This is a genomic window from Paenibacillus pasadenensis (assembly GCF_002864175.1).
Taxonomy (GTDB): Bacteria; Bacillota; Bacilli; order Paenibacillales; family Paenibacillaceae; genus Paenibacillus_O; species Paenibacillus_O pasadenensis.
The window spans coordinates 391030-505528 of the sequence record NZ_NFEZ01000001.1 but is presented as its reverse complement, the minus strand read 5'-3'; the positions used below and the strand labels follow the sequence as shown (position 1 = coordinate 505528).

94 protein-coding genes and 4 pseudogenes (2 of these 98 running past the window's edge) are annotated in these 114499 nt (G+C 65.9%); 43 read left to right on the top strand and 55 right to left on the bottom strand.

The features are described 5' to 3' along the window. Positions 1-321: the final stretch of a deoxyguanosinetriphosphate triphosphohydrolase family protein gene (locus tag B8V81_RS02215; protein ID WP_028598908.1), read on the top strand. The gene continues 990 nt to the left of window position 1, outside the view; 321 of the gene's 1311 nt are visible here — the last part of the coding sequence; its start codon lies beyond the left edge, outside the window; it ends in the stop codon at positions 319-321. A gap of 167 nt (positions 322-488) precedes the next feature. Here B8V81_RS02215 and B8V81_RS24665 read toward each other — a convergent pair whose 3' ends face one another. Continuing rightward, positions 489-962, bottom strand: a complete 474-nt coding sequence (locus B8V81_RS24665) for a hypothetical protein (RefSeq protein WP_146000444.1) — start codon at positions 960-962, stop codon at positions 489-491. Positions 963-1414: 452 nt separating this feature from the next. Then, a complete protein-coding gene (locus B8V81_RS02210; RefSeq protein ID WP_101807589.1) occupies positions 1415-3673 on the bottom strand; it encodes an MMPL family transporter in 2259 nt (752 codons plus the stop codon). Positions 3674-3853: 180 nt separating this feature from the next. Between B8V81_RS02210 and B8V81_RS02205 the strand changes: the two genes are divergently transcribed. The 3 genes from B8V81_RS02205 to B8V81_RS02195 all read left to right on the top strand — a co-directional run bounded on the left by B8V81_RS02205 (position 3854) and on the right by B8V81_RS02195 (position 7456). Continuing rightward, on the top strand, positions 3854-4519 hold the full coding sequence (locus B8V81_RS02205; RefSeq protein WP_101807588.1) for a TetR/AcrR family transcriptional regulator: 666 nt from the start codon (positions 3854-3856) through the stop codon (positions 4517-4519). Positions 4520-4584: 65 nt separating this feature from the next. Then, positions 4585-6882 carry an ATP-binding protein gene (locus B8V81_RS02200; RefSeq protein WP_180968358.1) on the top strand — a complete coding sequence of 766 codons (2298 nt, stop codon included), beginning with the start codon at positions 4585-4587 and terminating at the stop codon, positions 6880-6882. A gap of 226 nt (positions 6883-7108) precedes the next feature. Next, complete coding sequence (locus B8V81_RS02195; RefSeq protein WP_101807586.1) at positions 7109-7456, top strand: ABC transporter transmembrane domain-containing protein; 348 nt, start codon at positions 7109-7111, stop codon at positions 7454-7456. A 103-nt stretch (positions 7457-7559) separates the two neighbouring features. Here the strand turns inward: B8V81_RS02195 and B8V81_RS02190 are convergent, their stop codons facing one another. Next, complete coding sequence (locus B8V81_RS02190) at positions 7560-8990, bottom strand: VWA domain-containing protein (protein WP_101807585.1); 1431 nt, start codon at positions 8988-8990, stop codon at positions 7560-7562. A gap of 387 nt (positions 8991-9377) precedes the next feature. After that, positions 9378-9632 (bottom strand): annotated as a pseudogene (locus B8V81_RS02185) (IS3 family transposase); the annotation flags it as partial. A gap of 61 nt (positions 9633-9693) precedes the next feature. Between B8V81_RS02185 and B8V81_RS24660 the strand changes: the two are divergent. Further along, positions 9694-10008, top strand: coding sequence for a hypothetical protein (locus tag B8V81_RS24660; protein ID WP_180968356.1), 315 nt, complete (start codon positions 9694-9696; stop codon positions 10006-10008). Positions 10009-10105: 97 nt separating this feature from the next. Continuing rightward, entirely contained in the window at positions 10106-11425 is a 1320-nt protein-coding gene (locus B8V81_RS02180; RefSeq protein ID WP_244912695.1) for an MFS transporter, read from the top strand. A gap of 288 nt (positions 11426-11713) precedes the next feature. Here the strand turns inward: B8V81_RS02180 and B8V81_RS02175 are convergent, their stop codons facing one another. From B8V81_RS02175 to B8V81_RS02160, 4 genes are all read right to left on the bottom strand, one after another. Next, positions 11714-12775, bottom strand: a complete 1062-nt coding sequence (locus tag B8V81_RS02175; RefSeq protein ID WP_101807583.1) for an oxidoreductase — start codon at positions 12773-12775, stop codon at positions 11714-11716. A 256-nt stretch (positions 12776-13031) separates the two neighbouring features. Next, entirely contained in the window at positions 13032-13940 is a 909-nt protein-coding gene (locus B8V81_RS02170) for a winged helix-turn-helix domain-containing protein (RefSeq protein ID WP_180968355.1), read from the bottom strand. 191 nt (positions 13941-14131) lie between these two features. After that, a complete protein-coding gene (locus B8V81_RS02165) occupies positions 14132-16051 on the bottom strand; it encodes an ABC transporter ATP-binding protein (RefSeq protein ID WP_280522964.1) in 1920 nt (639 codons plus the stop codon). A gap of 524 nt (positions 16052-16575) precedes the next feature. Further along, positions 16576-18075 (bottom strand): stalk domain-containing protein, encoded by a 1500-nt coding sequence (locus B8V81_RS02160; protein WP_101807581.1) that lies wholly within the window; start codon positions 18073-18075, stop codon positions 16576-16578. Positions 18076-18293: 218 nt separating this feature from the next. Here B8V81_RS02160 and B8V81_RS02155 point away from each other — a divergent pair, with 218 nt between their 5' ends. Next, positions 18294-23759: a DEAD/DEAH box helicase gene (locus tag B8V81_RS02155; protein WP_101807580.1), complete on the top strand. Its 5466-nt coding sequence runs from the start codon at positions 18294-18296 to the stop codon at positions 23757-23759. Positions 23760-23940: 181 nt separating this feature from the next. Then, positions 23941-24666, top strand: coding sequence for a helix-turn-helix transcriptional regulator (locus B8V81_RS02150; RefSeq protein WP_228551922.1), 726 nt, complete (start codon positions 23941-23943; stop codon positions 24664-24666). Positions 24667-25563: 897 nt separating this feature from the next. Here the strand turns inward: B8V81_RS02150 and B8V81_RS02145 are convergent. Next, positions 25564-28815, bottom strand: coding sequence for a choice-of-anchor I family protein (locus B8V81_RS02145; RefSeq protein ID WP_052333225.1), 3252 nt, complete (start codon positions 28813-28815; stop codon positions 25564-25566). Positions 28816-28976: 161 nt separating this feature from the next. On the opposite strand from B8V81_RS02145, the gene B8V81_RS02140 reads away from it, so the two are divergent. Beyond that, positions 28977-29747 (top strand): ABC transporter ATP-binding protein, encoded by a 771-nt coding sequence (locus B8V81_RS02140; protein WP_043111311.1) that lies wholly within the window; start codon positions 28977-28979, stop codon positions 29745-29747. Between the two features lie 474 nt (positions 29748-30221). Further along, positions 30222-30677, top strand: coding sequence for a hypothetical protein (locus B8V81_RS02135; protein ID WP_028598900.1), 456 nt, complete (start codon positions 30222-30224; stop codon positions 30675-30677). Between the two features lie 124 nt (positions 30678-30801). Here the strand turns inward: B8V81_RS02135 and yidC are convergent, their stop codons facing one another. Continuing rightward, a complete protein-coding gene (gene yidC, locus B8V81_RS02130; RefSeq protein WP_052333224.1) occupies positions 30802-31653 on the bottom strand; it encodes a membrane protein insertase YidC in 852 nt (283 codons plus the stop codon). A gap of 21 nt (positions 31654-31674) precedes the next feature. Further along, positions 31675-31938 (bottom strand): hypothetical protein, encoded by a 264-nt coding sequence (locus B8V81_RS02125; RefSeq protein WP_028598899.1) that lies wholly within the window; start codon positions 31936-31938, stop codon positions 31675-31677. Between the two features lie 160 nt (positions 31939-32098). Between B8V81_RS02125 and B8V81_RS02120 the strand changes: the two genes are divergently transcribed. Further along, positions 32099-32950, top strand: a complete 852-nt coding sequence (locus B8V81_RS02120; protein WP_028598898.1) for a phosphotransferase enzyme family protein — start codon at positions 32099-32101, stop codon at positions 32948-32950. 79 nt (positions 32951-33029) lie between these two features. After that, positions 33030-33218 carry a hypothetical protein gene (locus tag B8V81_RS02115; protein ID WP_028598897.1) on the top strand — a complete coding sequence of 63 codons (189 nt, stop codon included), beginning with the start codon at positions 33030-33032 and terminating at the stop codon, positions 33216-33218. Between the two features lie 71 nt (positions 33219-33289). Here B8V81_RS02115 and B8V81_RS02110 read toward each other — a convergent pair whose 3' ends face one another. The 7 genes from B8V81_RS02110 to B8V81_RS02080 all read right to left on the bottom strand — a co-directional run bounded on the left by B8V81_RS02110 (position 33290) and on the right by B8V81_RS02080 (position 40619). Then, positions 33290-33712 (bottom strand): OsmC family protein, encoded by a 423-nt coding sequence (locus B8V81_RS02110; protein ID WP_028598896.1) that lies wholly within the window; start codon positions 33710-33712, stop codon positions 33290-33292. A gap of 44 nt (positions 33713-33756) precedes the next feature. Continuing rightward, complete coding sequence (locus B8V81_RS02105; RefSeq protein ID WP_028598895.1) at positions 33757-34506, bottom strand: amino acid ABC transporter ATP-binding protein; 750 nt, start codon at positions 34504-34506, stop codon at positions 33757-33759. A gap of 25 nt (positions 34507-34531) precedes the next feature. Continuing rightward, the gene (locus B8V81_RS02100; protein WP_028598894.1) at positions 34532-35176 is read right to left on the bottom strand and encodes an amino acid ABC transporter permease; all 645 of its coding nucleotides are present in this window, start codon (positions 35174-35176) and stop codon (positions 34532-34534) included. A gap of 41 nt (positions 35177-35217) precedes the next feature. After that, positions 35218-36090 (bottom strand): transporter substrate-binding domain-containing protein, encoded by an 873-nt coding sequence (locus B8V81_RS02095; protein WP_028598893.1) that lies wholly within the window; start codon positions 36088-36090, stop codon positions 35218-35220. Between the two features lie 141 nt (positions 36091-36231). Continuing rightward, the gene (locus B8V81_RS02090) at positions 36232-36855 is read right to left on the bottom strand and encodes a TetR/AcrR family transcriptional regulator (protein ID WP_043111310.1); all 624 of its coding nucleotides are present in this window, start codon (positions 36853-36855) and stop codon (positions 36232-36234) included. Positions 36856-37035: 180 nt separating this feature from the next. Then, positions 37036-38898 carry an ABC transporter ATP-binding protein gene (locus tag B8V81_RS02085; RefSeq protein WP_101807579.1) on the bottom strand — a complete coding sequence of 621 codons (1863 nt, stop codon included), beginning with the start codon at positions 38896-38898 and terminating at the stop codon, positions 37036-37038. Continuing rightward, the gene (locus tag B8V81_RS02080) at positions 38895-40619 is read right to left on the bottom strand and encodes an ABC transporter ATP-binding protein (protein ID WP_174817698.1); all 1725 of its coding nucleotides are present in this window, start codon (positions 40617-40619) and stop codon (positions 38895-38897) included. Before B8V81_RS02080 ends, B8V81_RS02085 begins: the two co-directional genes overlap by 4 nt. Positions 40620-40877: 258 nt before the next feature. Between B8V81_RS02080 and B8V81_RS02075 the strand changes: the two genes are divergently transcribed. The 3 genes from B8V81_RS02075 to B8V81_RS02065 all read left to right on the top strand — a co-directional run bounded on the left by B8V81_RS02075 (position 40878) and on the right by B8V81_RS02065 (position 42943). Beyond that, complete coding sequence (locus B8V81_RS02075) at positions 40878-41375, top strand: CcdC protein domain-containing protein (RefSeq protein WP_028598889.1); 498 nt, start codon at positions 40878-40880, stop codon at positions 41373-41375. A 187-nt stretch (positions 41376-41562) separates the two neighbouring features. Further along, the gene (locus B8V81_RS02070; protein WP_028598888.1) at positions 41563-42045 is read left to right on the top strand and encodes a GAF domain-containing protein; all 483 of its coding nucleotides are present in this window, start codon (positions 41563-41565) and stop codon (positions 42043-42045) included. Positions 42046-42121: 76 nt separating this feature from the next. After that, the gene (locus tag B8V81_RS02065; RefSeq protein ID WP_084137230.1) at positions 42122-42943 is read left to right on the top strand and encodes a DUF817 domain-containing protein; all 822 of its coding nucleotides are present in this window, start codon (positions 42122-42124) and stop codon (positions 42941-42943) included. Positions 42944-43046: 103 nt separating this feature from the next. Here the strand turns inward: B8V81_RS02065 and B8V81_RS02060 are convergent, their stop codons facing one another. From B8V81_RS02060 to B8V81_RS24655, 4 genes are all read right to left on the bottom strand, one after another. Then, positions 43047-43565, bottom strand: a complete 519-nt coding sequence (locus B8V81_RS02060; protein ID WP_043111308.1) for a DinB family protein — start codon at positions 43563-43565, stop codon at positions 43047-43049. A gap of 85 nt (positions 43566-43650) precedes the next feature. Further along, complete coding sequence (locus B8V81_RS02055; protein ID WP_028598886.1) at positions 43651-44337, bottom strand: queuosine precursor transporter; 687 nt, start codon at positions 44335-44337, stop codon at positions 43651-43653. Between the two features lie 197 nt (positions 44338-44534). Then, positions 44535-46262 carry an exosporium glycoprotein BclB-related protein gene (locus B8V81_RS02050; RefSeq protein ID WP_146000440.1) on the bottom strand — a complete coding sequence of 576 codons (1728 nt, stop codon included), beginning with the start codon at positions 46260-46262 and terminating at the stop codon, positions 44535-44537. A 170-nt stretch (positions 46263-46432) separates the two neighbouring features. Then, positions 46433-47011, bottom strand: coding sequence for a class I SAM-dependent methyltransferase (locus B8V81_RS24655; protein WP_028598885.1), 579 nt, complete (start codon positions 47009-47011; stop codon positions 46433-46435). A 183-nt stretch (positions 47012-47194) separates the two neighbouring features. Here B8V81_RS24655 and B8V81_RS02045 point away from each other — a divergent pair, with 183 nt between their 5' ends. From B8V81_RS02045 to B8V81_RS02035, 3 genes are all read left to right on the top strand, one after another. Beyond that, positions 47195-48394, top strand: a complete 1200-nt coding sequence (locus B8V81_RS02045; protein ID WP_180968354.1) for a glycosyltransferase family 2 protein — start codon at positions 47195-47197, stop codon at positions 48392-48394. A gap of 108 nt (positions 48395-48502) precedes the next feature. After that, positions 48503-48976 carry an Lrp/AsnC family transcriptional regulator gene (locus tag B8V81_RS02040; RefSeq protein ID WP_043111307.1) on the top strand — a complete coding sequence of 158 codons (474 nt, stop codon included), beginning with the start codon at positions 48503-48505 and terminating at the stop codon, positions 48974-48976. A 126-nt stretch (positions 48977-49102) separates the two neighbouring features. Continuing rightward, entirely contained in the window at positions 49103-49819 is a 717-nt protein-coding gene (locus B8V81_RS02035) for a gamma-glutamyl-gamma-aminobutyrate hydrolase family protein (RefSeq protein ID WP_028598883.1), read from the top strand. 58 nt (positions 49820-49877) lie between these two features. Here B8V81_RS02035 and B8V81_RS02030 read toward each other — a convergent pair whose 3' ends face one another. The 3 genes from B8V81_RS02030 to B8V81_RS02020 are packed head-to-tail and all read right to left on the bottom strand — an operon-like array spanning position 49878 to position 54989. Then, positions 49878-52652 carry a transglutaminase-like domain-containing protein gene (locus B8V81_RS02030; RefSeq protein ID WP_101807577.1) on the bottom strand — a complete coding sequence of 925 codons (2775 nt, stop codon included), beginning with the start codon at positions 52650-52652 and terminating at the stop codon, positions 49878-49880. Next, on the bottom strand, positions 52649-53680 hold the full coding sequence (locus B8V81_RS02025; RefSeq protein ID WP_028598882.1) for a carbohydrate-binding family 9-like protein: 1032 nt from the start codon (positions 53678-53680) through the stop codon (positions 52649-52651). The genes B8V81_RS02030 and B8V81_RS02025 overlap by 4 nt, the downstream gene beginning before the upstream one ends. Before the next feature lie 22 nt (positions 53681-53702). After that, the gene (locus tag B8V81_RS02020; RefSeq protein ID WP_101807576.1) at positions 53703-54989 is read right to left on the bottom strand and encodes an alpha-L-fucosidase; all 1287 of its coding nucleotides are present in this window, start codon (positions 54987-54989) and stop codon (positions 53703-53705) included. Positions 54990-55464: 475 nt separating this feature from the next. On the opposite strand from B8V81_RS02020, the gene B8V81_RS02015 reads away from it, so the two are divergent. From B8V81_RS02015 to B8V81_RS02005, 3 genes are read left to right on the top strand one after another with little or no spacing between them, the layout of a single operon-like run. Beyond that, positions 55465-56421 (top strand): ABC transporter permease, encoded by a 957-nt coding sequence (locus tag B8V81_RS02015; RefSeq protein ID WP_028598880.1) that lies wholly within the window; start codon positions 55465-55467, stop codon positions 56419-56421. Between the two features lie 37 nt (positions 56422-56458). Beyond that, on the top strand, positions 56459-57373 hold the full coding sequence (locus B8V81_RS02010; protein WP_028598879.1) for a carbohydrate ABC transporter permease: 915 nt from the start codon (positions 56459-56461) through the stop codon (positions 57371-57373). A gap of 43 nt (positions 57374-57416) precedes the next feature. Further along, complete coding sequence (locus tag B8V81_RS02005; RefSeq protein WP_228551754.1) at positions 57417-59066, top strand: extracellular solute-binding protein; 1650 nt, start codon at positions 57417-57419, stop codon at positions 59064-59066. Positions 59067-59461: 395 nt separating this feature from the next. Here the strand turns inward: B8V81_RS02005 and B8V81_RS02000 are convergent, their stop codons facing one another. Next, on the bottom strand, positions 59462-61696 hold the full coding sequence (locus tag B8V81_RS02000) for an AraC family transcriptional regulator (RefSeq protein ID WP_052333220.1): 2235 nt from the start codon (positions 61694-61696) through the stop codon (positions 59462-59464). Positions 61697-61880: 184 nt separating this feature from the next. On the opposite strand from B8V81_RS02000, the gene B8V81_RS01995 reads away from it, so the two are divergent. The 3 genes and pseudogenes from B8V81_RS01995 to B8V81_RS01985 all read left to right on the top strand — a co-directional run bounded on the left by B8V81_RS01995 (position 61881) and on the right by B8V81_RS01985 (position 65415). Next, entirely contained in the window at positions 61881-63503 is a 1623-nt protein-coding gene (locus B8V81_RS01995; RefSeq protein WP_084137225.1) for an alpha-L-fucosidase, read from the top strand. Position 63504: 1 nt separating this feature from the next. Beyond that, positions 63505-64383, top strand: a complete 879-nt coding sequence (locus B8V81_RS01990; RefSeq protein ID WP_028598876.1) for a sugar phosphate isomerase/epimerase family protein — start codon at positions 63505-63507, stop codon at positions 64381-64383. Next, a pseudogene (locus B8V81_RS01985) lies at positions 64380-65415 on the top strand (glycoside hydrolase family 18 protein). The gene B8V81_RS01990 and the pseudogene B8V81_RS01985 overlap by 4 nt, the downstream one beginning before the upstream one ends. Before the next feature lie 135 nt (positions 65416-65550). Here the strand turns inward: B8V81_RS01985 and B8V81_RS01980 are convergent. Continuing rightward, a complete protein-coding gene (locus B8V81_RS01980; RefSeq protein WP_028598874.1) occupies positions 65551-66621 on the bottom strand; it encodes a Glu/Leu/Phe/Val dehydrogenase dimerization domain-containing protein in 1071 nt (356 codons plus the stop codon). A 315-nt stretch (positions 66622-66936) separates the two neighbouring features. On the opposite strand from B8V81_RS01980, the gene B8V81_RS01975 reads away from it, so the two are divergent. From B8V81_RS01975 to B8V81_RS01970, 5 genes and pseudogenes are all read left to right on the top strand, one after another. Further along, positions 66937-67068 carry a sporulation protein YjcZ gene (locus tag B8V81_RS01975; protein ID WP_084137223.1) on the top strand — a complete coding sequence of 44 codons (132 nt, stop codon included), beginning with the start codon at positions 66937-66939 and terminating at the stop codon, positions 67066-67068. A 330-nt stretch (positions 67069-67398) separates the two neighbouring features. Beyond that, positions 67399-67518, top strand: coding sequence for a sporulation protein YjcZ (locus tag B8V81_RS25495; protein ID WP_194843469.1), 120 nt, complete (start codon positions 67399-67401; stop codon positions 67516-67518). Positions 67519-67803: 285 nt separating this feature from the next. After that, positions 67804-67899 (top strand): annotated as a pseudogene (locus tag B8V81_RS26110) (YjcZ family sporulation protein); the annotation flags it as partial. A gap of 130 nt (positions 67900-68029) precedes the next feature. Further along, the gene (locus B8V81_RS25085) at positions 68030-68176 is read left to right on the top strand and encodes a hypothetical protein (RefSeq protein WP_164820184.1); all 147 of its coding nucleotides are present in this window, start codon (positions 68030-68032) and stop codon (positions 68174-68176) included. 385 nt (positions 68177-68561) lie between these two features. Further along, positions 68562-69125, top strand: a complete 564-nt coding sequence (locus tag B8V81_RS01970; RefSeq protein WP_028598873.1) for a hypothetical protein — start codon at positions 68562-68564, stop codon at positions 69123-69125. A gap of 221 nt (positions 69126-69346) precedes the next feature. On the opposite strand, the gene B8V81_RS01965 is transcribed toward B8V81_RS01970, so the two are convergent. The 3 genes from B8V81_RS01965 to B8V81_RS01955 form a co-directional block, all read right to left on the bottom strand. Further along, positions 69347-69520 carry a CsbD family protein gene (locus B8V81_RS01965; protein WP_084137222.1) on the bottom strand — a complete coding sequence of 58 codons (174 nt, stop codon included), beginning with the start codon at positions 69518-69520 and terminating at the stop codon, positions 69347-69349. Between the two features lie 186 nt (positions 69521-69706). Next, complete coding sequence (locus B8V81_RS01960; protein WP_028598872.1) at positions 69707-70885, bottom strand: NAD(P)/FAD-dependent oxidoreductase; 1179 nt, start codon at positions 70883-70885, stop codon at positions 69707-69709. 54 nt (positions 70886-70939) lie between these two features. Beyond that, positions 70940-71377: a DUF1641 domain-containing protein gene (locus B8V81_RS01955; protein WP_028598871.1), complete on the bottom strand. Its 438-nt coding sequence runs from the start codon at positions 71375-71377 to the stop codon at positions 70940-70942. A gap of 524 nt (positions 71378-71901) precedes the next feature. Between B8V81_RS01955 and B8V81_RS01950 the strand changes: the two genes are divergently transcribed. Then, entirely contained in the window at positions 71902-72816 is a 915-nt protein-coding gene (locus B8V81_RS01950; RefSeq protein ID WP_028598870.1) for a phosphotransferase, read from the top strand. A 116-nt stretch (positions 72817-72932) separates the two neighbouring features. Here the strand turns inward: B8V81_RS01950 and B8V81_RS25575 are convergent, their stop codons facing one another. The 5 genes and pseudogenes from B8V81_RS25575 to B8V81_RS01925 all read right to left on the bottom strand — a co-directional run. Further along, on the bottom strand, positions 72933-73430 hold the full coding sequence (locus B8V81_RS25575) for a hypothetical protein (RefSeq protein ID WP_228551756.1): 498 nt from the start codon (positions 73428-73430) through the stop codon (positions 72933-72935). Between the two features lie 49 nt (positions 73431-73479). Then, positions 73480-74682: a ParM/StbA family protein gene (locus B8V81_RS01940; RefSeq protein ID WP_028598869.1), complete on the bottom strand. Its 1203-nt coding sequence runs from the start codon at positions 74680-74682 to the stop codon at positions 73480-73482. 196 nt (positions 74683-74878) lie between these two features. Continuing rightward, positions 74879-75133: a hypothetical protein gene (locus B8V81_RS01935; protein ID WP_028598868.1), complete on the bottom strand. Its 255-nt coding sequence runs from the start codon at positions 75131-75133 to the stop codon at positions 74879-74881. Between the two features lie 177 nt (positions 75134-75310). Then, positions 75311-75616 carry a hypothetical protein gene (locus tag B8V81_RS01930; RefSeq protein ID WP_028598867.1) on the bottom strand — a complete coding sequence of 102 codons (306 nt, stop codon included), beginning with the start codon at positions 75614-75616 and terminating at the stop codon, positions 75311-75313. 169 nt (positions 75617-75785) lie between these two features. Beyond that, positions 75786-75932: pseudogene (locus tag B8V81_RS01925) on the bottom strand (tunicamycin resistance protein); the annotation flags it as partial. A gap of 170 nt (positions 75933-76102) precedes the next feature. On the opposite strand from B8V81_RS01925, the gene B8V81_RS01920 reads away from it, so the two are divergent. From B8V81_RS01920 to dat, 3 genes are read left to right on the top strand one after another with little or no spacing between them, the layout of a single operon-like run. Then, a complete protein-coding gene (locus tag B8V81_RS01920) occupies positions 76103-76585 on the top strand; it encodes a hypothetical protein (protein ID WP_101807575.1) in 483 nt (160 codons plus the stop codon). Beyond that, complete coding sequence (locus B8V81_RS01915; RefSeq protein ID WP_101807574.1) at positions 76582-77220, top strand: hypothetical protein; 639 nt, start codon at positions 76582-76584, stop codon at positions 77218-77220. Before B8V81_RS01920 ends, B8V81_RS01915 begins: the two co-directional genes overlap by 4 nt. A gap of 33 nt (positions 77221-77253) precedes the next feature. Further along, the gene (gene dat, locus B8V81_RS01910) at positions 77254-78810 is read left to right on the top strand and encodes a D-amino-acid transaminase (RefSeq protein ID WP_101807573.1); all 1557 of its coding nucleotides are present in this window, start codon (positions 77254-77256) and stop codon (positions 78808-78810) included. 100 nt (positions 78811-78910) lie between these two features. On the opposite strand, the gene B8V81_RS01905 is transcribed toward dat, so the two are convergent. The 9 genes from B8V81_RS01905 to B8V81_RS01865 all read right to left on the bottom strand — a co-directional run bounded on the left by B8V81_RS01905 (position 78911) and on the right by B8V81_RS01865 (position 91412). Beyond that, on the bottom strand, positions 78911-79678 hold the full coding sequence (locus tag B8V81_RS01905) for a sporulation protein (protein ID WP_028598865.1): 768 nt from the start codon (positions 79676-79678) through the stop codon (positions 78911-78913). Positions 79679-79817: 139 nt separating this feature from the next. Next, a complete protein-coding gene (locus B8V81_RS01900; RefSeq protein ID WP_101807572.1) occupies positions 79818-81410 on the bottom strand; it encodes a phytoene desaturase family protein in 1593 nt (530 codons plus the stop codon). Next, positions 81407-82669: a glycosyltransferase family 2 protein gene (locus tag B8V81_RS01895; RefSeq protein ID WP_180968353.1), complete on the bottom strand. Its 1263-nt coding sequence runs from the start codon at positions 82667-82669 to the stop codon at positions 81407-81409. Before B8V81_RS01895 ends, B8V81_RS01900 begins: the two co-directional genes overlap by 4 nt. After that, positions 82645-83424, bottom strand: a complete 780-nt coding sequence (locus tag B8V81_RS01890) for a lysophospholipid acyltransferase family protein (RefSeq protein ID WP_180968352.1) — start codon at positions 83422-83424, stop codon at positions 82645-82647. Before B8V81_RS01890 ends, B8V81_RS01895 begins: the two co-directional genes overlap by 25 nt. Then, complete coding sequence (locus B8V81_RS01885) at positions 83393-84277, bottom strand: carotenoid biosynthesis protein (RefSeq protein WP_228551757.1); 885 nt, start codon at positions 84275-84277, stop codon at positions 83393-83395. The genes B8V81_RS01890 and B8V81_RS01885 overlap by 32 nt, the downstream gene beginning before the upstream one ends. Then, positions 84274-85233 carry a phytoene/squalene synthase family protein gene (locus B8V81_RS01880; RefSeq protein WP_084137216.1) on the bottom strand — a complete coding sequence of 320 codons (960 nt, stop codon included), beginning with the start codon at positions 85231-85233 and terminating at the stop codon, positions 84274-84276. The genes B8V81_RS01885 and B8V81_RS01880 overlap by 4 nt, the downstream gene beginning before the upstream one ends. After that, entirely contained in the window at positions 85230-86684 is a 1455-nt protein-coding gene (locus tag B8V81_RS01875) for a phytoene desaturase family protein (RefSeq protein WP_028598861.1), read from the bottom strand. Before B8V81_RS01875 ends, B8V81_RS01880 begins: the two co-directional genes overlap by 4 nt. Further along, positions 86681-88339, bottom strand: coding sequence for a phytoene desaturase family protein (locus tag B8V81_RS01870; RefSeq protein WP_101807570.1), 1659 nt, complete (start codon positions 88337-88339; stop codon positions 86681-86683). The genes B8V81_RS01875 and B8V81_RS01870 overlap by 4 nt, the downstream gene beginning before the upstream one ends. Positions 88340-88631: 292 nt before the next feature. Then, a complete protein-coding gene (locus tag B8V81_RS01865) occupies positions 88632-91412 on the bottom strand; it encodes a helicase C-terminal domain-containing protein (RefSeq protein ID WP_146000438.1) in 2781 nt (926 codons plus the stop codon). A gap of 101 nt (positions 91413-91513) precedes the next feature. On the opposite strand from B8V81_RS01865, the gene B8V81_RS01860 reads away from it, so the two are divergent. The 3 genes from B8V81_RS01860 (at position 91514) to B8V81_RS01850 (ending at position 94771) form a co-directional block, all read left to right on the top strand. Continuing rightward, entirely contained in the window at positions 91514-92341 is an 828-nt protein-coding gene (locus B8V81_RS01860; RefSeq protein ID WP_101807568.1) for an alpha/beta fold hydrolase, read from the top strand. A 309-nt stretch (positions 92342-92650) separates the two neighbouring features. Beyond that, on the top strand, positions 92651-94219 hold the full coding sequence (locus tag B8V81_RS01855) for a histidine kinase N-terminal 7TM domain-containing diguanylate cyclase (RefSeq protein WP_101807567.1): 1569 nt from the start codon (positions 92651-92653) through the stop codon (positions 94217-94219). Positions 94220-94411: 192 nt separating this feature from the next. Then, the gene (locus B8V81_RS01850) at positions 94412-94771 is read left to right on the top strand and encodes a hypothetical protein (RefSeq protein WP_052333216.1); all 360 of its coding nucleotides are present in this window, start codon (positions 94412-94414) and stop codon (positions 94769-94771) included. Between the two features lie 123 nt (positions 94772-94894). Here B8V81_RS01850 and B8V81_RS25080 read toward each other — a convergent pair whose 3' ends face one another. Further along, positions 94895-95047: a hypothetical protein gene (locus B8V81_RS25080; protein ID WP_153784515.1), complete on the bottom strand. Its 153-nt coding sequence runs from the start codon at positions 95045-95047 to the stop codon at positions 94895-94897. 89 nt (positions 95048-95136) lie between these two features. Beyond that, positions 95137-96429, bottom strand: coding sequence for a GTPase (locus B8V81_RS01845; RefSeq protein ID WP_084137212.1), 1293 nt, complete (start codon positions 96427-96429; stop codon positions 95137-95139). Between the two features lie 199 nt (positions 96430-96628). Here B8V81_RS01845 and B8V81_RS01840 point away from each other — a divergent pair, with 199 nt between their 5' ends. The 5 genes from B8V81_RS01840 to B8V81_RS01820 all read left to right on the top strand — a co-directional run bounded on the left by B8V81_RS01840 (position 96629) and on the right by B8V81_RS01820 (position 102265). Beyond that, complete coding sequence (locus B8V81_RS01840) at positions 96629-97168, top strand: cupin domain-containing protein (protein ID WP_043111304.1); 540 nt, start codon at positions 96629-96631, stop codon at positions 97166-97168. A 58-nt stretch (positions 97169-97226) separates the two neighbouring features. After that, a complete protein-coding gene (locus B8V81_RS01835; protein WP_028598856.1) occupies positions 97227-98720 on the top strand; it encodes an alpha-amylase in 1494 nt (497 codons plus the stop codon). 26 nt (positions 98721-98746) lie between these two features. After that, on the top strand, positions 98747-99256 hold the full coding sequence (locus B8V81_RS01830) for a DinB family protein (RefSeq protein WP_052333215.1): 510 nt from the start codon (positions 98747-98749) through the stop codon (positions 99254-99256). Between the two features lie 280 nt (positions 99257-99536). Then, positions 99537-100898: a lytic polysaccharide monooxygenase gene (locus B8V81_RS01825; protein WP_084137211.1), complete on the top strand. Its 1362-nt coding sequence runs from the start codon at positions 99537-99539 to the stop codon at positions 100896-100898. Positions 100899-101296: 398 nt separating this feature from the next. Further along, positions 101297-102265, top strand: a complete 969-nt coding sequence (locus B8V81_RS01820) for a methylenetetrahydrofolate reductase (protein ID WP_101807566.1) — start codon at positions 101297-101299, stop codon at positions 102263-102265. A 115-nt stretch (positions 102266-102380) separates the two neighbouring features. On the opposite strand, the gene B8V81_RS01815 is transcribed toward B8V81_RS01820, so the two are convergent. The 6 genes from B8V81_RS01815 to B8V81_RS01790 form a co-directional block, all read right to left on the bottom strand. Beyond that, positions 102381-103493, bottom strand: a complete 1113-nt coding sequence (locus tag B8V81_RS01815; RefSeq protein ID WP_101807565.1) for a DNA alkylation repair protein — start codon at positions 103491-103493, stop codon at positions 102381-102383. A gap of 21 nt (positions 103494-103514) precedes the next feature. After that, positions 103515-104363: a hypothetical protein gene (locus B8V81_RS01810; RefSeq protein WP_101807564.1), complete on the bottom strand. Its 849-nt coding sequence runs from the start codon at positions 104361-104363 to the stop codon at positions 103515-103517. Positions 104364-104751: 388 nt separating this feature from the next. Then, positions 104752-106335 carry an HD-GYP domain-containing protein gene (locus tag B8V81_RS01805; protein WP_084137209.1) on the bottom strand — a complete coding sequence of 528 codons (1584 nt, stop codon included), beginning with the start codon at positions 106333-106335 and terminating at the stop codon, positions 104752-104754. 119 nt (positions 106336-106454) lie between these two features. Further along, positions 106455-106811 (bottom strand): hypothetical protein, encoded by a 357-nt coding sequence (locus B8V81_RS01800; RefSeq protein WP_028598853.1) that lies wholly within the window; start codon positions 106809-106811, stop codon positions 106455-106457. A 76-nt stretch (positions 106812-106887) separates the two neighbouring features. Beyond that, positions 106888-107805 carry a polysaccharide deacetylase family protein gene (locus tag B8V81_RS01795; RefSeq protein WP_028598852.1) on the bottom strand — a complete coding sequence of 306 codons (918 nt, stop codon included), beginning with the start codon at positions 107803-107805 and terminating at the stop codon, positions 106888-106890. Then, a complete protein-coding gene (locus tag B8V81_RS01790) occupies positions 107771-109054 on the bottom strand; it encodes an MFS transporter (RefSeq protein WP_244912707.1) in 1284 nt (427 codons plus the stop codon). The genes B8V81_RS01795 and B8V81_RS01790 overlap by 35 nt, the downstream gene beginning before the upstream one ends. A gap of 343 nt (positions 109055-109397) precedes the next feature. Here B8V81_RS01790 and B8V81_RS01785 point away from each other — a divergent pair, with 343 nt between their 5' ends. Further along, entirely contained in the window at positions 109398-110858 is a 1461-nt protein-coding gene (locus B8V81_RS01785; RefSeq protein WP_101807562.1) for a catalase, read from the top strand. 190 nt (positions 110859-111048) lie between these two features. Here B8V81_RS01785 and B8V81_RS01780 read toward each other — a convergent pair whose 3' ends face one another. From B8V81_RS01780 to B8V81_RS01770, 3 genes are all read right to left on the bottom strand, one after another. Then, positions 111049-111588: a hypothetical protein gene (locus tag B8V81_RS01780; RefSeq protein ID WP_028598849.1), complete on the bottom strand. Its 540-nt coding sequence runs from the start codon at positions 111586-111588 to the stop codon at positions 111049-111051. A 69-nt stretch (positions 111589-111657) separates the two neighbouring features. After that, positions 111658-112569: a M23 family metallopeptidase gene (locus B8V81_RS01775; RefSeq protein WP_084137206.1), complete on the bottom strand. Its 912-nt coding sequence runs from the start codon at positions 112567-112569 to the stop codon at positions 111658-111660. Positions 112570-112610: 41 nt separating this feature from the next. Continuing rightward, positions 112611-113942, bottom strand: a complete 1332-nt coding sequence (locus tag B8V81_RS01770; RefSeq protein ID WP_127464548.1) for a TolB-like translocation protein — start codon at positions 113940-113942, stop codon at positions 112611-112613. Between the two features lie 455 nt (positions 113943-114397). On the opposite strand from B8V81_RS01770, the gene B8V81_RS01765 reads away from it, so the two are divergent. Next, positions 114398-114499, top strand: partial view of a DedA family protein gene (locus tag B8V81_RS01765; RefSeq protein ID WP_028598847.1) — the beginning only. The gene runs 513 nt beyond the window's last position; the window shows 102 of its 615 coding nt (coding positions 1-102); the start codon lies at positions 114398-114400; the stop codon falls past the right edge of the window.

Here is a 114499-nt window from a genome sequence, read left to right as displayed (position 1 = left end):
TGCGACTACGAGCTGCTGCGGACGATGGAGATTCTGAAAAAGCTCGCCTGGGTGACGCTCATCAAGGACTTCCGCGTCCAACGGCTGCAGATGCGCAGCGAGATCATGATCCAGCGGCTGTGGGACAGCTTCATCCGGCCGGAGACCGGCCGGCTCATCATCCCTACCGACTGGCTGCAGAATTACGAGCGCCACAGCGCCAAGTGGAGCTGGCCGCGCTTCGTCGCCGACTACATCGCCGGCATGACCGACGCCTACGCCGAGAAGGTGTACGCCGAGCTGTTCGCCAGCAAGTCGGGGTCGATTTATGAGATGGACTGAAGGCTTGACGATATTAAAAAAGGCAGACAGGCGGCGATCGCTCAGCTCGAGGGACGCTCATGCTCTCTTCCATGAAAAAAGGTCGGTAGAAATTCTACCGACCTTTTTTATTCTTTATTCGTTTTACTCCCATAAGGCTGTAGCGCCTTATTACTTCACATCCGATATTAGGTTAGAGGTACATCAGATGCTCGTACGCTAAGTTTTCCACCTGCTGTGCCACTACTCGTAGCGTAATCAAGGTAAAATACATGTCCACTTGCATGAGAGACATTAATAGTCAAGCTGCTATTTGCAGAGACAGTATGCGTACCGATGTTTGTTTTGTCCGAATCGTACGATACGTAAACGGTCAGAGATGAAGATGTTGTATTGGTAACGTATACTCTTGCATAGTCGTATCCACTTGGCTGGAACCAAGAATTTCCGCCATTATTAAGATTGGCATTGTCGATAGTCAGGAAGCTCGTTCTTGGTTGCTTTACAGGATTAGATGAATCTACAATGGTTGAGGATGGCGGTGCAGTTTCAGCAATGGCCGAAGCAGACGACAACGACATTGCGGCAACAACAACGGCAGCAACAAAAAAGCTCTTGAACTTTTTCACTAGTGTTTCCTCCGTTTTAACGTTGGCTTTCAACGATATATTTCTCCAATTCCACAAATGTAGATATCTGGTAATATATCCACTTTACCTCATCGCCCTTTGATTGTCATCACTCCTACTGGATAATCTTTGTAAGTTTTTTCTTGTTGTATTAAAGACCGTTTCGCAGCCTTCTTTAACGCATGGTCTTCTTTTGTCGTTTCTTCACTCTTAACATCGTGTTCTGCAACTGGGGCTTCCGCAGGTTGTGGTCATCGCAGGAAAATAAGCAACTTTAGATGAAAACGCAAACAGGACGAAGCCGGAATACCCACGGAGCTTCGTCCCGTTTCATTTTTTCGCCTTAAATTTCGGCCGGGAATGATGTCGTTTAGGAGCGTTTGGTCATCCCCTACCACGCTTCAATCTTCTGCTCTGCCATCAGCAGAAGGCTGGCCTGACTAATTCGGACGCAGTCCAATTCTCCGGCGCATTCGCCTGACAGCCTACTTGTTCAAGCTTCTTTCAGCGCTGGCTTTCACCAACTCGCCGCCCGCTGGAACTTCGTCCTCCGGCACGCGCGACAGCTCGCCGGGCCAGAAGGCGCGGCGGCCGAGCAGCGCGGTGAGCGCCGGCACGAGGTACGGCCGCACGACGAACGTGTCGAGCAGCACGCCGAGCGCGGTGATGAGGCCGAACTGCAGCAGCACCTGGATCGGCAGCGTCGCCAGCACGGCGAACGTGCCCGCCAGGATGAGGCCGGCCGAGGTGATGACCGGGCCGGTCTCGCTCACGCCTTCGGCGATCGCCTGCTTCAGCGGCATCTTCCGGCGCTTCTTCCAGATGCTCGATACCATGAAGATGTTGTAGTCCTCGCCGAGCGCGACGAGGAACACGAAGGCGTACAGCGGGATCGCTCCCTGGATCGCATCGACGCCCATGGGCTCGTGCAGCACGAGCCAGCCGAGCCCGAGCGCGGCGAAGTAGGACAGGATGACCGTCCCGATCAGGTAGACCATCGCCGTCACCGAGCGCAGGTAGACGAGCAGCAGCGCGGCGATGAGGACGATGACGAGCGGGATGATGACCTGCTGGTCGACCGCCTCCGCCTCGCGCGTATCGTACTGGACGGCGGTCTGGCCGGCCAGCCAGACGCGGTCCGCCGCGTCTGCGCCGCCGATCGCCTGCTCCGCCGCCTCGCGGATCGCCGGCAGCGCGTCCATCGCCTCCTGCGAGTACGGATTCATCGCCAGCTCGACCTTCCAGGCGCGCAGGCCCGGCTGCGAGGCGGCCTCCGCCGGCTCGCCGACCTTGGCGACCGAGCCGAGCGCCTGCAGCTTCTCGGCGACCGGCGGAATCGCTCCCGCTTCCCCCTGCGCCATCACGGTCACGGGAGCAAGCGTGCCTTCCGAGAAGTTGTCGCCGATCAGGGCGAAGCCCTGGCGCGACTCCATCTCCTCGGGGAACGAGGACAGGATGTCGAACGTGAACTTCACCTGCGTGCTGAACAGGGCGAGCACCCCGAGCAGCGCGACCGAGACGAGCGTGACCGTCCACGGCCGGCGGACGACGAGGCGGCCGGTGAAGCCCGGACCCCGGCGCCCGGTCCGCTTCGGAGCGGGCTTGCCCTTGCGGCGCGCCCGCTCTTTCGCCATCTCCGGCGTACGCGGCACGAACGGCCAGAACGAGCCGCGTCCGAAAATCGACAGCAGCGCCGGCAGCAGCGTCAAGCTGGACAGCGCCATCACGAGGATCGACAGGCCGAACGGCACGGCGAAGCGCTTGATGACGCCGTACTGCGCGAACAGCAGCGTCAGCAACGCGATGACGACCGTCAGGCCGCTCATGGCGATCGCGCCGCCTGAGCTGCCGAGCGCCGCGCGCAGCGCGGCGGCCGGGCTGCGCTCCTCGGCCAGCAGCTCGCGGTAGCGGCTGACGAGGAACAGGCAGTAGTCCGTCCCTGCGCCGAACAGCAGCACCGTCATGATCGCGACAGCCTGCGAGTCGACGTCGATCCAATCTTTGGACGCCATGTAGCCGAGCAGCGGGTCGGTGACCGCGTAGGCGAAGCCGACCGCGACGAGCGGGATGAGCGCCAGCACCGGCGAGCGGTAGATCGCCAGCAGGAAGACGAGCACGAGCAGCACGGTCGCGATCATGAGCGACACGTCCGCGCTGCTGAACAGCTCGGTCGCGTCGACCGAGATGCCGGCCGGGCCGGTCAGGCGGGCGCTCAGCTCCGCCCCGTCCGCCGTGTCCGCCTCGAATGCCGGCGTGCCGGCGATTTTCTCCGTCCGCTCCCGCAGCTGCTCGACGCCTTGCTTGATTTCTTCCGTCGGCGCGTCCGGCTGGAATACGACCGGCCAGACGAGCGTGCTGCCGTCCTCCGACAGCTGCGCCGCCAGCGCCGGCGGCGGCAGCTCATGCAGCGGCAGCGACGAGCGCTGCCCCGGCAGCGGCGATGCGGCGACGTCCGCCGATACGGCCGAGATCGCCTTCAGATCGTCCTGCGACAGCCCTCCCTCCCGATGCCAGACGACGAGCGCCGGCGTGCCTTCCTCGCTGCGGAACTGCTCCGCAAGCAGCTTCTCCGCCTGCACCGAGGGCTTGCTCTCGTCGAAATTCGGCGCGTTGCTGTCCGCCTGCGACCGCACGCCCGGCAGCAGCAGCATCAGCAGCGCGGCCGCCGCCACCCACGCGCCCAGCGTAATCCAGCGTCCGCGGCGGGTCGTCGCCCACGCGATCCACGATCCTCGTTTTGCCATGTTCCATCTCTCCCTCGCCCGGCTTGCCATTCATCCATTCCGGCCTTATTCATGGTAAACTGTAATCTCCAAGACAGCTCTTCCTCTTCCCCCCAATTTCCGGGAGAAGCGGGGCGCCGGTCTGACTGAGATCATTATATATACCCAACGGTTAATATTCAACAAAAGGAGGACGAGCCCATGTCCAATCCCCATGATTCCGCCTCGAATGGAGCCGTCCGTCCCGACGGCGAAGCACGCGAGCCGCAGCGCCGCTCGCCCGGCCGCCCCCGGCGGGAGGACCGCATGCCGGTGCGGGACGAGATCTTGAAAACCGCCTCCGTCCTGTTCATGGAGGAGGGCTACGAGGCCGTCTCGCTGAGCGGCATCGCCGAACGCTGCGGCGTGACCAAGGCTTCCGTCTACTATCACTTCGAAGGCAAGCCGGCGCTGTTCACGGCCGCCGTCATCCGCATGCTCCAGCTCGCCCTCGCCGGGACGCGGCGCGTGCTGGATCAGGAGGGCAAGAGCCTGCGCCTGCGCCTGCAGGAGGTGGCCGAGAGGAGGCTGTCGCGGATCCAGCATATCGAATTCGAGGCGCTCATGCGCGAGGCGTCGCATTATCTCGATGACCGCCAGCGGACCGCGATCCGCGAAGCCGAGCAGGAGCTGCACGATCTTCTCTCTCTGCATTTTGCGCGGGCGATAGCCGATGGAGAAATCAGGAAGGGCGATTCGATGCTCATGGCCCACTCCTATACCGCCCTGCTCATGATCGGCAACCGCCAGGCCGCCAAGAACATGTACGCTTCTCCGTCCGAGCTGGCCGGACCGATCATGGACATGTTCTGGACCGGCGTCGGCTAGCGGCGAGGGACGGCGCCATGTACGGACCGACCCCCCAGGCTCCAGTCGAAGAGAGGGATACCGGCATGTCCATCAAGCTCAAGCTGTCCGCATTGATTTTTGCCGTCGTGACGATCATGCTGGCTCTCAATCTCCTCGTCTTCTACCTGTATACCGGCAACCAGAGCCGCCATGCGGCCGAGCGCCAGCTGCTCTCCGCCGGAGACCAGATCCGAGGCTCGCTGACGCCCGTCCTCAAGGAAAACTACCACCTGGAGCTCGGGCAGTCGGAGCGGCTGCGCGTCGCCTCGATCGCCGTCCGCGCCTTGATCGGAGACAAAGCCGGCGCCGCCGAGTCCGCCCGGCTGGAGGAGTCGCGCAGCAAGCTCGGCCTCGACAATATCGCGCTCATCCTTCCCGTGGACGGGGAAATGCAGATCGTGAAAAGCACCCGCCCCGGCGAGGCGGGAACGACGCTGTCCGCCGTCGCGCCGCCTTACGACGCGCTGCGGCAGCTTTACCGCAGCCGCTACGTCACGCTGCCCGGAGGCACCAGCCTGCAGGACTTCTGGGCGAGCGGCGCGACCGTGCTCGACGAAGGCAGGACCGTCATGACCAGCTATTATTACGACGGCACGATGGATTACCTGATCCGCCTCACCCTGGAAAGCTCGGCGGCCATCCGCAGCGGCAAGCAGCCCGGAGAGCTTCAGCTCGGCAGCTCCTTTGTCCGCATCCCCGGGCTGGTGGAGCTGAGCGGCTTCAACTACAGCCTCATTCCCCCGCCCGGCTCCGGCGGCGCGGGCGACGACGACGGCCGGCTGGATTTTTCAAGCGCGCTGGAGTTCGGCAGCTACCGGCTGGCCGCTCCGGAGGACTACGGCCACATCCGTCAGGCCGTGCGCTCCGGCGAGCCGATCACCGTCGACACGACGATCGGGGACATGCCGGCGCTGCGCGGATATATTCCGTACTCGGTCGACAACATCCGGGACTACGCGCTCATCGTCACGATCGACAAATCGGTATTCAGCCGCGACCTGCGCCAGCAGCTGCTGCTGCTTTTCGCCATCTCCCTCATGCTCGTCGTCATGACCGTCATCGTCAGCTATGCGCTCGCCGGCGTCGCCGTGCGCAGCCTCAAGCTTGTCGTGCGCCGCGTCAATCAGCTCGCCGCCGGAAATTTCAGCCAGCCCGTCACGGTCCGCTCAAACGACGAGATCGGCGAGCTCGCCTCCAGCGTCAACGTCATGGCGACGAGCCTCGACTCCTATACGAACCGGCTCAAGGATTCCGCGGAGGAGCTGCGCCGGACGAAGGAATATCTCGAATCGCTCGTCACTCATACGAGGGACGCCATCCACAGCTACGATCTGAGGGGCGGACTCATCAGCGCCAACCGGGCCTATGAAGCGATGTTCGGCTGGACGGAGGCGGAGCTCAAGGCTCCCGGCGGCATGGCCGTGCTGCCGGAGGAGCAGCGCTGCAATCTCGAGCGCATGATCGAAAGCGTGCTGCTCGGCGTGCCCTGGGTCGACGCGGAGACGTGGATGCAGACGCGCGACGGCCGCCGCATCGATGTCAGCACGACGGCCTCGCCGGTGCGCGACCAGCACGGCGAAATCATCGCCGTATCGTGCATCACCCGCGACATGACGAGCCGCAAGCAGACCGAGGAGCTGCTGAGGCGCGCCGAGAAGCTGTCGATCGTCGGACAGCTCGCCGCCGGCGTGGCGCATGAGATCCGCAATCCGCTGACGACGCTGCGCGGCTTCGTGCAGATGCAGCTCGAGGGCAAGACGCTCGCGCCGTATTACCATACGATCATGCTGGCGGAGCTCGACCGCATCAATTTCATCGTGAGCGAGTTCCTCGTGCTGGCCAAGCCTCAGGCTGACCGCTACCAGGACTGCAGGCTGCGGGAGATTCTCGAGGACATGGCTGCCCTGATCGAGCCGGAGGCGCTGCTGAACGACGTGCGCGTGCGGATGGAGCTCGGAGGCGGCGATCCGATCGTCGCCGGCGAGCCGAACCAGCTCAAGCAGGTGTTCCTCAATCTGATGAAAAACGGCATCGAGGCGATGCCGGAGCGAGGCAGCCGCCTGAGCGTCGCGCTCGCTTGCCCTGAGCCGGGCCAGGCCGTCGTGACGATCCGCGACGAGGGCGTCGGCATTCCCGAGGAGCAGCTGGCGCGGCTTGGAGAGCCGTTTTATACGAGCAAGGAGAAAGGAAACGGACTCGGCCTCATGGTGAGCCAACGGATCGTGACCAACCACGGAGGCACGCTGCTCGTACGGAGCAAGGTCGGAGAAGGCACCGAGGTCGTCGTGACGCTGCCCTTGCTGAAGGCCGCGGCGGGACGGCAGCGTTCCAGCTCCGCCTAGCGTTTATGCGGAGCAGCGGCGGCAGAGCCGCTCCGGGCCGTTTCTGCGGAGCGGCGGCGGCCGGGCAGGCTCCAGGACGTTTCAGCGGGGCGGCGGCAGCCGTGCCGCTACAGGACGTTTCAGCGGGGCGGCGGCAGCCGAGCAGGCTCCAGGACGTTTCAGCGGGGCGAGCGCGGCCAAGCTGCGCCTAGCCCGGCATGCTGCATCGTCCAGGCCGCGAACCGGCATGCTGCCTTTATCCCGAGCGGGACTACGCCATGCTGCTGCCGCTCGCCGGCGGCGGCATGGCGACGGCGGCGCTGCTCGGCGCTGCTCGGCGCTGCTCGGTTCGTTCGGCTACGCCAGCAGCCAGGCGTTTGCCAAGGCCGGCCAGCACGCCGTGCTCGACATCCGCACCTCGCTGTACCGCCATCTGCAGAGCCTCGACATGGCCTTTTTCGACCGCCGCCGGACCGGAGAGCTCATGTCCCGCTGGAGGAAGGCAAAACACCGCCAATGTATGGAACCAGACACATGGATGGGCAAACAGTTCGATCGGCTCAAGCAAGCCAGGATTTATAAAAAATACGAATGATAAAAAAACCAGCTGCCTGCAACAGGCGCTGGTTTCTTTGAGTAGCTTACTGCATATCGGGGGTTTTCCCTAAAATATCGGACGGATATGACCTACTATGTTGTCAATTCTTAGTTTTATCTGTCAAATCATCGACATTCTTCTTTCCTTCATCCTGGATCTCGTCATAAACCTGCTTGCCATTTTGAGAAACTTCGTTATATAAACGCCTGCCAGTTTCGTCTGCGTATCTCCATGCGAAACTTTTGCGATTTTCAATTTTTTTATAGATATCGCTCCAAGGGAGACTGCTTTCTTTTTTCGTTTTCATATAATTAAGGGCTGCTTGCAAATTCAAGTTTTCCTGGTTCATCAGACGCTGCATCGTTTCCCGTGTCCTATTGAGCTCACCCTGTTTCTTTTCTTTTTGAATGTTGGCCTGCCCTGTCCCTTTTTCTATCCAAAGCGTCCACTCACCGCGCAATTTTTCATACGCCTTATTTAAATATTTTTCCAACGCTTCGCCCGTATCGGTGGAAATAAACTCTCCACCTCCGGAAGCAGCAACTTGCTTGAGCATTTTTTGACCTTCATTATCCACATCAAAGCCAATAATATTGACAACTGTCTTTACTTTGGATTCATGAAGCTCTTTGGCAACCCGTACGGGGTCGCCTCCACAAGTCTCAATTCCATCACTTACCACATATACGACCGAATCGGTTGTCTCGGGATTTATATCCTGCTTTACAGATTCCAGCGCATTCGCGATTGGTGTCCATCCCGCAGGGTTTATTTCTTCGAGCGCCTTTTTTATTTGGTCGGTCTGTACACCCTGGCCGTGAAAGATTTCTTCCGTAGTTCTGCAGGATAAAGGCTTATCTTCATTGCTTCCTGTTCCCTTATGCCCATAAACCCGCAATGATATCTCTGCATTTTTGGGCATCTTATCCCCGAAATGTTGAATGGCCTCCTTTGCAGAATCCATTTTTGATTTGCCGTTAATCTTTGCTTTCATGCTGCCGCTTGCATCTAGCAAGATTGAAATATGCAGCTTCCTGTTGGCAGGCAGTGTAAGCTTTGCATTAGGCCGCTGATTATTAACCGTAATCGTGGATTCAAAATTAATGAAGGTAGACACATAAGGGCGATAATCTTCAGCCAGTAGAAGGAGTAGTTCTTCCATATATCGGTCAGCCGTCAGATCAGCCGGCAAATCGTCTAAAGCGTTCTGAACCTTCTGTTCATCATAGTTGGAGCCGCCAAAACGGCCCGGGGCTTTCATTAAAATTTGTTCATCCGTCAATTCAACTGGCAGCTTGCTTTGTTTCGAATCCAGGGGGTCCTCAGGGTTTGAATTATTCCCCTTTACTGGTTCGTTATCCTGGCCGGACTCGGATGGTTTCTGACCGTTTGGAATATCCATGGACGAATTGTTGCCCTGTTCTAAATCCGGCGGATTCGGTGTGATTGCACCATTCTTTTCCGACCCGTTACTACAACCGGCGAGAAATACGATCATCGTTAAAACGATAATGAGTGAAGTTCTGATCATCACTTACCTCCCATTAATCTTTTTTAAGTCGCTGATCGAGCAAAGCTAAGTCTTACTTTTGAAGCATAAATTTGTCCCAGCTGCGATCGACTTTACGAAAGACATCGCTTTGGGTTAATGGATATAACTCGAATATCGCCCTTTTTCTCGTAATCCACTAACCACACTTGGGTTACGTTGGACATCGTCTTATCTACGGCTTCAGCTCGGAAAAATAACCAGATGAAGGGTATCAACGGCCGGCTTTCAATCCCAGCTAATTCCAATATTACTACTGATTTCACTCATGATCAAATCTGCTTGTTCAATTATTGGTGGGGGACCATCATCAAAAGAAAATAAAGTTTGAACCCAAGTAATCAATTTGACACGGTATATTCCCTTTGATCAAACCACCTTCATATTTTCAGTTTGGATTGTCAACACTAAACTGGATAAAAAATATAAGTTCTTGCACTTCAGCGTTCCATGAAGACGGTGGTGGTTGTACCCGTGAATATAATCCCACAGTTCCAGGTTTAGCTGTTCCAGGCTCTTAAATTGCCGTTGATTGGCGAGCTCGGTCTTGATGAAAGTAGCCTCCGCGACTTCATTGTCGCAGGGCCAGCCTTTGTTGCTAAGCGAACGCTGAATACCAAAGGCTTTGAGCGCTTCCATCACGGTTGAAGAAGTCGACCAATAAACAGACGTAATTCCACTTGCGGTGCGGCTCGCAATCGCGCGGACGCTGCTCGCCGATCCGCGCCTCATCGTGCTCGACGAGGCGACCGCCTCGCTCGACACCGAATCCGAGGCGCTCATCCAGGAGGCTCTCGCCGCGCTTCTCCGAGAGCGCACCTGCCTCGTCATCGCCCATCGGCTGTCGACGGTGCGCAGCTCCAGCCGCATCGTCGTGCTGGAGGCGGGACGGATCGTCGAGAGCGGCTCGCATGACGAGCTGATGGCCGGCAGCGGCCGCTACCGCAGCCTGTACGAGCGCCAATTCCCCCAGGCTTCGGCAGACGGCGAAGCCGTATGAAACGGGCCTGCAAGCCGCATAGTAAGCAAGGCGTTCCTTGCCTTTCGCGCGACTCGCAGGCAAGCATTTTTGGACGAGAAAGGTGCCGGTGGCTCGCTTGAAACGTCTGTCTACCCGAGCGCGGGGACAGAAGGCCGCTCTGCTGGCCCTCGCCTCCGTGCCGCTCATCATGACGCTCGGCAACTCCATGCTCATCCCGGTGCTGCCTGGGATCCAGGCCGCTCTCGGCATCACGCCGCTTCAATCCAGCCTGCTCATTACCGTCTATTCCGTCATGGCGATCCTGCTCATCCCGGTCGCCGGCTACTTGTCCGACCGCATCGGCCGGCGCAAGGTCATTGTTCCGAGCCTCATCCTCGCCGGCGCGGGCGGCGCGATCTGCGGCTGGGCGGGCGGCTGGGAAGGCGTCTGGACCGGTGCGGGCGACAGCGCCTACGGATGGATCCTGGCCGGCAGGCTGCTGCAGGGCATGGGCGCTGCCGGCGCGATGCCGATCGTGCTGCCGCTCGTCGGCGACATGTTCCGCAGCGAGGCGCAGGTAAGCGCGGGCCTCGGCTTGATCGAGACGGCCAACACCTTCGGCAAGGTGCTGAGTCCGATTGTCGGCTCGGCGCTGGCGATCCTCGCCTGGCAAGCGCCTTTCTGGTCGATCCCGGCGCTATGCGCCCTCTCTCTGCTCCTGCTGCTGACGCTCGTGCGCGTGCCCGCCCGGCGGGACGGAGCCGCCCCGCCTCCGCCCGCCAAGCAATTCCTCGCCAAGGTGTGGCGGCTCTTCCGAATCAACGCGCGCTGGCTGTCCGCCTTGTTCCTGATCGGCGGCCTCGCCATGTTCATCCTGTTCGGCCTGCTGTTCTACCTGTCGGAGACGCTGGAAAAAGAGCATGGCCTGCACGGCATCCGCAAGGGGCTCGTGCTGGCCATCCCTTTGGCTGTGCTGTGCACGGCCTCGTTCGCTGCCGGCAAGGCGATTGGCAAGCGCAAGGCGGCGATGAAGTGGATCATCGCCGGCGGCTGCGCGCTGGCTGCGGCGGGCATCGCCGCCTGCCTCCCGCTGGAAGCGACGGCGGTGCGCGTCGCTTGCCTGAGCGTCGCCGGGCTTGGCATCGGCGCCGCCCTGCCGTGCCTCGACGCCTTCCTGACCGAAGGCATCGCCAAAGAGGAGCGCGGCTCGATCACCTCGCTCTACAGCAGCATGCGCTTCGTCGGCGTAGCGGCCGGTCCTCCCGTCGCCTCGCTGCTGATGCGCAGCTCCGTGTCGCTGCTCCTGGCCGCGATGGCCGCCTGCGCCGCGGCGGCCGGGGCGCTCGCGCTGCTGCTGCATGCCGGCCAAGGCCAGCCGCAGCAGGACGCGCAGCGCGCCATGCTGCTCGCCGCCCGCGAGCGCGCAAGGCGGCGCGGCGGCGCCGGCGCGCGCTAAGCGCGGCAAAGCGCCGCGCGCGATGGAGCCGCCGAAGCGGAGCGATGGGCAAGGCCATCCCCGCGCCGGGTCAAGGCATTGTCGGCTCCCGCTGGCCATGCCTGCATGCAAAAGGGGCTGCCCCGAGATCCGTTTTGGGATCCTTGGGACAGCCCCTTTTTTCGCTTCCGCGCGATCGAGCCGCAGAGCTTGCCGGATAAAAACAGCGCTAGGCGCCAGGCAGCGCCGCGCGCCGCACAGCCGTGCAGCCGTGCTGGCGTACGCCCGCCGCATCCGCGCCGCCTGGGCTCAAGCCATGGACGCGTCTTCGGCGAGCTCGATGACGCGCTTCTCCTTGGCGCTGCGGCGCGCCGCCTCGATCAGGCGGATGACGCCGAGCGCGTCCTCCGGAGGCACCGGCATCGCCGCGCCGCCTTGGATCGCCTCGGCGATGCCGCGGTAAAAGTCCTCGTAGCGGCCGGGCAGCGTATCGACCTTCGTGCGCACGGTCAGCTCGCCGACGGCCGTCGTGAGCTCGCCGTAGCATTCCGGCTTGTCGGCGCCCCAGCCTTCGTCGCCGGGGCGGCGGCCGCTTTTCAGCTGCTCCTCCTGCGGATCGAGCCCGTACTTGATGTAGCTGCCCTGCTCCCCATGCACCATGTAGCGCGGACCGGCCTGACGCACGAGCGTGCCGGCGCGCAAAATCGCCCGCGACTGCGGATAGCCGAGCACGAGGTGGAAATAGTCGACCGTCACCGCGCCCTCCCGGTCCAACCGCAGATCGGCCCAGATGCTCTCCGGCATGCCGAGCAGCTGCACCGCCTGGTCGATCAGATGCGAGCCGAGATCGTACAGGATGCCGGAGCCCGGCAGCCGCTGGTCGCGCCACGCCGTCTCGACCTCCACCTCCGGCGCGTAGCGGTCATAATGCGCCTCGTAGACGGAGATCCGCCCGATGCCGCCGGAGGCGAGCACCTGCTGGACGGTGAGGAAGTCGTTGTCCCAGCGGCGGTTGTGGAATACGCTCAGCCGAACGCCCTTTTCGCGCGCGAGCGCGATCAGCTCCTCCGCTTCCTTCGACGTGTTGGTGAAAGGCTTCTCGACGACGACATGCTTGCCGGCGAGAATCGCGCTGCGGGCATGCTCGTAGTGGAGGGTGTTCGGGCTCGCCACGACGACGAGCTCGACGCCGCTCGCGAGTAGCGACTCGACATCGTCGTGCACCTGCACCTCCGGATAATCCTCCAGCACCTTCTCCCTCTGCGAGGTGACGACGCCGGTCAGCGTCAGCCCCTCCTCCGCCGCGATCAGCGGCGCATGGAACACCGCGCCCGACAGTCCGTAGCCGATCAATCCCGTTGGAATTCCCATCTGGCTTTCTCCTCCGCTTCCGTTTCTGGCATGGGCTCAGGCCCCCGCGGCACGCGCGCAGCCGGCCCATCGTCGTGCTCTTCATTACCCGGCTTGCGGCGAGAGAAAACGAGGGGCAGGCGCAGATGAGGCGGAGATGAGGCGAAGATCAGGGCGCAGACCCTCCTGATTCCCGCAAAAAAACAGCCGCTTCCGCGGATCAAGGCGCCCTGAATGCCTTGGTTCCATGGAAACGGCCGTTCTGACGCACGCGGATCTAATCGGCGAGCCGGTAGCCGACGCCGCGCACGGTCTCGATGTAGCTCGGGCTGACGGCGCTGTCGCCGAGCTTGCGCCGCAAGCTTTTGACATGCACGTCGACGACGTTGCTGTTGCCGAAAAAGGCCGCCCCCCAGATCTCCTCCATGAGATGGTCGCGCGTCAGCACCGCGCCTTCGGCCAGGATGAAGTGAAGCAGCAGCTCGTACTCCGTCTTGGTCAGGTCGACCCGGGAGCCGGAGCGGAAGACGGCCATGCGCTTCGTGTCGACGACGAGATCCTTGAAGCCCGGCAGCCCCTCGTCCGCCGCCGCATGGGCAGAGCGCTCCCGCAGCAGATGCTGGCCGATGCGCTCGAGCATCTCATGCGGAGCGGCGGCGGCAAGCTGCCACGACTCCGCCGCCTGGCGGGCGGCCTTGCCTCCGTAGGCCGTCTGGCCCCGCTGCGGCTTGATCGCCAGCGCCCGGCGGCGCTTGGCGGGATCGGCGATGAACGTGCGGAAGCCCGGGTCCGAGCTCAGCACGTTGGCCGCCCCGGCATCGAGCAGATACAGGTCCGCCTGCAGGCTGTGCAGGACGAGATCGTCCACGCGGTGGAACACGAGCACGTCGTAGCAGGCGGCCGACAGGTCGCGGATCAGCTCATGCAGCAGATTCGGATACGGGCTGATGAGCACGATGCGGCGGGTCGAGGCGCAGACGATAGGCGCCGCTTCGGCGGCGGCTTCGCGGAATGGCCCGCGCTCGTCCCTCGCGTCGCGCGCCGCTTCGGCCGGAGCCTCCTCGGCGATGCCGGAAGCGCCTCCGCCAAGCGCGCTCCGCGCCTCTTCCGCGACTGCCGCTCCGTACCCGTGCAGATGCGGCTCGGCGATCCGCTGCAGGTCCTCCTCGCTGAAAATCATCGGCATATCCATTCTCCTCCCTCTCCCTCCGACGCTTTCGGAGGATGAGTCCTCTCTATCCTTCCCGGCGGTCCGGGTCTCTCTGTTTTTTCGGCGGATCGTGCCGCCTCGGCAGGTTTCCGGCGAGATGCCGTGCCCAGGCCTTCCTCCTCGGCCTGATGGCGTTGCCCTAAGTATAGATTCTTGTTGAAAAAGGGTCAACCGGGGGCGGCGGGCGTACGCAGCTGCCGCTCGGCGAACTCGCGGTACAGCGCATGCGAGGCAAGCAGCTCCTCATGCGTGCCCCGCCCGGTGATGCGGCCCTTTTCGACGAACAGGATCTGATCCGCATCCACGACCGTCGACAGGCGATGCGCGATGACGACCGTCGTCCGGCCCTCCATCAGGTTGCCGAGCGCCTGCTGCACGACGATCTCCGACTGGCTGTCGAGCGCGCTCGTCGCCTCGTCGAGCAGCAGCAGGTCCGGCGCGCGCAGCAGCGCCCGGGCGATGCCGATGCGCTGGCGCTGGCCGCCGGACAGCTTGATGCCGCGCTCGCCGACCTGCGTGTCGTAGCCGTCCGGCAAGGCGTCGATGAACTCGTCGGCATAGGCGAGGCGGGCCGCCTCGCGCAGCTCCTCCGCAGAAGGCTCGCGCTCGATGCCGTACGTCATGTTGTCGCGGATCGTGCCGGCCATGAGCGGACTTTCCTGCGCGACGTAGCCGATGCGCGCGCGCCAGCTGGCCAGCGAGTACGAGCCGATCGGCTGCCCGCCGAGCAGCAGCCTCCCTGATGTCGGCTCGTAGTAGCGCTCGAGCAGCGAGAACAGCGTCGTTTTTCCGCCACCGCTCGGCCCGACGATCGCCGTCACTTGCCCCGGCTGCAGCGTGAAGCCGAGGTCCTTCAGGATCGGCTCTCCCCCGGCGTAGCCGAAGGACAAGCCCTCCGCGACGATCGGCCGGTCCGCTCTCGCGAGCTCCAGCCCTTCCTCGAACCGCTCCTCCGGCTCGGCGAGCATGCCGTTGATGCGCTCGGTCGCGCCCATCGCTTTGTTGAACTGGGTGAAGAAGACGGCGACCTGGCTGAGCGGCAGGATGATCTGCATCAGGTACAGGATGAAGGCGACGAGGTCGCCCGCCGTGATCGCGCCCGAGGAGACGCGCACGCCGCCGTAGCCGATGATGACGACGAGCATCGTCATGATCGTCAGCGAGATCGAAGGGCCGACGAGCGCGCCGGTCGCTCCTTCGCGCACGCCGAGCGCCTGCAGGCGGCGGATGCCCGCGAGTCCCTCGCGCAGCTCCCGCTGCTCCGCTCCGGATGCCTTGACGAGCCGCACCTCGGAGACGACGTTGTTCAGATGGCCGGAAAAGCCCGCCGTCTCGTCCTGCGTCGCCTTGGCGATGCGGTTCATGCGGATGCCGAGCGGCACCATGATGCCGGCGAGCAGCGGGATCGCGACGAGCAGGATGAGCGTCATCCGCCAGTCGAGCAGCAGCAGCAGGACGAGCGCGCCCGCTGCCGAGATAAGGCCGGTGACGAAGCCGACGAGGTGGTCCGTAATGAGCCCGCGCACGACGAGCGTGTCGCTCGTCATGCGGCTGACCGTCTCGCCGGTCTGGTGGCGGTCGTAATAAGGCACCGGCAGCGCCATCAGCTTGCGCCAGAGCCGCTCGCGCAGGCGGGCGACGACATGCTGGCCGATGCGCGCGAGCAGGTAGCTCGAATACGCTCCGCCGGCCGCCTGCAGCAGGAAAAAGACGGCCAGCAGCGCGATATGCCCGCCCGTCAGCCGGCTCAGGCTGAAGCCGTCGATGAACTGCTTCGTCGCGAGCGGCACGACGAGGCCGGCGACCGTCGCCAGCAGGCTGAGCGTCAGCGCGGCGGCGGACAGCCCGCGCGGCGGCTTCGTCTCGGCGATGAGCCGCACGAAGTCCCTCCAGCCGGCCCGCGGCGCGGCGGGCTCGGTAGTGGCGGAGCCCGGTGGCGGAGCCGGGGCGGCGGGCTCGGCTGTGGCGGGGCCCGGTGGCGAAGCGGGGGCGGCGGGCTCGGCTGTGGCGGGGCCAGGTGCCGGAGCCGGGGCGGCGGTGCTGGACGCCATGCGGCGCGACGAAGCTCCGGAAGTCGATTCGGACATGGTGAGGTCTCCTTTCACGGGCAAAACCGTTCTCTACATTATACGGCACGCTCAGACAAGCTAGCCAACGCATGGGCACAAGACGCTTGTCCATTCCATGCCTGTGCGTCAGACATGCCAAAGGCCCCTTTCGGGGCAGCGTGAGCTGCTCCGAAAGGGGCCTTTGGTGCAGCCCGATTTTTTCGGGCTGCAAGCTTTTTTCCGCGGCTTCGTGTGCCTGCAACCCGATTTTCTCGGGCTGCAGCCTTTTTCCCGCGGCTTCGTGTGCCTGCAGCCCGATTTTATCGGGCTGCAGCCTTTTTCCCGCGGCTTCGTGTGGCTGCAACCCGATTTTGTCGGACTGCGGCCTTTTTCCCGCGGCCTCATGCGCCTGCAACCCGATTTTGTCGGGCTGGCGAAGCCGCGCTCTATTCCAGGCTGGCCAGCAGCTTGGGCTCATGCCTCGGGTCGACGTCCGAGAAGCTCCGACCGACCAATCGGGAGGAGCCGAAAGCTCCGCCAGCGGCACGAAGCGCAAAAGCCGATCAGCCCTCCACCGGCTTGCGCAGCTGCACGGTGCCTTCGAGCGCCTTGAGCGAGCTGGCGTCGACGAGGCCGGCGCCGAGCCGCCAGAGCGCGATGCCCTTGAGGCCGTAGCGCTTGGCGAGCCCGGCCGGACCGCGCAGCGAGACCGCCGTCTCGCTGCCCATCGAGATGCCGAGCAGCAGCTTGCTGCGGTCGGTTTCCTTTAGCGCCAGCCGGATCGCCTCGTCCACGCGGACGAGCGGCTCCGGACCTTTTTCCCCCTCGTACGCATAGGCCATGATGACGATCTCGTCCGACTGCTGCGCCAGCGCCTTGTAGTCATACCCGGCGAACGCCCCGTTGAGCGGGTGGAGCGCCAGCGACAAGCCGAGCCCTGCGGCCCGGGATGCGGTCCGAAGGTCGGTGACGAAGCGGGTGAACGACTGCTTGGCCGCCGCCTTGTCCCCCGTCAGTCCGAGCCCCTCGAAATCGAGCGCGATGCTGCGGAAGCCGCCGATCGAAGCGGTCGACACGATGCCCTGGATCGCCTCCGTCCGCAGCGCCGGATCGCCGAGCAGCTTGGTCAGCTCCCCGCGCCCGTCCGCGCCGAACACCATGAACTGCGTGTTGACCCCCGCCGCCGACGCGTCCGCGACGATGCTCTCCGGCGTCGTGGCGCCGCTGGCGCTCGGCCAGTAGAAGTCTTTGCCGCTGAGCGTCAGCTTGCCGTCCTCGCCGATCCGCCCCCAGCCGAAGGCGACCGAGTCGAAGCGGTCGAGCATCTTCACCTGCGAGAACGAGCTGATCGCATAATAGCCTTTGACGTAGACGCGTTCGGCCGGCGACAGGATGCGGACCGTCTTGGCCGCGCCGTCCCAGCTCACCTGGGCGCCGAAGGCGCTGCTGAAAAAGCTCAGCGGCACGAGCACGCTGCCGCCGCTCTGCACAGGAGCCTGGGCGAGCGCGGCCGCCTGGCCGTCCAGCTGCGCCTGCTTGCTGCCGACGCGCAGCAGCACGGAGCGCCGGCTGCCGTCCGCAAGCGGCTTGTTCGCGGCGACCGTCTTGGCCTTGGCGTCCCAGACGACCGGGACGTTCAACGCTTCGGCGATGGCGCGGAAAGGCACCATCGTCGTGCCTTTCACGAGCTGCGGCGCGGCAGGAAAGGCGAGCGGGAAGCCGTCGAGCAAAATCGTCGCCGATGCGGCGGCGGCAGCGTACGGCACGGCGGCCGCCGGCGCGGCCAGCGGCACGGAAGCGTACAGCTTGGCCGCCAGCGGAGCCGGAGCGGCGGTCGCGGACGATGCGCCGGGCAGGACGCTGGACGCCAGCGTGAACAGCTTCGCCGAAGGCGCAGCGGCGGCCGCTCCAGCGAATGGCGGCAGCGGCTTGGCCGGGGCGGCAGCGACTGGAGCAGCGAGCGGCGAAGCGCTTGCTCCGGCCGGGCCGGACAGTGCGGCTCCGGCCAGCAGGGCGGAGGCGAGCGCGGCGGCGGTCAGACGGCGGGTCGGGACTACGGACATGGATGGAGGTCCTCCTTCGGCGGATCGGCGGGATAGCGGATTTCCGGAATTTTCTACCTGCTCTTCTAGACGAGTGGGAGATTAATAGAGTTGCGGACGGACGGAATCTCTCCGGATGGCGATAGCCGCTCTTTTCGGCGGAGCAGGCAACGGCCCGGCCAATGGTGTATGCTAATGGAAAATGCCGCCATCCGGCGTGCGAGGGAGGCTTGGCAAGCATGAAAGCTCCAGGAGAAAAGGGCGGTCCGAGCCGGGATCGGCGTCAAGCCGAAGCCGGCGTTCGTCCGAAAAGCCGGTCCGGGCGCCATGAAGGAAGCGCAGTCCCGGCCGACGGCGTCGAAGCGGGCGCGGAAGCCATCGGGGGCGCCGGAGACCGCCCGCCGGGGAAGGCCCGGAGCGCGGACAGCCTCGATCCGGCTCTCGAGCCGTTTCACCCCGTGCTGGCCCGCTGGTTCGCCGACTCGTTCGGGACGCCGACCGATGCGCAGCGCAGCGCCTGGTCGTCCATCCTCGGCGGCGCTCATACGCTGCTCGCGGCGCCGACGGGCTCCGGCAAGACGCTTGCGGCGCTGCTCCCCTGCCTGGACCGCTTGCTGCGGGCCAAGGAAGCCGCCTTTTCGCCGGATGGAGCCGGAGCGGGTCGCCTCGCCGCAGCCAAGCCTGCGCCAGCTGCGGAAGCCGATCCCGGAGTCGATCCTACGCCCCGATCCGCTTCGGCATCCGAATCTGCCTCCGCTCCCGGCCTTGCACCGGCATCCGACTCTGCGCCAGCCGCCGGATCCGGCAAGGCCGCCTCCGTCTGGCGGCCGGGCGTGCGCGTCCTCTACGTCACGCCGCTGAAGGCGCTCAACAACGACATCTACGACCATGTGACGGAGTTCGTCGCGCAGATCGCGGAGCGGATGGAACAATGGTCACACCAAGGAGTGCCGGGTATTACTTGCGCCGTCCGGACCGGCGACACGCCCTCCTCAAAGCGCGCCGCGATGCTGCGCCGTCCGCCCGACGTGCTCGTGACGACGCCGGAATCGCTGTTCATCCTGCTCGGCTCCGACAAAGGACGCCTCATGCTGCAGACGGCCGAGCAGATCATCGTCGACGAGATCCACGATCTGGCTGCGGACAAGCGGGGCTCGCACCTGTCGCTGACGCTCGAGCGGCTCGAAGCCTGGCGGGGAAGCCCGCTGCAACGCATCGGACTGTCCGCGACGCAAAAGCCGATGGAGCGCGTCGCGCGCTTCCTCGGCGGCTGGGCGCCGCCGAAAGCCTTCGCGGCGGAAGAGTCGGCGGATCTCATCGACGCGGGGACTGCGCAGGCGGATCCGCCCAATGGAGGGAATGCGTTGGCGGGGATCCCCGACACGGCGAATGCACGGGCGGGCCTTCCCGACGCAGGGACTGCGCAGACGGTTCTCCACGACGCGGCGAATGCGCAGGCAGGCCTCCCTAATGCGGTGAATGCGCAGGCGGTTCTCCACGACGCGGCTCCAGCGCCGATCGGCCCCCTTGCCGAGGAGGCATCCGCCCAAGCCGAGCCGCTGCCTGCCCATCCGCTCGGCTATGTTCCCCGTCCGGTCGCCATCATCGAAAGCGCGATGGCCAAGACGATGGACGTCCTCGTCACGATGCCGGGGCGCGTCCGGCTCGGCGGCAGCCGCGACTCCGTCTGGTTCCCGATCATGGACCGGCTGCTGCAGCTGATGGAGGGCTGCCGCTCCGTGCTCGTGTTCGTCAACAGCCGCCGCATGGCGGAGCGGCTGTGCCTGCGCCTCAACGACTACACCGGCCAGGAAATGTGCCGCGCCCATCACGGCAGCATGGACCGGGGGCGGCGGCTCGAGGTGGAGCGCCTGCTCAAGGAAGGCCGTCTCCGCTGCATCGTCGCCACCTCCTCGCTCGAGCTCGGCATCGACGTCGGCCACGTCGACCTCGTCGTGCAGCTCGACTCGCCGCTGTCCGCGGCGGCAGGCATCCAGCGCATCGGGCGCGCCGGCCACGGCGTCGGCGAGGCGAGCCGCGGCATCATCCTGGCCCGCCAGCGCGGCGTCCTGCCGGAGATCGCGGTGCTCGCGCGCATGATCGCCGAGCGGGACATCGACCCGATCGAGGTGCCGCGTCACGCGCTCGACGTGCTGTCGCAGCAGGCGGTGGCGATCGCCTCCCTCGACACGGTTCCGGTCGAGGAGATGTACCGGCTCATCCTCGGCAGCGACAGCTACCGGGCTTTTCCGCGCCAGCGGCTGCTCGACATGCTCGCGGTGCTGGCCGGACTGTACCCGTTCGCCCGCCCGCTGCTGGAATGGGACCGCGAGGCGAACGCCGTCGGCCCGCGCCCGAACAGCCGCATGGCCGCCGTGACGGGAGCCGGCACAATCCCGCAGAGCGGAGCCTATCCCGTGCACCACGCCGACAGCCGCTCCCATGTCGGAGAGCTGGACGAGGAGTTCGTGCAGGAGAGCCGCGTCGGCGACGTGTTCCAGCTCGGCACGAGCTCCTGGATGATCTCGAGCATCAGCAAGGACCGCGTCTATGTCAAAGAAACGGGCAACCGCTTCAGCGAGATTCCGTTCTGGCGCAACGAGGCCGGCTCCCGCTCCTACCGGCTCGGCGAACGCGTCGCACAGCTCTGGACGGAGCTGATGGAGCGGCTGGAGGCCGCAGATGCGGCTTCCAGTGAAGCTCCCTCGGCATCGTCATTCGACGCGGCTCGCGTTGGAGCGCCCGCCCCGGCCGATGCTCGCGATGCGGCGCCGACCATCCTTGCGGCCGATGCGGCTTCCCATGAAGCTCCCTCGGAAATGTCATTCGACGCGGCTCGCGTTGGAGCGGCCCCGGCATTGCCCGACGGCCCGGAGTCCGAGCCTGCCCGCCCCAAGCCGTCGGCATCCGGCGACGGGGCTCCGCTCGCTCCGACGAACGCCGACGAATCGGACGCCCCTTTCAGCGCGGCGGAGGAAGCGGTCATCCGCGACCTGCAGGAGCCGTACCGCCTCGACGACCGGGCTGCGCGCAGCCTCGTCTCCCTCGTGCGCGCGCAGCGGGCGACCGGCGTCGTCCCGACCGCCGCGCGGCTGGCGGTGGAGGTGTACAAGGACATCGCCGGCCAGACCCATATCGTCATCCACAACGCCTGGGGCCGCCGAGTGAACCGCACCTTGCAGCTGGCGATCGAGCGGAAGTTCGAGACGAGCCTGCCCCATCGCCTGTACGGCAACGCCAAGGACAACGGCATCGAGTTCGTGCTGCCGGAGTGGGATCCGTCCTGGCTGCAGGCAGTCCGTTCCGTGACGCCGGACAACCTGCGGGAGCTGCTCGTCGAGGCGCTGCCCGGCTCGCCGTTGCTCGCCGTAGCGTTTCGGCGCATCGCCGAGACGTCGCTGCTGCTGAAGCGCAGCTTCGGCCGCACGCCGATGTGGCAGCTCCGCTTGCGCGGGGAGGAGCTGCTGCGGGCCGCGCTTCCTTATGCGGACCGCTTCCCCTATCTCGGCGAGGCGATGCGCGAATGCCTGCGGGACTATCTCGACGAGCCGCGCCTGAAGGAGCTGCTCGGCCAGATGCAGGAAGGCCGGATCGCGATGGCCGTCCATTACCGCGACCTGCCGTCCCCGCTCGCCTCGCAGTTCGCCGCCGACTACGTCAACATGCGCATCTACGAGGGCGACGGCCTCGACCGCGCCGTCCAGGCGCAGCTGCTGCAGATGAGCCGCGAGCTCGCCGGCGAGCTGTTCGGCCAGGAAGCGCTGCGCGGAGCCGTCGATCCGCAGGTGCTCGAAGCGGAGCGCCGGCGTCTCGAGACGCCTGCCGCAGGCGCCCCGGGCAGCGCGGACGAGCTCTACCGGCTGCTCAAGCAGCGGGGCGATCTGACCGAGGCGGAGCTGCTGGGCGCAGCCGATGCCGATCCCTCGGCAGCCGGCTGGCTGCGCCAGCTGCGGCAGCAGCGGCGCGTCGCCGGCTACGAGCCGGGCGGCGGGCTAGCGGGCCGCTTCATCTGCGCGGACGAGGCCGAGCTGTACGGCCGCTTCCCGCAGGAGGACGACGCCGCGTCCTTCGTCGTCGAGCGCTGGATCGCCGGCCGGCTCGCCTTCACGCCGGAGGAGCTGGCCGCCCGCTATCCGGCGCTCGGCGCGGACGGCGCGCGGAGCCTGATTCCGCGGCTGCTGGAGGCGGACCGCATCCAGCTCGCGCCTTTCGCCGAGGAGGACGAGCTCCTCTACACGTCGGCGCTGACCGCCGCGCGCGTCGTCCGGCTGTCCGTGCAGGCGGCGCGCGGCCGCAGCGAGGCGGCGGACGCCGTCCGCTGGTGCCGTCTCCTCGCCGGCCGGCAGCATGCGCTCCAAGGCACGCAGCTGCAAGGAGAGCACGGCCTGCTGCGGGTGCTGGAGCAGCTGCAGGGCTTCTTTTTCCCGCTGTCGTACTGGGAGTCGTTCCTGCTGCCGTCGCGGCTCGCCTCCTACCGGCCCGAGGAGCTCGACCTGCTCTGCGCCTCCGGCGAGGTGCTGTGGCTCGGACGCCAGGGCGACGGGGAAAAGGAAGGCAAGATCGCCTTCTTCCTCCCGGAATCGCGCGATCTGATCGCCTCCTGGCTGCCGCAGGAGGATGCGCGGCCCGCCCATCCGCAGCTGCTGGAGCGCCTGAAGCGCGGCGGCGCGATGTTCCTCGCCCCGCTCGCCCGCGAGCTCGGCCGCCAGCCGTCCGAGGTGCAGGCCGAGCTGCTCGAGCTCGTCTGGCAAGGCCAAGTATCGAACGACCAGTTCGCCCCGCTGCGCGGCCCGTCTTCGGCCTCCCGCTCGCGCGGCTCCCGTTCCGGCCGGGGCGCCTGGGGCGGCTCCGGGCTCGGCCGCTGGTTCTGGACCGGCTCGCTGCGTCCGCCGCAGGACAGCGGTTCGCATAGGCCGCAAGCCGCGGCAAGCACGGGACTGGCGAAGCGGAGCGCGGCCGAGCCAAGCGCGAGCACGGAGAGCGGCTTGCCGGCTCTTCGTTCAGGGCCGTCCGCCTCCAATGCGCATCATGGGGACGGCGCCGCGCCCGCCGCAGGCTCTCTCCCGCAGGACGGATCGCCGGCGCTGCGCTGGATCGACCGGCTGCTCGACGTCTACGGCATCGTGTCGCGCGACCTGGCGGCCGCGATGTCGCCATGCGCCTGGGACGAGCTGCTGCCGGCGCTCAAGCGGCTCGAGGAATGGGGCGTGCTCGTGCGCGGACAGCTCATCGAAGGCGTCCCGGCGATGCAGTTCACGACGCGGGAGATCGCCGAGTCGCTGCGCCAGCCGCTGCCCGGCGAGGAGGACGGCCTGACCGTGCTGAGCGCGGCCGATCCGGCCAATCCGTTCGGCCTGCTGGCCGACTGGCCCGGGGACGGCGACGGCGGCTTCGCCCGCAAGCCCGGCAACTTCCTCGTCCTGGAGGACGGAGAGTGGCGCTTCTGGGTGGAAAGCAACGGCCGCCGCATCCGCAGCCTCGGCCCGAAGGGAGAGGCGCGGGACGAAGCGCCTGCGGCCGCATCGCTGCAGCAGGCGCTCGCGTCGATCGCCGCCCGCCAGGGGCTGGCCAAGATCGCCGTCGAGCAGTGGAACGGCCGCCCGGTGGACGAGACGCCGGCAGCCGAGGCGCTGCGCGGACTCGGAGCGGAGCGCGACCGGCACCGCTTCGTGCTGTGGAAAAGCCAGCTCAGCGCGAGGCGCTGAGAGGAGCCGGATCCGAAACCCAGTCTTGCCAATCGCATCCAGATCGACTAGAATAGGAACAAATGTTCTCGACCGAGGCTGCAGGTCCGCCATGCGCGGCTTCGGACAAAGGAGGAGCCTCGTGCCGCAAGATGAGCTGGATCAAGTCATCGACTATATCCAAGGCAATTTGTTCGACCCTATGCCCCTGGAGCGTTTGGCCAAGCATATCTCGTACAGCCCTTCTCATTTCGCCCGCCTGTTCAAGGAGCGCACCGGGCTGACGCCGCTCTACTACGTCTCCTCGCTGCGGCTCAGCCGGGCCAAGGACCTGCTGCTCAAAACCGAGTACACGATCCGCGACATCAGCCTCGAGATCGGGCAGCAGAGCCTCGGCACGTTCACGACTCGCTTCACCCAGCGGGTCGGGCTGACGCCGTCCGAGTTCCGCCAGTCCCGCTCCGCTGTCGGCGATCAGGCCCGCCGGCTGCAGGCGCTGGACAGCTGGGACGATCCGACGATCCAGGCGTCGTCCTCCCCGGTCTGGTCGGAGGTGAGCGGATTCGTCGAGCCCGTCCTGCCTTTTGACGGCTTCGTCCTGATCGGCCTGTTCGCCAAGCCGATTCCGGAGGGCATGCCGATCCACGGGACGCTGCTGCCGCGGCCCGGCGCCTTTCGGTTCACCGGCGTCCGGCCCGGCACCTACTATTTGATGGGGACGACGCTTTCCTGGGCGATGGGAGCGATGGACATGCTGCTGCCGCAGACGACGCTGCGCACCCGCGCCCGCTCGCCGATCGAGGTCGGCCCTTCCTCGCCCGCGCCCTTTCAGCATGCCTTGCTGTATGAGCCGCGCCCCGACGATCCGCCGATCCTCATCTCGCTGCCGCTGCTCATGAACCAGTTCCTCTCGCGCATGCGGGGGTAGGCGGGATAAGGCTGGGCGGTCCGCTCGCGCAGCTGCATGCAGGCCGTACAGGCGGTCTGCATGCAGCCGCATGCTGCCCTGGTGATTATCCGATCGCACAGACGCATGCTGCCCTTGCTGGTTATCCGATCGCACAGACGCATGCTGCGCCGCAGCGCCTCTGCTAGTGGTAAATTGGGCACTGGCGGGCTCCATTTCCGCCGCAATGCCTCCACCAGTGGTAAATTTGCCACTGACGGGCTCCATTTCTGCCGCAAGGCCTCCACCAGTAGTAAATTTGGCACTGACGAGCGTCCTCTCCGCCGCAGCAACATCGCCTCGTCTACCCGAATGGATGCGAGACGGACTCTGGGTCTCTTCGAAGTCCTTACGCAATGCCAAGGCCGCAACCCGTAATCGGGTTACGGCCTCACCTGTTCGTATCCGCACCCTAATCTCGGCAACCTGCGAAGGAAGAAAGACTTTCTTTATATGAGAAAGGATGTTCCCTGTCGATTGATTCGACAAAGAACATCCTTTTCACATGCCCGGATTCGCTTTCCGACATATTGGCCGATCCGTTTTCAAGCCATCGTTTCTGCAACCCGATTATTTCCGGCTACAGCCGGCTTCAAGCTCTCTACGACAGCTGCAACCCGATTTCTTCCGGCTCCAGCCGGCTCCGAGCTCTCTACGACAGCTGCAACCCGATTTCTTCCGGCTCCAGCCGGCTTCAAGCTCTCTACGACAGCTGCAACCCGATTTCTTCCGGTTCCAGCCGGCTTCGAGCGCTCCGCGACAGCTGCAACCCGATTTTTTCCGGTTCCAGCCAGCTTCAAGCTCTCTACGACAGCTGCAGCCCGATTTTTTCCGGCTGCAGCCGGCTCATGCCGTACAGCCGGATAAACCCAGTAACCTCTAGAGGAAGGAAGCCTGCACGAACATCGCGAGCATCGCCGCCGCTTCGCCGCGCGTGGCGGACGCTTGCGGCGCGAAGCGCGCCTGGCCGTCCGCGCCCGGACGCCCGCTCACGATGCCGGCCCCGGCCAAGACGTCCACCGCCTCGCGTGCAAACGGCGAGATGGAGGCCGCATCCGCGAAGGCGCTCGCTCCGACGGACGGCAGCTCCCAGCCGGCGCTGCCCGCGAAGCGCGAGAGCATCACGGCCAGCTGCTCGCGCGTCACCGGCGCGAGCGGCTCGAAGCGTCCGCCGCCGGTGCCGCCCGCGATGCCTTCGGCCGCCGCCCAAGCGACTGCCGGCGCATAATAGGCGCCGCGCGGCACGTCCGCGAATCCGCTGCCGCCGGCTGCCGCTCCGGCGCCGCTGTCCGCTCCCGCCAGGCGGCTCAGCATGACCGCGAGATCGGCGCGGGTCAGCGTCCGCTGCGGCGAGAAGACGCCGGCTGCCGTGCCTTGCACGATGCCGCGGGCCGTCAGGAACGCGGCCGGGGCTTCCATGTACTTGCCGGCGGTATCGCCATAGGCCGCAGCTTCAAATGCGATCCGGTACGAGCCCGAGCCGCTGCCGGCCAGGATCAGCCGGCCATCCCGATACGAGCTGCGGATAATCGGCCGGCCCGCCGCATCGAGCGCCACGATCGCTTCCGGCCGCTTCGCTTCCACGGTCGACGGCGCGTAAGGCAGGCTCAGCCGCACCGCTGCGGCGTCCGCTCCGCGCAGCTCCTTGCCGGCGGCGATGACCGTCACGCTCACCGCGCCGCTGCCGCCCTTCGCCTCCAGCGACCATGCGCCGCCTCCGGCGGCACGCACCGCCGCGGCGAACGCCTCGCCGCTCCACTCGGCGGAAGCCAGTCCCGCCGCGCTCAGCGTCACGCGCTCTAAGCCTGCCGCCGCCAGCCTTGCGGCCGCATCAGCCGTCAGCCGCAGTCCGGCCGCGTCCGCCGAGCCGGCTGCCGCGCGCAGCTCCAGCTCGCGCCGGGCCGCTCCAGCCGCGCTCAGCCGCTCCAGCGCCTGCTCCAGACCGGCCGCGCCGAATTCGGCGAAGCCGTCCGTGCCTGCCGCCTGCTCCAGCACGCCGCTCGCGACGCCGCCGCTCACGCTCACCTGCACAGCCGCAGGAGATGGCGTCGGGCTTGGCGAGACGCTCGGGCTCGACGTCGGCACGACGCCGCCCCCGCCACCGCCCGGCGTCGGCGTTGGCGTAGGCGTTGCGCTTGGCGTCGGAGTCGGCGAGACGCTCGGCTCTGCCGCCGCCTTCACCGTCACGCTCAGCTCGGCGACGCCGTAGCCGTCGGCGCTGACGACGCGGATGACCGCGCTGCCAGCCTGGAGCGGCTTCACCTTGCCGGCCGCATCGACCGAGGCGATATCCGGCCGGCTGGACGAATAGGTCAGCGCAGTAACCGTCGGGGCTCCCGCTCCGGGCACCGCTTTCGCCTCCAGCTGCACCGCCGCCTCGCCAGCCGTCAAGGCCAGCTCCTGCCTGGCCAGCTCTACGCGCGTCGTCTCCAGCTGCAGAAGGGCGACCGTGCCGCTCACTTCATGGGCGACGAGCAGCAGCGGCTGTCCCGTCGGGCTGTCCGCCGCGGCAATGAACTCGAGCCCCTCTGGCGCGGAATCGGTGTTCATCGCGTTTTCGCCCCCGCTTTCGCTGAAGTCCCGCGTATTGACGTAGCTGACGAACCGGGCTTCCGCCGGAGAAGTCACGTCATACGCCATGACGCCGCCGATGCGCTCGAGGCCGGTAAAGGCAAGCGTGCGCTCGCCGACATGGCCGATCCGCACGTCCTCGGGCTCCGGTCCTTTTTTCGTGCTTCGGGAATCGAACTTCTTATTCGTGTTGGAGGCGTTGAAATAGTCCGGCAGCCGCGAGGCGGTAATCGCCTCGAACGCGTTGCCGCTGTCGTACACCTGCTTCAGCTCCGCCGCGTCCCAGATCGAGAACGACCGGCCGCCGTACAGATAGATGGCGTCCGTGCCCCAGTCGCTCATCGCCTCGACGTCGTCATACGCCTTGGTCGCTCCGAAAAACGCCGCCGCGGCCGAGCCCGGCGCCAGCTTGTCCTTGAGCGACTTCACCTTGGAGGCGTTCGTCATGCCCGGCCATTCCGTGGCGTCGCCTTCGTTGGCCGTGACCAGATACATGCGGCCGCCCGCCTCGTACGAAGCGATGCCGTCCGGCATGTAGACGCCGTAGGCGTCGGCCGTCACCGGCTTGTACTGCTTGTCCTTGCCGTCGAGGTCGAGCGCGTTCGCGGGCAGCCTCAGATCCTTAAGACCAAGGCCGCGCACCGCCGTAAAGCGTCCCGCTTCGATGTCGAGCTCGGCGACGGCGTTGTTTTCCTGCAGCGAGACATACGCGGTCTTTCCGTCCTTCGACAGCGCGATGTACTCCGGCTCCAGATCGGTCGCCGCTTTGGACTTCGGTCCTTTGCCGACGATCTGGCCGCTGCCGTCGACAGCCCCGCGGATATGGACGCGGTCGTCGATGACGCTCGCGTCGCCGAAGCCGATCTGCCGCGACGTGCCCGTGCTGCGATCGACGATCGTGACGCTGCCCTCCGGATCGGGCGTGCCGGCGCCGCCGCGCGGCTCGCCCTCATCGGCGGTCAGCACGTACCGGCCATCCGGCGTCGACTTCACCATGTCCGGCTGCTTGCCTGCCGGATACGCCTTCACCAGATTGCCCTCGTAATCGAGCTCCAGCACCCGGCCCGCGTCGTTCGCGCCTGCCGCCTGCACGGCGACGAACACGCGCTTCGCCGCCACATTGATGTCGACGCTCGTCAGGTCGCCGAAGGCGAAGCCGGCCTCGGCCTCAGCCAGCTGCTTGACGTCGAGCTTGCGCTGAAGCTGCATCGTGCCCGCCTTCAGCTCGACAATGTCGAGGCTCGGCGGAGTGGCGGAGCCGTTCACGACGTAGAACCGTCCGTTGTCGCGGTTGTACTTCACGATCTCGGCCACGCCGCCGTCCTCGCTCGCCATGCCGACGCGGTACTCGCCGATCTTGGTCATGGCGAAGGCATCGGCGTACACCTGCTGAGACATCGTCTCTGACGTCGTCGCCGAAACGGCCGCGACCGCCGCCTGCTCCTCCGTCGCCGCAGCGGCCGTTCCCAGGCCCGCTGCCGGCACCAGTCCGGCCGCCGCGGTCGTCAGGCTCAGTCCGAGTCCTGCCGCGCGCATCCAGTTCCGCTTCTTCCTGTTCATCTTGTTTGTCCCCCTCGTCAGCTTGGCTGTCCTGCTAGCGAGCATATCAAGGCGATGTAAAGGCCTCGTCAGCGAATTTTAAAGATTTTGTATAGGTCCGCTGCAGGAAAATCCTTTAGAATAGAACGATATACAGGTCAATTGAATCGGGAGGGATCATCATGATCGAGCTGAAGCATGTGACGTGGAAAAGAGAGAATCGGACGCTGCTCGACGATGTCAGCTGGCGCGTGCGGCCCGGCGAGCACTGGGCGCTGCTCGGCCTGAACGGCTCCGGCAAGACGACGCTGCTGAACATCGTCTGCGGCTACATCTGGCCGACGTCGGGCGAGGTGTCCGTGCTCGGGCGCAAGTACGGCGAGGTCGATCTGCGCGAGCTGCGCAAGTCGATCGGATGGGTGAGCAATTCTTTGCAGGACAAGCTGTACAAGACCGACCGCGCCCAATACGTCGTCCTGAGCGGCATCCATGCGACGATCGGGCTGTACGACGATGTATCCGAGGGGGACGAGACGCGAGCCCGGGAGCATATGGAGGCGCTCGGATGCTCCCATCTATGGGACCGGGAGTACGGCACCTGCTCGCAGGGCGAAAAGCAGAAGCTGCTCGTCGCGCGCGCCCTCATGGCTTCGCCGCGGGTGCTCATCCTCGACGAGCCGTGCAACGGGCTCGACCTGTTCTCGCGCGAGCGGCTGCTCGAAAGCATCTCAGAGCTGGCCCGCCGGCCCGATGCGCCAACACTGATCTACGTCACGCATCATACCGAGGAGATCGTGCCGGAGCTCGGCCATGCGCTGCTGCTGCGCCGGGGGCAGATTTTCCGCAGCGGGCCGGTGGCCGACGTGCTCGACTCGCAGACGCTGACGGAGTTTTTCGAGGCGCCGGTCGCCGCGGAGACGCATGGCGGGAGAGTGTACGTGCGGGCTCTGTAAGGTCGGGCGCAGGCTCGAAGAGTTCAGGCACTCTCCACTCCCTCGTCGAGCCGATGCGCCAGGTTTCCGCTATCCAAGGCACTCCCGACTCCCTCGTCGGGCCGACGCGCCGGAGTTCCGCTATCCAGGGCACTCTCGACTCCCTCGTCGAGCCGATGCGCCGGTTTTCAGCTAGCCAAGGCACTTTCGACTCCCTCGTCGGGCCGATGCGCTGGATTTCCGCTATCCAAGGCACTCCCGACTCCCTCGTCGGGCCGGCGCGCCGGGTTTCCCCGTGCCGCTCATGAAACCTGCCTCGCCCGGGAAGGCTATGCCAGGAGAGCCGCTTTCTCCCGGCACCGCCAGTCAATCGGACAGGCGCAGCCGCAATTGTCACGGAATGTCCTTTGCCCCGGCAGCCGCCGTTCTCTACAATGGAGGAAAGGGCCGCCTTCCGCGGCTGCCCGACTTTCGCGTACAAGGAGCTGTCGCCCGATGAACACCTCGCTGGATCGCCGTCCGGCCGTCCGTTCGATGAAGCTGCTCGCGCTGCTCGCCCTGCTTTCCACGCTGCTGCTCGGCGGCTGCAATTTCACCTCTCCCGTGACCGACGGCTGGAAGTCCCGCGTCGCCAGCGAAGGTCTCGATATCATGCCCGGAAAGGCCAACTGGAAAAAGCTCACCTACCGCGTCACGCTCGAAAATGTCAGCGGCTCGGCGCAGGACGTCGAATGGGTCGAGCCCGTCCTCAAGAGCAACCTGCTGCTGAACGATCCCGACCGCTCGCTGCGCAAGACGATCGGCCAAACCGTCGAGGACGGAGGTCGCCTTGAAGTGCAGGACGAGATCGAGTTCGACTCCAAGAACGTCAATCTCGGCAGCTCGCAGAACGTGGAGTACATGCGGGTGAAGCTCAAGGGAAAGGACGAGCCGATCGAGGTCAACGTGTAGCTTTCGGCCCAGGCCGCGCCAAAAAGCCTTTCCAGCCGCCGTTGGCGGTCGGAAAGGCTTTTTTCATGTCGCCAGCGGCGGTCGGAAAGGCTCTTTTTCATGTCGCAGCTGCTGCCGAGGGGCGTCAGCGGACGCCTTTGGCGGCGGCGCCGCGCGCGCGTCCGGCGGGAGCCGCAGGCTCCTCGCCCTCGGCCAGATGCCGGTACAGCCGCTGCCCCAGCAGCGTCTGCACGATGAGGATCAGGCCGCCCGCCGTCCAGTAGAGCGGCAGCGCCGCGGGAGCGGTGAACGAGAACAGCCCCATCATGACCGGCGACAGGTAGACCATCCAGGCCATCTGCTTCTGCATGTCGGTCTGCTCCATGCCCCGCTGCGACAGCTTCGCCTGCACGAAGTAGACGGCCGCCGCGAGCAGCGGCAGGACGAGGTCCGGCTGGCCGAGCTGGAACCAGAGGAAGCTGTGGCTCGACAGCTCTGGACTCATGCGGATCGCATAGTAGAGCCCCGTCAGGATCGGCAGCTGGATGAGCAGCGGCAGGCAGCCGATCGCGAGCGGGTTGTAGCCGTGCTTGCTGTACAGCTCCATCATTTCCTTCTGCTGCTTCTGCATCGACTCCGGCGTCTTGTCCCCGCCCGCATGGCGCGCCTTGAGCGCCTCGAGCTCCGGCTGCATGCGCTTCATCTTGCCCTTCATCACCTGCTGGCCGCGGTACTGCCGCAGCATGAGCGGCATGAGCGCGAGCCGCACGAGCAGCGTCACGAGGATGAGCGCGATGCCGTAATTATCGTGCAGCCCCCCTGCCAGAACGCGCAGCAGCCAGCTCAGCGGAAAAACGACGTAGTGGTTGAACATCCCTGGCGTATCGGCATCAATGGAGCCGTGCGCGCCGCAGCCGGCGAGCAGCAGCAGGGCGATCGCCGCAAGCGCGCCCTTGGCGAATGCTCCGAGCCTCGGCTTCGGAATCATGGCAAACATAGTGATCCTCCCTTGTGTTGTCTAAGCGACAGCGACAAGGGACAGGCAGGCGGAGGCGTCGTCATCGGGCGATTCCTTGCGCTTCCTCAGCCGGATCAGCCTGTGGCTGATCGGACGGCTGGCGGCAGCGGGCCGGATCACGCTAGGAGCGCCGAGCACGGCCGCCGCAGGCAGCAGGGAAGCGCTGCGCGATCCGGAATGCAGCCACGCCATGTAATAATACGCGGCCGAGCAGGCCAAGCCGATCGACCAGATCCAAGACAGCAGCTCATGCATGTCCAGCATGATCTCACCTCCTCCGCTTCATCTGAACCCAGCGTACCACAGCGCGCCAGTCCACGCCAGCCGCATGCGATGCGCGGCCCCGGCAGGATTTTTGGCACCGCTTGCAGAATGAGGAAAGGAATGCATGAGGCACAACCCTAGAACGGAGTGAGCCGACATCATGGAACATGCTCCAGGTCCAGTCGCGGCCCAAGGCCGTACCGCTCAGATATGCAGCTATGGCCCCGACCAGATTCTGAAATGGTTCAAGGAAAACATCCCCCGTCTCGCCGCCGAGCAAGAGATGACGGCAGCCCGCTTCGCCGCCTCGGCCGGACTGCCCGTGCCGAGGGCCCTTTTCCTGTCGGAGTGGCAAGGCCGGCCGGCGATCGCCTTCCAGCGGATCGAGGGCCGGTCGATGCTCGCCGTCCTGTTCCGCCAGCCTTGGCGCATCGCCTCCAGCGGAGCCGCGCTGGCCCGGCTGCATGTCGACATCCACACCAAGGGCGCCGGCCCGGACTCCGGCCTGCCCAGCCAGATCGACTGGCTGAGCCGGCGCATCCAGGCCGCGCCATTGCTCGCCGAGCCGGAAAAGGCGGCCGCCATAGCGGCTCTCCATAGGCTCCCGGCCGGCCGCCAGCTGCTGCACGGCGATTTTCATCCCGGCAACGTGCTGCTGGGCAAAGGCGGCAAGCTGTGGGTCATCGACTGGATGACGGCCGTCTACGGCCATCCGGCCGCCGACGCGGCCCGCACCGTGCTGCTGCTGCGGACGGCGGCGCTGCCGGCGGAGCTGTCCCGTCTCTCGGGCTTCCTTTTCGAAGCGGTCCGCTCGCTGCTGCTGCGCCAATACCGCCGCTCCTACTTGCGGCTCAGCGGTCTGGAGGCCGCGGAGCTGGAGGCGTGGATGCTGCCGCTGGCCGCCGCCCGGCTCTGCGAGGAGCTGCCGCCGGAGGAGAAGCTGCTGCTGCACAAGCTCGTCCAGCGCGAGCTGCGGCGGCTCGGTCCGCGGCAGCCCGCCCCCGCCTCCTGATTAGCCCCTGCCAAAAAGGAAACAATGAAAACGAGCCCTTCGCCGGAAGGCGAACGAAGCGAACGTGGAGGGAACGAGCATGTCGACCTGGACTCTGCGCTATGCCGGCGGCGAGAAGGAACCGCAGGAGCTGGTGTTCCGCCGCCAATCGGAGCTGAACGCCTACCTGCACTCGCTGACGGTGAGCGAGCTGCTGCGCATCCGCGTCTATGACGCCGATGAGCGCCATATGTGCGGCAAGACGTACATCTATACGTATCTGCATTGAGCGGATGCGCCAATCGAAAAAGGGGCAGCCCCTCCGCTGGATGCGGTGGAGGCTGCCCCTTTATCGTTCGTTCATGGCCGCGTCTGCGGCTCTCCGTTCAGCACGAGCCGATAGTCGATCTCGGCCTTGAGCGAGTCGGAGACGGCGCAATACTTCTTGCTGCCGAGCTCGATCGCCTTCCAGATCCGGTAGTCCGGGATCCGGCCGTCGACGTGGAACGTGAGCGCGATATGCGTGAAGCCGCTCGGCGTCTCCGTCTTGCGCGTCCCGTCGGCCACGATGTCGAGCCGGTCGATCTGATCCAGGAAGTGGTCGAGGATCATCGTCACGTCGATGCCGATGCAGCCGGCCAGGCCGGCCAGCAGCAGCTCCATCGGCGTCGCTCCCTTGCCCTCGCCGCCGTAGGCGGGCGTGGCGTCCATGCCGATCGCATAGCCGGAATCCCCCTCGGAGGTAAACGCGCGTTTTCCCTGCCAGGTTGTCGTTACGATCACGTCGATCCGCCTTCTTTCGCTAAATTAGGTCGTGCCTCGCGCCTTCAGCGCTCTCCTTGCAGCTGCCGGATGAACCGCTGCGCCCGCTCGCTGCGCGGCGCCGCGAAGAAGGCTGCCGGGGCGGCCTCCTCCACGATGCGGCCGCCGTCCAGGAAGACGACGCGGCTCGCCGCCTCGCGCGCGAACTTCATCTCATGCGTGACGACGACCATCGTCATGCCCTCGCGCGCCAGCTCCCGCATGACGGCGAGCACCTCGCCGACAAGCTCCGGATCGAGCGCCGACGTCGGCTCGTCGAACAGCAGGACGGACGGCTCCGTCGCCAGCGCCCGCGCGATCGCCACGCGCTGCTGCTGGCCGCCCGACAGCCGCGACGGATAGGCGTCGCGCTTGTCCGACAGGCCGACCCGCGCGAGCAGCCGCTCGCCGATCCGGTCGGCCTCCGCAGCCGCCATGCCGCGCACGACGCGCAGCGCCTCCGTGACGTTGCCGAGCGCCGTCTTGTGCGGATACAGGTTGAACTGCTGGAACACCATGCCGGTCCGCTGCCGGATGCTGCGGAACCGCGCCTCCCGCTCGCGCGGCTTCATGCCGGCATCGACGGCGACGCCCGCCACCTCCACGGAGCCGGAGCTCATCGTCTCCAGCCCGTTCAGGCAGCGCAGCAGCGTGCTCTTGCCGGAGCCGCTCGGGCCGAGCAGCACGACGATCTCTCCTTCTTCCACCTTCAGTCCGACTCCGTCCAGCACGCGCTGCGACCCGAACTGCTTCACCAGCTCCCGCGCCTCGATCATGTCGATCCCTTCCTCCGCTGTCTCTTCAGTACGCCCGCGCCAGCCGGCGCTCCATCGCATGCAGCAGCGTCGTGAACGCCGTGCTCATGACCCAGTACATGACGGCGATGCCGATGTAGAACGGCATGTTCACGTAATACTGGGCGATCAGCAGTTGCGCCGAGCGCAGCAGCTCGGTCACCGTGATGACCGAGACGAGCGACGTCTCCTTCAGCATGCCGACAAAAGTGTTGCCCATCGGCGGCAGCGCGATGCGCGCCGCCTGCGGAAGGATGATGCGCCGCATCGCCTGCCACGTCGTCATGCCGGACGCGTAGGCCGCCTCGAGCTGGCCTTTGGGCACCGCCTGGATCGCTCCGCGGAACGTCTCCGACAGGAACGCGCCGACGTTGATGCTGAGCGCGATGACGGCCGCCGTGATCGGCCCGAGCGTGATGCCGTAATCGACCAGGCCGTAGTAGACGATGACGATCTGCACGAGCGCCGGCGTCCCCCGGATGACCGAGACGTAGCCGCGGGCGAGCGCCCGCAGCGGCCACGGCCCCCGCAGCCGCATGAGGGCGACGGCGAGGCCGATCAAGAGGCCGAAGAACATCGACAGCAGCGTGATGAGCAGCGTATAATACGCGCCCCGGAGCAGGAAGCCGGCGTTGTCGAACACCAGATCCATATGGCTTCAGTCTCCCCTCGCGAGCCGGCTGCCGCCGTCCGTCATTCCGCCGGCGGCTCCTCGCCGAACCATTTGACGAAGATCGTCTTGTACGTCCCGTCTTCCTTGATGCCCGTCAGCGCCTCGTCGATCGCCGCGAGCAGGTCGGGGTTGTCCTTGCGCAGCGCGACGCCGGCGCGGTCGGACTTGATCGGCTCGCCGACCGCCTTGATCTGGAAGCCGTTCTTCTCGACGACCGGCTTCAGCGCGTACAGGTTGTTGATCGTCGCGTCGATGCGGCCGGCGTTCAGATCCTGCAGCGTCGTGATGACGTCGTCGTACGTCTTGATCTCGAAGTCGCCGACTTCCGGCAGCACGGTCGTGCGCAGGTACGTCTCGTCGTTCGTGCCGAGGCCGACGCCGATCTTATGGCCCTTGAAGTCCGCCAGCTTCGTAATCGCATCGTTCTTCTCCTGCACGATGACCTTCACCTGATTCGTGATGTACGGCTGCGAGAAGTCGATCGCCTTCTTGCGCTCGTCGGTAATCGTCACCTGGCTGATGATGACGTCGATCTTTTTGGCCTGCAGGCTCGGGATGAGGCCCGAGAACTCCTGCGGCGCGAACTCCGCCTGCACGCCGAGGCGCTTCGCGATCTCCTTGGCGATGTCGGCGTCGAAGCCGTCGATCTCCTTGTTGTCGTTCAGGAAATTATACGGCGCGTACGTGCCCATCAGGCCGACCTTGAGCACGCCGGCTTTCTTGATGTCGGCGAGCTGGCCGCCCTCTGCGGCCGGCTGCTCCGCGCCTGGGCTCGCGGACGGAGCCGGCGAGGCCGCCGGAGCATTGCCGTTCGCGCCTCCGCATGCCGCCAGCAAGGCGGTCGTCGAGATGAGGGCGATCAGCCCGAGCTTCTTGGTCCATTTGTTCATCATTCACACACTCCCATAGTCAGGTAAGATTGGATACCCTTTTCTCTATAAGCTTTCCGACAGCGCCGGAATCATGCGCCCGCCCGCCGGACGGCCCGCGCGCTCCGCTCGGCCAGCCGCAGCGCGAGCGCGCCTGCCAGACGGCTAGGCGCCCCCCGGCAAGCCGTAAAACTCGAATCTCGCGGTCTCGGCGGCGAGCTGCTCGGCCGTTCGGCCGGCGACGCCGCTGCCGGGCAGGCGCGGCGACAGCAGCCAGCGCCCGATCAGTCCCTCGACGAGGCTCATCAGCATCGCCGCCCGCAGCGCCGCGTCGATGTCTCCCGGCAGCATGCCGAGCTCCACCGCCCGCTCGATGTTGGCGACGAACGCCTGCTCCAGCGACAGCCTCGTCTCCGCGATCGCCGCGGACACCATCTCGCTGCCCTGCAGCCCGCCGAGCAGCAGCTCCATCCACTCGCGGTTGCCTTCCGCGAACCGGTACAGATCCGCGAACAGCTGCTCCGACGCCCGCACCATGTCCGGCACCGTGCCGCCGCTGCGGCGGTAGCCTTGCGCGATCACCTCGGTCAGCTGGCGTCGCCCTTCGGCGACGATCTCCAGCGCGACCGCTTCCTTGCTTTTGAAATGCCAGTAAAACGTGCCCTGCGCGACGCCCGCATCGGCGACGATGTCGGAAATCTTGGCCGCATGGTAGCCATGCCGGGCGAACCGCTGCAGCGCGCAAGCCATCAGCTGCCGGCGCCGCTCCGTCTCCACGCTGGTCGACATCCTGCTCCCGCCCCCCCGATTGACTCGTCAGTCAGTTGATATTTAAATCCTATCGACTAAGTGGGTTATTGTCAAGCGCAACAAAAAAAAGACGCGACTGAGTTTCCTCAATCGCGTCTCGCGGATGCCGCATGACCGGCGGACAAACGGGCCTTGCCGCGCGGCAGGCTTGCCCGCGCCTCAGCCGGTCTCCTCGCCATGCCATAGCTGGCGGAAGCTCTCGCTCGTGCGCAGCAGCTCCTCGGCGCTGCCCTCGGCCTCGATGCGGCCGCCGTGCAGCACGATGATATGGTCGGCATGGGCGAGAGCCGCCTTGCGGTGGGAGACGACGAGGCAGGCCGCGTCTCCGCGCTGCCGGAACAGCCGCTCCCAGAGCCGGCGCTCCGTCTCGACGTCGAGCGCGCTCGACAGGTCGTCGAACACATACAGCTGCGCGTCGCGCACGAGCATGCGGGCCGCGGCCGTGCGCTGCGCCTGTCCGCCGGACAGCTTGACGCCGCGCGGGCCGACCATCGTGTCGAGCCCCTGCTCCAGCCCGCCGATGTCCTCCTCCATGACGGAGGCATGGAGCGCTCCCTCCACGCTGCCGGGCCGCTCGGGCTGGCCGAGCAGGATGTTGTTGCGCAGCCGGTCGCTGTACAGGCGCGGAATCTGCGCCGTATACGCGCTCTGCGGCGGCACAAAGAAATCGGCCGGCCGCTCGACGAGCTCGCCGTTCCAGCGGATCTCGCCCGCCTCGGCCGGCAGCAGCCCGAGCAGCGTCCGCACGAGCGTCGTCTTGCCGCTGCCGATCATGCCGGTCACGACGGTGAACGAGCCGGCCCGCAGCGTCAGGTCGATGCCTTCGATGCCGCGTCCCGTCTCCGGGAACCGATACGTCAGGCCGCGCGCCTCCAGCATCTGCAGCGGCGGGGCTGCGACCGGCGGCGGGAAGCCGTCGTCGACCGGCGATTCGGCCGGCTGTCCGGCATCCGCCGGACTCGCCGCACCCGCTGGAGCGGCCTGCGTGGATCGCGCCTCCTCCGACTGTCCGCCGCGCCGCGGCTTGCGGCGTCCGAGTCCGATGTACGCGGGCTTCGTGAGCAGCTGCGCCGGCGCGCCCTGCAGCATCGACTTGATGCGGCCGAAGCTGACGGCCATCTGCTTGTAGTAGGTCATGAAGTTGCCGACGTTGCCGATAAGCTGCGTCACGAACGTCAAGTAGTAGACGAACAGCGCCAGGTCGCCGACCGTAAACCCGCCGGCGCGCATCTTGTAGCCCGCGAGCAGCAGGATGAGGCCGGTGCCCAGGTTGACGGAGTTGGCGAAGACGGAGGACAGCGCCTCGGTCATCAGCTTGTCCTTGACCATCGTCTCGCGGCGCTTCTCGCTCAGCTGCACGAACCGTCCGACGACGCGCTTCTCGGCGCCGGCGACCTGGATCGCCTGCACGCTTCCGAACATCTCGCTGATCGCTCCGGTCACCTTGGCCGTCGCCTCGCGGCTGGCGGCGCGATACTTCTGGATGCGCGCCGTGCCGATCTGGGCGGCCGTGACGACGAGGATGAGCGGCACGAAGACGAGCACCGTCATCTGCGCGTCGATGGACAGCAGGATCCAGCTCGCGACGACGACGAAGCCGACGAGGCCGAGCATGTCGACCGACCAGCTGAACGCTTCCTCGGTATGGTCGACGTCGTCGCGGAAGTTGCTGATCGCTTCGCCCGGGGATACGGGGATCGCCCTCGCCCCCGGCTCCTTGAGCACATGGGCGAGCATGTTGCGGCGCAGCAGCATGCTGACCCGGTAGCGGACGTTGACGTCGGTCAGGAAGCCGACGTAGATGAGCGCGATGCGCCCGAGCGCGGCGGCGACGAGCAGCGCGGCGATCGCGGCGATGCCGTAAGGGAAGTCGTAGCTGCCCTCCAGATCGTCGAAGAACGCCTTGGTCAGCAGGCCCGGCACGAGCGGCGCCATATGGATGAGCGACCAGGCGATCAGGTTGAGCGCATACAGGCCCGGCCGATAACGAATGATGGAGATGAAAAATTGTCTGGTCTTCATGCGAGCACCTCCTCCATGCCGACCGCGAGCATCCGGCTGAACCGCGAGTCGGGGTCGGATGCCAGCTGCTCGCGGCCGCCGCTCTCCAGCACCCGCCCGTGCTCCAGGATGAGGATGTGGTCGGCGCGCTGCACGGTCGCGAGCCGGTGCGCGATGATGATGCAGGTCTTCTCCTGCAGCAGGCGCGTGATCGCCTGCTCGATGCGCGTCTCGGTCAGCGGGTCGAGCCGCGAGCTCGCCTCGTCGAGGATGACGAGCCCCGGATCGGTCAGGAACACGCGGGCGAACGCGAGCAGCTGCGCCTCGCCGGCCGACAGGCTGCCGCCGCCGGAGGCGAGCACGGTGTCGAGGCCGTCCGGCAGCGAGTCGTGCCAGGCGCCGAGCCCGAGCTCGCGCAGCACCTCGGCAATGCGGGCGTCGGGGATCGAGTCGTCGAATAGCGTCAGGTTGTCGCGCACGCTGCCCTCGAGGATCTCGATGTTCTGCGTGACGAGCGCGACCTTGCGCCGCAGCTCGTGCAGCTTGAGCTCGCGCAGGTCGACGCCGCCGAGCCGGATGCCGCCGGCCTGCGGATCATAGAAGCGCAGCAGCAGCCGCGCGAGCGTCGTCTTGCCGCTGCCGGTGCGGCCGAGCAGGCCGAGCGTCTGGCCGGGTTCGAGCTTCAGCTGCAGGCGGTGCAGCGTATTGCGTCCGCCCTCCTCATAGGCGAATTCCATGTCGTGGAATTCGACGGACAGCGGTCCGGCAGGCAGCTCCGCGCCAGGACCGTCCTGGATCTTGGGCTGCGTCGCCAGCAGCTCGCGCACGCGCAGCAGGCTGGCGTCGGCCTTTTGCAGATCCTCCAGCTGGGTGCGGATCTTCTCGATCGGCTTGGCGAGCTGCTCGGTATAGTAGAAGACGAGGTAGATGGAGCCGATCGTGAGCGCTCCCTGCCCGCCCTCCCACAGCCAGGCGCAGACGAGGAACGCGGCGGCGTTGCCGAGCGCGAAGACGAGGATCGTCGTGCTCCACATCATGCAGAAGCCGAAGAACGCCCGCACCCGCACGGGCAGCATGCGGCGCGTCAGCTCGTAGAAGCGGTTCATGACGTAGCCGGCCGCGCCGTTGGCGCGCGTGTCCTCGGTGCCTTCCAGATGCTCGCCGATGAAGCCGTAGAACTCCGCGTTCATCTCGCGCCAGCGCTTCCAGACCGGCACGGCGAAGCGGCGGATCCACTGGATGACGTACACCGCGCCGATGACGAAGGCGGTCATGACGAGCCCGATCCAGACGTTCTCGCGGAACAGCAGCGCCAGGATGCCGACCATCAGCACGAGATTGCCGGCGAGGTGGATGATGAAGCTCGAGAAGAAGTTCGCCAGCGCGTTCACGTCGCCGTCCACCCGCTCGATCAGCGAGCCCGACGTCTGCGTCTTGTGGAAGCCCATGTCGAGCGCCAGGCAATGCTCGGCAAGCTCCGCGCGCAGCCGGTTCGTCGTCGACCAGCCGAGATTCTCGCTGAAGTAGGCCGCGGCCACCGACACGCCCTGCTGCACGAGGGAGAACAGGATGAAAAAGCCGGCGGCCCAATAAAGCGCCGTCAGTTCTCCGTCTCCCTGAGCGGTGTCGATGAAATAGCGGATGATCTGCGGATTGACCAGCTGCAGTCCGATCGACAGCAGCAGCAGCGCGGCCAGCCAGCCGAGCAGCCGCTTCTGCGGCAGCACGTAGCGGCCCAGCATCTCGCGGTAGACGCTCCAGCCGCCGATTTTCCGGTCCTCTTTCTGTTCCCCTTTCACACGAACACTTCCTTCCATTCCGTAACTCTACTGCAGCCGCTCAGGGGCCGTCAATGCCTAAATTGGCCTAAACGAAACTGGCGGGGACGGGGGGCTTCGGGACCTCGATCGCAAGGCGCATCGTTTCGTTGTAAATAAATGGTCCGCCCCGTACACTTAAGGGCAGCACGGCCATTCTCATCCCGAAAGGATGCTGCATCCATGCAAGCTCTCGGCACGTACGGCTTCATCGCTCTTATCCTGCTCTTCGTCTACTGGCGCCGAGCCCGCTCCGGCTCGAGACCGCGCCGCATCCGGGCCGGCGGCTGGCTGATGTTCCTGCCGCTCGCCTTCCTCGCGCTCGGCTTCGCCGCCAGCCTCGGCTCCCTGTCCGCCGGCGGCGGAAACCCGCCGTTTCCTCCCCTGTGGGAGGAGCTCTGCGCCGCGGCGATCGGCGTCGCGATCGGCTGGATCATGCTCGCGCACACCGCCTATGAGCGAGGAGCGGACGGGGAAATCTACTCCAAGCCCAACCCGAACTTCAAGTATGTCATTCTCGCCGTCATCGTCCTGAGGATCGCCCTCTCCTCGTTCCTCCAGGGAATCGAGCCGGACCGCTTCCTCCTGCTGACGATGACGCTGGCGTTCTGCTACATCGCGGTATGGCGGATCGGCAGCTTCATCAAGTACCGCTCCGTCCGCAGCGTGCAGGGAGCCTGAGCGGCGCGCCGCCACGCCCGCAGCCTCCGGCCGGCTCTATTCGCCCGAGCGGAGCGGATATGGTATCGTGGAGGGACGAACGGCCCGCTCCTGCACGCGGCAGCCGGGCTCGATCCGGCTGCCGCGCCTGTTTCGCGGCCGAGCCGATCGGGCCATCCATTTGATGCGAAAAGGAAGGGATTCCCCCATGTTCCATACGACGGCCTACGAAGGCACGCGCGAGCAGCAGTACGAGACAGTCCTCCGCCAGCTGCAGGCGCTCATCGAAGACGAGCCGAGCCTCATCGCCAATCTGGCCAACGCCTCCGCGCTGCTCGGCCAGTTCCTGACCGAGATCAACTGGGTCGGCTTCTACCTGCTCGACGAGCAGGGCCTGGTGCTCGGTCCGTTCCAGGGGCTGCCGGCCTGCGTCCGCATCCCCGTCGGCCGCGGCGTCTGCGGGACGGCCGCCGAGCGCAAGGAGACAGTCGTCGTGCCGGACGTGCACGCGTTCCCCGGCCATATCGCCTGCGACGCCGCCTCACGCTCGGAAATCGTCGTGCCGCTGCTGGCGCAGGACGGCCGGCTGCTCGGCGTGCTCGACATCGACAGCCCGGTCACGGACCGCTTCGACGAGACCGACCGCGTCCAGCTGGAGCGCTTCGCCGCCCTGCTGACGGCCGGGCGCTGATCGGCCCTGTCCTCAGCTTTTCTTCGCGCTCGCTCGTTCACTTGGATATCGGATATCCATGAAGGAGCGTGCGACAATGGAAGAAACGCTGTCCGGCCCGAGGCGGCCGCTGCGGCTGAAGGCGGCGATGCTGCTCGATTTCGGGCGGAAGCAAGCGCTCAGCTGCGCGTTTCCCGTGCTCATCTTCGCCTCGCTCGGCTTCACGAAGCTCGTCGACGTGCCGGGCATCGCCCGCTACGACCTGCTGCTCCTGCTCTGCCTGGCGATCCAGGCGGCCATGCTGCTGCTGCGGCTGGAGACGGCGCGCGAGCTGCAGGTCGTGCTGCTGTTCCATCTCATCGGCCTGATGCTGGAGCTGTTCAAGGTGCGGATGGGCTCCTGGAGCTACCCCGGCGAGGGGTGGAGCAAGATCGGCGGCGTGCCGCTGTACAGCGGCTTCATGTATGCCAGCGTCGCCAGCTACATGTGTCAGGCGTGGCGCAGGCTGGAGCTGAGCTTCCGCGGCTGGCCCGACCTGCGGCTGTCGACGGGGCTGGCGCTGCTCGCCTATGCGAACTTCTTCACGCATCACTGGCTGCCGGATCTGCGGTGGTGGCTGACGGCAGCGATCTTCGCGGCGTTCTGGCGCGCGAGCGTATCCTACACGGCCGGCGGGCAAAGGCTGAAGATGCCGGTGCTGGCCAGCTTCGCCCTCATCGCCTTGTTCATCTGGCTCGCCGAAAACGTCTCGACGTTCCTCGGCGCATGGGCGTATCCCGATCAGCGGCTCGGCTGGAGCCTCGTCCACTGGGGCAAGCTGAGCAGCTGGTTCCTGCTCGTCATCCTCAGCCTGCTGCTGGTGTACGCGCTGAAGCGGCGCTTCCCTCCCGCTGCGCCGAGCCGGCCGGAGCCGAAGTGACGGCGCGCTCGAAGAGGGTCTCCTCCAGAACAAAAAGGACGGAAGCGGCGTCGATGCCGCTTTCGTCCTTTATTTCATGCTGGGCGTCCCTAGGGCGCGTGAGCTAGGCGATGCCGTAGCGCTCCGTCAGAATATGGAGATGATGCCGCTCATGCCCGGCGATGACGCAGGCGAGCAGCAGCGCGCTGTGCGGCAGCCCGTTGGCCGTGCCGGAGCGCTCCCAGTCGCCCGGAGCCAGCCCGCGCAGCAGCGACAGCGTCGCCTCGCGCACGGCCGCATAGTCGGCGAGCGCCTCCTTGGCGGTCCATGATTCGAATGGAGCCGCCGCGACGTATTCATCCTCGGCAAAGCCCGGCAGCGGCGTCCGGTCGCCGCGGGCGATCGCCAGCAGCCGGTAGCTCAAGATGCGCTCGGTATCGGCCAGATGGCCGATCACCTGGCGCACGCTCCATTTCTCGGGGGCGTAGCGATGGCTCGCCTGCTCCTCGCTGAGCGCGCCGAGCCGCTCCAGCGCGCGTTCCTTCTGCTCGGCCAGGATCGCGATCAGGTCGCCTTCCGGCACGCGGGAGAGATAGGGAACTTCATGAGCCGGCACGACGGCCGGATCGGGTCTTTTGTCCATGAAAAAACCGCCCTTCGAAAAGAAAGTTCCCTTTCCTTTCGCCGGACGGCTCAAGAACTCCTGCCGCCCGCATGGCGCTAGGCGCTCATTCGTCCTTGAAGCGGAACGAGCGGGCGATGTACAGCACCGGCGTGGAGGCGATGGAGATGACAAACTTGAGCACGTAGGTGGTCAAGAAGATCTGGATCCAGATGTCCCACGGATATTCCGGATGAAAGGCGAATGCGATCGTGCAGAACACGAGCGAGTCGACGAACTGGCTCAGGATCGTGCTGCCGTTGATGCGGATCCAGAACTGGCTGCGGCCGCCGAAGCGGCGCTTCAGCGCCGAGAACACCCGTACGTCCAGGAACTGGCTGATCAGATACGCGCTGAGCGAAGCGAGCGCCAGCCGAGGCATCAGGCCGAAGATGATGCTCAGCGGCTCGTGGGCAAAGTCGCCCTCGGCCGGATCGAACGCCAGCACCATCTGCATGAGCACGGTCGTGGCGAGCAGCGTGAAGAAGCCGAACCAGACCGCCTTGCGCGCCTCCGCGCCGCCGTAGCGCTCGTTGATGAGGTCCGTCGTCATGTAGAGCGAGGCGTAGATCGTGTTGCCGAGCGTCATGACGATGCCGAACATCTGGATCGTCTCGGTCACCTGGATGTTGGCGATCACGGTCGCGAAGCCGATCCAGGCGTACAGGCCCATTTTGCCGAACAGCCGGAAGCAGGCCAGGAACAGCACGAAGTTGACCAGGACGAAAAAGACGCCCCAATAGAAGTTGAACATGATTCCTCCCTAGTTTTGGTTACGCGGGATGGTCTCGAACCGCGTCCGGCAGCTGTAGTCGCGGGCGGCGGCTGTTTCCATGCCGCGATTCGCCTTGCGCCTGCCGAAAAAACCTGGTCTATCATAGCACAGCCGGAGCGCGTCAAAAAGAGGGAGGCTGAAATTGCCTCCCTCTCTCTTTGCATTCCGACCGCGCTTTACGAGATGGACAGTCCGGCGCTCGCATATCCCGCCACCGTATTGACCAGGTTAAGGCCGGTCGCCGTCGCGCTGAAGACGAGCAGCAGCCTCTGCTGCGTCGTGACCGGAATGGCCAGGCCGGTGACGATGCCGTTCGAGATCGTCCCCAGCGAGATCACGCCGGTCAGCGCAGGGGCGAGCGTCACCTCGGTCCCTGCAATCGGAGTGAAGGTGTTGTCCGGCGTCGAGGAGCTGTACAGCGTCGCCGTAATGCTGATCGTCGAGCCGACGAGGCTGAGGGCGGCTGTCGTGCTGAAATACGCTGACAGCGCCGTAATCGTGCCGTCGCGCGGAACGGAAAAGGCAAAGTTGAGCAGCGTTCCCGCCGCGCCCGTCAAGTCGATCGTATTGCCGACGACGCTCACGCCCGTGGCGGAGCTGCCGAAGCCGACAAGCGAAGTCGTCCCAACGAGTCCTCCCGCGATCGTGGTCAGCACCGCAGGCAGGCCGGATGCGAAAGGAAGGATCGCCCCGGCTCCGGCCGCTCCGGTCACGCCGGTCGTCCCGGTCACCCCGGTCGCTCCGGTCGTGCCCAGCGCCCCGGTCGCTCCGGTCACGCCGGTCACGCCGGTCACGCCGGTCGCTCCGGTGTCGCCGGTCGTGCCGGTCACGCCGGTCGTCCCTAGCGCTCCGGTCGCCCCCGTCGCTCCAGTGTCGCCGGTCGCCCCTAGCGCTCCCACAGCTCCTGTCGCTCCCGTCGGCCCGGTCGCTCCCGTCGGTCCGGTTACTCCGGTGACACCCGTCGCCCCCGTCGCTCCAGTGTCGCCCGTCGCCCCGGTCGCTCCAGTGTCGCCCGTCGCCCCCGTCGCTCCGGTGTCGCCGGTCGCCCCTAGCGCTCCCGCAGCTCCTGTCGCTCCCGTCGGCCCGGTCGCTCCCGTCGGTCCGGTTACTCCGGTGACGCCCGTCGGCCCGGTCGCTCCGGTATCGCCGGTCGCTCCGGTCGCTCCGGTCACCGACAGTCCCGCCTCTCCCGTCGCGCCTGTTGCGCCCGTCGGCCCGGTCGCTCCTATCGCTCCGGCCGCTCCCGTCGTCCCCGTCGCGCCGGCCGCCCCCGGCGCACCCGCCGGTCCCGGCACCCCTGCTGGTCCCGCCGGGCCGACCGAGCCCGCCGGCCCCTGAGCGCCGGCCGCCCCTGCCGGCCCTGGCAAGCCCGTCGATCCTGGCGGCCCTGGAGGCCCTGGTGGTCCGGGAGGTCCCGGCGGTCCGCCGCCCCCGCCGGTCGGAATCGACGACGCTTCGAGGGCGGCGAGCCTCAGCCGCGCGACCCAGCCGTCCTTGACCGCGTTCGACACGCAGCTTAGCAGCACGATCGCGAGCAGCTCCCCGAGCAGCTGCTGCACGGCCGCAATGACGGGATCCGTCCAGCTCCCCGCGCGCTCCGCCGTTCCGATCGCCAGCTCCACGGCAGCGAGCAGACGCGCCTTTTCCCGTCTCGGCATCGCCAGATCGACCGCCAGCTGATGCAGCTGCCTGAGCTCTGCCGTCAGCCGTCCGGCCGGCGGCGATGACGCCGGAGACGCCAGCGCGGCATCGATTCCTTCCAGGATCTCCTCCATCCGGTCTGCCTGTTCCGGTCGGAACGGCACGATGCAAGTGGCGCCCGTCTTTTTCGAAACCTTGCAGTCGGACCCTTTATGCGGCCTGCGGGCGCCGATCGGCAAGCGCCCCTTGTTTCCATCCTCCATCTCCCCGCCCCCCTCCCCTTCGTTCTGCTCATAGGTATGCGTTTGCCGGCATCTGAATACTCGTGACTTGCAGCCGCCTGTCCCCTCGGAAAAGGAAAACGTCCGCGCCCTCTGCCGAAGCAGGGAGCGCGGACGCGGGCGAATCGAGCGAATGGCGGGCGGCGAGCCCGCTAAATAAGGCTCTTGATCGCCATCATCGCGTCGATCGGAGGATGCTCCGCTCCGAACGCTTCGACGAAGGCGATGTTGGAGCGGTCGTGGAAGCCTTCCATAAGCAGGATGTCGTAGCCGAGAGCCTCGAGCTCCTCCGGCTCCCAGCCGCTGCGATGGGTCTGGTGCTGCTCGCCGTTCAGGCCGTAGTGGTCGATGCTCGCCTGCGGGAAGAAGCCGCGCGGCGTGAACAGGATGACCCGCTCGCGGGCGATCGACTCCGCCTGCCGGATCAGCTCGTAGCCGTCCTTCTTGTCCAGATGCTCCAGCACGTCGACCATCGTCACCGCCGTGAACGAACGGGGCACGAACAGGCGGCCGATCTCGAGCGCGTCGGCATGGATCGGGATGACGAGCGGCGAATGGGCGGCCACATGCGCCAGGTAGGGCCGATGCACGTCGAGCGCGACGATTTTGCGCGCGTCCATCGCGCCCAGCAGGACGCCCGGTCCGCAGCCGACGTCAAGCAGCGTGTCCGCGCCCGCGATCATGCCGTTCAAAAACCCGAGAAAGTCCTTGCTTGCCGTTCGTTGAATCATGTTGGCTCCTCCTTCGGCCGGTCCGGCTCGTCTAGTCCATCCTATGCCGGGCAAAGTCTCCCGATGCGGCAAACGCCTCCGCTCGCGGCAAATCAGGCGCATGCCGCCGGGCAGGCGGCCAGCCCCGTCCCCGGCCGGCCCCATAGACTGGTAGGACTAGAAGCAGGAAAGGAGGCGGAGCCGATGGGCATGCGGGCGAGCATCATCCTGCCCTGCCGCGACAAGCATCCGCTCGTGCTGCTGACGCTGTTCGCGCTGGAGCGCCAGACCGTGCCGCCAGACTGCTACGAGGTCATTCTCGTGGACGACGCCTCGTCGGATGCGACGCCGGGCATCCCCGCCGCATGGAGCTTTCCTTACCGGCTGCGCCTGCTCCGCTCGGAAGCCGGCCTCGGCCGGCCCGCCGCGCGCAACGCGGGCATCCGCATCGCCGAGGGGGAGGTGCTGATCTTTCTCGACGCCGAGGTGCTCGTCGGACCAGGCTTCGTCGAGTCCCATCTGCGCCTGCACGAGCAGGACGGACAGCTGCTCGCCTCCGGCGTGCTGACAATGAAAGGCGCCTATACGCATCTGCATCCCGGATTCTCGGCCGAGCAGGTGCAGCAGGCGTATAGCCTGATTTTTCCCCGCCCCCGCCATCATGCCGCCTGGGAGGCGTTCATGGGCGGCGGCGGACCGCAGCTGCTGCTCGGGCGGGAGGACATCCACGCCGAGGCGTACGTGGAGCTGTCGTTCGCCAAGCCGATGGAGGCCGTGTTCGAGGCCGAGATCCTGCAGCGCTTCGGCGACCGTCTGACGGGCTTCCATCTGCCCTGGCTGATCAGCCATACCGGCAATCTGTCCGTGCGGCGAGCGGCGTTCGAGCGCTGCGGGCTGTTCGAGGAGTACGAGGGCTACGGCTGGGACGATCTGGAGCTGGGCTACCGTCTGTTCCGCCAAGGCTACCGCTTCGCGCATATCCGCGAGCCCGCCGTCTACCACCAGGAGCATCCCGTAGCGCCCTCCGTCGGCCGGGAGGCGCAGGAGAACTTCTTCCGCTTCCAGCAGAAATACCGGGACATCAGCCTGCTCGTCCTGCTGCTCCTGTATCTTCCGGTGCCGATGAGCTTCTACCAGGCGCATCTCGTGCTCGACGAGGTCTACCGGCTCGACGCCGAAAGCGCCGGCATCTACCTGCCGCTGCTCGGCACGATGCGCTCCATGCTGGAGGCGGCCGGCTACCTGCTGCGCCACGGCCAGCAGCCGGCCCATCTGGCTGCCCATGCGGGCTGCCCGCCCGGCAGCGCGGAGCGGGCGCATTTCGAGGCGCAGCGCGCCGCCATCGCCGCCTCCGGCCGCTGGCCGACGCTCGTCGAGGCGCTCGCCCGGCTGACGTCGCTGTAGCGCCTGCATCGGGCATTGCAACGATGCCGGATTCAAGCTATCATTTAGGGGATACTGCCAGGCTCTTCCATGCCGATGATGACCGCCTGCCCAAAGGAGACGATCGCCATGTCATCCCCGCCCGAGCGGCCTCGCTACCCGATCCCGGCGACGCGGCTCGACGAGATCGACCGCCGCATCTTGGAGCTGCTGCGCGCCAACTCGCGCATGTCCTATACCGATATCAGCAAGGAAGTCGGCATCTCGCGCGTCGGCGTCCAGGCCCGCGTGAACGCGCTGTCCGAGTCCGGCGTCATCGAGCGCTTTACGCTCACGCTGCGCCCGGACAAGATCGGCCTCGGCGCGAGCGCGTTTTTCCTCGTCGAGGTGGAGCCGCCCCGACTGCATGAAGCGGCGGAGCGGCTGGCCGCCGAGCCGCAGGTGACGGAGGTGTGCCGGCTGACCGGACCGAGCGCCCTGCATGTGCGGGCGCTGTTCGCCGACCTGGACGAAATGGACGTCTTCCTGCAGGACAGGCTGTACCCGATCGCGGGCGTCGTCCGCGTCGACAGCCAGCTGCTCTCCAAGCGGTACAAATATTGAACCGAAAGAAGCCCCGAACTCCGGCACAGCCGGATGTCGGGGCTTCTTCCATCCTGCTGCGGCGATCGGATACAATGGAGGAACAACGAGGGCCGGAAAGCCATCCGCCCGAATGGAGGGGTCATCATGAGCATGCCGCTGATCGGCATCTTGCCGCTGTACGATTCGGAGAAAGAAAGCTATTGGATGCTGCCGGGCTATATGAAAGCCGTGGAGCAGGCGGGAGGCATCCCCGTCATGCTGCCTCTGACGGGCGAGGAGCAGGCGCTGGCCGCGCTGGCCCGCAGCCTGGACGGATTCCTGTTCACCGGCGGCCATGACGTCGATCCGGCGCTCTACGGCGAGGAGATCGCGGAAGCCTGCGGCGAGCTGTGCCGAGAACGCGACCGCATGGAAGCGCAGCTGTTCCGGCTGGCGCTGGAGCTGGACAAGCCCGCCTTCGGCATTTGCCGCGGCCTGCAGCTGTTCAACGTCCTGCTGGGCGGCACGCTGCATCAGGATCTTCCAAGCGCGGCCGGCTTCGACTCGGCGATCGGCCACAAGCAGCGCCCCCCTTACGACAACCCGGCCCATCCGGTGCAGGTCGAGCCCGGCTCGCAGCTGCGCCTCCTGGTCGGGTCCGACCGCCTGCATGTCAACAGCTATCATCATCAAGGGATCAAAGCGCTCGCTCCGTCCCTCGCCGCGGCGGCCAAGGCGGACGACGGCCTGATCGAGGCGGTCGAGCTGCCCGGCAAAGCCTTTGTCGCCGCCGTGCAGTGGCATCCCGAATTCAGCTACGAGAGCGAGCCGTCGAGCCGCGCGCTGTTCGCCGCCTTCGTCGGCGCTTGCCGCTCGGCCTAGCACAAAAAGCAGCCCCCCGCCCGCATTCGGGCCGGGGGCTGCTTTGGCGAAGAGGCTCCTATCGGCGCAGCGCCGCGAGCGTCTCCAGCGCTTCCTTGGCCGCGCCGATCCGGTAGCCGGAGCTGGCGTAGCGGATGCGCCGCTCGGCGTCGACGACGAACAGATGCGGACAGCCCGCCTCTGCCGCCGAAGCGGCCTGCGCCAGCGCCGGCAGCGACGAGCCGCCGCGCTCGCGGGCGAGCCTCCCGCCCGCCGGCACGGCGCTGGCGGCGAGGCTGTCGCCGCCGTCCGGCTGCCGAGCCGTCGCCGCCGCGCGCGGACCGCCGTCTGCGGCTCCTTCCGCGAGCAGCAGAAGCACCGCCGCGCCTGCCGCCTGCAGCGGCTCGGCCTGCTCGGCCAGCTCGCGCAGCAGATGGCGGCTCGGCTCGCGCTCCGGCTCCAGCCAGGCGACGAGCGCCGCGCCTTCGCCGAGCGCCTGCGTCCAGCCGAGCGGAGCGCCGCCGTCCAGCGGCCACAGCTCGCCGGCCGGCCGCAGCTCGCCGAGCACCGGCACCGCCTCGTCCGCCGACCGGAACGCCAGCTCCAGCTCGGCCAGCTCCCCGGCGCGCAGCTCGGCGTAGCTCAGGCGCGCCAGCGCCGTGCCGTCCTTGAGGCGCGTTCCGGTCGTGAGCCGGTACTCGCCGGGCTCCAGCCGCAGCCGCCGATCCTCGTAGCCCGTGCTGCCATGCGGATAGGCGAGCGTCCGGTAGACGCCGTCCTGCAGCCTCGCCAGCGTCATCGTGACGCCGTAGACGGCTGCCGGCGCGCCCGGCACGGCGGCGAGGCGAAGCTCCGCATGCCGGCTGCCGGCGCCGTCGCCTGTCCGACCCGCCGCATCCGGCATCGGCTCGCGCTCGTCCGCGAAGCGCGCTTCCCGCCAGCCGTCCTGCCAGAAGGCGGGACGATGCGAGCCCGGCTGCAGCCGGGCGGGAATGCCGAGGCTGCGGTACAGCGCGACGAGCAGGATGTCCCTCGTCTCCCGATCGCCCCGGCCCAGCCTCCATGCGCCGGCCGGCGTGCCCTTGCCGCGCAGGTTCGGCACCGTATCGGCGAGCGCGAACCGCCGCTCCAGCTGCGCCGCGAGCCCGGCCGGGCGGAGGCGCAGCGCCTCCCGCTCCTCGCGGGAGAACGCCGCCGCCAGCAAGCCGCGATAAGGGGCCAGCCGCTCATGCAGCACGCGCGGACAAAGCACATAGGAGTCGAACCGCTCCCGCTCGTCCTCCGCATCCGTCGACGACGCTGGCGGCGCCTCGCCGAGCGCCGCCAGCGCGCCGAGCAGATGATCCTCCAGCGTCGGCCGCATCGCGTCGGTCCGATCCTTGGCGCTCAGCGTCTCGACGAGGCGCAGCGCCCAAGCGCCGCGCCCGGCGCGCGCCTGCTCGCCGAGGAACGCGGCGATCTCGGCGCCGTTGCCGCGCGCGCCGGCCAGCAGCGGCAGCAGCCGCTCCGCCGGCAGTCCGCTCGCGCGCGCCAGCTCCGCCGCCTCCGGCTCCCCGAGGAAGCCGGCCTCGAATTCGCCGCGGCGCGCCGAGCCCTCGCGCAGCCGCTCCTCATGGCGGCGCAGCGCCGCCTCCGGCAGCTCGGGCAGCGGCTCGCCGTCCCGCTCCGGCGGCGGCACGAAGTCCAGCTCCGCCGGCGCCTGCGGCTGTCCGCGCCGCGCGAGCCGCAGCTCCAGCGCGTCCGGCGAGCCCGCGTGGACGAGCCGCTCGTCCCAGCGGCCGCCGCGTCCGGCCGCCCGCACGAGCAGCGTGCCGAGCCCCGCGCGCAGCCAAGCCCGTCCGTCGGCATCCGCCGTCAGCACGGCGATCGGATGCAGCTCGGCCATGTTGTACAGCTCGAAGCGCACCTGCGCTCCGGCTGCGGCCGAGCCGTCCTCCTCCCGCACGGACACGTCCAGGACGCGCGTCGGCGCGTAGGTCGCGAGCAGGTTCAGCTCGGCATAGCCGTCCCGCTCCAGCGTCGTTTCCTCCGAGCCGGCATAGCCGCCGAATACCCGCGTGTCGACGAGCATCGCCCGCCGCGCCGGCGGCGTGAACCAGCCCTGGTCGAGCCGCGCCTCCGGCTCGCATGCCCCGAAATAGCGCCAGCGGCCGTCCGCCCACGCCTCGACCCAGGCGTGGTTGTCGTCGCAATGCGCCCAGCGCGGCGTATACACCTGGCGGGCGGGGATGCCGACGCTGCGCAGCGCCGCCACCGCCAGCGTCGACTCCTCGCCGCAGCGGCCGCGGGCGGCGCGGATCGTCGTCAGCGGCGACGCCGTGCGCAGGTCGCTGCCGGCGTACGTCGCTTTTTCGTGGCACCAGTAGTTCGTCTCGAGGATCGCCTCCTCCATGCTCCTCCCCTGCACCCTCGGAGCGAGCTCGGCGTGGAGCAGCCCGCGCGAGCCGTCGATGTCCTCGGTGTTGATCCGGTACGGCAGCACGAAGTGCGCGAACAGCTCGTCCGGCACCTCCCCGCCCCACGGCATCGCGCGGCGGATCGCCAGCGACTGCCGGGCATGCTCCAGCAGCATCGCGCCGTCATAGTCGGCCAGATCGCCGACCGGCATCGAGGCGAGCAGCAGCCGGAGCGCCCACGCCTCTTCCTCGTCCCGGGCCTCGACGAGCGCGCCGAACAGCTCCCGCTCCCGCGCCGCCGCCAGCCGCCTCCGCTCCTCCAGCCTGCGCGCGATGCCCTCCTTCTCCCGCTCTCCCGGCGACCAGGGGGCCGGCTCCCGCCGCCTCTCCCGCTGCCGCCCGGCGTCCGCTCCCCCCGATTCCTCAGGCGAGCGCGAACCGCCTGCTCTGCCGCTCATCGCAACTCCTCCTTCCACAAACGGCCGTCCTCGCGAATGCACAGCCGCGACCGCCCGTCCTCCGACGGCGCCGACAGCTGGAACAGCCCGCTCGTCGTCTCGACCTGCGGCGAGATCGTCCAGCCCTCGCCGGTCATGAGCTCGGCCGCGTCGGCCGCGAATCGGCCCTGCGCTTCATAATAGTTGCGCTGCCGGTAGTACAGCCGCCGCAGCTGCCATTTGATCCGCTCGTCCTCCGCCAGCTCGAACGCCGGCGTGTCCGCCTCCGCGAACTGCACGTAGCCCCACAGCTCCGGATAGTGCATGTTGACGAGGCCCATTGGCGACCACACCCAGTTGTCCTCCGGACAAGGCCGACCCGTCTCCGGGTCGAGCCGCTTGACGTAGCGGCCGTCCGCGACGTCGACCTGCCACTGCACCCGCGAGAAGTTGACCCGCCAGCTGTCGCCCGCAGCCGGCGGCCGTCCTTCCGCCGCGCACTCCTTCAGGCTCGCCCACGGCATCGCGACCTCGACGCTCCACCGCCGGTTGTCCGCTCCGGGACGGTTCAGCTCGCCCTCGACATGCACCGCAGTGCGCAGCCCCGCGATGTCCCAGCCGTTCACCGGCGGCCCGCCGTCGCGGTACGGCCTCGGCAGCAGCAGGTCCCACACCGTGCCGAGCGCGTTGATCTCGAACTCGTAGTAGCCATGGGTGCTGCCGTTCGCATCGATGAAGATCTCGAAGTCGTTGTCCTGGAAAATGACCGAGTCGCGCTCCGTCAGCGTCGCCCAGATCTCATCGTCCTCAAGCTCCGCCCCGACATAGAAGCACTCGTCGTCCCACAGCATCTTGGCCCGCGTCCGCTTCGCCGGACGGGGACGCCGGTCCCCCTCGATGTCGACGAAATCGTCCGTCCACGCCGCCGCCGCCCAAAACGGCTTGTCGAGCCGTCCGTCCAGCTCCAGCGGGCCGCTCGCCCGCTCGCAGCGGTAGCTCTTGGGCTCATACTTCCCGATCGCCGGCTCTGGCACTCCGCTCCGGTTCATCCGCGCCACTCTCCCTGTCCGTTCAATTATGGGTGACGACGGCGCCCGAGCCGCCGTACATATCGATCTCGTTGTCGAATTCCAGCTTGATGACCGTCACCTGCTCATGCGTCTGCTCCGGCTTCAGGCCGATCCATGTCGTGCCGGGAATGTCGAACCACGGCACGCCGCCGTGGATTTCCCACTCCAGCTCCTGGCCGCTGTGCAGCACGCTCGCCCGGCGGATCGGGTTGCACAGCCCTTTCAGGCAGACGCTCTCCTTAGGCTCGTCGCGCACGAACAAATACAGCGTCCGCCGGTCCGCGGACAGCGTGCTGCCGCCCGGATAGTAGCGCGTCATGACGCCCTCGCCGGTGCCGAACACCGCCTCCTCGTGGTCGCGGATCCAGCCGCCGAGGCCGAGCAGCGCCGCCTCCTGCCGCTCGTCGATCGTGCCGTCCTCGCGCGGCCCGATGTCGAGCAGCATGTTGCCGCCCATCGCGATGCAGTCGCAGAACATGCGGATGATCTGGCCGACCGACTTGTACTTATGGTCCGTCGGCACATACCCCCACGACGCGTTGATCGTCGTGCAGAATTCCCATGGCCCCTCCGGCCTCGTGATCGGCAAGCCCTGCTCCGGCGTCTTGTAGTCGCCGTAGCCCTGCAGCCGGGAGTTGACGATAAGCTCCGGCCGCAGCTCCAGCAGCCGCTGCTTGAACGCCGGCAGCCCCCACTGCTCCGCGCTGCGCTCCCAGTCTCCGTCGAACCAGAGCAGGTCGACCGGCCCGTAGTCCGTCAGCAGCTCCCGCAGCTGGGCGTCGTTGAACGCGAGGAACCGCTCCCAGGCTTCCGGCCGCTGCACGCCGTCCGCCGGGGCGGAGAAGCGGTTGACGGCGGACAGGTCGTCCGGCGCGCGCCCGCCCTCGAAGACGCTCGGGTAATCCGGATGCGACCAGTCGATCAGCGAATAGTACAGGCCGCAGCGGATGCCCCGCGCGCGGATCGCGTCCGCATACTCGCGGACGAGGTCCCGTCCCGCCGGCGTCCTTTTGACGACGTTCAGCTCGCTCTGCCGCGTGTCCCACAGCGCGACGCCGTCATGATGCTTCGTCGTCAGCACGGCATACCTCGCGCCGGAGCGCTCGATCAGCTCCGCCCAGCGCTCCGCGTCGAACCTCGACGCCGTAAAGCCGTCCAGCTGCTTCATATAGTCCTCGTACGACAGCCGCCCGTTGTAGAACGACCACGACTCCGCCACGCCGTCCACGGCATAGATGCCATAATGAATGAAGATGCCGAGCTTCGCTTCCTCAAACCACTTCTGCATGCCCTTCCCGCCTTTCGGTTCGGTTTACCGCTTTCATTCTAGGGGCGGCCGTCGCGCCTCGTAAATATGTCATTCGTAACAAGCGTCATCCTTTTTCCCACAAGCCCTCGGAAAGATGACTCATATCTGACATGCCTGTAAGCGCTTATCCGTTTTGGCGCTTCGACGATAGTCATTTCTGCTTCGCCGCCTCGGACAGGCGCAGGGCGGAAATGACATCTTGCAGGCGGGAACCGCTCCAGGCGCGGCATTCCCGGCTTTTTCCCGAGCAGATTCGGCCAATCGGAGACCGGCTGGCGCCGCTCCCGAAACGACATATTTACGCTTCCGGCCGCATCCCGCTATGCTGATGCAAACGCTTCATCCCCGATGCGCCGCTGTCGGATCGACCGCTGCCGCTCTTTCCGATCGGGCCTGACGAGGGATGTGGCGTCATCTTTCCTCACTTAAACTAGACTCGAAGGGAGGTTCAACGATGGGAACGACGAACGCCGCCGCCGGCCTGCAGACGCAGGCCCAGCCGCAAAAGCGCCGGGGCTGGAGGCGGATTTTGCGCAACTGGGAGCTGTACGCGTTCATCGCCCCGGCTTTCTTCTATTTCCTGATCTTCGCCTACGGGCCGATGTACGGCATCCAGATCGCGTTCAAGAACTACGTGCCGACGCTTGGCTTCGCCGGCAGTCCGTGGGTCGGATTCGACCACTTCACCCGCTTCTTCAACTCCTATTATTTCTGGGACCTGATCTGGAACACACTGAGCATCAGCCTGTACGAGCTGGCCGTCGGCTTCCCGATTCCGATCATCCTGGCGCTCGCGTTCAACGAGGTGAAGAACGGCTGGTTCAAAAAGACCGTGCAGACCGTCACCTACGCGCCGCACTTCATCTCCGTCGTCGTCATGGCCGGCATGATCATCACCTTCCTGTCGCCGTCGACCGGCATCATCACCCACATGCTCGAGTGGATCGGGCTCGATCCGCCCGACTTCCTGACCGATCCGCGCTGGTTCAAGACGATGTACGTCCTCTCCGGCGTCTGGCAAGGAGCGGGCTGGGGCACGATCATCTACCTCGCCGCCCTGTCGGGAGTCGATCCCGGCCTGCACGAGGCCGCGATTATCGACGGCGCGAGCCGCTTCCAGCGGCTGCGGCACATCAACATCCCGACGCTCGTGCCGACGATGACGATCCTGCTCATCCTGAACATCGGCAGCCTGCTCAGCGTCGGCTTCGAGAAGATTCTGCTGCTGCAGAATCCGCTCAACATGGAAGCGTCGAACATCATCGCGACGTTCGTGTACAAGGCGGGCCTCGTCGATGCCCAGTACAGCTTCTCGACCGCCGTCGGCCTGTTCAACTCCGTCATCAACTGCATCCTGCTCGTCGCCATCAACCAGATCGTCCGCCGCACGAGCGAGAACAGCCTGTGGTGACGCGAATCCGATTCCGCCGAAAGGAGGCCTGCCGTCCATGACCAGCCAAGCGATCAAGGAATCGCGCGGAGACCGCGTCTTCCTCGTCGCCAACTACCTGTACCTGCTGATCGCGCTCGTCATCGTCGCCTATCCGGTCCTCTACATGCTGAGCGCCTCGATCAGCAGTCCGCAGGCGGTCGGCTCGGGCGAGATGTGGCTTTTCCCGAAGGGCATTACCTTCGAGGGCTACGAGCGCGTGTTCCAGGACAACCGGATCTGGAGCGGCTATGCCAACACGATCCTCTATACCGTCACGGGCACGCTCGTCAGCCTCGCGGTGACGCTGCCGGCGGCCTACGCCCTGGCGCGCCGCGACTTCGTCGGCCGGAACTTCTTCATGGCGATGTTCATGGTCACGATGTTTTTCGGAGGCGGCCTCGTCCCCTCCTACCTGCTCGTGAAGGATCTGGGCATGATCGACACGATCTGGGCGATCATCCTGCCCGGCGCCGCCTCGATCTACAACATCATCGTCACCCGCACGTTCTTCATGTCCACCATCCCGAGGGAGCTCGAGGAGGCGGCCCAGATCGACGGCGCCTCGACGACCCGCCTGTTCCTCACCGTCGTGCTGCCGCTGTCGATGCCGATCGTCGCCGTCATGGCGCTGTTCTACGGCGTCGGCCAGTGGAACAGCTACTTCTCGGCGCTCATCTACCTCAACGATGAGACGAAGTACCCGCTGCAGATCATCCTGCGCCAGATCCTCGTGCTGCAGGAGATGTCCGCCCAGACGGGCGGAGGCATGATCGACGCCTCTACCGCCTCGGCGCTCAACAACAAGGCCGAGATCGCCGCGCTCGTCAAGTATGCGGTCATCATCGTCGCCACGCTGCCGATCATCGTCATCTATCCGTTCCTGCAGCGCTATTTCGTGCAAGGGGTCATGATCGGCTCGGTCAAAGGCTGAGCCGCAAGAAAGCGTTATACTACATTCAAGGGGGAATACGACGATGTGGACCAAACCTCGCACCAACCTCAGCAAGCTGCTGACGACCGCCATCGGCATGAGCCTGCTGGCGGGCTCCCTGGCCGCCTGCTCCGGCACGAACTCCGGCGCGGACAACGGCTCGGCCGGCCAAGGCGGCTCCGCCGGCAACGCCGGCGCGGCCGATTCGGCCGTCGCCAAGGAAGGCATGCCGATCGTGCAGGAGCCGATCACGCTGTCGCTGATGGCGCCGGACGTCGGCCACGCCAAGTGGGAGGACATGGCGGTGCTGAAGGAAATGGAGAAGCTGACGAACATCAAGCTGACGTTCCAGAACGCGCCGCAGGACAGCTTCGAGACGAAGAAGAACCTCGTCTTCGCGAGCGGCAGCTACCCGGACATCTTCTACGCGGCCGACCTCAAGCCGGCGGAGCAGGTGACGTACGGCTCGCAGGGCGTGCTCATCCCGCTCGAAGGACTGATCGACGGCGGCTACGCGCCCAATCTGAAAAAGATCCTCGATGAGAACCCTCAGATCCGCAAAAACATCACGACCCCGGACGGCCACATCTACGCGCTGCCGAACGTCGATCTGACGGCCGTCTGGTACCGGAGCCCGATGTGGTACAACGGCTCCTTCCTGAAGAAGCTCGGCGTCTCGGAGCTGCCGAAGACGACCGACGAATTCTACGCCTACCTCAAGCGCGTGAAGGCGGAGGACGCGAACGGCAACGGCAAGGCGGACGAGATCCCGCTGACGAGCACGAAGCTCGACGACCTGCGCATGTTCTTCTTCGGCTTCTGGGGCATGTACGACGAAGTCATCTACGCCGACAAGGACGGCAAGGTCCACTACTCTCCGCAGGAGGAAGGCTACAAAGGCTACCTGACGTTCATGAACAAGCTGTGGAGCGAGGAGCTGCTCGACCACGAGACGTTCTCGCAGACCGACGAGCAGAAGAAGGCCAAGGGCAAGAACAACCAGGTCGCCGTATTCAACGACTACTATCCGTACTTCACGATGGGCGGCGAGCCGAGCCGCGAGCATCCGATGATGCAGCCGCTGCAGAGCGAGATCGCCGGCACGCCGGTGTACGGCAAGCATCCGGGCCAGTCGGCCAACGGCGTGTTCGCGATTTCCAAGACCAACCCGAACCCCGAGGCGACGATGCGCTGGGCCGACTACCAGTACGGCTACGAGGGCTCGCTGCTGTTCAGCCAGGGCCCGGAGAACGTGCTGTGGAAATACAGCGACAAGGCGACGCTCACGAAGGAGCCGCTGGAAGTGCCGGGCGGCGGCAGCCGCGACGATTACAAGGGCACGCTGACGCCGAACTACGGCATCCTGCCTCCGGGCGTCAACCTGCCGGAGAACAACAAGGGGCTGCAGTCGGACTTCGACGCCTTCATCGCCGAGGAGAACGAGAAGAAGCTCGTGCCGATCGGCAAGATTCCGTTCCCGAACGTGTTCCTGACGCCAGAGGAGCAGTCCGAGGTGACGGCGATGCTGTCCGACATGAACCCGTACGTCGAGCAGATGGAAGCGAAGTTCATCACCGGCCAGGAGCCGCTCTCCGGCTGGGACAAGTACGCCGCCCAGCTGAAGAAGATGGGCAGCGACCGCATCGTCGAGATCTACCAGGCGGCTTACGACCGCTGGAACGGCTCGAAGTAAGGCGCGAGGCGCGGGCGCGGCGTTCCGCTAGGCGCGGGCGCGGCGACAAGACGCTATTCGCTCCGAATCGGGCGAATGCAAAAGCTAACGAAACTGACCCGCGTTATGGGGCGATAAGTCGCTGAAAAACCCGCTTTATCAACGGAATAACGTTTGTGGGTTTCGTTAAAAAATCCGAACGGCGATTTTCAGCAAAATAGCGCCGCTCTGTTTCGTTAGAAAAGCGACTCGGGACGCAAACAAGCCCGGAGGGACCAAGCAGCGGCTGCTCCTGCTTCGTTCGTCCGGGCTTGCTTGTTTTTGCCGGGCTCCATGGCCGCCCACTCGCAAGGCGCTCCGACAAGGGAACTTCTTCCCTTGTTCCGCCAGCCCGCCGACGCGCTCGCCCGAGCGGGCTACTCCGCGCCGGCGCCGCCTCCCGGCTCGCCGCGCTTGCGGTATTGGCCCGGCGTCATGCCGGTCTCCTTCTTGAACTTGCGGATGAAGTTCGGCGTATCGAGGTACCCGACCCGCTGGATGATGTCCTTGAGCGGATCGGCCGTAGCGTCGAGCTGGCGCTTGACCTCGTCGATCCGCAGCTGCCAGACGTAGGCGGTGAAGTTGAGGCCCGTCTTCTCCTTGAAGGAGCGGCTGAAGTGCGACGGCGAGATGCCGTGCTCGTCGGCGACCGACTCGAGGCTGAGCGAATGGTCGGCATAGCGCTCATGGATGTGCTGCACGGCGCGGTCCATCAGCGAGCGCTCCTCCGTGAGCGAGCGGGATTCCGCCTGCGAGCAGATCTGCGCGGCGAGGCCGAGCAGCGCCTGCTCCAGCGCGTCCGGCGAGCGGAAAGCCGACGGCGGAGGCAGCTGGCGAGCCAGCGGGCCGAGCTCGGGCGCAGAGCGCAGCATCGTGCCCTGCACCTCGTAGCCCATCGCCCGCAGCAGCGGAGCGGAGGCGACGCTGGCGCGGATGGCGGCCACGCATTCGGCAATCGTCGCCGCGGCCACCTCGTAGCTGCCTTGCTTGAGCGCCTGCGCCAGCTTGAGCAGCGGGCCGGCCGGCAGCCAGCTCGCCTCCTCCCGCAGCTCGGGAATGAGATCAAATCGCTGCGCCGTCCCCGCTCCGGCGGCCTGGGCCGACTCGAACGCGGACAGCGCCTCGATGTACGACTGGCTGAGCGGCCCCGGCCCCTCGTACAGCCGGCCCGCGCCGATCGTCGGCCGGATCGCGCCTGCGTCCTCGAGCAGCGGCCGCAGCTTCCCCAGCACAATGCCGAGCGGATCGGACCGCTCTCCGTCCGGCCCCTTCATGCCGACGATGAACGCCATGCGCCGCGGCTCCGGCAGCTCCACGCCGTAGACGGCCGCATCCGCTTCCGGGATGGAGAGGCTGCGCAGCCTTCCGTAGACGGAGCCCGCCTCCGGCTGCTCCTCCTCCCAGCCGGCGACGAGCACCGCATAGCGCTCCCGGTCGAATCCGAGCTGAAGCGCTTGCAGCAGCTCGGGCGCGACGCTGCCGGAGCCGCCGTGTTTGAGCAGCATGAGGAGAAAATGATTGCGCGCATACGGCTCCTGCAGATCCGCCATGCGGGTCGAATACTGCAGCACGCTGCGGATCCGGCCCAGCTCGTCCGCCGCCTTGGCCGCGCCGGGCTGCCGGGCGCTGGAGCTGGCATAGGCGGCCAGATCGGAGATCGGGCCGTAGTGGCGCCGCGCCATGATCAGCGCGAGGCCCGCCCCGCCCGCCGCGACCGCGCCGAGCAGCAGCACGAGAATGTTGCGCAGCTCGACGACGCTCGAGAAGAACTGGCTGCTCGGCACCGCCGTCACATAGGTCCAGCCGTTCTGCTCCGACTTGACCGAGACGACGGAGTGCTTCGTGCCGTTCAGCTCGAGGCTGTGCGTCCCTTCGGGCTGGCGGAACAGGCGGCGGATGTCGTCCGGGCCGAGCGACTCTCCCCGCCGCGTCGCCGTCAGCACCTGGCCCTTGTCGTCGAATACGAAGGTCGAGCCTTGGTAGCTGCCGAGGATCGAGGCGATCAGGCCGCCGAGCTGAGACTCCTCGATGAGGTACAGCACGGTGGCATGCGGATTAGGGCTGCCGGGCGTGATCGGCACCATATAGGCGAGCATCGACTGCTGGAGGCCGGCGGTGCGCTGAACGAGATCCGCCGGCCGCATGGCCGGGAACTTCGCCTCGTCGAGATCCGTCTCCACCGTGCGGGACGGCCAGTTGTGAAAGGCGTAGCGCTCGTGGAAGACGTCCATTCCGGACATGCCTTTCGACGAGAAGATCCGGTCGTCGCCATGGAAATACAAGAACAGCTCGCCGATCATGGCGCTCGTCGCCATGTACTGGTCCAGCGCCTGGATCGCCTCGCTGCCGTAATAGGGGTCATGGGTCCGGTAGTTGGTCAGCCGGGTATCGTAGGCGATGCGGGTGGCGATCATCGAGAGCTCGCGCATCCTCGAGTCCACAGTATGGCGAGCCTGCACGAGCTGATTGTAGTGGGCCCGCTCCACCTCGCGCTGCAGGTTGCCCGTCGCGCTCTGCGAGATGGCTCCCGCGAACAGCAGCAGCGGCACGAGCAGGATGAGCAGATAGGACAAAGCATAGTTCAGAAACAAACGCGATTTCAGGTAGCTCATGAGTACGGTCCGCCCTCCCGGATGCAGGTTGCCTTTTTCGCCGGCCTCTCCCTTTTCGCCCTGAATTGACCTAACAGCCTAACTGAACCAAACTAGGGTTGCCGTTTCATCATAACAGAGCCGCAAGCCGATTTGAACGCTCTTTCCGTCCTGCCGATCCGAATGAACCGAAGGAGGAATTCCTATGAACGACCGACCTTCCGAAGCGAGCCTGACCCTCGGAATCGATCCGAGCGCCCGCTCGGGCGCGGCATCCGAGCCCTCGGAGCCGCTTCCAGCCGGCCTCCCGCTTGAGGCCCTGGAGGACGGAGACGTCCAGGAGGGCGTCCACAACTACAGCCGCGAGGAGGACTATGTCTGGCCGGACGAACCGCTGCTGCGCGAGCGGCTGGAATGGTTCCGCGACCAGAAGCTCGGCCTGATGATGCACTGGGGGCCCTACTCCCAGCTCGGCATCGTCGAGTCGTGGGCGCTGGACGACGTCGATGCCGAATGGTCCCGCGAAAGCGTCGATTGGACCGACGATCCGGCGCGCATCAAGCGCGAGGTCGCGGGGCTGAACCGCACGTTCAACCCGCTCCGCTTCCAGCCGGAGCGGTGGGCGGAGCTTGCCGCCGACAACGGCTTCCGCTACTTGAACTTCACGACCAAGCATCACGACGGCTTCTGCATGTGGGACACCAAGACGACCGGCTACTCCGTCACCGGCCGCGACACGCCCTTCCATACGCATCCCTACGCCGATGTCTGCCGCGCGCTGTTCGACGCCTTCCGCGCCCGCGGGCTGGCGATCAGCGCCTACTTCTCCAAGGCGGACTGGCATACGCCGTACTACTGGTCGCCCGACATGCCGCGCGAGCGCACGAGCCGCGGGCCGTCCTACGATCCGGCCGAGCATCCCTCGCTGTGGGAAAAGTTCGTCTCCTACACGCATGAGCAGCTCGACGAGCTGCTCACGCATTACGGCCGGATCGACATGCTGTGGCTGGACGCCGGCTGGGTCGGCCCGCGCAGCGGCCAGGACATCCGGCTCGGCGAGGCCGTCGAGCGGGCGCGGCTGCGGCAGCCTTGGCTGCTGTCGGCGGACCGCACGATCGGCGGACCGTACGAGAACGTCGTGACGCCGGAGCAGACGCTGCCGGAGCGCCCGATGTTCATTCCTTGGGAAAGCTGCATCACGATGGGCACGGCGTTCAGCTTCCGTTACGAGGACGAGTACAAAAGCGTGCGCGAGCTCGTGCATCTGCTCGTCGAGATCGTCGCCAAAGGCGGCAACCTGGCGCTCAACGTCGCCCCGCAGCCCGACGGCAGGCTGCCGCGCACGGCGATCGAGCGCATGAACGGGCTCGGCGCGTGGCTTCGCTCGAACGGCGAGGCGATCTACGGCACGCGTCCGATCGCGCCTTACGGGGACGGCAGCTGGTTCTTCACCGCGAAGCAGGGCTTCGTTTATGCGATCCGCCTTTATGCCGAGGGAGAGGCGGTCGGGGAGCGACTGGAGCTGCCGGAGCTGCCGGGCGGCATCGGCTGCGGCCCGGCTGCGGGCCGCTCGTCCGCGACGGACCGAGCGCCGGTCGGGGCGCACGCCTCGGCGCGGGACGGCTTTGGGCCGGCCGCCGACGCCTTGGGGCCGAGCGGCTTCGTCTCGGCCGAGGCTCTCGCCGGCCCTGCCGGCGATCCGCTTCCCGCGCCGCTGGAGCGCAGCGGCGCGGGCTGGACGCTGACGGTGCCCGAGCGCCTGCGCTCGGAGCCGAATCCGCTCGCGCTCGTTTTTCGACTGACCGGAGCCCAAGAAGGAGGCCAATGAGATGAAGCTGGGACTGAGCACGTACAGCCTGCTGAACGCGATCAAGGCGGGAGAAATGACCGTGCTGGACGCGATCGACTGGATCGCGGACAACGGAGGCGAGCATATGGAAATGGTGCCGTACGGGTACACGCTCGTGGACGATCCAAAGCTGGCGGACGCCGTGCGGGAGAAGGCCGCGGCGCGCGGCATCGAGCTGTCCAACTACTGCCTGCCGGCCAACTTCGCGCAGGAGACGCCGGAGGCGTTCGAGGAGGAGGTGCGGCGCGTGCAGCGGCATGTCGACCTGTGCGCCCGACTCGGCGTGCGCCACATGCGGCATGACGTGACCGCGTTCACGATTCCGGCGGAGCAGATGGGCATCGGCTGGTTCGACGACCGCTTCGAGGAGATGGTCGAGGGCTCCCGGCGCATCGCCGACTATGCCGCTCCGCTCGGCATCACGACGACGATCGAGAACCACGGCTTCAGCGCCCAGGCGAGCGACCGGGTGCAGCGCATCCTGCGAGCCGTCGGCCGGCCGAACTTCCGCACGACGCTCGATGTCGGCAACTTCCTGTGCGTCGACGAGGACCCGGTCGTCGGCGTCATGAACAACCTGCCCTATGCCTCCTTCGTGCACTTCAAGGACTTCTACGTCCGTCCCGAGGACGAGAACCCCGGCGGCGGCGTCTGGTTCCGCAGCTCGCACGGCAAGTATCTGCGCGGCGCGATCGTCGGCCACGGCGACCTGCCGATCCGCAAGCTGATCCGCCTCATCCGCGCTTCCGGCTACGACGGCTACATTACGGTGGAGTTCGAGGGCATGGAGGAATGCCGGGCGGCATCGCGCATCGCGATGGACAACATGCGGCGGCTGTGGGAGGAGTGCGGGGCATGACAAGAAGCTATATCCGCGCGGGATATGTGAACGACCATCATCTGCCGCTGCTGACGGACCGCGATCTGGCGCAGCTGACGCATCTCAACCTGGCCTTCGCCCATGTGCGGGAGGACGCGATCCAGACTTCGCATCTGCGCCACGTCGACGCGCTGCTCCGAATCCGTTCCTCCTACCCGCAGCTCAAGCTTCTGCTCTCCGTCGGCGGCTGGAGCGCCGGAGGGTTCTCCGAAGCCGCCTCCACGGCCGAAGGCCGCGCCCGCATGGCCGCCTCCGCCCTGCAAGCGCTCGAGCAGCTGCCGCTGGACGGCATCGACCTCGACTGGGAGTTACCCGAGCTACAGCGTCGCCGGCATCGCAGGCCATCGGGACGACAAGCGGACGTTCACGCTGCTGCTGCGGGAGCTGCGCGAGGCGCTCGACGCCAAGAGCCGGGCGGACGGGCGGACGTACCTGCTTACGATCGCCGCCGGAGCGGACCAATACTACCTGGACGGCACGGACATGGGCGAGGTCCATCCTTTGCTGGATTTCATCCAGCTCATGACCTACGACATGCGCGGCGGCTTCCAGGTGCTGACCGGCCATCACACGAACCTGTTCACGCCGCCGGGCGACCTGTTCCGCATCAGCGCCGACGCTTCGGCCAGGCTGTTCGAGGCCGCCGGCGTGCCGCGAGAGAAGCTCGTGCTCGGAGCGGCGTTCTATTCCCGTCTCTGGCGCGGGGTGCCGGACCGGCAGCAGGGCCTGCATCAGATGGCGGCCACGACAGGCGGATACGGACCCGACTTCACCGAGCTCGACGAGGCGTATATCGGAAAGAACGGCTTCGAGCGCTACTGGGACGAGGATGCCCAGGCGCCGTACCTGTTCGACGGGCAGACGTTCATCTCCTATGACGACGAGCAGTCCATCGCAGCCAAGTGCGCCTACATCGCCGAGCGCGGTCTCGGCGGCCTCATGTTCTGGGAGTACGGCCTCGACCGGACGGGACGGCTGATCGCGGCGATGGCTCGCGGCCTCGGCGGCTGAGCCGCTGTGGCACGCCGAGCCTTACGGGACCGGCGCCGGCCGGGCGAAGCCTTTTTGCATGGCGTTACCGGAACGGAAGCTCCAAAAGCCTCTCTCCACTCGCACTCTGCGGTGGAGGAGGCTTTTTTCTTGCCGTCACCCGCCCGAGAGCCGCTCTTCCGCGAGCCGCAGGGCGGCCTCCGATGCCGGAATGCCGCGCTCTTCGGCCAGATCGAGCACGTCGAGCAGCGTCTGCCCGACGGCCTCCACGTTTCGCTTCAGCCGCGCCTTGCCGAGCCCCTGCAGCTCGCCGGCCGTGATGATGATGCCTCCGGCATTTACGATGAAGTCCGGCGCATACAGGATGCCGCGCTCGTGCAGCAGCTCGCCGTGCCGCTCCATCAGCAGCTGGTTGTTGGCCGCGCCGACGACCATCCGGCATTTCAGCCGGGGGATCGTCCGGTCGTCCAGCACGCCGCCTGCCGCGCACGGCGCATAAATGTCGCAGGCCGTGCCGGCGACGTGCTCGGTCCTGACCCTTTTCGCCCCGAAAAGCCGGATCGCCTCCGCTTCGGCTTTTGGATTCAGATCGGAGACGAGGAGCCGCGCGCCATCCTCGTACAAATAGCGGCATAACCGGCGGCCGACCTTGCCGAGCCCCTGCACGAGCACCTTCAGGTCATGCAGCGTCGGCAGGTTCATCTCCCTCTTCACTGCGGCGCGCATCGCCAGGTAGACGCCGTACGCGGTCATTTCCGCCGTGAATTCGTCGGTGGCCATGATCGTGCCGGTCGTATCGGTCACATGCTTCGTCCGCGTCCGGATCGCATCCATGTCGCGGATCGTCGTGCCGAGATCGAGGCCGGCGACATAACGTCCGCCAAGACGCTCGATCTGAGTGCCGAGCGCTTGAAAAAGCCGCGTGCGCGCGGCCTCGTCCGTCTCTCCCGCCTTCCACGGATCTCCATCGTCCTGCCAGACGACAGCCTTTCCTCCGCCGTACGGGAGCCGGTAGGCTGCGTTTTTATAGGTCATGCCCTTCGCCAACCTCATCGCATCCCGCAGCGCCTCCTCCTCGGAGCCGTAGCGCTTCATCCGGCAGCCGCCGAGCGCCGGGCCGGACCGCGTATCGTGCAGGACGACGATCGCCTTCAGCCCGCTTGGCGCATCGTGGCACAGCATGACCTGCTCATGCGACTCCTGAATTATTTCCCGGAAAATATCCATGCTCCGTCCCCCCCTTGTCCTTCGCGGACTACAGTGTATGCGGGGAGGCGCTCCCGATATGCGGTCCGCGTCCGCCACGCTTTAGGAAGCCGGCTCCCCGACGGCGCCGAAGCTCGCTCGAGCAGGCGGCGGCGCCGCTTTTCCGGAACGCCGGGATGCGGCCTCGGCGCCTCGGCCAGGCTCCTATGCCGGTCTGGCTTGACCCGAATGGGCGATGGCTGGAATTGCGCTCCTGCACATTTGTACCGAAGGCCCAATCGCCCTGCCCTCCCGCTTCGTATGATGTCGCATACCACAAGAAAGGGGATTGACACCATGTCTTATGGAGTTGGCGGTGTTGGTGGTGTCGGCGCGGGCTGCGTCGGCGGCTGGGGCTACTCGAGCATCGGAGCCATTCTGGTTCTCTTCATCCTGCTGGTCATTATCAGCCGCGCATTTCTCTGCTAGTACTACCTGACAAAATCGCGGCTTGATCCAACTTGAAGCGAAGTTCCCCCGCGGCAGCCGCCGCGGGGGATTTTGCATGCGCTCCTTTCCGCCTCGCAGCGGCGGCAGCGCCGCGGGCCGTCCGCTCTTGCAGCAGCGGCAGTGACGCGGGCCGTCCGCTCTTGCAGCGGCGGCAGTGACGCGGGCCGTCCGCTCTTGCAGCGGCGGCAGCGATCCGGACCGCACGCCACCAAGAGCGTGGCGGCAACCGCACATTTGTCCGCCCTGTCCGAACGTCCCGGCGAATCTCGCATATGCTGAGGTAACTTACGAGAAAAGGAGAATTGCCCCATGTCCGAGTTTGTCGAAGGCGTCGGAGTCGCCTCGGCTTCGCGCGGTCCTTCCTCGACCAGCATCATCCTCGTCCTGTTCATTTTGCTGGTCGTCATTTCCGGCGTTTTCTTCGTGTAGGTTGAAACGAACGCCAGCCGTCCCGCCGGCTGCTGCGCAGCCCCCGGCGGAGACAACGGAACAGCCATGAGAGAGGACGGCCGAACGGCCGCCCTCCCCCATGCCTCTCCGTGCTTTTTCCGCCCTTGCAGCCGGCCATCTCGGCTTATGCCCATTTATGCGCGAATGCCCTCCCTGCCCAAACATCCCGGCCGTCCCATGCGTATGATGTCTTATCTCAAGCGAAAGGGGATTTGACAAATGTCATACGGCGTTGGCGGTGTAGGTGGAGTCGGAGCAGGCTGTGGCGGAGTCGGTTACGGCGGTCTCTGGACGAACACGGGAGCGATTCTCGTTCTGTTCATTCTGCTGGTAATCATCAGCCGGGCGTTCCTCTACTAGTTCGCACAGAAGGAGCCCGCTCGAAGAGCGGATCGCGGACTCCCGCGAGCGGCATCCTGCCGGCTCGATCGAGAAATCGTAAACCGATTCAACTTGAAATAATCCATCCAACTTGAAAGGGGATTTGCACATGTCTTACGGTGTAGGCGGCGGAGCCGTCGGAGGAGCAGGCGTCGGCCCAGGTTGCGGCTATGGCGGTTTCGGCTACTCCAGCACGGGCGCCATTCTGGTTCTCTTCATTCTGCTGGTCATCATCAGCCGCGCTTTCCTGTACTAGATCTTTCCGAACCCGCTTCTTCGCAGCAGCGATCGCACTCAGCCAAAAGAACGCCCCTAGGGGCGTTCTTTTTTTGATCATTTTAAACTTATCCAATTAAAACCCCTTCCGTTCCCACGAATAAAACGGGTTTGATATGTACAATTTTATGATCAGAAACATGCGTCAATAAAGCCGACTTGCCGTAATGGGGAGGCTTATTTCGGTTTGGTTGGATTGCGGCTCGCTGCGAGGCGCGGCAAGCAGCCGGAAGGGAAAGCGACAGCAAGCGGAATGGAATGGCGCTAAACATGGAGCGGCGCGCGAACCGGTTAGGCGAAATAGAATACGCGGCGCAGCAATTCTCAACGAAGGAAGGACAGGTCCGCACGATCCGGGTTGGCGGTTGGACGAGCGGCCGGGTGCGGCCAGCCGCCGAATTCAGACGTTCAGCCGGCGCGATTCAACCGTGCTCGATGCGACGAAGCATGCCGAGGAGCAGCGGGCAGGCACCGCATTAGCGGACGCCGAAGGCTCGGGCGCCGTGCGAAAAATGGCCCTTATCAAAGGAAATCCGCATAAAATAGCGAAGAACGACGAAATCGAACGGATAAATCCGTCCGATTGGGCTTTTTTGGTCAAGAAAGAGTCAAAAAAGAGGGAGAGGTTGCTAATAAACCGAACATTTGTAGAGGTCCACCAAACAATAATGCGGAATATCCCGCTTCAAAACCCTCATTTCAAACGCAGGGCGGAAAATCGCCTCTTCCTCCCGAACGAACGGCTCGCCCGCTCCAAATGGCGCCGCTCAGGCCGACAGCAGGCAGCCAAGCAGCCAAGCAGCCAGGCAGCCAGGCGGCGGCATGACGCCGCAAGCCGAGCGCAGCTCCGCTTGCAGCGGAACAAAAAAGACAAGCTCCGCCGCGCTGCTTGCGCAGCAGGGAAGCTTATCGGGTGGGATCGGGAATGACTTGCCGAGTCGAGCGGCGGCGGTTCAGGCGGGCGCTCTGCCGGACCGCGCCTTACTGGCGGCGCTCCGCCGGACCGCGCCTTACTGGCGGCGCTCTGCCGGACCGCGCCTTACTGGCGGCGCTCTGCCGGACCGCGCCTTACTGGCGGCGCTCTGCCGGACCGCGCCTTACTGGCGGCGCGCGATACGCGCCTTACTGGCGGCGCGCGATACGCGCCTTACTAGCTACGGTCTTTCAGCTCGCCGATCTTCTCCTGCACCTCGCCCTTCGCCTTGTCGATCTTGCCTTCCGCCTGCAGGCGAGGATTGTCCGTCGCGTTGCCCCATTGATCCTTGACCTCGCCCTTTGCTTTGTTGACGGCGCCTTTTACTTTATCGCTCAGTCCATCTGCCATGTCTGATCGCTCCTTTTCGGTAAGGGTGGCCTTGCGGCATCTGGTTCTTCTTACCCGGAACGGGAAAGCGATAAACGAATCGCAGCCCGGCAAAGAGCCGCGCCCGCCTCGGACAAGGCTCTGAGAACGAAAAAGCCGCGCGGAAGGAATCGGAATTCCTTGCCGCGCGGCTGCTTGCCGAATCGCTTAGTAAGCCAGGGAGAACAGGCCGTTGATATGCGACAGGTAGCGGATGTTGGAGGCTTCCTTCATCAGCGTAGCCGGCAGGCCCTTCAAACGAGTCTGGTTGCCGCCGATCGTGCCGATCGCGTCCTTGCGGCCGAGCGAGCCCAGCGTACCGGAAAATACCGGCTGGAACGTATCGAGCGGATAGCCGTTGAAGTAGGCATGCAGGTTGTAGCCGATGAGCTCGCCCATCTGCCAGGCCAGCTGAGCCGTCGGAGGGAACGGACGGCCTTCCGGACCCATGACGACGGCGCTGTCGCCGGCGATGAAGACATCCGGGTGGGACGTCGACTGCAGTCCTTCCGTCACCGTCGCGCGGCCGCGGTTGACCTCGATGCCCGAGTTCGCCACGACAGCGGTGCCTTGCACGCCGCCGGTCCAGATGACCGTGCTCGACTCGATCGTGCTGCCGTCCTTCAGGGAAACGGTCTTGCCTTTCATCTCGGTGATCGGCAGGCCCGTCTTGAAGACGACGCCGCGCTTCTCGAGAGAAGTCGTCGCGCGCTCGACCAGCTCGGCCGGGAAGCCCGGGAGGATCGTCGGAGCGGCTTCGACGCAGTACAGGGACACGTCATCGTAGCTGATGCCGTGCTGCTTCACGAGGCCCGGCAGCATGTCGGCGAACTCGCCGACGAGCTCGATGCCCGTCAGGCCGCCGCCGCCGACGACAAAGGTCAGGTCGGCCTTGTCGCCGGACTGCTTGTATTTCGCCACGGAAGCCTCGACATGCGCCTTCAGCTTGTTGGCATCGGCGACGGACTTGAGAGTGAAGCTGTGCTCCTGCAGGCCCGGGATGCCGAAGAAGGCCGTTTCGGTGCCGAGGGCGATGACGAGCGCGTCATACGACAGCGTCGTGCCCGTGCCGAGCTTGACGGTTTTCTCGTCCGGCTTGATCTCGGTCACTTCGCCGATCTTCAGGTCGATGTCCTTGCCGCGCAGCAGCTTGTCGAGCGGCAGCGCGACGTTGCCCTCGGACAGGTTGCCGACGGCCAGACGGTGCAGCTCGGTGATGATTTGATGCGCATTGATGCGGTTGACGACCGTAATCTGGGCTTGCTCCGGCGTAAAATGCTTGCGCGCCGTCGTGGCAGCGAGAAGTCCGCCGTAGCCGCCGCCCAGGATAAGAATATGCTTGGCCATGTTCATCCTCCGTTCACGTTCTATCGGCCTCCGCGCGGGAGGACGGGATTCGTTCTAGTTCTTCTGCTTTTCCTTTTCGCCGAGCGCTTCGAGGAACGCCTGCGTGAAGCGCAGCGTGCGCTGCACGTTCGGATCCTTGAGCATGCGCAGCATGCCGAACAGGCCGACCGTGTTGGACTCGTTGGCCGCATGGTCGCCTGCCTCGATCGCTGCTTGAGCGACCGTTTTCGTCTTGTCGACGATCGGCTTGACCATTTCGCCCAGGCCGCCGCCGAAGTCGCTCAGCAGCACCTTGTCGGTAGCGAGGGACTTGGCCACGTCATAGGAGCTGGTCATGAGGGTCACGATTTCGGCCAGCTTCGGAAGATTGTCGACGAGCACCGTAAGGGACTGCTGCACTTCCGGCTTCATGAGCTGGTCAAGAATGTCGCGCTGCTGCGCGGCGGCCGGCTCTTGCGTCGCCACCGCTGGAGTGGTTTGGTTGTCGGACATGGAAATACTTCCTCCTTTACTCTGGAAATGCGGTTCCGCCCCCATGCGGCCGCTGGACGGCCGGTCGGGGAGGCAATTCGCTTCGCTGCGGGATCGGCAGGCTCGCGGGCCGGGACGGCTTTGTACCAAATTTCACAAAACAAGGCGCAAAATCTTGCCCGTACCCGCTGACCTGCTGCACCCGGCCGCGAACGACGAGGGTCGGTCGCTTTCCCGGTCTTTGCGTTGTCGGCCCGTAAACGGCCCGGAACTTCTACACGTAAGTTTACAACTTAAACGACGGAACTGCAAAAGAAAAATGAGGATTCCCTCGACAGAATTTACAGGCCGCAAGCGTTTTATGCGCCCCCGCAGACGCCATCCGGAAAAATGGCGCCATTTCGCGGCGGGCGGCAGATTTGCGCGAGGCGGTTGCCGGCGCGGACACGGCTCGGGGCCGCTTGTTAAGCTAACGGGCCGTCATGCGTAACTTTTAGGGAATGTAGACATCTAAATAACATAAGGAACGAGGAGGCGGACTATTCATGGGAGGAACGAATTTATGGGATGCGGAGTGGGAGATCGACGAGGAGCAGGCGCGGACGCTGATCGGCAGACAATTTCCTCAGCTGTCATCGAAGCAAGTGAAGCGTTTGGGCTGGGGCTGGGACAATACGGTTTTTCTCATCGGGGATGAGTACGTGTTCCGGTTTCCAAGAAGAACATTTGCAATCGGCACGATTCGTATAGAAGGGAAGCTGCTGCCGAAGCTGGAGCCCTATATGACCATCCCCTATCCGAAACCGTTGTTTTACGGCGAAGCAAGTGACGAATACCCGGCGCCATTTCTTGGCTATGCCTACGTGCCAGGAGATTTCCCCATCGGCTTGACGGAAGAACGCCGGGCTTTATCGGTAGAAAAGCTGGCGAAATTTTTGCGCAGATTGCATGAGTTTCCCGTGCAGGCGGCGCTGAAGGGCGGAGCTCGGCAAGATCATCGAAACTTGACGGACATCGCGTCGCGCAAAGTGCAAATGACGGGATTTCTATCGAAGGTGGTTGAACACTTGTCGCCGGAGGAGTCCGATGCGATCGAAGCGTATATGGGCAGGCTGCAAAAGGACCGTGTCGAGTCGGTGAATGTGCTGCTGCATGGCGATCTTCATTTCAAAAATATGCTTGTGAATGAGAACGGGATCGTTTCCGGCATCATTGATTGGGGCGATCTGAACGTAGGCCATCCGGCTTGCGATTTGAGCGTTGCTTATAGCTTTTTGCCGCCTTGCGCTCGCGGCGCGTTTTTCGAGACGTACGGAGGAGCGGACGAGGAAACGAAGCTGCTGGCGCGGCTGATCGCGGTATACATCCCCATCCTGATCTTGATGCAAGCGGTCGATGACGGGAATGAAGCGATTGCGGCAGAGGCGAAATCCAACATCATGCGGGCCTTGTCGGATTAGGCGTAAAAAAAGCGCATGGAACCGCTCGAGCGGTTCCATGCGCTAAAACCATAGGCGAGCCGGCAAAGCCGGCTCCTGGTCGGAGCACAGCCGGATGCGCAAAAACCGCGCGGCTGCTACATCCAACTGTCGATATCGTCATCGTCGATATCGTCTCCCTCAAGATCGACGCCGGCACTAGCGGCGTCAGCGACGTCGCCTTCCTCGCCAATGCCGCCGGCACTAGCGGCGTCAGCGATGCCGCCTTCCTCGCCTTCTTCTTCAGCGTCAGCGTAGCGATTTTGCTCGATCTCAACCTCAGCGGCCGCAGCCGCCTCGCCCGCGGCCGCCGACGCTTCGCCGGCCGCGGCAGCAAGCTCCGTCGGCGCCGTCAAGCCTGCGGAGGCGGCATAGGCCGCGCCGCCGCCCGCCGTTCCGGCCACGAGGATGCCCCTCTCGGCCGGAATGAACAATTGCAGATTCCGCACGCCGTTCGCGCGGATCTCATTTTCAACCAGATAACGGATCGAGTCCATCAGGTTCGACTGGCCGTTGATCCAGTCCATCACCTCGGGCGACTCGTTCTTCTTCGTCTTCAGGCTGATATTCTCTCCGGGCTGCTTGATCTTCTTCACCCGGCCTCACCCCCTGTGCGCCTTCGCCTGCTGTCGTTCTGTGCCGGCCTCAGGCCGGCTGCTTCGGGCCCTTGGCCTTGAGCGCCTCGAAGATCTTGCCGCGCACGAAGGCATCGAGGCCCTCGGCGTTCATCGTCACCGCATGCTCGGCCGGAATGTAGAGCAGCTTGATCTCGCGCTCCTCGCACAGCTCCTGGAGCATCGGCTGCAGGATCGGCTTCATGAGCACGCTGCCCCCGCCGTACACGCAGATGACGTCGATCTCGTTACGCGCCTTGGTCAGCTGCTTGCGGAGGTTCTGCACGATATGGCGGGCTTGTCCCTCGAGCGGACGGCGCAGCGTCTGGATCGCGCGGCTATGGTATTTATGCTGCGGGTTTTTGATGACGTCGCTGAAAAACTGGCGCGGGCTGTCCGGCAGATGCACGAGCCGGTTGAAGTCGTCAAGCGCTTCCTCGATCGCGTAGCCGGCGCCGTGATGGCTGCCGTGCACGAACTGGCGCAGGAACTTGTTGCCCTCGGTGATCGGATATTCCGTCGATCCGTCGCCGATGTCCGTATGCAGCACGCGCTTGTCCTTGAAGTACGAGCCATTGAACTTGGACCCCAGCTCGTACGCTTCGACGAACTCAGCGAAAATGTCGCCCGAGCGCCAAGCGCCCTCGCGGTCCTTTTGCAGGGCGAATACGACCGGAGTCGCTTCCGGAATCGCCTTGACGTAGTCGAAGACGATGCTTACCGGCACGCGCATCTTGTTGAGGTGGACGGTGACTCGGTGCGTGCCCTCGGTGAACTTGGCTTCGAACTTCGCCGCGTTCTCGTCGGTATGCTGCGTGACCGGCAGCGCCGTCGCCATGTCGACCGTCACCTCGATCGGCTCGCTCGGCACGCCTTTGGCCTCGTCGTAGGCGCGCTGCACGGCTACCGCCGCGACCTGCGCAAGCGTGTTGATGATGGGCAGATCCATGTCGGCCTTGTTGTCGATGCCGATCTGCAGATTCTCCAGCAGCTCGCCGCTCATCAGGGCGAACTTGCCGATATAGTACATGCCCGGGCGCGCCGCCGGGGAATCGATCGTGACGATCAGCTGGTCCTGCAGGTTGCGGATGAAGCTCTCCGGCGGCAGCTCGTCGCTCCACGGAAGCTTGTCCACCCGGCAGCATACGTTCGGCTGGCGGATCATCTTGCCGTCGACGAACAGATCATGCTCGCTGTTGCCGTTGTCGTTGCCTACCTGAAAATGTACCTTCATGTTTCGGTTCCTCCTCGTCTCTCGGCTCGGGAGAGCGGTTGTGGCCGGCCACGGCCGGCCGGGCGCGGGCGCGCCCTGTTCGCGGCCAGGCGGTATTGCCTGGTAATATCATTCGACAGGGGCAGCGGTTTTCCTTCCGTAGTCCGGCAAGTTCACAGCTTGTTCCCCGTTCAGGGGAATATTTCCTGGGCAATCGTCACGGCTGTCCGCGCTGCCGGGCCTTGTCCGCCAGCAGCCAGCCGACCGCGAACAGCGCCGCCATCGCCGCTCCGAGCACCGTTTTGAGCGCGGCCGTGCCGTTCAGGAGAAGCAGCTGGAGCAGCACGAGCGCGACGAGTCCGGCGTTTTCCTTGCGCAGGCGGCGGAACGTGCCCTTGCGCAGCCGGTACACCAGCACTCCGGCGACGAGCGCGTAGATGAGAAAGAACAGCGAGGCGGCAAGCGTTTCCATCGGCTTCCTCCTTCTTCGAACGAAGCTGGCGTCGGCTGGCGTCTGTCGGGCCGGGTCAGCTGTTGTCGGACGCCGGTGCGGACGGAGCCGGACCATAGGCCGGTACAGGCATACCCAGTGTAACCCAGCCCCCGTGTCGAAGTAAGGGGAAACCTGGCCGCGCGCGGCGGGGACCGGTTATTTTTCCTCGACGATGACGGTGGCGTTGTAGATCACGATGCGCTTGCCGTTCAGGTCGAACAGCACCTTGTTGCCGTACTCCGTGTCCTGGATGTCGATGCGTCCCTCATACTGCTGTAGCAGATTTCCGTTCTGGTCGTACACCTTGACGGTCCGCTCCAGTCCTCCGGCATTGTTCGACTTCCAGGTCTTCAGCTGCCTGGAGCCGTTCTCCGTGCTGAAATACCAGGCGGTGCAGCCTCCGATCGCGACCAGCAGCGCCAGCGTCACGGCGAGCCAAATCCAGCGTCCGCGTTTCTTCATCGGTTCTCCTCCTCTTTCCCTCGTTTCGTTTCCATGGAACTGGGTACGAACCGCAAGCCGATTCGGCTTCGTTTCTTTCCTGGTTCAACCGCTCTCGGCGGCGGTTGTTCCCTTGGCAGCCAAGACCGGCATCCGCTCGGGAAGAGCCCGCTCATGGAAAAGAAGCCTCCAGCTCCGCCGGCAGGTTCTCGCGGATGTAGTACCCGGCGTTCTCCGGGTCGAACACGAACGAGCCCGGCAGCCGCCGATGCAGCTCCCAGGCGGTCTGCGTCTTGCCGGAGCCGAACGCTCCGTTGATCCAGATGATGGCGCCCATTCCCTCGCCTCCTCTTCTCCCGCTTGCCCGCTCTTGCGCGGGCCGATGCTGCCCTTAGGACGAGCCGGATCGAGCGAAGGTTGCGATGGAACGATCCGGTTTCCATTCATGCCCAGCGCTGGTATGATAGGGATCATTCGCTATCGCGATTCGGAAAGGAGACTCGTCGCTTGAAATCCCGCCTGCTCTACAGTCTGAAGATTCTGGAAACCATCTTGATCCTGCTGCTCTCCTTCTTCCTGCTCGCTCAGCTGATCCCGTTGCCGGAGACCTATTTCAAGGACTTCGGCCAAAAGACCGCTGACCGCGAAGGCCGCTATTTCCCCGCCTCGGACCCATCGTACCGGCCTTACTACGGCTCCAGGCTCCGCGTCGAGGGGGCGTCCGTGAACGGCTCGGACATCAGGATCTATCTGACCTCCTGGAAATTTTTCTATGGAAGCGGACTGCCCCGAGATGTTCTCGTAAAAGCCGACGACGGCACCGTGCTCACCCGCTCAAGCGGGGCCGCCACGAGCTCGTTCTGGCTTGAACGGGGCGGACTCGTCTTCCGCGGCCTGCCGGAGTCGGCCCAGTCGGTCGACGTCATCGCCGAGTCCTACGGCCAGTCGGCCGCATTCCACATTCCGCTGGCGAAGGAGGATTCCCCATGACGCATGACCTCTCGTCCCCGCAGCCCGAAGCCCGCTCATCCCGTCCCCTCTGGAAAGGCCATTTGATCCGCTGGATTGTCATCCTGCTGCTCGCGGCGCTCTCCTTCTCGCCGTTTTGGAGCGGCTGGTCCCGCACGCCGGAAGGCGCGGCCAATCGGCTGCTCTACGGATTCGAGTACCCGCCGGCGTCCCTGGTCTCCTCCCTGGCCGGCCCGGACCGCGTGCAGGCGGCGCTGCTGCTCGACCGCGAGCACGGCTTGATTCACCAGGTAAAACTGAAGCGCATCCTCGGCGTGCTGTGGAGCGGCTCCGCCATCGGCATCTCCCATCCGATGGACGAGGACATTGCCGTCAATATGCTCTGGAGCATCAACAACGATCGCCGCAAAAGCACCTATATGCTGGCGGGCCAGATCGGCGATGGACGGATCGCTTCGATCCGCATCGCCTGGCCGGACGGGAACAGCTCGGAGCCCGTTTTTGCCGAAGGATTCTACCAAGCCTTTCACGTGACGCCCCTGAAGGACGGGGAGCCGCCTTACCGAGGACAGGTGGAGCTGCAGGCGTACGACAAGGACGGCAAGCTGCTCTACGAGGTGAGCGAGTCGAATCGCGAAGCCCGCTTCGAATCGTGAGCGCGAGGTTGTGCACGCCCCTCTGTCCGCAGTATGCTGAATGCTGATCACGATTCCGATGCGGGAGGAGGCCGATCTCTGACGAACCGATCCGATGCCTGTGAATCCGAACGAAACGCGCCCGGCCGCGACGCCGAGGCCGCCCTGCTGCGCCGCCTGCTGGACTTCGCGGCCTCGGAGCCGGAGCTGCTCGCCGATCTGCGGCAGGTCCGCGAGCACGGTCCGCCCGGGGCCTGGCTCGCCGCCGGCTATGTCCGCAACCTCGTCTGGGACCGTCTGCACGGACGCGCCGAGCGCACGCCCCTGGACGACGCCGATGTCGTCTACTTTGATCCCGCCTGCCCCGACGAGGCTGCCGAAAAGCCGTGGGAGCAGGCGCTCGCCGCGGCCAGGCCAGGCCTGCGTTGGTCGGTCAAAAACCAGGCGCGCATGCACCCGATCAACGGGGACGAGCCGTTCGCCGGCGTGGCGGACGCGATGAGCCGCTGGCCCGAGACCGCCACCGCCGTCGCCCTGCGGCTCTCGTCGGACGATCAGGTCGAGGCGCTCGCCCCGCACGGGCTGAGCGACCTGTTCGCCATGAAGCTGCGCCCGAGCCCGCTGCAGCGCGATCCGTCGCTGTTCGCGCGGCGGGCGGCGGCCAAGGGCTGGCTGGAGCGCTGGCCGCTCGTCCGGCTGGCGGACGGCTCCGGGCCCATAGGCGTGCCGCAGGAAGAACGCATTCATCCGAAGGAGGAAGCAAGCATGACAAGTCTCGGCTATATCAACGGACGCTTCGTGTCGCTGGAGGAGCTGGTGCTGCCGATCGAGGAGCGCGGCCATCAGTTCGGCGACGGCGTCTATGAATTTTTCCGCGTGTACGAGGGCCATCCGTTCATGCTGGAGGAGCATCTCGACCGGCTGTACCGCAGCGCCGACCTGATCCGCATCGACATCGCGCCGGACCGCGACGAGCTGCGCGCGATCATGGACGAGCTCGTCACGCGCAGCGGCCTCGCCAGCGGCGACATCTACCTGCAGGTGACGCGGGGCGTCGCGCCGCGCAACCACGCCTTTCCGTCGGTGCCGTCCTCGCTGACGATGACGATCAAGCCGTGGCGCGAGCTCGCCCCCGGCGTCCGCGAGCAAGGCGTGCAGGTGCTGCTCCATCCGGACGAGCGCTGGCTGAACTGCCACATCAAGTCGCTCAACCTGCTGCCGAATATCCTCGCCAAGCAGGCCGCCGTGGAGGCGGGCTGCTTCGAGGCGGTGCTCGTGCGGGACGGCTTCGTGACCGAGGGCTCGAGCTCCAACGCCTATCTCGTCCGGGACGGCGCGATCCGCACGCATCCGGCGACCAACCATATCCTCGGCGGCATCGCCCGCATCGCCGTGCGCCGCATCGCCGAGGAGCAGGGCATCCCGTTCATCGAGGAAGCGTTCGGGCCGGAGGAGCTGCTGGCCGCCGACGAGGCGTTCCTGACGAGCAGCGGCATTGAGCTCGTACCGATCGCCGGCGTCCATGGGCGCGGTCCGATCGGCTCCGGCTCGCCGGGGCCGGTCGCGCGCGCGATCCACGCGCGCTACGCCGAGCTGACGCGCCAGCGCTGATTGCGAGCGAGCGAGCGGGCGTCCGCCTGAGCGGAGCCCGCATCGCATGAAAAAAGCCTCCTTTCCGGCCGAAGGTCGGAAAGGAGGCTTTTTGCCGTCGCTACATATAGCTGCGGATGCGGGCGCCGAGCTCCCGCGCCAGCGCATCGGGGCCGCGCCGCACATCCGCCTCGTGCAGGCGGAACGAAGCGCGCGTCTCGTCGGTGCCGAGCCATTCGGAGAAGGCGCCGCCCCGGCGGTCGACCTCCATCATCACGTCTACGTAGCCCGGGGACGGGAGGAACACCATCTCCAGCTCGTCGAGCCGGCCGAACTCGCGCGTGCGCGGCACGAACTCGAATTCCTGCAGCACCGGCACTCCGTAGCGCGAATGCCCGACATGCTTGCACTCCACCTCGCGGGTGCGGAAGCCAAGGCGCTCGACGGCCTCCAGCACGCTGGCGACGAGCGGATGCGGCAGCACCTTGATGTAGTCGTTGTCCGCCGCATCGAGGGCGCTCGCGATGTCGAGCGACGTCTTGATCCACACCTGCGTGCCGCCGGCCGTGATCGGCGTATGCTGCGGCAGCACCCAGCGGAAGTCGAATTCCTCGCGGCTGCCGGCGCCGATCTGGAACGACTCGCGCAGCGGCAGGCGGGCCAGCGCGACGTTCTCTCTGACCTTGCTGTCGTTCACTTCCTTGATATAGCTCGTCATGAGCACGAGCTCAATGCCGTTGATCTGCTGCGGAACCGCTCCGCCCTCGACGAGGATCCGCCCGGAGATCTCGTCTCCGGGACGGACGCCGCTGTACGGCACCTCCAGCACCGTCTCGACCTTGGCCGCTCCGATTCCCATCGAAGCCATCATGTTTTTGAAGAAGGACATGCCGCCCACGCTCCCTGACCGATAGTTGCTCATTCCGCTCGCCCACGGGTCCGCTTCAGGACTGCCGGCCGGGGAATGATGCTGGAGATGGATACGGCTCAATCTGGAAAAAAGTTTCACCCGCATATTGGAATTCGCGCTAATCGCCCAGCTCCTCCAGCAGCCGCTCCGCGACGAGCCGCCCGCCGATCGTGACGATCGGCGTGCCGCCGCCGGGATGGGCGGAGCCGCCCGCATACCAGAGGCCGCGGATGTCGCGGTCCCGGCTCGGAAAACGGAAGAACGCCTGGCTCGGCCGGTTCGACGACATGCCGTAGATCGCTCCGCGCCAGGCGCCCGTCCGCCGGGCCAGATCGTCCGGCGTCAGCACGCGGCGCAGGCCGCCCGCCTGCGGGTCCGTCCGCTCCGCGATGCCGCTCAGGCCGCGGGCCTCGAGCAGGCTGAGGATGCGCTCGGCATAGGCGTCCTTGAGCGCCTCGTAGTCCAGCCCGTCCCGCTGGGCCGGCGCGTTGACGAGGGCGAACAAGCTCGTCCGCCCGCTGCCGCCGACCGTTCCCGCCGCCGCCCCGCCGCCCGACCGGCACACATAAATGGCCGGATCGGCCGGCAGCTCCCGCCGTCCGAACAGGTCGTCGAACTCCGCCTCGTAGTCGTCCGGGAAAAAGACATTGTGATGCAGCAGGCCGCCCAGCTCTCCGCGCAGTCCGAGCAGCAGCACGAAGCCCGCTACCGAAGGCTCCAGCCGGTCGAGCCTCCGATCGGGCGTCGACGGGCGATGGAGCTCCGGCACGAGCCGGCGCAGCGCCTCGAGCGGATCGGCGTTCAGGACGACGGCGTCGGCCCGGACGAAGCCGCCGTCCGTCTCGACGCCGGCCGCTCGGCCGTGCAGGACGGCGATGCGCCGGACCTCGGCCCGCGTGCGGATGTCCACGCCGAGCTCGCGGGCGAGCCGCGCGTACGCCTCCACAATCGCGTAGCTGCCGCCGTCCGCGGCGAATACGCCGCTGCCGCCGCCGTCTCCTGCCTCGATATGCGCCATCATGTTGAAGACGGCCGGCGTCTGCCGCGGAGCCGAGCCGACGTAGGTCGCATAGCGGCCGAACATCGCGAGCGTGTTCGGGTGGCGGAAATAGCTCCGCAGCACGCGGTCCATCGAGGCGAGCGGACGGATGCGGGCGAAGCCGGCGAGCAGCGACGGACGCAGCCGGTCCTTCCAGTCGAGGATGAGCCCGCTCAGAAACTCCCGCTCGGCGAGCGCATGCAGCCGCGCGCTCTCCCGCATGTAGGCGCGGTAGCTCCGCGCATCCTCGGGGCTGTAGGCGGCGATCTGCGCCTCCATCCGCTCCGCGTCGGCGGTCAGGTCGACGACCGACCCGTCCGCGAAGCGGCTGCGCGCGATCGGATCGAGCGGCCGGAAGCGCACGTAGTCCTCGCGCTTCCGCCCCGCGGCGTCGAATACGGCGTCGAATACGGGCTGCATCGTCAGCGTGCTCGGCCCGTTGTCGAAGCGGTAGCCGCCCTCCTCGACGCGCTGCAGCTTGCCGCCGAGCTCCGGCTCCTTCTCCAGCAGCGTCACCCGGCAGCCCCGGGCCGCCAGATGGATCGCGCAGGACAGGCCGCCGAGCCCGCCTCCGACGACGGCGATGCGGCGTCCGGTCCGGCCGGAGCTCGAGGCTGCGGGGCGCGCGGGCGGCGGCTCAGGGCCGCGGCCGAGTCTGGACCCGTCGTTCATGCGTATCGCCTTCCTTTCCATTCGTAGCCCCGCTTGCGGTAATGGCAGCGGGCCGAGTCCGCCCCGATCAGCAGCACGAGCGCGATGCTCGCCGGCAGCAGCAGGCAGTAGGCGGCCGACACCGCTCCGCGGACGTCGACCGCGAGCTTGACGAGCGCGCCGAGCGCCCATGCCGCGGCGGCCGCCGGCAGCCACGCCGGGGGCTGGCCTGAGGCCGCCCACGCCGCGAGCCCCGCCAGCAGCCCCGCCGCAGGCAGCAGGTAGAGCGCCGCATAAGCCGCGCTCACCGCCAGCAGCAGCGGCAGGCTGCGGCCGAGGCCGGGGAACAGGTTTTTGCGGTAGCCGGTCCACACCTCGGCGGCGCCGCGGTACATGCGGCTGGAGGCGAGCGCGTCGATGCGGGCGAGCCGCGCCGGCTCCCCGCCGCGCTTGGCGAGACGGATCAGCTCCATGTCGTCGAGCAGCGACGAGCGGACCGCGGCATGTCCGCCGATCCGCCGGTAGCTGTCGGCGGCGATCAGGATGAACGCGCCATTCGCCGCCGCGAAGCGCGGATCGCGCGAGCGGCTCACGAGCCGCAGCGGCAGATGGCAGAGGATCGTGAACAGCATCATCGGCACGACGAGCTTTTCCATCCAGGTGCCGGTCTCCTGCCGGGGGAAGCCGCTGACGAGTCCGCTCCGCTGCGCGGAAGCCTCGCGGGCCGCCGCCTCCAGCGCCTCCGGCTCGAGCGCGACATCGGCATCGAGGAACAGCAGCCATCTGCCCGACGCCTCCGCCGCCAGCTGGGCGCAGGCATGAGACTTGCCGAGCCAGCCTTCCGGCAGCTCGCGGCCGTCCAGCAGCCGGATACGCGAGTCCGGCAGCCGGGCGAATCGCCGGGCGATGTCCGCCGTGTCATCGTCCGAACGGTCGTCGAGGACGAGAATTTCCCGCGGCCGGCCGCGCTGCGCGAGCAGGCTTTCCAGGCAGCGCGGCAGGTTCCGCTCCTCGTTGCGGGCAGGGATGAGAACGGAAATATCACTTGGTAATACAATGTCATTCTCAGGATTACTTCGATTAAAATCCCGCGATTCAGAGAGATGGAGCGCGTTTGGAAGAGAATCCTTCTCTGCCTCCGCCTTCCTCTCTGCCGTTCCGGGTGCGGGAAATGCCCGCTTCCCCCTGTCGCCAAGCGGTCGGTAATACCGAGTGTTCCATACAATGAAAACGAGCTGCAGCAAAAGCGCTGCGGCTACGAGCGCGAAAATGGCTTCCATCCGCGCCATCCCTCCTTCCACCCGCGATAGCGGTCCGAGGTGGAGCGCCCTCCCCGCAGCGCGAGCCGGAAGCGCCCTCCGTCCGGAAGCGGCCGATCCGTCAGCTCCCGGCGATGGACTTCCAGCTGGCGCTGCAGCAGCCCGGCGACGAGCGCCGCCGCCTCGTCCCGGCTCAGCGCGGACCAATCGCGCCGGATCGGCTCGCCGGCCATGACGGTCGCCGCCGGCTTCTGGTGGTCGCCGAGCGCATAATGCAGCGCCACCGGACGCAGCTCGGCCGGGCCGAGCCGCCGCAGCAGATGCCCGATGCCGCCGAGCGCCTCGATCGGCCGATCCGGCGGCGTGATCGCGCCCTGCGGGAAGATCCACAGCGGATGCCCGGCGCGCAGCTTGGTCTCCGCGTAGGCGAGCGAGGCGAGCGTGTCGCGGGGCTGGTCCCGGTTCACCGAGAACGCCCCGAGGCGGCGGAAGAACGGGTATTCTCTCAAGCCTTTTTCATCCATCAGGATGTACGGATCCGACTGCGTCAGCCGCTCCGTCAGCTGGAACAGGACAAGCCCGTCCCACCAGGACACATGGTTGGCGGCATACACGACCGGCAGCTTGCCGACGCCAGCCGCGTCCGCGCCTGCGCTCGCCTCCGGCTCCAGCTCGCCCCACAGATAGACGCCGTGCAGATGCCGGGGGAACAGATAGAGGCTCTGGTAGAGCGCGAACAGCCGTCTAAACGGAACGCTCTTGGCGGCGGGAATCAAGGCGGACCCTCCCTTCGGCGAGCGCGATCCAAAAGAGGGAGAGGACAAACGCGGCGGTCAGTCCGGCGCGCAGCGCCAGCAGGCCGAACAGCAGCAGCATGAGCTGGTACAGCCGCAGCGCCAGCCGCCGCTCGCGCGCGCCGCAGGAGACGGCCGGCAGCAGCAGGCTGAGCAGCGCGCCGACGATGAACCAGCTGACGAAGTTGGCGGTCGGGATGCCGTAGTAGAAGCCTCCGCCGGCCCAGTCCCAGAAGCCGCGCGCCTCGGCGACCGGATCGAGCACGAGGTCGAGCAGCACGACCCACAGGCCCGTCTCCAGCGCCCGCCGCGTCCGGCTCGTCCGCCCGGACAGCAGCGCGCCTCCCGCGATGACGCCGATCCAGGCCAGCCCCATCGTCCACGGCACGCCGGAGAGCATGCGGCCGAGCTCGTCGGTGTAGACATACTCGCCGAACGGGAAGCCCGTATGCGTGCCGACCCACTCGACGGCGAACGTGCCGGCGGCGATGAGCAGCGCCGGGACCGCCAGGCGCCGCCAGCCGGTACGGACCGCGAGCAGCTCGAGCCCGCTGAGCGCGTACAGGACGAGGAAGACGCCGCTCGCGAACGACAGCGCGGGCGGCACCTCCGCGAACACCTGCAGCACGAAGCCGACCGCATACCAGACGAGGAAAAACGCGGTCAGCGGCAAGCCGCCGAGGCCGATGCGGGCGAGCAGCGGCGGACCGGGCCGCCGCGCAGCGGCCGGGGCGACCGGCGGCGGGAGCTCGGCGAGCCGCAGCGGGGATGCTGCGCCCGGCGGCGAGGAAGCCGCTTCGGCCTGATCCTGCCCCGCCTCGCCGCTGCGGCTCACAGCGCCACCCGGGACGGCTCGGCCTCGTCCCCGTCCAGGCCGCCGACGCCTCGACCGGCCTCGATCTCGGGGCTCCGCTCGCCGCCGCGCGCCGTCTCGGCCGCCGCCATGCCCTGCAGCACCGCGCGCAGCAGCCGCTTCCGCCCCTCGTCATCGACATAGGCCCGCCGCGTGAACACCTCTCCGCCGATCGCCCGCACCGCCTCCACGATCTCGCCGTAATAGGCTGCCGCCAGGCGGATCGAGAAGGCGCTGTCCGCCGGATACGTGTGGATGCCTTCCAGTCCTCGGCGGAACCATTCCGCGGCGACGGAGGCGAGCTCCTCCAGCACGCGGAGGAACGCCTCGTTGACGACGCCCCGCTCGAACTGCTCCTCGCTGTAGCCGCAGCGCTCCATCAGCTCGAGCGGCACGTAGCGCCGGCCGAGCCGCTGGTCCTCGCCGACATCGCGCATGATGTTGACGATCTGCATGCCTTTGCCCAGCCACACGCCCGCCTCGGTGATCGCCGCTCCCGGCCGCTCATGCAGCACCGGCAGCAGCATCTCGCCGACCGAGCCCGCGACGCGGTAGCAGTAATCCTCCAGCTCCTCCATGCTGCGGTAATGCGTGCGGACCTGATCCATCCTCTGTCCGCCCATCTGCGTGCGGAACGGCTCCTTGCCGATCGGGAAGCTCGCCAGCAGCCAGCGCAGCGCCGGCCAGATGAAGTGCCCCTCCGCGCTTTCCAGCCGCTCGAAGCGCTCCTCCAGCTCATCCAGCGTGTACGGGCTCGTATCGGGCTCGTCCACGCTGTCGTCGATCATCCGGCAAAAGGCGTAAAGCACGAATACCGCCTCCCGACGAGGGGAGGACAGCAGCCGGAACGCCTCGTAAAAGCTGGCCGAGCTTCGCTTCATGACCGCCTCGCACTCCGCGGCGAGCGCGGCATCCAGTCCTGTCGTGCCGTTGTTCATGTCCCCAACTCCTTTGCGATGATTCGCCCGAGCAGGCGGGCTCCCTGCATGACGATCGGAATGCCTCCTCCCGGATGGACCGACGCTCCGACCGCGTACAGCCGCTCGACCGGGAGCGGCTTCACCTGCGGCCGGAAGCCGCCGGACTGGCTCAGCACCGGCGCGATGCCGAAGCTGCCGCCGCGGTACAGGCCGGACCGGGCGGCGTCCCGCGGCGTGCGTACGCTCCGCCAGCGGATCGCCTCCCGGAGCCCGGGAAAGCGCAGCGCCTCGGCGCGCTCCAGCACGCGGTCGACCAGCTCCGCTCCCGCCCCGTCCCAGTCCAGCCGCTCGTCCGCGGGCACCGGGATGAGGAAATAGAGCACGCTTTCTCCCGGACGAGCCGCTCCGTCATCCGCCGCGACCGGGTTGAACGCGTAGAAGGAAGGCGTCCGGCTGATGCGTCCGCGGCCGAACACATCCTTCATATGGTCGAGATGCCGGTCCGACAGGAAGAACTGATGGACTCCCGCCTCCTCCCAGCGCCGTTCGAGCCCGAGATAGACGAGCAGGCAGCCGGAGGAAGGAATCCAGCGCTTCGGCCGGCTGCGCCAGCCGTCCAGCAGTCCCGCCAGGGCGGGGTAGTCGCCGTTGTAGACGACGGCGTCGTACGCCTGCTCCTCGCCGCCGGCGGACAGTCCCTCGCAGCGCCCGTCCCGCACCCGCACGCGCTCCACCGGCGTCGACAGGCGGATCTGCACGCCGGAGCGGCGGCAGGCCCGCTCCAGCGCCTCGGCCAGCCGGCCGTATCCGCCCCGGACATACCAGATGCCGTGCTTGTGCTCGCTGTAGGGGATGAGCCCGTACAGCGCCGGCGCCTGCAGCGGCGAGCCGCCGATGTAGAGCGACTGCAGCGAGTAGGCCTCGCGGATGCGCTCGTCGCGGAAATAGGCCGACGTCCAAGGATGCATCCCGCGCCAGGCGCGCGAGCGATAGAGGAAGCGCAGGTTGGCCGGCGTCAGGAACGAGCGCGCTCCGGGGAACGTACGCGAGAGGAACGCCTCGAAGCCGTAGTCGAACAGCCCCTCCATGTCCCGCATGTACCGCCGGAAATCCTCCGCCCCTCCGGGATAGGCCGCCTCCAGCACGCGCTCCTGCTGCCCGGCGTCCTGCCACTTCGTCCAGCGCGAGCCGTCCGGGTAGTAGAAGTCGTACAGCGGGTCGATGCGCTCCAGCTCGATGTCCTCCGGAGGCACGCCGGCCTCCGCCAGAATGTCGCGGAGCAGGTCCGGCAGCAGCACGATCGTCGGCCCCTGGTCGATGCGGAACCGGCCGGTGCCGTCCTCCTCGTAGCCGAGCCGCCCTCCGACGCGGGCCTCCTTCTCGTAAACGTCCACCTCCAGCCCTTGCCGCCGCAGCAGCAGCGCCGTCACGAGGCCGCCTACGCCGGCGCCGATGATCGCGGCCTTCATGAGCGGACCTCCGGCGGAGCGGCAGCAGCACCGCGCGCTCCGCGAGTCTCCGAGCCGCCCGCTGCCGGGGGACCGGCGGCTCCAGCCGCTCCGCCGCGTCGTCCTGGCCTCCAGCCGCTCCAGCGGCCGCGTCCGGCTCCGCCGCTTCGCCCGGACCGCTCCCGCTGCTCCTCCTCCAGCAGCTGCGCGCTGATGATCGCCGACTGGATGATCGTCGGCAGCCCGCTGCCGGGATGCGTCCCTCCGCCGACGAGATAGCAGCCCTCCAGCTCCTCGAAGCGGTTGCGGGGCCGCAGATGCATCATCTGGTCCAGGCTGTGCGCGAGGTTGAACGTCGCGCCTCGATAGACGTACGACTGCTTTTCCCAGTCCTCCGGCGTATACATCCGCTCCTCCTCGATGAGCGCCTCGACGGCGGCCGCGCCGGGGAGGCCGCATTCCGCCGCCAGCCGCTCCAGCATCGCGGCGCGCACCCGCGGCGCCTCCTCGCGCCAGTCGAGCCCGGAGCGGTTGTTGGGGACGGGCATCAGCAGGTAGAGCGCCGACTTTCCCGGAGGAGCCAGCGTCGGGTCGAGCCGCGACGGATGATGGATGTAGAGGGAGGGATCGTCCGACAGCGTCATCCGTTTCGTCATGTCGTCGACGTTGCGCCGGTAGTCGGACGCAAAGACGATCTTGTGATGAGGCAGCGCCGGCAGCTCCGCCCCGATGCCGAGGTAGAGCATGAAGGTGGATAAGGACAGCTTTTTTTTCTCCAGCCTGGCGGGCGTGTAGGACTTCAGCGTGCCGGGCTCGAATAAAGTCGTCATCGCATGGCCGAAGTCCGCGCCGATGACGACCGCGTCGACGTCCAGCCGCTCCCCGCTCTCCAGCTCGACGCCGACGGCGCGCCTGCCGTCCGTCAGCACGCGGCGCGCGCCCTCGCCGACGCGGATGGCGGCGCCGTGCTCGCGGGCGACGTCCGCCATCGCCTCGCTGATGCGGTTCAGTCCGCCGATCGGATGGTAGAGGCCGTATTCATGCTCGAGGAAGCTCAGCATCGTGAACGTGCCGGGGCATTCCCACGGCGACATGCCGAGGTATTTGGACTGGAACGAAAATGCCCAGCGCAGCCGCTCGTCGGTGAAATAGCGCGAGAGCCGCTTATGTACGGTGTCCGCGGCATCCAGCTTGGGCAGAGCCCGCAGCACGTCGGACGCGAAATAGCTGCGGGCCGAGCCGAACGGCCGCTTCAGCAGCGGCAGCACGCGGCTCAGCTTGTCCCGCTCCCGGCTCATGAAGCGGAGATAGCGCTCGCCGTTGCCCGGGAAAAGCTCCTCCACCCGGCGGGCCGTCTCCTCGTGGCTGCCTCCGGGAGAGAATTCGATCTCGCCGAACTTCAGCGTATAGAGCGGATCGACCCGCTTCAGCTCCAGGTAGTCCCTCACGTCGCGGCCGGCCCGCTCGAACAGCTCCTCCAGCACCGGCAGCATCATCAGGAACGTCGGTCCTCGGTCGAATGTGTAAGCGCCGATGCGAAGCGCCGAGGTCCGCCCGCCGACGTAGGCCTGCTTCTCCAGCAGCGTCACTTCGTGGCCGCGAGCCGCCAGCAGCATCGCGGCGGCCAAGCCTCCCGGACCGGCGCCGACGACAGCCGCCTTGATTCGTTTCCCCACTTCCCCCACCTGCTTCCTTCGTTTCGTTGGCCGAGCCCGGCTCAAGGCCTGGAAAGGGACAGAGCCCGTCTACTAATATTAACCCATCGGTATAATTTTTCAATCATTCTTCGTCATGGTCTTGTCCTTTATTTCTATGCGGCCGAGCCGTACGGACAGAACGGGGACCCGTCCTCGCACATCGTCGCTCTGGATAGGCGGAGGAGGCTGGCGAGCATGGCGGCATTCGGCAATCGGGCCCAAAAGCAAAAGCCCCCGTCCGCCGAAGCGGACCGAGGCTATGGAGGGACAGTCAACGCGGCTCCGCCGCCAGCCACTCTTCCGGCAGCAGCCGCCGATAGCGGGGCTGGGCGTAGCGGTCGTCGACGAGCAGCAGCGTGCCGCGGTCCGACTCGCTGCGGATGAGGCGCCCGCCGGCCTGCAGCACCTTGCCGATGCCGGGATAGACGTAGGCGTAGTCGAAGCCGCTGCGGCCCTGGCGCTGCTCGTAGGCGGCCAGCAGGTCGCGCTCCGGCCCGAGCTGGGGCAGGCCGACGCCGATGACGGCGACGCCGGTCAGCCGGTCGCCCGCCAGATCGACGCCCTCGGAGAAGATGCCGCCCATGACGGCGAAGCCGAGCCGGATCGGCCCGTCCTCGCCCGGAGGCTCGGCATAGGCGGCCAGGAACCGGTCCCGGTCCTCGTCCGTCATCGACGGCCGCTGGAGCTGCAGCCGCAGCTCCCGGCCGTCCGGCAGCGGAAACGCCCGCTCCCCGCCGGGAGCATCCGGCTCGTCGGCGCCGCCTGCGCCGGCCGCCGCGGCCGGCAGGGCTGCGCCGTCCCGTTCACGGCGGCCTGGCCCGTCCGGCGCAGCCGACGGGGCTCCGCCGCTCCAGTCCCGACGGCCAGGCTCGTCCGGCGGACCGGACTCCGGCCGCGCGTCCGCCTGCCCCTGCTCTCTGCCGAGCTCCGCGAGCAGCTGCCCGTAGGCCGCATTCATGTACGCATAGGACGGGAAGAAGGCCAGCCAATGCCCGCCCTTCTCCAGCGCGGCGTCCGCGAGGGCGCGGGCGAGCGGCTGCAGCGTATGCGCGCGGTCGGCGTACCTCGTCGACAGCGGCAGCACCCGCACCTCCAGCTGCGCCGGATCGAACGGCGACGGCAGCGTCAGCGAGCGGTCCTCCTCCTCGGCGCCCAGCTGATCCATATAAAAAGGCAGCGGCGACAGCGTCGCCGAAAAGAACACCCGCCCGCCGTATTGGCGGCCGGTCTGGCGCAGCAGCGCGGACGGGTCGAGGCATTGGAGCGTCGCCTTGACCGACGAGCCGCGCTGGCGCTCCAGGACGAGCGCGAACCGCTCGTCGAACCATTCGCCGGCCGCGACGAACGCCTTGGCCGCATAGTAGGCGTCGAGCAGCCGCTGCTGCCCGTCCGCCGGCGCGCGCGCCTCCTGCCGGAGCGTCGCCTCGCCGGAGCGCCCGGCCGGGCCGGCATCGCCCGCCGCCGGGTCCGCCGCGCCCGCCGGCGCTTCGCCGCTCGGCACGCCGGCGGCCGGCGCTCCTCCGGCGGCCAGCGTCTCGGCCGCCGCCTCGAGGAAGCCGCGCGCCGCGGCCAGCAGCTCCGCCGGCGCCTCGTCCGCGGCGAACGCGCCGCCGCCGGCCGGCCGCAGCCCTGCCGCGCCCCCGCCTCCGGCGTCCATCTCCTTGCGCAGCGCGATGAACGCGGCGTTCACGGCCTTCGCGGCGGCGGCGAGCGCGGGCGCGGATGCCTTCAGCTCGCGCTGCAGCGCGAGGAACGGATCCTTCTCCAGCGCGGCGGAGTACATCGAGCGGGCGCGGTCCGGCAGGTTATGCGCCTCGTCGACGAGCAGCGCGCTGCGGCGCGCCTGCTCCGCCAGCAGCCGCTTGAGCGACACTTTGGGATCGAACACGTAGTTGTAGTCGCCGATGACCGCGTCCGCCGCGTAGGCGGCGTCGAGCGAGAACTCGAACGGGCAGACGCGATGCTTGAGCGCGTACCGCTCCACCGTCTCGCGCGTGACGAGCGTCTCGCTGCCGAGCAGGTCGAGCACCGCGCCGTTGATCCGGTCGAAGTAGCCGTCCGCAAAAGGGCATTCCGCCCCGTCGCAGCGCACTTCCTCCTGCGGGCAGATCTTCTCCTTGGCGGTGAGCGTCACCGCATGCAGCACGAGCCCTTGCGCCTCCATGCGCCGCAGCGCGTCCTCGGCGGCCGCGCGGGTCGTCGTGCGCGCCGTCAGGTAGAACAGGCGCGAGACGCCCGCGCCGCCGCCTTTGCCCCCGCCCGCGCCGTCCGCGGGCTCGCCGAGCGCCCGCACCGCCGGCCAGAGCACGCTCATCGTCTTGCCGATGCCCGTCGGCGCCTTGGCGAACAGCCCGCCGCGCGTCTCGAGCGTGCGGTAGACGGCGGCGGACAGCTTGCGCTGCCCCGGCCGGAAGGCGCCGAACGGAAAGTCCAGCGCCGCGAGGCTGGCGTCCCGCCGCCGGCGGTGCTCCGCCAGCATGCGGGCGTACGGCGCGTACGCCTCCAGCAGCCCGAGCAGCGAGGCCCGCAGCTCGGCGCGCGAGCAGACGCGCGCGAAGCGGACCGCGGCTCCGGTGTCCTTTTGCACATAGGTGAGCTGCACGCGCATCTCCGCCCGGTCCTCCCGCTCCGCATAGATCGCGGCATAGCCCGTCGCCTGCGCCCAGTGGACCGGCCAGCCGTCCCCCGGAATGTCCGCCAGCGGCCGCGAGACGGACTTGATCTCGTCGATCGTCTCCGTGCCGCCCTCCCGCAGCAGGCCGTCGCAGCGCCCCTCGACCGTCCAGGACACGCCCGCATGCTCCAGCTCCTCCCGCAGGAACAGCTCCCGCTCGTCCTGCTCGCCGTACGCCGCCTGGACCTCCTTGTGGATGCGGGTCCCTTCGGCGAGCGCGGCCGAGCTGCGGAAGCCGTACTCGATGCTGCCGCTGCGGCAGGCGTACTCCGCCAGCGCCCGCACGGCGATGCGCAGCCGGCCCTCGGCCAGCTCCGCCCCTCCTTCCTTTTCCCGCTCTTCCATCCCGCCGCCTCCGAACATTCGTTTGCCTTTCATTGTAGCATGCCGCTCCCGGCGCGTCGACGAAGGGGGACAGGGGTAAGAGGGGAGGACAAGGCCGCGGATCGAAGCGGACCAGACCGAGGAGGATGAGAGAAATGGGAAAAAGGATTGAAGTCGAGCCGGGCGTCAAGCTGAACGTCGAGGACGTCGGACAGGGGGACCCGGTCGTCTTCCTGCACGGCTGGCCGGCCAGCTCGCGCATGTTCGAGTACCAGGCGATGCTGCTGCCGCGCCACGGGCTGCGGTTCGTCGGCATCGACTTCCGCGGCTTCGGCAAGTCCGACGCGCCGTGGGAGGGCTACGGCTACGACCGCATGGCCGACGACGTGCGGGCGGTCGTCGACGCGCTCGGCCTCGAGCGGTTCACGCTCGTCGGCTTCTCGATGGGCGGCGCGATCGCCGCGCGCTACATGCACCGCCATCATGAGCATGGCGCCGCCCGCCTGATGCTCGCCGGCGCCGCCGTGCCGCGCTTCACGCAGACGAGCGGCTTCGCGGACGGCACGCCCGCGCAGCAGGTCGACAAGATGCTCGACGATGCGCACAAGGACCGTCCGGCGATGGTCGAGGCGTTCGGCAAGCTGTTCGCGGCCAAGACGCCCTCGCCGCCGTTCGCCCAGTGGATGGGCTCGATCTGCCTCGAGTCGTCCGCGCACGGCACGGTGCGGGCGATGGAATCGCTGCGCGACGAGGACCTGCGCCAGGATCTGCCGGCGATCACCGTGCCGACCGCGCTGCTGCAGGGCATGAAGGACAAGATCTGTCCGCCGGAGCTGGCCGAGCGCGCGCATGAGCTCGTGCGCCATGCCGAGCTGCACCGGTTCGAGGAAAGCGGGCATGCGATGCTGTTCGACGAGCCGGCCAAGTTCAACGAGACGCTGCTCGCCTTCGCGAAGCCGGACGCGGCCGTGCCGCGCCTGTAGGCGGCCGGCGGCCGGACCGCCGGACTGCCGGTGCTCGCGGGGCTGGCCGCCAGCCTGCCGGTGCCGGTCCTCCTGGGGCTGGCCGCCGAACTGCCTGGGCTGACCGCCAGACTGCCGGTACTCCCGGGGCCGGCGCTCCCTGGTCCAGCCCGGCCGCCATCCCTGTTCAAGGCGTCCCGATCGGGACGCCTTTTCGCGTTCTGCGCCCGTTCAACCGCTCGACACAGACCGCCGCAACTTTCCATTTCTAATCCCGATTCGCTATGCTACCCTGAAGATACGACCAAATTACGACAAGGATGTCATGCGATGCCTGCGTTCACCGCCGTCTATATCGTGCTGTCCGGGCTGAGCGGCGTGCTCAACCTCCTGATCGCGATCTACGCCTTGTTCATCCGAGGCATGGTGTCGCTGCGGCTCATCTACTTGCTGCTCTGCGGCTCCTTCGTCCTCTACACGTTCGGCGCCGCCTTCGAAAAGGCTGCCGATACGCTCTCCGGCGTCCTGTTCTGGACCGCCGTCCAATACGCGGGCATGCCGTTCGCCGCTCCGCTCACGCTGCTGATGGCGCTGGAGCTGATCGGCAAGCCCGACCTGCTGCCGCGATGGGGCAAGCGGCTGCTGTTCGTCATCCCGGCCGTCAGCTTTCTGCTCGTCGCGACGAGCTCCTACCATTCCCTGTTCTATCGGGCGATGCGCTTCGAGGAAGTCGGGGGCGTGCGCAGCCTCGAATTCGACATGGGGCAATGGTACATCGTGCACGGCAGCTTCACGTCGGGCACGCTCATGCTCAGCCTCGTGCTCGTGCTGATCCGGCTCGCCCAGCCCTCCCGCGGCTTCAAGCCGCAGCTGGCGGCCGTCGCCGTCGGCATCGCCGTGCCGGTCGCCTCTTCCCTCGCTTATCTGCTCGGCTTGAGCCCGCATGGCGTCGACCCCGTGCCGATCGTGCTCTGCCTGACAAGCGCCTTGTACGCTTGGGCTTTCCTGCGCGCGGACCTCATCACGATCGTGCCGCTCGCGCGGGACAGCGTCATGGAGAGCATGGGCGAGGGCGTGCTCGTCATGGATGCCGATTGGCGGCTGCTCGATACGAACCGTTCGGCCCGACTGCATCTGCCCGAGCTGGAAAAGGCCGCCGTCGGCCGCAGCCTCCACGATCTGGAGCTGCCTGCGGAGGCGTCCGCGGCGTTCCATGCGGCGCTGGCGACGGCCGGAGAAGCGATTCCGTTCTCGCGCGGCGAAGGCGCCTCCGCGCTGCACTTCGAAGTGTACTCCGCTCCCGTGCAGCGCGGAGCCGGACGCATCGGCGGCCATCTGCTCGTGCTGCGCGACACGACCGAGCGCCGGCGGCTGCAGGAGGAGCTGCACCGCCTGGCCTCGCTCGACTCGCTGACCGGCATCCTCAACCGCGGCGCCTTCCTCTCCCAGTCGGCCGAGGCGCTGGCCGGCTGCGTCCGCGCCAAGCGGCCCTGCTCGCTGCTGCTGTTCGACCTCGACCACTTCAAGTCCATCAATGACACGTACGGCCACGAGGCCGGGGACATCGCCCTGCAAGGCGCCGCCTCGATCGTCCGGGAGCGGCTCGAGCCGGAGATGCTGTTCGCCCGCTACGGAGGCGAGGAATTCGTCCTGCTGCTGCCGGGCTGGGAAGAGGAGGGAGCGATCCGCTTCGCCGAGCAGCTGCGAGCCGCCGCCGAGGAGGCGCGGCTCGCGCTGCCCGACGGCCGCGAGATCGGCATCCGCGCGAGCTTCGGCGCCGCGGCCTCGCCTGCCGGACGGATTCCGGACTATCTGGAGATGTACCGGCGCGCCGATCAGGCGCTCTACCAGGCCAAGGAGCAGGGCCGCAACCGCGTCGTATCCGCCGGCGCGGTGTAATCGCCCGCTGCGGGCGGCGCAGCGGCGGGTCCGCTCGCCGCGGCAAGACGCGCTCGCGTCTGAAAGCCGTTCATCCGTCATGCGAGCCTTCGCTTCCGAATAAGATTCAAAGCGGAAGGCATTGCAGGTTTTTTATATCCTAGTATAATAGTGGGTATATAAGGAATTAAAAACAGGACGGGAGTGGTAGGGATGGACCGCAACGCCAGGCAAGCCAGATGGACGAACGATTGGCTGGATCTGCTCAATTATGCTTCCTCGATCGGCGACGAGGCTTGGCGGGAGTCGATCCTTCAGGAGCTGCGCCACGGCGACGCCCTGCGCGAGCTCGAGGAGCAGGAGGAGCGGCGCCTCCAGCTGCAGCTGGATCTCGAGGAGATCTCCCGTCAAATGGAGGGCATCTACCTGCAGCTGCGCGAGGAGGAGAGCGGCTCCATCCGCAGCAGCCTGTGGAACGCCGCCTGGCAGCTCAAAAAGGAGCGCGCCCGGCTCGTCTCCCTGCTGCGCGGCGACTCCTCCTCCCGCCACAAAGGACAGCGGCTCGGCGGCTGAAGCCCCGCATCCGCCCCTCCCCTGGCCCGCCGGATGCGTCGGCTCCCCCCAACGCAGGGCAAAGAGGCCGGGCGCGATGCCGATCATCGGCGCCGCGCCCGGCCTCTTTCCTTTTGCCTGCTCCTATCCGCCCAGTCCCGGCTGGCCGCTGGCCTTGCCGCCCTCCGGCTCCGGGTCGTCCTGCTGCTCGACGATTTCCGCCGGCACCTCGCGCCCGCCTTCGGGCTCCTCCTGCTCGCGGATCGCTTTGTCCTTCTCCTCGTTCGGCTTCGACATGACCTTCCCCTCCCTTCGCCTTTCCGCCTCCGCTGCTTCAAGCTTTCCCCGACGCGCCGCCTTTTGAACCCGCCGCGGCGCAGGCCGGCTCAGGTCCCGGCCGTCCCGGCCGCTCCCTGCTGCTTGCGGAACATGCCGTACAGCTTCGTCACCGTCGCCGTGCTGATCTCCATGTCATGCTCGTACGCATACTTGACCGCGTAGCCGAGCGCGAGCGTCATCGCTCCCGCGACGGACGCCCCGGCGATCGAGCCTGCGCCCGGGAACAGCTTGACCACCTGCCGGAACACGCTCTTGCCGATGTTGCCGACGACGGTCGCCAGCACGAGCTCGCGCGCCGTCTCCTTGCTGATCGGCCGTCCGTACAGCACGGCGAGCCGCGTCAGCAGGCCGATCTGCACGGCCGTGATCGGCACGATGTCCGCGCCGGGAATCGGCGCGGCGCCGATCGCTCCGGCGGAGGCGGCCGCTCCGAGGATCCACTTATTGGCCGTCGCCGACTTTTCCTTGAGGTTCCGGGCGAAAAGCAGATCCTTGGACTTTTTTCGCAGCAGCTCCAAAATCGTCGCCCGCAGCCGGTCGATGTTCTCTCCCGTCCGCGAGGAGACCGGCACGATGTCGAAGCGGCCGCCCGTCTCCGCCCGGACGCGCTCGACGATCCGCTCCACCTCGTCGGCGGCGTCGATCTTGTTGAGCACGACGACGATGTTGGCGTTGGCGTCGCGGATCGCCTCGAAGCTGCGCTTCTCCGCCTCGGAGTACACCGTGCCGGCCGCATTGAGGAAGAACAGGATGATGTCCGCCTTGCGGTAATAGTCCATCGTCAGCTGCGAGTTCTCCAGCCGCACGTCGTTCAGCCCCGGCGTGTCGACGAAGAAGATCCGGTCCTTGAACAAATACGGCTTGATCGCCGCCGTCTCTCCCGGCTCCGCGCCGACGCCGGCGACCGGCTCGCCGACGATGCGGTTGAGCGTCGACGATTTGCCGGCGTTGACGTCGCCGACGAGGGCGATCAGAATATCCTGATCGAGCTCCCGGCCGATCTCGCCCATATGCTGGTCGTACTGGGCCTCGGCCGCCCGCCGCCACTCGCGCTCCCAGGCGGAGCCGGACGGCAGCAGCGCTTCGATCCGGCCTTCTCTGGATACGGATGACGGACCGGAATCCGGCTCCTGACCCAGAGAAGCCCCCTTGCTTCGGACGGCAACCGGCCTGTATCCTTCGGCAAAGGCCCCGCCGTCCGCCTTTCCGGACTCGATGGAGGCCGGCTCCGCCTCGAAGGAGGACGCGTAAGCGGCCGCCGCCTCTTCCCTGACCGCCTCTGCCTCTGCCGGCGCCAAGCCTCCTGTCTGCTCCTGCACGCCTTCGTCCCGCTCCTTCATTTCCGCCGCCTCCCTTTCGCCTGCTTCACTTGGAATAGTCGTATTGCCTTCTCTTACCTCCCGGCAGGGGGACCTGAATCGCGCGGATCGCCCTCAATCGGGCCTCGCCGCAGCTAGCGAAGCTCCGGGCGGGGTTGCGGACAGGGTGAGAAGGGGTAATCTAAAGAGACAACCGATTCGAAAAGCGAGGCGGCAGACGATGACGAAACGCGACAAAGCCGCCCCCGGCGGCGTGCAGACTTTCCGGTTCAAGGACGACGGAACGATGCCCAACCATCCGTTCCTGCCGGTGCTTTATTATCCGGGAGCGGTCAACGAGCCGGCTCGGATGACGGCTCTTTTCGAGGCCGCCGGCTGGGGCAACACCTGGGAGAACGGCGTCTACCCCTATCACCATTACCATAGCGATGCCCACGAGGCGCTCGGCGTCGTGCGCGGCAGCGCCCGTCTCCAGCTCGGCGGCGACGGCGGACGCAGCATCGAGGCGCGGGCGGGCGACGTGCTCGTGCTGCCGGCCGGCACCGGGCACAGACGCCTGTCCGCGACGGCGGACTTCCTCATCGCGGGCGGGTATCCCGGAGGCATGGACTACAACATGAGGACAGGCAAGCCGGACGAGCGGCAACGCGACCTGGAGGAGATCCGGCTCGTGCCGATCCCGCAGAGCGACCCGGTGTTTGGCCGCGGCGGACCGCTGACGGAGCTGTGGCGGGCCGGCCCATGCGGCCGTCCTGATTGACGCATCCGCGGTGCGGGGTAATGGATCGGTAAAAAGTTCGAAGGGTGATCCGATCCAGATGGAACGCAATCATACGATGATGCAATTTTTCGAGTGGCATGTGCCGGCAGACGGCAAGCACTGGCAGCGCCTCAAGGAGCGGGCCGGGGAGCTGAAGGACGCCGGCATCGACGCCGTCTGGATTCCGCCTGCGACCAAAGCCACCTCCCCCGAGGACAACGGCTACAGCGTCTACGACGTCTACGATCTGGGCGAGTTCGACCAAAAAGGCGCGCAGCGCACGAAGTACGGCACCAAGGACGAGCTGCTGGAGGCGATCGCCGCCTGCCGCGAGCAGGGCATCGCCGTCTACGCCGATCTGGTCATGAATCATAAGGCCGGCGCGGACGAGAAGGAGAGGTTCAAGGTAGTCGAGGTCGACGGCGAGAACCGCCAGGAGGAAATTTCCGACCCGCGCAGCATCGAGGGCTGGACGAAGTTCACCTTCCCCGGGCGGGGGGACGCCCATTCCGCGTTCAAGTGGAATTACACTCACTTCAACGGCACCGACTTCGACGCCAAGCGGGACGAGACGGGCGTCTACCGCATCTTGGGCGAGAACAAGCAGTGGAACGAGAACGTCGACGACCAGTTCGGCAACTACGACTACCTGATGTTCGCCAACATCGACTACAACAACCCCGAGGTGCGCGAGGAAATGATCTCCTGGGGCAAGTGGCTCGTACGCGAGACCGGCGTCGACGGCTTCCGCCTCGATGCGATCAAGCATATCGATCACACGTTCGTCCGCGACTTCTGCCGCGCGGCGAAGGAAGCGGCCGACGGCCCGTTCTACATCGTCGGCGAGTTCTGGAACAGCATCACGGAGGACTGCCTCGCCTATCTGGACGCCGCCGACCATGAGCTCGACCTGTTCGACGCGCCGCTCCATTACCGCCTCAAGGAAGCCTCGGAGGGCGGACGCGACTTCGACCTGCGGACGATCTTCGACGGCGCGCTCGTGCGCGAGCGGCCCCAGCATGCGGTCACGCTCGTCGACAACCACGACACCCAGCCGGGCGAGGCGCTGGAGTCCTGGGTCGCCGACTGGTTCAAGCAGAGCGCCTACGCCCTCATCCTGCTGCGCCTCGACGGCTATCCGGTCGTCTTCTACGGCGATTATTACGGCATTGGAGGCGAGGAGCCGATCGAGGGCAAAAAAGCGGCGATTGACCCGCTCCTGTGGGCCCGCTGCCACCGCGCCTACGGAGATCAGGACGACTACCTCGACGATCCGAACGTCATCGGCTGGGTGCGCCGCGGCGTGCCGGACATCGAGCGCTCCGGCTGCGCGGTCGTCGTCTGCAACGCCGATGACTGCGCGAAGCGCATGTTCGTCGGCGAGGAGCGCGCGAACGAGGTATGGGTCGATCTGACCAATACCCGCGCCGAGCGCGTCGTCATCGGTGAGGACGGCTTCGCCGAGTTCCCGGTGCAGGGCGGCAGCGTGTCCGTTTGGGCGCTTCCGGAATTCGATGTCGAGCCTCCCCATCAAGAGCCGTCCGAGGGCTGACCCTCGGCGCAGAGAGGAAGAGAGAGATGAGCGAGCTGGTGCTGAACCGATTGGAAATGACGAGGTCGGAGCTGCTGGAGGAGGTGCGCGGCTTGCCGCTGGAGACGCTGGAGGCGCCGCGTCCGGGCGGGGGCTGGTCGGTGCTGGAGAACTTGGAGCATCTGGCCGCGCTCGAAGGCGCGGTCGCCCAAGGGCTGTCGGCCGCGCTGGCCGGGCCGGAGCGCAGCGATCTGCGCCGCGCGCCGCTGGAGCTGGTGAAGGACCGCTCCCGGCTCGTGGGCGCGCCGGCCCATGTGCAGCCCGCCGGGCGCATCCATACGGGCGCAGAGGCGGAGCAGGCGCTCGCAGACGTCCGCCGTCGGCTGCTGGAGGCGATTGCCGCCGATTACGGGACGGAGCGCATGGAGACGCGCGGCTTCGAGCATCCGCTGTTCGGCCCGATGAGCGCGGCGCAGTGGGTCGAGCTCGTGCCGCTGCACGAGGCGCGCCATCTGGAGCAGATCCGCGACACGCTGCGCCGTCTGCAAGACCGGTAGATCCGTTTGAATGAACACGACATCTTTTCCGATGTCGTGTTTTTTTGTCCGTTTCGTTCCGTTTACATACTATTCTCCCCCTGCCGCCAGGAAAATTCCCCCTATTGTTTTACCGGTATTTCCCTTACATTGGGATCAAAGGGAGGCACACGCTCGGTCCCGCTTCCCTACTCTTCCGCAAAGGAGGCTTGTCCGGCCGCATCGCTGACCGCAATCGATCGCTCAGGCTGAAGATTCACGTTGGCATCATCATTCCATTTCGAACCAGGAGGCATGAATAATGACGTTACGCTTGACCGAAAGCCGCTCGCTCGTCCTGAAGGTGCTCGCCGCCTTCGCCCTGATGGCGCTGGCCATCGTCTGTAGCAAGGTATTCGCTGGAAGCGCATCCGCGCACGGCTACATCGATTCGCCCGCCGGCCGCGCCAAGCTGTGCTCCACCGGCACGAACACGAACTGCGGCAACATCGTGTACGAGCCTCAGAGCCTGGAAGCCAAGGGCAACTTCCCGACCGGCGGACCGGCCGACGGCCAGATCACCGGCGCCGGCAGCGCGTTCCCGCAGCTGAACGAGCAGAGCTCGACCCGCTGGTCCAAGGTCAACATCAACAGCGGCTCCAACACGTTCACCTGGAAGCTGACGGCCCGCCATGCCACTTCCGAGTGGAAATACTACATCACCAAAAAGGGCTGGGATCCGAACAAGACGATCGCCCGCTCCGATCTGGAGCTGTTCTGCAACATCAAGGACAACGGCAAGCAGCCGGAAGCGACCGTCACGCATACGTGCAGCGTGCCTTCCGACCGCACCGGCTACTATGTCATCCTCGGCGTCTGGGAAATCGCCGACACGGGCAACGCGTTCTACAACGCCATCGACGTGAACATTGGCGGCGGCACGAACCCTCCGGTCGACACGACCGCTCCTACCGCTCCGACGGGCCTGGCGGCAGGTACGATCACGACGAGCAGCGTCGCCCTGTCCTGGACCTCCTCCTCCGACAACGTCGGCGTCACGGGCTACAAAGTGTTCCGCGGCTCGACGCTGCTTGCGACCGTATCCGGCACGAGCTATACGGCGACCGGCCTGACGGCCGGCACGAGCTACACCTTCACGGTGCAGGCCGTCGATGCGGCAGGCAACACGAGCGCCGCCAGCAACGCCCTGACGGTGTCCACGTCCACCGGCTCCACGCCGGACACGACAGCGCCTAGCGTGCCGGGCGGCATCCACGTCCACACGACGACCTCGAGCAGCATCTCCATCATGTGGACGGCTTCCACCGACAATGTCGGCGTAACGGCTTACCGCGTCTACAACGGCTCCACGCTCATCGCCACGCTGTCCGGCTCCGCGACGGATTACACCGTGACGGGCCTCAGCGCCGACACGAGCTACACGTTCACGGTCCGCGCCGTCGACGCGGCCGGCAACGTCAGCGCCGCCGCCACGGTGACCGGCAAGACGGCCGTCGGCACGACGAACCCGAATCCGGGCGCGCAAGCCTGGGCTCCCGGCATCGCCTACAAGATCGGCGATCTCGTAACGTACGGCGGCAAGACGTACTCCTGCCGTCAGGCGCACACGTCGCTGACCGGCTGGGAGCCGGCCACGACTCCGGCTCTATGGCTCTTGCAGTGACGAAGGCCGGCTGAAAGCCGGCCGCAGGACGGACGGCGGCTCCCCTGCCTTCCGTCCGCAGCAGATCCCCATCCTTCCGGATGGGGATTTTCGCGTTCCGGATGGGGATTTTCGCGTTCCCGTCAGGGATTCTCGTGTTCCCGTTGGGAATTTTTGCGTTCCGAATGAGAATTTCTGCGATCCGGCCGTAGACGGGGCCTTCCCGGGCGCGCCCGGTCCCGATCCCGGGCCGGTCCCCGCCTATAACCGCCGATGATAGCCAGCTCCCGCAGATCGCTATAGCCGTTTTTGCCGAAACCGCTACAGCGAATGAATTCAAAGTGGTAAACTAGGAGAAAAGCTGCGGGGCGCGTCAGCGCGTCAGCGTGCAAGATGGACTATCACCCGAGGAGGCCCTTATGAGCTCGACCCTGAAAGACAAGCTGCTCCGCAAGGAAAGCGGCATTCTGACCTATGGCATGACGCCGCCGAAAAGCAGCCATCCGCCGGAAAAGATCCGCGAGATCGCGGACAAGCAGATCGAGCGGCTGAGAGGAGCCGGCATCGACGGCCTCGTGCTGTACGACGTGCAGGACGAGGCCGAGCGGACCGACGAGAACCGGCCGTTTCCGTTTCTCAAGGCGCTGGATCCGACCGAATACTACGAGCAGTATCTCAAGCAGGAGCTCGGCGTGCCGGCGATCGTCTACCACTGCGTCGCCTGCGAAGGGCCCGACAAGCTCGCCAGCTGGATCCTGCGGGGACGCGACGAGCAGCGCTACTCGGTCTTCGTCGGCGCCTCCTCCAGCCGCCAGCAGGTGCAGATCCGGCTGCCCGAGGCGTACCGCATGAGCGGGATCCTCAACGAGCGGCTGCTGCCCGGCGGCGTCGTCATCCCGGAGCGCCACCGCAGCAAGGGCGACGAGCACGAGCGGGCGCGCGCCAAGCAGGAGGCCGGCTGCGGCTTCTTCGTCTCGCAGGCGACCTTCGACGTGGAGGCGTCCAAGAGCTTCCTGTCGGACTACTACTACTCCAGCCGCGAGAGCGGAGCCGAGATGGCGCCGATCCTGTTCAACCTCGCTCCATGCGGCTCCGCCAAGACGCTCGAGTTCATGAAGTGGCTCGGCATCAGCATTCCGAAATGGCTGGAGAACGAGCTGATCCATTCCGTCGACATCCTCGACAAGTCGGTGCAGCTGTCCCGACAAGTCTTCCGCGAGCTGTACCGCTTCGGCCTCGAGAAGGGCATCCCGATCGGCTGCAGCGTGGAGAGCGTCTCCACCCGGAAGGTCGAAATCGAGGCGTCGATCCAGCTGCTGCGCGACATACGCGAGGACATGAGCCGAATCGGCGCGGAGCTCGCTCCGTCCATCCCATCCCACAATTAGATTCCTGCATCGCAGCGCGCCGCCCCGGCGCGCTTTTTTGTCGCTTCCTCCGGCTCCGGCTCCGGTAAAGAAGGAGCCGGCGGCCTGACTCGAGCCGGCCGCAGCGGCCCGCCCGTCAGCCTTCGGCTCCCTCGCCGCCCGCTGCGGCCGGCTCCATCGTCAGCTCGAAGCCGAGCTCTCCCTGGGGCTCGCCGTTGATCAACAACGTAATACTTTGCAATCCCGGGTAATACTTTCGCGTCGTAATCGGCTTGATCGCATGGGAGCGGACGACGGGCGTCGAGCCGTGCGGGTACACCCGCTCGGACAGCTTGAAGCGCTTGCCGGCGCGGCGTCCGCTGGCCTTGACGAAGCCGATCTCGTATTCCAGCCGCAGCTGCACCGGCTCGCCCTCGTTTCGGATCTCGAACGCGAACTCCAGCCGTCCGCCAAACGGCACGACGGGCGTGAGCACCTGCAGCCCATGCGCCGACACCTGCGCGGCCGGCGCGAAGCCGAAGCGGCGCAACGCCTGCGGATGCCCCTGCTTGAGCAGCGTGCGGCTCGCGTGGCGCAGCGTCCAATCGGAGGCGGCATCCCGTCCGAGATGCCGCTCCGCCAGCTCCAGCACCCGCTCCGGATGGTCCTTGGCGATGTCGTTGAGATGGTTGGCGACGCTGCGGCGGACGTACTCGCTCTCGTCGGCGAGCAGCGGCTCCAGCAAGGCGAGCGTCGGCCCCGGGTCGCGGACGAACATCGGCAGCCGCTGCCCCCACGGCAGGCGCGGGCGGGAGCCTTCGGTCGCGAGGCGGCGCACATGCTCGTCCGGATCGCGCGACCAGCGGCCGAGGCGCTCCATCGCCCAGGCCGGGTCGGCGAGCAGGAAGGCCCGCACGGCGAACTCCGAGGTGGAGCGGCGGGTCAGCCGGGCCAGCGCGTCCATTGCCGTCTCCCGGTGCTCCAGGCCGAACAGCTCGACAAAGTCGGGAAAGAGGATGTACTCCAGTCCGCGGAAGCGTTCCGCCGCCTCGCAGACGAGCGCGGCCGCCTCCGGGAACGACGGCGGCAGGAAGCGGCCGAGCGCCAGCGCGGCGAGGCGGGTCCGCTCCTTGAACGAGGCTTTTTCCCACGGCTCCTCCATCGCCGACGCCGCGAAGCCTTGCGGGTCGAACGCCGGATGCAGCTCCCGCAGCGCCTCCCCGACGTCCAGCAGCATCCGTTCGTTATACAGATCTCTTAGCGGCAGCATGTTCCGTTCCTCCTCGATGGTTCATGCCGGACCGCCGCTCTCGTGGGCGAAGAAGCGGTCCAGCTTGGCTTTCAGCTCCGGATAAGCCCGCTCGAACTGAACGAACCGATGTCCGTTCGCCCCCGACGGATGCGGGAATCCGCGCAGCAGCCGCTCCTCCGGCAGCAGGCCGCGGCGGACCAGCTCGGATGCGGCGTCCTCCGCAGCCTTGCCGAGCGGCAGCAGCAGCGCCGGCCGCTTCAGCCGCGAGAGCTCGTCCTCCAGATGGCCCATGGCCGTCTGCCAAAGCAGCGGGCTGCGCCGAAGCGGCGGCTGATGGCCGCTGTAGTTCGCCCCGTCCCTGAACACCGGGCACGGCAGCACCGAGGTCGTGTGGACGAGGGGGTGGTCGAGCAGCGACCAATCGTCGTGCCGGCCGAGAGCGGCATCGAGCGCTTCGGGCAAGCCGAGCCGTCCCAACATTCCGAGCAGATCGGTCCGCATCGGGCCGGCGAAGCGAGCCTCCCGCCGAGCTTGCCGGCAGGCTTCGGCAGGGGGCGCTCCCGCCGCCAGGCAGGCGCGCATGGCGCGGAGCGAGATCTCCATCTGCCGCCAGCCCGGCGTCAAGCCTGCGATGATGAGTCGGGCATCCGGCGCGGCGAGCTCGTTATGCGGGGCGTAGTAGATGGAGAGCGCCCCTTCGCGGCTCAGCAGCAGCGGCTCCGCCAGCAGCTCCTCGCGGCTGTACCGCTCCCTGTCGGGCAGGGCGGCCATGTAGGCCGCAGCCGCCTCGAAGCGCTCCGGCCAGCGCAGCAGCTTCAGGCTGTCCGGGACTCGGCCCTGCGCCGGCTCCTCCTGCGGCAGGGAATCGCAATTATCCGTCCTCTGCATCTCCGCCCCCCACCCTCCGCTGACTCGAATTCTGTTATTATACCCCTCATTGCTGACAACTGCCTGTCAGCAAGTCCAGCGCCTGTCGTATAAGAGGGAGAAGCCTCCCAGCCGTCGCCTGACCGGAGCAGGCCTCCGCGACTTTCGGCCGCGAAGGCCAAAAAGGGCTGTCCCGGCGCCGTCATCCTGAGGATGACGGCGCCGGGACAGCCCTTGCTTGTCTGCCTATGCTGCTGCCCGGCTAGGCCGGACTTGCATGCCATGGACGAGCAGCCGGCGGCCGGCCGCATCGCCCGCGCTTCGCGGCAGAGGCAGAGGCCCGGACTCGCGCCCCGCGAGCCGCCTGAGCGGAGCGCATCTCCCGCCGCTCCCTTCTCCCTAAGAGCGGCTACGAACTCTTGCTGCGCTCGCCGTCCGCTGCTTGCGGCGGCTCGGCCTCGTTCTTCGCGCCGTCGGGACGTCGCGGCAGCAGCGTCACCTGCCCCGGCTGCTCCAAGCCCCCCATCGCCAGGATGAACGTGCGCGCGAACTTCGGGTCCCACTGCGTGCCGCGGCCCTCCTCCAGAATTTCCAGCGCCTTGGCGGTCGGCATGCCCTTGCGGTACGGCCGGTCCGACGTCATCGCGTCATAGGCGTCGGCGACGGCGATGATCCGGCCCATGAGCGGGATCTCGTCGCCGCGCAGGCCGTCGGGGTAGCCCGTGCCGTCGTAGCGCTCGTGATGGGAGCGCACGCCCGGCAGGAAGGCCGCCATCGCTTCCTGCGGCTCCACCTGGCGCAGGATGTTCTCGCCCATGACCGTGTGCAGCTTGATCTGAGCGAACTCGTCGTCGGTCAGGTTGCCGTCCTTGAGCAGCACGCTGTCGCGGACGCCGATCTTGCCGATGTCGTGCAGCAGCGCCGTCTTGTTCAGCACGTCGAGCTGGTCGCCGCACAGGCCCTCGGCCCGGCCGATCATGAGCGCGTAGGAGGCCACCCGCTCGGAATGGCCGGCCGTGTACGGATCGCGGGCGTCCAGCGCCGCGGCGAGCGTCGAGAAGTAGCTTTGCAGCAGCTGCTCGTTCATGCGCTCCCGCTCGCCGAGCCCCTGCACCATATGATTGAATCCGTCGACGAGCCGCGAGAACTCGTCCGAGTACAGATCCGGCACGCGGACGGACAGGTTGCCCTTGCGCACGAGCCGCATCATCGTGTAGAGCTCCTCGATCGGCTGGCGCACGCTCTTGCCGAGCAGCCAGGCGGCGAAGGAGGCGAATCCGAGACTTATGAGCAGCACGAGCGCGCTCCACGCCCAGTAGCTGACGCTGGACTCGCCCCGTACGGACAGGCGGACTTGGGTCGACAGGACGAAGATCATGACCGGCAGCGCCCCGATGACGAATATGCTCGCCTGGAACTTGATCGGGATCGGGACGAGCACCTTGCCCCGCAGGCTCAGCTCCTCGGCTCCGGGCTCCGCGAAGCTCTTGATGTCGAGCAGCAGCGGGCGGATCGCCTGGGCGGTCAGGAAATATTCCACCATCGCATGCAGCGAGGCGATGAGCGCCGACGAGAGCGCCGCGATGACGAGGTAACCGTTCGGCACGGCGAGCCAGCCGAGCGGCCGGCAGGCCAGCGTCAGCAGCAGGGCCGGCAGCGTGAACCCGAGCAGATGCGGCCCCATGATGCGGCTCACCGCCAGAGCGGGCAAGCGATGGACGCGGAAATAGGCTTGGCGTATCGCAGATGCGTCCGGCTCGGCCATCCGGTACAGCGCCCGGACCGGCGCCACATGGCGCAGGAAGGCCGCTCCCTCGCACAGCAGCATGCAAGCGATGGACAACAGCAGGATGACGACGACGACGAGCGGCTGGCCCGGCTGCAGCTCGAGGCTCAGGCTGATGATCGCGCCTCCGACGCCGACGACGGCGAGCGCCGAGCCGATCAGGTAATTGCCGATCAGCCGATATAGGAATTGGTTATAAATAGGCATAGGACCTCGATTTCGAGTCTTTTCCTTCTTTATCGCCCTTCATTCCGTTTGTTGTTAGTTTTTGTCGAATAAAATCCTTTTTTGTCATGAAAATGCCTAAATTTAGCTCCGCTGGGGCATCAAGGGGCTCCGGATGCCTGAACGAAATGAAGCGGTCCGACCTTTTTCACATAAAATCCGCCCAAGCTGTTGCCCGTCTGCCGGTCCCGGCCGCGGTCGATGCCGTAGTAGCGCATGCCTCGATAGACGATGTCGGTCCGGTCGATGTCCGCCAGCAGCGCCGCCTCCGGCTGGACCCGCAGCAGCAGGTCGGCGCGGATCGCCAGCTGCGGCGACAGCAGCGTGCCGAAGGCCGCGCCTAGGCCGAGCAGCAGCGCCAGCACGATGAGGCGAGCCGCTCTTCCCTTCCGGGAGCCGTCGTTATCGGGCGTCCTCTCCAAGCCCGGCGCGTCCGAGAGACGCGATGGATTCCCCACGGCCCTGCCTCCTTCTCCTTTTCCATGAAAAGACGAGCCGCGATGGCGAAAAGCGCCGGCCTCGCGCCGCCGCGCTTCACCCGAGCAGCTTGCCGATGCCCATGAGCGCGCCGAGGCGGGAGCGCTTCTGCTCGCGGGCGACGTCGCGGTACGTGGCGAGCGCGATGCCGGCGTCCCGCAGCGCATAGAGGAAGTCGTCGTCCTGCAGCAGCCGGAACTCCCACACCCGCTTCTCCCACGAGGGCACGATGCGCTCCATGTCGCGGTCGGGCACGGCTGGATGCACGTACGTCTCCGTGATGCCCTCCGGCAGCTCGTAAAGCTTGGCGCACAGAATCGCCTTGAACGAGGCGTACGTCTCCCCCGGCTCCACATGGTACGGATGGCTGACGAGATAATCCGGGAGCGGCACCCCGAGCAGGTCGGCGAGCAGCACGACCTTGCCGAGCGTCTTCTCCGCGCCGGCGATCGACGCGAGGAAGGCGTCCTGCTCCCAGATGCGGCGGAACAGGCGGAACGGCAGGCGGCGGGCCGAGCATTCGCGCAGCGTCAGCTGCAGATGGCTGCGTCCGGTCGCAAGCCCGTACAGGCTGCCCATATGGTTGTCGGCATGCGTGATCCGCACGCCGGCGTCACGGACGGCGCGGAACTGCGCCTCCATCTCCCGCTTCACGTCGCGGGCTTCCGCCCGGCGCTCGAACGACTCCACGTCCGGATGGAGAAATCCCTCCGCGTCCTGCAGCGAGGCCGCTCCCGTGAGCGAGCCCCAGCGCCAGCCGGGGAACTCGCTCGTGAACGTCAGATGGGCGCCGATGCTGACGCGATCTCCTTGCCGGCGCGCCCACTGGGCCGCCTCGCGGAACGCCGGAGCGGGAGCCATGATCGTCGCCGAGCTGGCGAGCCCCTCTTCGAGCAGGGCGATGATTGCCTCGTTGGCGGCGCGGCACTGGCCGAAGTCGTCACAATTCAGGATGAGCCTCTTGCGGCTTGTCATGCGGTCCCTCCTCTTCTTCCCGGTACAACAAGGATATGGCGACGGATACGGCAAGCAGACCGACCGGCACGAGACTGATCAGCACGCGAAAGGCCAGCTCCGGATGCGGCCCGGGATCGGCGCCGCTCCGGTAGCCGAGCAGCAGGCCGACGATCCAGAACGCGACCGCGGACAGCAAGCCGCTCGAGCGGGTGATGAAGCCGCCGACGGCGGTGTAGACGCCCTCGCGGCGGCGTCCCGTGCGCTCGGCGTCGAGGTCGATGATGCGGCCGCTGAGCACGGCCGGCGTCACGAGGAAGCCGGCGAGGCCGAAGCCGATGCAGACGCCCGCGGCGATGCCGCCGCCGAGCCCCTGCGCGATCCAGAGCGGCACGGCGCTGACGCCGTAGGCCGCGAGCGCGAGCCGCCAGCTGCGCAGGCCGCCGAGCCGGCGGGCGATGACATACCAGACGGCGACGAGCGGAATGACCGGCACGAACACCGAGGCGAGCAGCAGCGACACCTGGCTTTCGGGAATACCGAGCGCATACTTGGCATAGAACGGAATCATGGAGCTGAGCAGCCCGTTCACCGTCTGGGCGAACGAGTTCGCGAGATGGAAGATCCAGAAGCTGCGGTTGGACAGCGTGACGCGGAACGCTTGGAGGAATGGCAGCGGAGGCTGGCTGCGGGATTCCGGCGGCTCGCGCAGACGGCGGAGGAAGGCGAGCATGCAGACGAGAAAGACGGCGGCGTAGACGAAGGACATGCCGCCGAAGCCGAGCCGCTGGAACAGCAGCGGCGTCGCCGCCGTGCCGATCAGGATCGCGAGCATCTGAAAGCCCTGCTGGACGGCGGACGCCTTGGCCCGCGCCGCCGCGCCGGCGAACAGCTCGGGCAGCAGCGCGCCGTAGTTGACCCAGATGACGGAGGAGGCCGTCTCGAACAGGACGAGCGCGGCGAGGAACCAGTAGAACAGCGCCAGGCCGCCCTCGGCGGCGGTCGCGGCGACGCCGTCCGGCACGGAGAACAGGCCGATGAAAACGGCGGCGAACGCCGGCAGCGCGCCGTACAGCCACGGCTTGCGGCGGCCCCAGCGGCTGCGCGTGCGGTCGGACCAGTAGCCGAGCAGCGGCTGGTTGACCGCGTCCCAGACGAGATAGATCGTGCGGGCGAGCGTCGCCAGCCCGATGCCGAGTCCGAGCTTGTCGACATAGTAGTAGCTGTAGAACGATAAAAACGCCTGGCTCGGCACCATCATCGCCAGCATGCCGAGTCCGTACGTCCAGCTGGAGTTGATGCCTCGCCCCAGCCTCGCTTGTCCCGCTTCCGGCCGGCGGCCGGGCTGCGGCTGCGTTTCCGTCTGCATTCCGCTCTCCCCTTCGGGCCGGGCGGACGGCCGTTTCGGGAATCGGCGCGCCCGGCATGGAATTCGCAATCCGCAGGCGCTGTCGTTGGTGGTCCTTATGATTTCCGCGGCGTGGGGTCAATTCCTTCTTCAGTTCTAATTTATAATTATTATAAATAGATATTGACTATAAGATGAGAAACATGTAAAGTTGAAAACAAATCTCATTGAAGCCGGGGAACCGGGGAGAAAGGGGAACTCATTCATGAATCGACTGACGACGAACCAGGGGGTCCCGATCGGGGACAACCAGAACTCCAGGACGGCCGGCCCGAACGGCCCGACGCTGCTCGAGGACTACCAGTTGCTGGAGAAGCTGGCGCACTTCGACCGGGAGCGGATTCCGGAGCGGGTCGTCCACGCCCGCGGAGCCGGCGCGCACGGCGTATTCCGCACGGCCGCCAGCATGAAGCGCTGGACGAAGGCGGCTTTCCTGCAGGACGCCGGCACCGAGACGCCGGTATTCGTCCGCTTCAGCACGGTCATCCACGGCCAGCACTCCCCGGAGACGCTCCGCGATCCGCGCGGCTTCGCCGTCAAGTTCTACACGACCGAGGGCAACTACGACTTCGTCGGCAACAACCTGCCGGTGTTCTTCATCCGCGACGCGATGAAATTCCCGGACATGGTCCACTCGCTCAAGCCCGATCCGAGCACGAACATCCAGCATCCCGACCGCTACTGGGACTTCATGTCGCTGACGCCGGAGTCGACGAACATGCTGCTGCATCTGTTCTCCGACGAAGGCATCCCGGCCAATTATCGCGAGATGCGCGGCTCCGGCGTGCATGCGTTCAAGTGGGTGAACGAGCACGGCAACCGCGTCTACACGAAGCTGCGCTGGGTGCCCAAGCAGGGCGTCCGCAACCTGTCCGGCGACGAGGCGAGCGCGATCCAGGCGCATGACTTCAACCACGCGACGCGCGACCTGCAGGAGGCGATCAAGCGCGGCGACTTCCCCGAATGGGACCTGTTCGTGCAGATCCTCGATCCGGCGGACCTCGACTCGTTCGACTTCGATCCGCTCGATCCGACGAAGGACTGGTTCGAAGAGGACATCCCGTACGTGCATGTCGGGACGATGACGCTGAACCGCAACCCGGACAACGTCTTCGCCGAGACGGAGCAGGTCGGCTTCAACCCGGGCGTCGTCGTGCCGGGCATCGAGCCTTCCGAGGATAAGCTGCTGCAGGGCCGCCTGTTCTCCTACTCCGATACGCAGCGGTACCGCGTCGGCACGAACTACCTGCAGCTGCCGATCAACTGCCCGTTCGCCCAGGTGAGCAACAACCAGCGCGACGGCGCCATGCAGCACGGCAAGCCCGGCGGCTCCGTCAACTACGAGCCATCCCGCCACAAAGACGCTCCCCAGGAGGATCCGGCATACGCGGAGCCGCCGGCGCCGCTCGCCGCCGGCGCGCAGGCCGGACGCCAGAAGATCGCCAAGACGAACGACTTCGGGCAGGCGGGCCAAGTATGGCGCCGCTACTCCGCCGCCGAGCAGGACGCGGTCATCCGCAACCTGTCGGGCGACCTCGCGCAGGCGGAGTCCAGCACGCAGCTGCGCGCCGTCTGCAACTTCTACCGCGCCGACGCCGACCTCGGCAAGCGGCTGGCGGGCGCGCTGGGCGTCGACCTGACGCCTTACCTGCAGCATCTGGGGTAAGGCGGAGGCAGGCCCGCCGCCTCGCTTCGACGGTCCCGTCCGAGGCGGCCGCCCCCCGGCCGCCCGGCGTTTCCATACCGCCGCCCCCTGAGGGGCTCCGTTCGCGGAGCCCCTCAGGGGGCGGCTTGTTTGGCTGAAACGGGTGGGATGAAACGAAGAAGAGCCCCTGCAAAGGGGCTTTCTTCTTGAATCAGCTTGCTTGGTAGGCTTCAAATCCCAGTACAAAAACACTTGACTCCAAGCTGAAAATTCCTCGCATATCGGGCGTGATTTCAAACGACTCCAGCTTCTCGTCGATTTCCTGTCGTCCATCCGGTTCAAAGGATATCCCAAATTGGGGATGAGACTTGCCATCTTCCGTTATACTCGCATCGCTCATGCCAGTGTCTAAAACGCGAACACGAGCACCCGCACCATAAACAACTTGCTGGTACTCCCAAGGAACACCCCCATCACTGCTCTGTTTTGTCCGAGTCTCGATGACTTGGGTGACCTCCAGTTTCAGCCGGCCAAACGTGAAGGTTCTGATCTCGCCGACTGGCGCAGAAGGCGTTGGCGACAGCGTCGGGATTTCGGTGGGTGACACCGTTGCCGTCGGTGTCGAGACGGAGCTTACTCGGGGGCTAGGGGGCGGCATTTCAGCGGGGGCTTCGTTCGTACAGCCCGTCAAGGCTGTCAGAATCATTCCGGTAACGAGCATCGGCAGCGGCGCTTTGGGGAAACGGTTCATGGCAGGTCCTCCTTTTCTGTAAAACACTTCATAGTACCCTCGCCAAGATCGGCGTGGGTACTATGACACTCATGTCACCGTGTTAGTAAAGTAGCTATATGCATATGAGCTTGCATTCGGATTGTTGTCTGGCTGATAAAATTTAGCCGGACCGAATGCCGCCTGAGATACTCCGGATCGAAGCATCCTAAACATCCACTGTACTGATGTTCCAGAGGACACCTTACCAGTAAAGTTGTAACTATAAACATCTCCCGACTTGTTCATGACTCCACCATCCGTCCAAGATCCCGCTGATGTACGATAATAAATTCTCACTTCTGAGAAGGATTCTTTAGTACCATCATTCCTAATATATGCAGTAAAAGAAGCGATGTTGCTGTTCCAGGCCACCACAGAATAAGCGTCAAGGTCTTTCCCTGAGCTCCAATTGGATGAAGACAAGTGCCTGTAGTTCACTTCATTTCTCAGCCATTTCAATCCACCCGATGTCGAACAAACTCCAAAATGAAGATGTGGAGGGACATCTCCTTGATTGCCGGATTTTCCTATTAAAGCCCCTTGACTTTTCTTCCCATCTGTCTCCCTGCTATTCATATGATAAAATCGAACATGATAATCCCCATCATCTTTAACATTATTATTATTTGCATCGACTAGGAAATCAATATCATACGAACCAGTAACAGTAATTCCGGTTGCCCACCCGTCATATGGAGCATAAACATTCGTATTTAATGCAGCTTGAAGATCCGCTCCGTTATGGGGATTTGTCCCACTCGACCGAGGTTGATTCCATTTGCTGTTCACTGCCGCAAAGCCTGCAGATGAAGAATTTGAAAGAGGAGAGTTGAAATTCACGATAGACGGCGGCGTATTTCCGAAAACGATGCTATAATCCGCAGCAAAAACACCAGCCGGGAAAATAAAAGTAACTAAAACAAAAGAGAGCATCATTATCGTTAATTTCTTGTATCTCATTTCTCAACACCTTCTTCTAACAAATTGTTTTCAGTATCGGCTCATTTTTCTGTCGAATTGACCACAGCGCTTGAAAAGCTGCTTCCTGTTTGCGTTTCTACAACTGCTGTTTCATCATTAAGCCATTGGAAACGAATGATATTCCCTTTGACAGACCGCTTGTTCTGCAACGAACTGGAGAGCAGCTTTTGTGTTTTCGTCGACAATTCAACCATCATGACATCTTCAACCCCGACCGAAGGATCGTCTCCATAACCGATCGCAACTTGGGTTCCCGATGGCGAAAATCGGGGTTCTCCATCAAGATATCCAGAAATTTCAGAAATTTCAGTGAGGATTCCCTTTGATAGATCGACACTACTCACCGTCGCAGTCGAAGTCGAACTGCCCTCTTCATGACTGGATATGACGATTTTCCCATCCTGAACCGCACTTATGCGCAGATTCGGCACTTTCGGAACATCGAGCGCAATAATCGACTTGTCATACACATCTATTGCACGAGTGTCGGCGAGAGCCCCTACCACAACATCGCGATCTGAGATGAACCCTAGGATATCATTGTTCACAGAAGGCGGAACTAGTTGGCTCTCTTTTCCTGAATCAAGATCAATTGCCCATATTGATGTCTCATCAAGCCTTGTGCTGTCACGATTCGTCCGATAAACGACTTGCTTGCCATCGGGGCTAATCATAACACTACTGACCCAGAGCAGGTATGCATCCGGATGAAGCTTCGTCAATTCTTGGCCGATTTGTTGCCGGTCTTTGCCCGAATATGTGTCTGCTGTGATTTTTTTTGCGCTCAGAGCAATCGGATCAATCTTCCAAATCCCCGCATCCGTATAGATGATATAGATATTCTTTTCACTGTCGGAGACAAAATCAAAAGGCTGATTTCCCCATTCAGATGGGAATACAAAGGTGTCCTTGCCGATACTCGCTTTATAAAACAAACTTTTGTATTCGCCATTCGATTCATCCGCGATAGAAATCGTAAACGGCGTCTTCTCGATTTCGATTGGAGTCGAACCAACCAGAGAAAGTGCTCTCATATGCTCCTCAATAAATCGTTCACGCACTTCGACTAAATTGTCTATCCCCGGTACTTCCTGGCCTTGCGCATCTACAATCCCGTTAGGGTAAAGAATGCTCATCATTTTCGAATACTCGTTACTACCAATGGAGTCAACCAGAAGAGAAGAGCCGCTCTCTCCCCTCATGACTTTACTGATCTGTCCTTCATAAGGAACAGCTTCCAGCTGATATGGATCAGGCCCATTTGGTGCTGATGCTTGTATGATATGGGAAGTTGCAGCACCGACAAGGATAAGCGCACTTGTCAAAACGATTGTTATCGTCGATTTTTTCATGATCTGAATCTCCTTTTCCTGCGCTCGCAACGGATGGAACGACCACAGAGCGCATGTTTCTGTTTTTAATCTGTCCTGACAGAAAGTCGCAAGAACCTCCCTTACTCGATTTACTTGTCCCTCCTTTTCGATTCGGCTATTCTTTATCGTGCCGTGGAAGAATAGGGATGAGCTTTCCTCTCAACGTCTTTTCGCAACCATAAGTTACAATTTAAATCAAAAAAAAAGCAATACTCCTATAGATCTATACTTTTTACAAGGAATGTCATAATTCGACGAATGGCCTAGTTGTCGCCGCCATAGCAGATCACGTATACGTCTAACCAAAGCCTCTCTGGCGTTCCTCATTCGCGAAGCGTGCCATGGCGGCTTGTTTTCTGAAACCAAGGGACAGGCTGAATCGTATAGGGGAAGAACTATGTCCGCCGGCGGACGCCCTTCGAGAGGATGGTTTTGTGGAAGCCTGGATAACGGAGATCATGGATCGCTTCGGCTACTTCGGCGTTGGATTCCTGATCGCGATTGAAAATCTGTTCCCGCCTATTCCGTCCGAGGTC

Bases quoted from the DNA above. Each gene is read 5' to 3' on its own strand.
- B8V81_RS02210 (WP_101807589.1), bottom strand. From the start codon at position 3,673: ATGGCAAAACGAGGATCGTGGATCGCGTGGGCGACGACCCGCCGCGGA.
- B8V81_RS02205 (WP_101807588.1), top strand. From the start codon at position 3,854: ATGTCCAATCCCCATGATTCCGCCTCGAATGGAGCCGTCCGTCCCGAC.
- B8V81_RS02200 (WP_180968358.1), top strand. From the start codon at position 4,585: ATGTCCATCAAGCTCAAGCTGTCCGCATTGATTTTTGCCGTCGTGACG.
- B8V81_RS02195 (WP_101807586.1), top strand. From the start codon at position 7,109: ATGCTGCCTTTATCCCGAGCGGGACTACGCCATGCTGCTGCCGCTCGC.
- B8V81_RS02190 (WP_101807585.1), bottom strand. From the start codon at position 8,990: ATGATCAGAACTTCACTCATTATCGTTTTAACGATGATCGTATTTCTC.
- B8V81_RS02175 (WP_101807583.1), bottom strand. From the start codon at position 12,775: ATGGGAATTCCAACGGGATTGATCGGCTACGGACTGTCGGGCGCGGTG.
- B8V81_RS02170 (WP_180968355.1), bottom strand. From the start codon at position 13,940: ATGCCGATGATTTTCAGCGAGGAGGACCTGCAGCGGATCGCCGAGCCG.
- B8V81_RS02165 (WP_280522964.1), bottom strand. From the start codon at position 16,051: ATGTCCGAATCGACTTCCGGAGCTTCGTCGCGCCGCATGGCGTCCAGC.
- B8V81_RS02160 (WP_101807581.1), bottom strand. From the start codon at position 18,075: ATGTCCGTAGTCCCGACCCGCCGTCTGACCGCCGCCGCGCTCGCCTCC.
- B8V81_RS02155 (WP_101807580.1), top strand. From the start codon at position 18,294: ATGAAAGCTCCAGGAGAAAAGGGCGGTCCGAGCCGGGATCGGCGTCAA.
- B8V81_RS02150 (WP_228551922.1), top strand. From the start codon at position 23,941: ATGCCCCTGGAGCGTTTGGCCAAGCATATCTCGTACAGCCCTTCTCAT.
- B8V81_RS02145 (WP_052333225.1), bottom strand. From the start codon at position 28,815: ATGAACAGGAAGAAGCGGAACTGGATGCGCGCGGCAGGACTCGGACTG.
- B8V81_RS02140 (WP_043111311.1), top strand. From the start codon at position 28,977: ATGATCGAGCTGAAGCATGTGACGTGGAAAAGAGAGAATCGGACGCTG.
- B8V81_RS02135 (WP_028598900.1), top strand. From the start codon at position 30,222: ATGAACACCTCGCTGGATCGCCGTCCGGCCGTCCGTTCGATGAAGCTG.
- yidC (WP_052333224.1), bottom strand. From the start codon at position 31,653: ATGTTTGCCATGATTCCGAAGCCGAGGCTCGGAGCATTCGCCAAGGGC.
- B8V81_RS02125 (WP_028598899.1), bottom strand. From the start codon at position 31,938: ATGCTGGACATGCATGAGCTGCTGTCTTGGATCTGGTCGATCGGCTTG.
- B8V81_RS02120 (WP_028598898.1), top strand. From the start codon at position 32,099: ATGGAACATGCTCCAGGTCCAGTCGCGGCCCAAGGCCGTACCGCTCAG.
- B8V81_RS02115 (WP_028598897.1), top strand. From the start codon at position 33,030: ATGTCGACCTGGACTCTGCGCTATGCCGGCGGCGAGAAGGAACCGCAG.
- B8V81_RS02105 (WP_028598895.1), bottom strand. From the start codon at position 34,506: ATGATCGAGGCGCGGGAGCTGGTGAAGCAGTTCGGGTCGCAGCGCGTG.
- B8V81_RS02100 (WP_028598894.1), bottom strand. From the start codon at position 35,176: ATGGATCTGGTGTTCGACAACGCCGGCTTCCTGCTCCGGGGCGCGTAT.
- B8V81_RS02095 (WP_028598893.1), bottom strand. From the start codon at position 36,090: ATGATGAACAAATGGACCAAGAAGCTCGGGCTGATCGCCCTCATCTCG.
- B8V81_RS02090 (WP_043111310.1), bottom strand. From the start codon at position 36,855: ATGTCGACCAGCGTGGAGACGGAGCGGCGCCGGCAGCTGATGGCTTGC.
- B8V81_RS02085 (WP_101807579.1), bottom strand. From the start codon at position 38,898: ATGAAGACCAGACAATTTTTCATCTCCATCATTCGTTATCGGCCGGGC.
- B8V81_RS02080 (WP_174817698.1), bottom strand. From the start codon at position 40,619: ATGCTGGGCCGCTACGTGCTGCCGCAGAAGCGGCTGCTCGGCTGGCTG.
- B8V81_RS02075 (WP_028598889.1), top strand. From the start codon at position 40,878: ATGCAAGCTCTCGGCACGTACGGCTTCATCGCTCTTATCCTGCTCTTC.
- B8V81_RS02070 (WP_028598888.1), top strand. From the start codon at position 41,563: ATGTTCCATACGACGGCCTACGAAGGCACGCGCGAGCAGCAGTACGAG.
- B8V81_RS02065 (WP_084137230.1), top strand. From the start codon at position 42,122: ATGGAAGAAACGCTGTCCGGCCCGAGGCGGCCGCTGCGGCTGAAGGCG.
- B8V81_RS02060 (WP_043111308.1), bottom strand. From the start codon at position 43,565: ATGGACAAAAGACCCGATCCGGCCGTCGTGCCGGCTCATGAAGTTCCC.
- B8V81_RS02055 (WP_028598886.1), bottom strand. From the start codon at position 44,337: ATGTTCAACTTCTATTGGGGCGTCTTTTTCGTCCTGGTCAACTTCGTG.
- B8V81_RS02050 (WP_146000440.1), bottom strand. From the start codon at position 46,262: ATGGAGGATGGAAACAAGGGGCGCTTGCCGATCGGCGCCCGCAGGCCG.
- B8V81_RS24655 (WP_028598885.1), bottom strand. From the start codon at position 47,011: ATGATTCAACGAACGGCAAGCAAGGACTTTCTCGGGTTTTTGAACGGC.
- B8V81_RS02045 (WP_180968354.1), top strand. From the start codon at position 47,195: ATGGGCATGCGGGCGAGCATCATCCTGCCCTGCCGCGACAAGCATCCG.
- B8V81_RS02040 (WP_043111307.1), top strand. From the start codon at position 48,503: ATGTCATCCCCGCCCGAGCGGCCTCGCTACCCGATCCCGGCGACGCGG.
- B8V81_RS02035 (WP_028598883.1), top strand. From the start codon at position 49,103: ATGAGCATGCCGCTGATCGGCATCTTGCCGCTGTACGATTCGGAGAAA.
- B8V81_RS02030 (WP_101807577.1), bottom strand. From the start codon at position 52,652: ATGAGCGGCAGAGCAGGCGGTTCGCGCTCGCCTGAGGAATCGGGGGGA.
- B8V81_RS02025 (WP_028598882.1), bottom strand. From the start codon at position 53,680: ATGAACCGGAGCGGAGTGCCAGAGCCGGCGATCGGGAAGTATGAGCCC.
- B8V81_RS02020 (WP_101807576.1), bottom strand. From the start codon at position 54,989: ATGCAGAAGTGGTTTGAGGAAGCGAAGCTCGGCATCTTCATTCATTAT.
- B8V81_RS02015 (WP_028598880.1), top strand. From the start codon at position 55,465: ATGGGAACGACGAACGCCGCCGCCGGCCTGCAGACGCAGGCCCAGCCG.
- B8V81_RS02010 (WP_028598879.1), top strand. From the start codon at position 56,459: ATGACCAGCCAAGCGATCAAGGAATCGCGCGGAGACCGCGTCTTCCTC.
- B8V81_RS02005 (WP_228551754.1), top strand. From the start codon at position 57,417: ATGTGGACCAAACCTCGCACCAACCTCAGCAAGCTGCTGACGACCGCC.
- B8V81_RS02000 (WP_052333220.1), bottom strand. From the start codon at position 61,696: ATGAGCTACCTGAAATCGCGTTTGTTTCTGAACTATGCTTTGTCCTAT.
- B8V81_RS01995 (WP_084137225.1), top strand. From the start codon at position 61,881: ATGAACGACCGACCTTCCGAAGCGAGCCTGACCCTCGGAATCGATCCG.
- B8V81_RS01990 (WP_028598876.1), top strand. From the start codon at position 63,505: ATGAAGCTGGGACTGAGCACGTACAGCCTGCTGAACGCGATCAAGGCG.
- B8V81_RS01980 (WP_028598874.1), bottom strand. From the start codon at position 66,621: ATGGATATTTTCCGGGAAATAATTCAGGAGTCGCATGAGCAGGTCATG.
- B8V81_RS01975 (WP_084137223.1), top strand. From the start codon at position 66,937: ATGTCTTATGGAGTTGGCGGTGTTGGTGGTGTCGGCGCGGGCTGCGTC.
- B8V81_RS25495 (WP_194843469.1), top strand. From the start codon at position 67,399: ATGTCCGAGTTTGTCGAAGGCGTCGGAGTCGCCTCGGCTTCGCGCGGT.
- B8V81_RS25085 (WP_164820184.1), top strand. From the start codon at position 68,030: ATGTCTTACGGTGTAGGCGGCGGAGCCGTCGGAGGAGCAGGCGTCGGC.
- B8V81_RS01965 (WP_084137222.1), bottom strand. From the start codon at position 69,520: ATGGCAGATGGACTGAGCGATAAAGTAAAAGGCGCCGTCAACAAAGCA.
- B8V81_RS01960 (WP_028598872.1), bottom strand. From the start codon at position 70,885: ATGGCCAAGCATATTCTTATCCTGGGCGGCGGCTACGGCGGACTTCTC.
- B8V81_RS01955 (WP_028598871.1), bottom strand. From the start codon at position 71,377: ATGTCCGACAACCAAACCACTCCAGCGGTGGCGACGCAAGAGCCGGCC.
- B8V81_RS01950 (WP_028598870.1), top strand. From the start codon at position 71,902: ATGGGAGGAACGAATTTATGGGATGCGGAGTGGGAGATCGACGAGGAG.
- B8V81_RS01940 (WP_028598869.1), bottom strand. From the start codon at position 74,682: ATGAAGGTACATTTTCAGGTAGGCAACGACAACGGCAACAGCGAGCAT.
- B8V81_RS01935 (WP_028598868.1), bottom strand. From the start codon at position 75,133: ATGGAAACGCTTGCCGCCTCGCTGTTCTTTCTCATCTACGCGCTCGTC.
- B8V81_RS01930 (WP_028598867.1), bottom strand. From the start codon at position 75,616: ATGAAGAAACGCGGACGCTGGATTTGGCTCGCCGTGACGCTGGCGCTG.
- B8V81_RS01915 (WP_101807574.1), top strand. From the start codon at position 76,582: ATGACGCATGACCTCTCGTCCCCGCAGCCCGAAGCCCGCTCATCCCGT.
- dat (WP_101807573.1), top strand. From the start codon at position 77,254: ATGCTGAATGCTGATCACGATTCCGATGCGGGAGGAGGCCGATCTCTG.
- B8V81_RS01905 (WP_028598865.1), bottom strand. From the start codon at position 79,678: ATGTCCTTCTTCAAAAACATGATGGCTTCGATGGGAATCGGAGCGGCC.
- B8V81_RS01900 (WP_101807572.1), bottom strand. From the start codon at position 81,410: ATGAACGACGGGTCCAGACTCGGCCGCGGCCCTGAGCCGCCGCCCGCG.
- B8V81_RS01895 (WP_180968353.1), bottom strand. From the start codon at position 82,669: ATGGAAGCCATTTTCGCGCTCGTAGCCGCAGCGCTTTTGCTGCAGCTC.
- B8V81_RS01880 (WP_084137216.1), bottom strand. From the start codon at position 85,233: ATGAACAACGGCACGACAGGACTGGATGCCGCGCTCGCCGCGGAGTGC.
- B8V81_RS01875 (WP_028598861.1), bottom strand. From the start codon at position 86,684: ATGAAGGCCGCGATCATCGGCGCCGGCGTAGGCGGCCTCGTGACGGCG.
- B8V81_RS01865 (WP_146000438.1), bottom strand. From the start codon at position 91,412: ATGAAAGGCAAACGAATGTTCGGAGGCGGCGGGATGGAAGAGCGGGAA.
- B8V81_RS01860 (WP_101807568.1), top strand. From the start codon at position 91,514: ATGGGAAAAAGGATTGAAGTCGAGCCGGGCGTCAAGCTGAACGTCGAG.
- B8V81_RS01855 (WP_101807567.1), top strand. From the start codon at position 92,651: ATGCCTGCGTTCACCGCCGTCTATATCGTGCTGTCCGGGCTGAGCGGC.
- B8V81_RS01850 (WP_052333216.1), top strand. From the start codon at position 94,412: ATGGACCGCAACGCCAGGCAAGCCAGATGGACGAACGATTGGCTGGAT.
- B8V81_RS25080 (WP_153784515.1), bottom strand. From the start codon at position 95,047: ATGTCGAAGCCGAACGAGGAGAAGGACAAAGCGATCCGCGAGCAGGAG.
- B8V81_RS01845 (WP_084137212.1), bottom strand. From the start codon at position 96,429: ATGAAGGAGCGGGACGAAGGCGTGCAGGAGCAGACAGGAGGCTTGGCG.
- B8V81_RS01840 (WP_043111304.1), top strand. From the start codon at position 96,629: ATGACGAAACGCGACAAAGCCGCCCCCGGCGGCGTGCAGACTTTCCGG.
- B8V81_RS01835 (WP_028598856.1), top strand. From the start codon at position 97,227: ATGGAACGCAATCATACGATGATGCAATTTTTCGAGTGGCATGTGCCG.
- B8V81_RS01830 (WP_052333215.1), top strand. From the start codon at position 98,747: ATGAGCGAGCTGGTGCTGAACCGATTGGAAATGACGAGGTCGGAGCTG.
- B8V81_RS01825 (WP_084137211.1), top strand. From the start codon at position 99,537: ATGACGTTACGCTTGACCGAAAGCCGCTCGCTCGTCCTGAAGGTGCTC.
- B8V81_RS01820 (WP_101807566.1), top strand. From the start codon at position 101,297: ATGAGCTCGACCCTGAAAGACAAGCTGCTCCGCAAGGAAAGCGGCATT.
- B8V81_RS01815 (WP_101807565.1), bottom strand. From the start codon at position 103,493: ATGCTGCCGCTAAGAGATCTGTATAACGAACGGATGCTGCTGGACGTC.
- B8V81_RS01810 (WP_101807564.1), bottom strand. From the start codon at position 104,363: ATGCAGAGGACGGATAATTGCGATTCCCTGCCGCAGGAGGAGCCGGCG.
- B8V81_RS01805 (WP_084137209.1), bottom strand. From the start codon at position 106,335: ATGCCTATTTATAACCAATTCCTATATCGGCTGATCGGCAATTACCTG.
- B8V81_RS01795 (WP_028598852.1), bottom strand. From the start codon at position 107,805: ATGACAAGCCGCAAGAGGCTCATCCTGAATTGTGACGACTTCGGCCAG.
- B8V81_RS01790 (WP_244912707.1), bottom strand. From the start codon at position 109,054: ATGCTGGCGATGATGGTGCCGAGCCAGGCGTTTTTATCGTTCTACAGC.
- B8V81_RS01785 (WP_101807562.1), top strand. From the start codon at position 109,398: ATGAATCGACTGACGACGAACCAGGGGGTCCCGATCGGGGACAACCAG.
- B8V81_RS01780 (WP_028598849.1), bottom strand. From the start codon at position 111,588: ATGAACCGTTTCCCCAAAGCGCCGCTGCCGATGCTCGTTACCGGAATG.
- B8V81_RS01775 (WP_084137206.1), bottom strand. From the start codon at position 112,569: ATGAGATACAAGAAATTAACGATAATGATGCTCTCTTTTGTTTTAGTT.
- B8V81_RS01770 (WP_127464548.1), bottom strand. From the start codon at position 113,942: ATGAAAAAATCGACGATAACAATCGTTTTGACAAGTGCGCTTATCCTT.